Source organism: Sphingopyxis sp. LC81 (genome assembly GCF_000756375.1).
GTDB lineage: Bacteria > Pseudomonadota > Alphaproteobacteria > Sphingomonadales > Sphingomonadaceae > Sphingopyxis.
In genome coordinates, this window is record NZ_JNFD01000002.1 from 111,732 (window position 1) to 225,683 (window position 113,952).

103 protein-coding genes and 2 tRNA genes (2 of these 105 running past the window's edge) are annotated in these 113,952 nt (G+C 64.8%); 47 read left to right on the forward strand and 58 right to left on the reverse strand.

What is annotated here, in order from left to right; translation table 11 throughout:
* The 6 genes in view from FG91_RS02345 to FG91_RS02370 are tightly spaced (at most 45 nt apart) and all read right to left on the reverse strand, a layout consistent with a single transcriptional unit that may run on beyond the window.
* A protein-coding gene (locus FG91_RS02345; RefSeq protein WP_037511773.1) for an MFS transporter crosses the window boundary here: on the reverse strand, positions 1 to 1,040 show its 5' portion. Its footprint begins 259 nt before the window's first position; 1,040 of the gene's 1,299 nt are visible here — the first part of the coding sequence; the start codon lies at positions 1,038 to 1,040; its stop codon lies off the left edge, out of view.
* 45 nt (positions 1,041 to 1,085) lie between these two features.
* Entirely contained in the window at positions 1,086 to 1,469 is a 384-nt protein-coding gene (locus tag FG91_RS02350; RefSeq protein WP_037511395.1) for a carboxymuconolactone decarboxylase family protein, read from the reverse strand.
* Positions 1,466 to 2,050 carry an RBBP9/YdeN family alpha/beta hydrolase gene (locus tag FG91_RS02355; protein ID WP_037511398.1) on the reverse strand — a complete coding sequence of 195 codons (585 nt, stop codon included), beginning with the start codon at positions 2,048 to 2,050 and terminating at the stop codon, positions 1,466 to 1,468. Before FG91_RS02355 ends, FG91_RS02350 begins: the two co-directional genes overlap by 4 nt.
* Positions 2,051 to 2,065: 15 nt before the next feature.
* On the reverse strand, positions 2,066 to 3,130 hold the full coding sequence (locus tag FG91_RS02360) for a 3-keto-5-aminohexanoate cleavage protein (RefSeq protein WP_037511400.1): 1,065 nt from the start codon (positions 3,128 to 3,130) through the stop codon (positions 2,066 to 2,068).
* A 20-nt stretch (positions 3,131 to 3,150) separates the two neighbouring features.
* Complete coding sequence (locus tag FG91_RS02365; protein ID WP_037511404.1) at positions 3,151 to 3,999, reverse strand: TauD/TfdA dioxygenase family protein; 849 nt, start codon at positions 3,997 to 3,999, stop codon at positions 3,151 to 3,153.
* Between the two features lie 12 nt (positions 4,000 to 4,011).
* Positions 4,012 to 4,989, reverse strand: a complete 978-nt coding sequence (locus tag FG91_RS02370) for a quinone oxidoreductase family protein (RefSeq protein ID WP_037511407.1) — start codon at positions 4,987 to 4,989, stop codon at positions 4,012 to 4,014.
* A 111-nt stretch (positions 4,990 to 5,100) separates the two neighbouring features.
* Between FG91_RS02370 and FG91_RS02375 the strand changes: the two genes are divergently transcribed.
* On the forward strand, positions 5,101 to 6,138 hold the full coding sequence (locus FG91_RS02375) for an AraC family transcriptional regulator (protein ID WP_037511410.1): 1,038 nt from the start codon (positions 5,101 to 5,103) through the stop codon (positions 6,136 to 6,138).
* 50 nt (positions 6,139 to 6,188) lie between these two features.
* Here the strand turns inward: FG91_RS02375 and FG91_RS02380 are convergent, their stop codons facing one another.
* The 10 genes from FG91_RS02380 to FG91_RS02425 all read right to left on the reverse strand — a co-directional run bounded on the left by FG91_RS02380 (position 6,189) and on the right by FG91_RS02425 (position 21,502).
* On the reverse strand, positions 6,189 to 7,835 hold the full coding sequence (locus FG91_RS02380) for an FAD-dependent oxidoreductase (RefSeq protein ID WP_235211907.1): 1,647 nt from the start codon (positions 7,833 to 7,835) through the stop codon (positions 6,189 to 6,191).
* Positions 7,836 to 7,849: 14 nt separating this feature from the next.
* The gene (locus FG91_RS02385) at positions 7,850 to 10,717 is read right to left on the reverse strand and encodes a TonB-dependent receptor (RefSeq protein WP_235211908.1); all 2,868 of its coding nucleotides are present in this window, start codon (positions 10,715 to 10,717) and stop codon (positions 7,850 to 7,852) included.
* 132 nt (positions 10,718 to 10,849) lie between these two features.
* Positions 10,850 to 11,815: a FecR family protein gene (locus FG91_RS02390; RefSeq protein WP_037511411.1), complete on the reverse strand. Its 966-nt coding sequence runs from the start codon at positions 11,813 to 11,815 to the stop codon at positions 10,850 to 10,852.
* A complete protein-coding gene (locus tag FG91_RS02395) occupies positions 11,799 to 12,338 on the reverse strand; it encodes an RNA polymerase sigma factor (protein ID WP_037511414.1) in 540 nt (179 codons plus the stop codon). The genes FG91_RS02390 and FG91_RS02395 overlap by 17 nt, the downstream gene beginning before the upstream one ends.
* Positions 12,339 to 12,523: 185 nt before the next feature.
* Entirely contained in the window at positions 12,524 to 13,366 is an 843-nt protein-coding gene (gene kduI / locus FG91_RS02400) for a 5-dehydro-4-deoxy-D-glucuronate isomerase (RefSeq protein ID WP_037511415.1), read from the reverse strand.
* A 115-nt stretch (positions 13,367 to 13,481) separates the two neighbouring features.
* Entirely contained in the window at positions 13,482 to 15,626 is a 2,145-nt protein-coding gene (locus FG91_RS02405; RefSeq protein ID WP_152567969.1) for a hypothetical protein, read from the reverse strand.
* Between the two features lie 42 nt (positions 15,627 to 15,668).
* The gene (locus FG91_RS02410) at positions 15,669 to 18,452 is read right to left on the reverse strand and encodes a TonB-dependent receptor (protein ID WP_037511417.1); all 2,784 of its coding nucleotides are present in this window, start codon (positions 18,450 to 18,452) and stop codon (positions 15,669 to 15,671) included.
* 110 nt (positions 18,453 to 18,562) lie between these two features.
* Positions 18,563 to 19,336: a FadR/GntR family transcriptional regulator gene (locus FG91_RS02415; protein ID WP_235211909.1), complete on the reverse strand. Its 774-nt coding sequence runs from the start codon at positions 19,334 to 19,336 to the stop codon at positions 18,563 to 18,565.
* Positions 19,337 to 19,671: 335 nt separating this feature from the next.
* Complete coding sequence (locus tag FG91_RS02420) at positions 19,672 to 20,166, reverse strand: YdeI/OmpD-associated family protein (protein WP_037511420.1); 495 nt, start codon at positions 20,164 to 20,166, stop codon at positions 19,672 to 19,674.
* A gap of 10 nt (positions 20,167 to 20,176) precedes the next feature.
* Positions 20,177 to 21,502, reverse strand: coding sequence for an MFS transporter (locus FG91_RS02425; protein WP_037511424.1), 1,326 nt, complete (start codon positions 21,500 to 21,502; stop codon positions 20,177 to 20,179).
* Between the two features lie 169 nt (positions 21,503 to 21,671).
* Between FG91_RS02425 and cyoA the strand changes: the two genes are divergently transcribed.
* Genes cyoA through FG91_RS02460 form a run of 7 tightly spaced genes read left to right on the forward strand, consistent with a single transcriptional unit; the run spans position 21,672 to position 28,465 of the window.
* The gene (gene cyoA, locus FG91_RS02430) at positions 21,672 to 22,853 is read left to right on the forward strand and encodes a ubiquinol oxidase subunit II (protein ID WP_037511427.1); all 1,182 of its coding nucleotides are present in this window, start codon (positions 21,672 to 21,674) and stop codon (positions 22,851 to 22,853) included.
* 17 nt (positions 22,854 to 22,870) lie between these two features.
* Entirely contained in the window at positions 22,871 to 24,880 is a 2,010-nt protein-coding gene (gene cyoB / locus FG91_RS02435) for a cytochrome o ubiquinol oxidase subunit I (protein WP_037511428.1), read from the forward strand.
* A 4-nt stretch (positions 24,881 to 24,884) separates the two neighbouring features.
* Entirely contained in the window at positions 24,885 to 25,511 is a 627-nt protein-coding gene (gene cyoC / locus FG91_RS02440) for a cytochrome o ubiquinol oxidase subunit III (RefSeq protein WP_037511430.1), read from the forward strand.
* The gene (gene cyoD / locus FG91_RS02445; RefSeq protein ID WP_037511432.1) at positions 25,508 to 25,918 is read left to right on the forward strand and encodes a cytochrome o ubiquinol oxidase subunit IV; all 411 of its coding nucleotides are present in this window, start codon (positions 25,508 to 25,510) and stop codon (positions 25,916 to 25,918) included. Before cyoC ends, cyoD begins: the two co-directional genes overlap by 4 nt.
* Positions 25,915 to 26,616 (forward strand): SURF1 family protein, encoded by a 702-nt coding sequence (locus FG91_RS02450; protein WP_037511434.1) that lies wholly within the window; start codon positions 25,915 to 25,917, stop codon positions 26,614 to 26,616. Before cyoD ends, FG91_RS02450 begins: the two co-directional genes overlap by 4 nt.
* The gene (locus tag FG91_RS02455; RefSeq protein WP_037511437.1) at positions 26,616 to 27,923 is read left to right on the forward strand and encodes an ATP-binding protein; all 1,308 of its coding nucleotides are present in this window, start codon (positions 26,616 to 26,618) and stop codon (positions 27,921 to 27,923) included. Before FG91_RS02450 ends, FG91_RS02455 begins: the two co-directional genes overlap by 1 nt.
* On the forward strand, positions 27,920 to 28,465 hold the full coding sequence (locus FG91_RS02460) for a response regulator transcription factor (protein WP_037511440.1): 546 nt from the start codon (positions 27,920 to 27,922) through the stop codon (positions 28,463 to 28,465). Before FG91_RS02455 ends, FG91_RS02460 begins: the two co-directional genes overlap by 4 nt.
* 12 nt (positions 28,466 to 28,477) lie before the next feature.
* Here the strand turns inward: FG91_RS02460 and FG91_RS02465 are convergent, their stop codons facing one another.
* From FG91_RS02465 to FG91_RS02485, 5 genes are all read right to left on the reverse strand, one after another.
* Positions 28,478 to 30,592 (reverse strand): prolyl oligopeptidase family serine peptidase, encoded by a 2,115-nt coding sequence (locus tag FG91_RS02465; protein ID WP_037511443.1) that lies wholly within the window; start codon positions 30,590 to 30,592, stop codon positions 28,478 to 28,480.
* 75 nt (positions 30,593 to 30,667) lie between these two features.
* A complete protein-coding gene (locus tag FG91_RS02470) occupies positions 30,668 to 31,090 on the reverse strand; it encodes a DUF4112 domain-containing protein (RefSeq protein ID WP_037511446.1) in 423 nt (140 codons plus the stop codon).
* 42 nt (positions 31,091 to 31,132) lie between these two features.
* The gene (locus FG91_RS02475) at positions 31,133 to 32,626 is read right to left on the reverse strand and encodes an ABC transporter substrate-binding protein (RefSeq protein WP_037511449.1); all 1,494 of its coding nucleotides are present in this window, start codon (positions 32,624 to 32,626) and stop codon (positions 31,133 to 31,135) included.
* An 85-nt stretch (positions 32,627 to 32,711) separates the two neighbouring features.
* Positions 32,712 to 34,049, reverse strand: a complete 1,338-nt coding sequence (locus tag FG91_RS02480) for an alpha/beta hydrolase family protein (protein ID WP_200878385.1) — start codon at positions 34,047 to 34,049, stop codon at positions 32,712 to 32,714.
* A gap of 45 nt (positions 34,050 to 34,094) precedes the next feature.
* Positions 34,095 to 34,180: transfer RNA gene (locus FG91_RS02485), tRNA-Leu, on the reverse strand.
* An 89-nt stretch (positions 34,181 to 34,269) separates the two neighbouring features.
* Here FG91_RS02485 and FG91_RS02490 point away from each other — a divergent pair.
* Together FG91_RS02490 and FG91_RS02495 are read left to right on the forward strand one after the other, a co-directional pair.
* The gene (locus FG91_RS02490; RefSeq protein WP_037511453.1) at positions 34,270 to 35,217 is read left to right on the forward strand and encodes an ABC transporter ATP-binding protein; all 948 of its coding nucleotides are present in this window, start codon (positions 34,270 to 34,272) and stop codon (positions 35,215 to 35,217) included.
* A complete protein-coding gene (locus FG91_RS02495; protein ID WP_037511456.1) occupies positions 35,214 to 35,981 on the forward strand; it encodes an ABC transporter permease in 768 nt (255 codons plus the stop codon). Before FG91_RS02490 ends, FG91_RS02495 begins: the two co-directional genes overlap by 4 nt.
* A 132-nt stretch (positions 35,982 to 36,113) precedes the next feature.
* Here FG91_RS02495 and FG91_RS02500 read toward each other — a convergent pair whose 3' ends face one another.
* From FG91_RS02500 to aroA, 4 genes are all read right to left on the reverse strand, one after another.
* The gene (locus tag FG91_RS02500) at positions 36,114 to 36,392 is read right to left on the reverse strand and encodes an integration host factor subunit beta (protein ID WP_037511459.1); all 279 of its coding nucleotides are present in this window, start codon (positions 36,390 to 36,392) and stop codon (positions 36,114 to 36,116) included.
* 203 nt (positions 36,393 to 36,595) lie between these two features.
* Complete coding sequence (rpsA, locus tag FG91_RS02505) at positions 36,596 to 38,308, reverse strand: 30S ribosomal protein S1 (RefSeq protein ID WP_037511462.1); 1,713 nt, start codon at positions 38,306 to 38,308, stop codon at positions 36,596 to 36,598.
* Between the two features lie 275 nt (positions 38,309 to 38,583).
* Positions 38,584 to 39,213: a (d)CMP kinase gene (locus FG91_RS02510; protein WP_037511465.1), complete on the reverse strand. Its 630-nt coding sequence runs from the start codon at positions 39,211 to 39,213 to the stop codon at positions 38,584 to 38,586.
* Positions 39,210 to 40,538, reverse strand: a complete 1,329-nt coding sequence (aroA, locus tag FG91_RS02515) for a 3-phosphoshikimate 1-carboxyvinyltransferase (RefSeq protein ID WP_037511468.1) — start codon at positions 40,536 to 40,538, stop codon at positions 39,210 to 39,212. The genes FG91_RS02510 and aroA overlap by 4 nt, the downstream gene beginning before the upstream one ends.
* A 125-nt stretch (positions 40,539 to 40,663) precedes the next feature.
* Here aroA and FG91_RS02520 point away from each other — a divergent pair, with 125 nt between their 5' ends.
* On the forward strand, positions 40,664 to 40,987 hold the full coding sequence (locus tag FG91_RS02520) for a TIGR02300 family protein (protein WP_037511471.1): 324 nt from the start codon (positions 40,664 to 40,666) through the stop codon (positions 40,985 to 40,987).
* A 134-nt stretch (positions 40,988 to 41,121) separates the two neighbouring features.
* A tRNA-Ala gene (locus FG91_RS02525) sits at positions 41,122 to 41,197 on the forward strand.
* 54 nt (positions 41,198 to 41,251) lie between these two features.
* Here FG91_RS02525 and FG91_RS02530 read toward each other — a convergent pair.
* Positions 41,252 to 41,698, reverse strand: a complete 447-nt coding sequence (locus tag FG91_RS02530) for an RrF2 family transcriptional regulator (protein ID WP_037511473.1) — start codon at positions 41,696 to 41,698, stop codon at positions 41,252 to 41,254.
* A gap of 148 nt (positions 41,699 to 41,846) precedes the next feature.
* On the opposite strand from FG91_RS02530, the gene FG91_RS02535 reads away from it, so the two are divergent.
* From FG91_RS02535 to FG91_RS02545, 3 genes are read left to right on the forward strand one after another with little or no spacing between them, the layout of a single operon-like run.
* Entirely contained in the window at positions 41,847 to 42,407 is a 561-nt protein-coding gene (locus tag FG91_RS02535) for a hypothetical protein (RefSeq protein WP_235211910.1), read from the forward strand.
* On the forward strand, positions 42,391 to 43,119 hold the full coding sequence (locus FG91_RS02540) for a hypothetical protein (RefSeq protein WP_052187237.1): 729 nt from the start codon (positions 42,391 to 42,393) through the stop codon (positions 43,117 to 43,119). Before FG91_RS02535 ends, FG91_RS02540 begins: the two co-directional genes overlap by 17 nt.
* A gap of 33 nt (positions 43,120 to 43,152) precedes the next feature.
* On the forward strand, positions 43,153 to 43,755 hold the full coding sequence (locus FG91_RS02545) for an HD domain-containing protein (protein ID WP_037511474.1): 603 nt from the start codon (positions 43,153 to 43,155) through the stop codon (positions 43,753 to 43,755).
* An 87-nt stretch (positions 43,756 to 43,842) separates the two neighbouring features.
* Here FG91_RS02545 and FG91_RS02550 read toward each other — a convergent pair whose 3' ends face one another.
* From FG91_RS02550 to FG91_RS02570, 5 genes are all read right to left on the reverse strand, one after another.
* Positions 43,843 to 44,646: an enoyl-CoA hydratase-related protein gene (locus tag FG91_RS02550; RefSeq protein ID WP_037511476.1), complete on the reverse strand. Its 804-nt coding sequence runs from the start codon at positions 44,644 to 44,646 to the stop codon at positions 43,843 to 43,845.
* 37 nt (positions 44,647 to 44,683) lie between these two features.
* On the reverse strand, positions 44,684 to 44,953 hold the full coding sequence (locus tag FG91_RS02555) for a hypothetical protein (RefSeq protein ID WP_037511479.1): 270 nt from the start codon (positions 44,951 to 44,953) through the stop codon (positions 44,684 to 44,686).
* A gap of 329 nt (positions 44,954 to 45,282) precedes the next feature.
* A complete protein-coding gene (locus FG91_RS02560) occupies positions 45,283 to 46,065 on the reverse strand; it encodes a creatininase family protein (protein WP_037511789.1) in 783 nt (260 codons plus the stop codon).
* Positions 46,062 to 46,457, reverse strand: a complete 396-nt coding sequence (locus tag FG91_RS02565) for a RidA family protein (RefSeq protein ID WP_052187238.1) — start codon at positions 46,455 to 46,457, stop codon at positions 46,062 to 46,064. The genes FG91_RS02560 and FG91_RS02565 overlap by 4 nt, the downstream gene beginning before the upstream one ends.
* Complete coding sequence (locus tag FG91_RS02570) at positions 46,454 to 47,629, reverse strand: mandelate racemase/muconate lactonizing enzyme family protein (protein ID WP_200878386.1); 1,176 nt, start codon at positions 47,627 to 47,629, stop codon at positions 46,454 to 46,456. The genes FG91_RS02565 and FG91_RS02570 overlap by 4 nt, the downstream gene beginning before the upstream one ends.
* Positions 47,630 to 48,053: 424 nt before the next feature.
* Here FG91_RS02570 and FG91_RS02575 point away from each other — a divergent pair, with 424 nt between their 5' ends.
* From FG91_RS02575 to FG91_RS02600, 6 genes are all read left to right on the forward strand, one after another.
* Entirely contained in the window at positions 48,054 to 50,984 is a 2,931-nt protein-coding gene (locus tag FG91_RS02575; protein ID WP_235211911.1) for a TonB-dependent receptor plug domain-containing protein, read from the forward strand.
* 240 nt (positions 50,985 to 51,224) lie between these two features.
* The gene (locus FG91_RS02580) at positions 51,225 to 53,432 is read left to right on the forward strand and encodes a family 20 glycosylhydrolase (RefSeq protein WP_268746367.1); all 2,208 of its coding nucleotides are present in this window, start codon (positions 51,225 to 51,227) and stop codon (positions 53,430 to 53,432) included.
* A gap of 46 nt (positions 53,433 to 53,478) precedes the next feature.
* Positions 53,479 to 54,375 (forward strand): MurR/RpiR family transcriptional regulator, encoded by an 897-nt coding sequence (locus FG91_RS02585; RefSeq protein ID WP_235211920.1) that lies wholly within the window; start codon positions 53,479 to 53,481, stop codon positions 54,373 to 54,375.
* A 37-nt stretch (positions 54,376 to 54,412) separates the two neighbouring features.
* A complete protein-coding gene (locus FG91_RS02590) occupies positions 54,413 to 55,759 on the forward strand; it encodes a GntT/GntP/DsdX family permease (protein WP_037511486.1) in 1,347 nt (448 codons plus the stop codon).
* A gap of 263 nt (positions 55,760 to 56,022) precedes the next feature.
* Complete coding sequence (locus tag FG91_RS02595) at positions 56,023 to 57,501, forward strand: flavin-containing monooxygenase (RefSeq protein WP_052187239.1); 1,479 nt, start codon at positions 56,023 to 56,025, stop codon at positions 57,499 to 57,501.
* A gap of 41 nt (positions 57,502 to 57,542) precedes the next feature.
* Positions 57,543 to 58,415, forward strand: coding sequence for an SDR family NAD(P)-dependent oxidoreductase (locus FG91_RS02600; RefSeq protein WP_037511492.1), 873 nt, complete (start codon positions 57,543 to 57,545; stop codon positions 58,413 to 58,415).
* Here the strand turns inward: FG91_RS02600 and FG91_RS02605 are convergent.
* Genes FG91_RS02605 through FG91_RS02630 form a run of 6 tightly spaced genes read right to left on the reverse strand, consistent with a single transcriptional unit; the run spans position 58,412 to position 64,695 of the window.
* Entirely contained in the window at positions 58,412 to 59,884 is a 1,473-nt protein-coding gene (locus FG91_RS02605) for an FAD-dependent oxidoreductase (protein WP_037511495.1), read from the reverse strand. The genes FG91_RS02600 and FG91_RS02605 overlap by 4 nt on opposite strands.
* On the reverse strand, positions 59,881 to 60,927 hold the full coding sequence (gene dmpG, locus FG91_RS02610; RefSeq protein ID WP_037511499.1) for a 4-hydroxy-2-oxovalerate aldolase: 1,047 nt from the start codon (positions 60,925 to 60,927) through the stop codon (positions 59,881 to 59,883). Before dmpG ends, FG91_RS02605 begins: the two co-directional genes overlap by 4 nt.
* The gene (locus FG91_RS02615) at positions 60,924 to 61,868 is read right to left on the reverse strand and encodes an acetaldehyde dehydrogenase (acetylating) (RefSeq protein WP_037511500.1); all 945 of its coding nucleotides are present in this window, start codon (positions 61,866 to 61,868) and stop codon (positions 60,924 to 60,926) included. The genes dmpG and FG91_RS02615 overlap by 4 nt, the downstream gene beginning before the upstream one ends.
* Before the next feature lie 9 nt (positions 61,869 to 61,877).
* The gene (locus tag FG91_RS02620) at positions 61,878 to 62,666 is read right to left on the reverse strand and encodes a fumarylacetoacetate hydrolase family protein (RefSeq protein WP_037511502.1); all 789 of its coding nucleotides are present in this window, start codon (positions 62,664 to 62,666) and stop codon (positions 61,878 to 61,880) included.
* Complete coding sequence (locus FG91_RS02625) at positions 62,653 to 63,471, reverse strand: alpha/beta fold hydrolase (protein WP_037511504.1); 819 nt, start codon at positions 63,469 to 63,471, stop codon at positions 62,653 to 62,655. Before FG91_RS02625 ends, FG91_RS02620 begins: the two co-directional genes overlap by 14 nt.
* A gap of 12 nt (positions 63,472 to 63,483) precedes the next feature.
* Positions 63,484 to 64,695, reverse strand: a complete 1,212-nt coding sequence (locus FG91_RS02630; protein ID WP_037511506.1) for an acyl-CoA dehydrogenase family protein — start codon at positions 64,693 to 64,695, stop codon at positions 63,484 to 63,486.
* 383 nt (positions 64,696 to 65,078) lie between these two features.
* On the opposite strand from FG91_RS02630, the gene FG91_RS02635 reads away from it, so the two are divergent.
* Genes FG91_RS02635 through FG91_RS02650 form a run of 4 tightly spaced genes read left to right on the forward strand, consistent with a single transcriptional unit; the run spans position 65,079 to position 68,376 of the window.
* A complete protein-coding gene (locus FG91_RS02635; protein ID WP_037511509.1) occupies positions 65,079 to 65,969 on the forward strand; it encodes a VOC family protein in 891 nt (296 codons plus the stop codon).
* A gap of 49 nt (positions 65,970 to 66,018) precedes the next feature.
* Positions 66,019 to 66,396, forward strand: a complete 378-nt coding sequence (locus FG91_RS02640) for a nuclear transport factor 2 family protein (RefSeq protein ID WP_037511510.1) — start codon at positions 66,019 to 66,021, stop codon at positions 66,394 to 66,396.
* Position 66,397: 1 nt separating this feature from the next.
* Entirely contained in the window at positions 66,398 to 67,603 is a 1,206-nt protein-coding gene (locus tag FG91_RS02645) for an acetyl-CoA C-acyltransferase (RefSeq protein ID WP_037511512.1), read from the forward strand.
* A 17-nt stretch (positions 67,604 to 67,620) separates the two neighbouring features.
* Positions 67,621 to 68,376, forward strand: coding sequence for a glucose 1-dehydrogenase (locus FG91_RS02650; protein ID WP_037511514.1), 756 nt, complete (start codon positions 67,621 to 67,623; stop codon positions 68,374 to 68,376).
* Between the two features lie 295 nt (positions 68,377 to 68,671).
* On the opposite strand, the gene FG91_RS21235 is transcribed toward FG91_RS02650, so the two are convergent.
* Positions 68,672 to 69,010 (reverse strand): GFA family protein, encoded by a 339-nt coding sequence (locus FG91_RS21235; RefSeq protein ID WP_081940376.1) that lies wholly within the window; start codon positions 69,008 to 69,010, stop codon positions 68,672 to 68,674.
* Positions 69,011 to 69,142: 132 nt separating this feature from the next.
* Entirely contained in the window at positions 69,143 to 70,828 is a 1,686-nt protein-coding gene (locus FG91_RS02655; RefSeq protein WP_037511517.1) for an FAD-dependent oxidoreductase, read from the reverse strand.
* Positions 70,829 to 71,060: 232 nt separating this feature from the next.
* Here FG91_RS02655 and FG91_RS02660 point away from each other — a divergent pair, with 232 nt between their 5' ends.
* Together FG91_RS02660 and FG91_RS02665 are read left to right on the forward strand one after the other, a co-directional pair.
* The gene (locus tag FG91_RS02660) at positions 71,061 to 71,582 is read left to right on the forward strand and encodes an Lrp/AsnC family transcriptional regulator (RefSeq protein ID WP_037511520.1); all 522 of its coding nucleotides are present in this window, start codon (positions 71,061 to 71,063) and stop codon (positions 71,580 to 71,582) included.
* On the forward strand, positions 71,579 to 72,049 hold the full coding sequence (locus FG91_RS02665) for an Lrp/AsnC family transcriptional regulator (RefSeq protein WP_037511523.1): 471 nt from the start codon (positions 71,579 to 71,581) through the stop codon (positions 72,047 to 72,049). The genes FG91_RS02660 and FG91_RS02665 overlap by 4 nt, the downstream gene beginning before the upstream one ends.
* Positions 72,050 to 72,064: 15 nt before the next feature.
* Here FG91_RS02665 and FG91_RS02670 read toward each other — a convergent pair whose 3' ends face one another.
* Genes FG91_RS02670 through FG91_RS02705 form a run of 8 tightly spaced genes read right to left on the reverse strand, consistent with a single transcriptional unit; the run spans position 72,065 to position 78,741 of the window.
* Positions 72,065 to 72,532: a nuclear transport factor 2 family protein gene (locus FG91_RS02670; RefSeq protein ID WP_037511526.1), complete on the reverse strand. Its 468-nt coding sequence runs from the start codon at positions 72,530 to 72,532 to the stop codon at positions 72,065 to 72,067.
* Positions 72,519 to 73,607 carry a DUF1214 domain-containing protein gene (locus FG91_RS02675; protein WP_037511801.1) on the reverse strand — a complete coding sequence of 363 codons (1,089 nt, stop codon included), beginning with the start codon at positions 73,605 to 73,607 and terminating at the stop codon, positions 72,519 to 72,521. Before FG91_RS02675 ends, FG91_RS02670 begins: the two co-directional genes overlap by 14 nt.
* A 2-nt stretch (positions 73,608 to 73,609) precedes the next feature.
* The gene (locus FG91_RS02680) at positions 73,610 to 74,395 is read right to left on the reverse strand and encodes an SDR family oxidoreductase (protein WP_037511529.1); all 786 of its coding nucleotides are present in this window, start codon (positions 74,393 to 74,395) and stop codon (positions 73,610 to 73,612) included.
* Positions 74,379 to 75,632 carry an NADH:flavin oxidoreductase gene (locus FG91_RS02685; RefSeq protein WP_037511531.1) on the reverse strand — a complete coding sequence of 418 codons (1,254 nt, stop codon included), beginning with the start codon at positions 75,630 to 75,632 and terminating at the stop codon, positions 74,379 to 74,381. Before FG91_RS02685 ends, FG91_RS02680 begins: the two co-directional genes overlap by 17 nt.
* Positions 75,629 to 76,069, reverse strand: a complete 441-nt coding sequence (locus tag FG91_RS02690) for a nuclear transport factor 2 family protein (RefSeq protein WP_037511534.1) — start codon at positions 76,067 to 76,069, stop codon at positions 75,629 to 75,631. The genes FG91_RS02685 and FG91_RS02690 overlap by 4 nt, the downstream gene beginning before the upstream one ends.
* Positions 76,070 to 76,082: 13 nt before the next feature.
* Positions 76,083 to 76,829 (reverse strand): SDR family NAD(P)-dependent oxidoreductase, encoded by a 747-nt coding sequence (locus FG91_RS02695; protein ID WP_037511537.1) that lies wholly within the window; start codon positions 76,827 to 76,829, stop codon positions 76,083 to 76,085.
* A gap of 2 nt (positions 76,830 to 76,831) precedes the next feature.
* Entirely contained in the window at positions 76,832 to 77,626 is a 795-nt protein-coding gene (locus FG91_RS02700) for an SDR family NAD(P)-dependent oxidoreductase (RefSeq protein ID WP_037511539.1), read from the reverse strand.
* A 35-nt stretch (positions 77,627 to 77,661) separates the two neighbouring features.
* Entirely contained in the window at positions 77,662 to 78,741 is a 1,080-nt protein-coding gene (locus FG91_RS02705; protein ID WP_037511542.1) for a Rieske 2Fe-2S domain-containing protein, read from the reverse strand.
* A 140-nt stretch (positions 78,742 to 78,881) separates the two neighbouring features.
* On the opposite strand from FG91_RS02705, the gene FG91_RS02710 reads away from it, so the two are divergent.
* On the forward strand, positions 78,882 to 79,658 hold the full coding sequence (locus FG91_RS02710; RefSeq protein ID WP_037511545.1) for an SDR family NAD(P)-dependent oxidoreductase: 777 nt from the start codon (positions 78,882 to 78,884) through the stop codon (positions 79,656 to 79,658).
* 28 nt (positions 79,659 to 79,686) lie between these two features.
* On the opposite strand, the gene FG91_RS02715 is transcribed toward FG91_RS02710, so the two are convergent.
* Positions 79,687 to 80,622: an alpha/beta hydrolase gene (locus tag FG91_RS02715; RefSeq protein ID WP_037511548.1), complete on the reverse strand. Its 936-nt coding sequence runs from the start codon at positions 80,620 to 80,622 to the stop codon at positions 79,687 to 79,689.
* Between FG91_RS02715 and FG91_RS02720 the strand changes: the two genes are divergently transcribed.
* The 3 genes from FG91_RS02720 (at position 80,621) to FG91_RS02730 (ending at position 83,527) form a co-directional block, all read left to right on the forward strand.
* Positions 80,621 to 81,808, forward strand: a complete 1,188-nt coding sequence (locus FG91_RS02720) for a helix-turn-helix transcriptional regulator (RefSeq protein ID WP_235211913.1) — start codon at positions 80,621 to 80,623, stop codon at positions 81,806 to 81,808. The genes FG91_RS02715 and FG91_RS02720 overlap by 2 nt on opposite strands.
* A 96-nt stretch (positions 81,809 to 81,904) precedes the next feature.
* Positions 81,905 to 83,077 carry a sulfotransferase family protein gene (locus FG91_RS02725; RefSeq protein ID WP_235211914.1) on the forward strand — a complete coding sequence of 391 codons (1,173 nt, stop codon included), beginning with the start codon at positions 81,905 to 81,907 and terminating at the stop codon, positions 83,075 to 83,077.
* Entirely contained in the window at positions 83,078 to 83,527 is a 450-nt protein-coding gene (locus tag FG91_RS02730; protein WP_052187240.1) for a nuclear transport factor 2 family protein, read from the forward strand.
* 13 nt (positions 83,528 to 83,540) lie between these two features.
* On the opposite strand, the gene FG91_RS02735 is transcribed toward FG91_RS02730, so the two are convergent.
* On the reverse strand, positions 83,541 to 84,305 hold the full coding sequence (locus tag FG91_RS02735) for an SDR family NAD(P)-dependent oxidoreductase (protein WP_037511552.1): 765 nt from the start codon (positions 84,303 to 84,305) through the stop codon (positions 83,541 to 83,543).
* Positions 84,306 to 84,448: 143 nt separating this feature from the next.
* Here FG91_RS02735 and FG91_RS02740 point away from each other — a divergent pair, with 143 nt between their 5' ends.
* The 9 genes from FG91_RS02740 to FG91_RS02780 all read left to right on the forward strand — a co-directional run bounded on the left by FG91_RS02740 (position 84,449) and on the right by FG91_RS02780 (position 95,325).
* Positions 84,449 to 85,591 (forward strand): LLM class flavin-dependent oxidoreductase, encoded by a 1,143-nt coding sequence (locus FG91_RS02740; protein ID WP_037511555.1) that lies wholly within the window; start codon positions 84,449 to 84,451, stop codon positions 85,589 to 85,591.
* 177 nt (positions 85,592 to 85,768) lie between these two features.
* The gene (locus FG91_RS02745) at positions 85,769 to 88,027 is read left to right on the forward strand and encodes a TonB-dependent receptor (protein ID WP_081940378.1); all 2,259 of its coding nucleotides are present in this window, start codon (positions 85,769 to 85,771) and stop codon (positions 88,025 to 88,027) included.
* Between the two features lie 64 nt (positions 88,028 to 88,091).
* The gene (locus tag FG91_RS02750; protein WP_037511558.1) at positions 88,092 to 89,081 is read left to right on the forward strand and encodes a quinone oxidoreductase family protein; all 990 of its coding nucleotides are present in this window, start codon (positions 88,092 to 88,094) and stop codon (positions 89,079 to 89,081) included.
* Complete coding sequence (locus FG91_RS02755) at positions 89,071 to 89,436, forward strand: hypothetical protein (protein ID WP_037511560.1); 366 nt, start codon at positions 89,071 to 89,073, stop codon at positions 89,434 to 89,436. Before FG91_RS02750 ends, FG91_RS02755 begins: the two co-directional genes overlap by 11 nt.
* The gene (locus FG91_RS02760; protein WP_037511562.1) at positions 89,429 to 90,061 is read left to right on the forward strand and encodes a Dabb family protein; all 633 of its coding nucleotides are present in this window, start codon (positions 89,429 to 89,431) and stop codon (positions 90,059 to 90,061) included. The genes FG91_RS02755 and FG91_RS02760 overlap by 8 nt, the downstream gene beginning before the upstream one ends.
* A 57-nt stretch (positions 90,062 to 90,118) precedes the next feature.
* Positions 90,119 to 90,922 carry a helix-turn-helix domain-containing protein gene (locus tag FG91_RS02765; protein WP_081940379.1) on the forward strand — a complete coding sequence of 268 codons (804 nt, stop codon included), beginning with the start codon at positions 90,119 to 90,121 and terminating at the stop codon, positions 90,920 to 90,922.
* 98 nt (positions 90,923 to 91,020) lie between these two features.
* Complete coding sequence (locus FG91_RS02770; RefSeq protein WP_037511564.1) at positions 91,021 to 92,439, forward strand: cytochrome P450; 1,419 nt, start codon at positions 91,021 to 91,023, stop codon at positions 92,437 to 92,439.
* On the forward strand, positions 92,439 to 92,774 hold the full coding sequence (locus FG91_RS02775; RefSeq protein WP_037511815.1) for a 2Fe-2S iron-sulfur cluster-binding protein: 336 nt from the start codon (positions 92,439 to 92,441) through the stop codon (positions 92,772 to 92,774). Before FG91_RS02770 ends, FG91_RS02775 begins: the two co-directional genes overlap by 1 nt.
* Before the next feature lie 184 nt (positions 92,775 to 92,958).
* Entirely contained in the window at positions 92,959 to 95,325 is a 2,367-nt protein-coding gene (locus tag FG91_RS02780) for a TonB-dependent receptor (protein WP_037511817.1), read from the forward strand.
* 92 nt (positions 95,326 to 95,417) lie between these two features.
* On the opposite strand, the gene FG91_RS02785 is transcribed toward FG91_RS02780, so the two are convergent.
* The 6 genes from FG91_RS02785 to FG91_RS02810 form a co-directional block, all read right to left on the reverse strand.
* Positions 95,418 to 95,924, reverse strand: coding sequence for an SRPBCC domain-containing protein (locus FG91_RS02785; RefSeq protein ID WP_200878388.1), 507 nt, complete (start codon positions 95,922 to 95,924; stop codon positions 95,418 to 95,420).
* A 26-nt stretch (positions 95,925 to 95,950) separates the two neighbouring features.
* Entirely contained in the window at positions 95,951 to 96,664 is a 714-nt protein-coding gene (locus FG91_RS02790) for an EthD domain-containing protein (protein ID WP_037511565.1), read from the reverse strand.
* 9 nt (positions 96,665 to 96,673) lie between these two features.
* Positions 96,674 to 97,222, reverse strand: coding sequence for a VOC family protein (locus FG91_RS02795; protein ID WP_052187242.1), 549 nt, complete (start codon positions 97,220 to 97,222; stop codon positions 96,674 to 96,676).
* Positions 97,223 to 97,254: 32 nt separating this feature from the next.
* Positions 97,255 to 98,226 carry a flavin reductase gene (locus FG91_RS02800; protein ID WP_037511566.1) on the reverse strand — a complete coding sequence of 324 codons (972 nt, stop codon included), beginning with the start codon at positions 98,224 to 98,226 and terminating at the stop codon, positions 97,255 to 97,257.
* Positions 98,227 to 98,449: 223 nt separating this feature from the next.
* Complete coding sequence (locus FG91_RS02805) at positions 98,450 to 99,307, reverse strand: tyrosine-protein phosphatase (protein WP_052187243.1); 858 nt, start codon at positions 99,305 to 99,307, stop codon at positions 98,450 to 98,452.
* A gap of 58 nt (positions 99,308 to 99,365) precedes the next feature.
* Positions 99,366 to 101,603, reverse strand: coding sequence for a TonB-dependent receptor (locus tag FG91_RS02810; protein WP_037511568.1), 2,238 nt, complete (start codon positions 101,601 to 101,603; stop codon positions 99,366 to 99,368).
* A 131-nt stretch (positions 101,604 to 101,734) separates the two neighbouring features.
* On the opposite strand from FG91_RS02810, the gene FG91_RS02815 reads away from it, so the two are divergent.
* Positions 101,735 to 102,361, forward strand: a complete 627-nt coding sequence (locus tag FG91_RS02815) for a TetR/AcrR family transcriptional regulator (RefSeq protein ID WP_037511828.1) — start codon at positions 101,735 to 101,737, stop codon at positions 102,359 to 102,361.
* A 45-nt stretch (positions 102,362 to 102,406) separates the two neighbouring features.
* Here FG91_RS02815 and FG91_RS02820 read toward each other — a convergent pair whose 3' ends face one another.
* Positions 102,407 to 103,033, reverse strand: a complete 627-nt coding sequence (locus tag FG91_RS02820) for a TetR/AcrR family transcriptional regulator (protein ID WP_037511570.1) — start codon at positions 103,031 to 103,033, stop codon at positions 102,407 to 102,409.
* A gap of 170 nt (positions 103,034 to 103,203) precedes the next feature.
* Here FG91_RS02820 and FG91_RS02825 point away from each other — a divergent pair, with 170 nt between their 5' ends.
* Genes FG91_RS02825 through FG91_RS02840 form a run of 4 tightly spaced genes read left to right on the forward strand, consistent with a single transcriptional unit; the run spans position 103,204 to position 108,432 of the window.
* Complete coding sequence (locus FG91_RS02825) at positions 103,204 to 105,384, forward strand: TonB-dependent receptor (RefSeq protein ID WP_052187261.1); 2,181 nt, start codon at positions 103,204 to 103,206, stop codon at positions 105,382 to 105,384.
* Positions 105,385 to 105,398: 14 nt separating this feature from the next.
* Positions 105,399 to 106,436, forward strand: a complete 1,038-nt coding sequence (locus FG91_RS21240) for a metallophosphoesterase family protein (RefSeq protein ID WP_152567972.1) — start codon at positions 105,399 to 105,401, stop codon at positions 106,434 to 106,436.
* 56 nt (positions 106,437 to 106,492) lie between these two features.
* Positions 106,493 to 107,278 carry an SDR family NAD(P)-dependent oxidoreductase gene (locus tag FG91_RS02835; protein ID WP_037511573.1) on the forward strand — a complete coding sequence of 262 codons (786 nt, stop codon included), beginning with the start codon at positions 106,493 to 106,495 and terminating at the stop codon, positions 107,276 to 107,278.
* Positions 107,279 to 107,298: 20 nt separating this feature from the next.
* Positions 107,299 to 108,432 carry a tyrosine-protein phosphatase gene (locus FG91_RS02840; protein WP_037511576.1) on the forward strand — a complete coding sequence of 378 codons (1,134 nt, stop codon included), beginning with the start codon at positions 107,299 to 107,301 and terminating at the stop codon, positions 108,430 to 108,432.
* Between the two features lie 61 nt (positions 108,433 to 108,493).
* Here the strand turns inward: FG91_RS02840 and FG91_RS02845 are convergent, their stop codons facing one another.
* Entirely contained in the window at positions 108,494 to 112,162 is a 3,669-nt protein-coding gene (locus FG91_RS02845; protein WP_161785615.1) for a CHAT domain-containing protein, read from the reverse strand.
* Between the two features lie 177 nt (positions 112,163 to 112,339).
* On the opposite strand from FG91_RS02845, the gene FG91_RS22110 reads away from it, so the two are divergent.
* On the forward strand, positions 112,340 to 112,513 hold the full coding sequence (locus FG91_RS22110; protein WP_162531495.1) for a hypothetical protein: 174 nt from the start codon (positions 112,340 to 112,342) through the stop codon (positions 112,511 to 112,513).
* Here FG91_RS22110 and FG91_RS02850 read toward each other — a convergent pair.
* Positions 112,487 to 113,185: a Crp/Fnr family transcriptional regulator gene (locus FG91_RS02850; protein ID WP_037511580.1), complete on the reverse strand. Its 699-nt coding sequence runs from the start codon at positions 113,183 to 113,185 to the stop codon at positions 112,487 to 112,489. The genes FG91_RS22110 and FG91_RS02850 overlap by 27 nt on opposite strands.
* Positions 113,186 to 113,324: 139 nt before the next feature.
* Between FG91_RS02850 and FG91_RS02855 the strand changes: the two genes are divergently transcribed.
* On the forward strand, positions 113,325 to 113,952 hold the beginning of the coding sequence (locus FG91_RS02855; protein ID WP_037511583.1) for a TonB-dependent receptor. Its footprint extends 2,336 nt past the window's final position; the window shows 628 of its 2,964 coding nt (coding positions 1-628); it begins with the start codon at positions 113,325 to 113,327; its stop codon lies off the right edge, out of view.

The following is a 113,952-nucleotide window of genomic DNA, read 5'->3' on the forward strand; positions in this document are numbered from 1 at the left end:
GTCCCGGCGACGAAGAACATCGCGATGCCGAGCAGGACAAGCTGGGGCAGTCCCGGCGGCAGCATCAGCGCGAGACTGAGTGCGATCGCGCTACCGAAGCCATAGCCCGAGGCAAGCAGGATTTTGCGGTCGGGCCGGCCCTGCGCGGCGCGGTCGCTCGCCATGCCGCACAGCACCATGCCGCAGCCGCAGATGAGCAGGAACAGCGCGGCCATGCGTCCGGCCGCATCGACGGGCATCGCATAATAGCGGTTGAAATAGCTTGGAAGCCACGCGGGGAGCGCCCCCGCAGCGAAGAGCTGAACGCCGCTTGCGCAATAAGCGAGGCGCACGCTGCGGTTGGCGAAGAGCGCGCGGAGCGAGGTGCGCGGCGCGGGCTCCGATGTATCGGCGGTGCGCGCGGTCGATCCGGCGATCTCGGCGATCCGCTTTTCGCGGACGACCAACGGATAGGCGACGGCGAGCAACAGTCCGCCGAGCCCGATCACGGCAAAGGCGGCGCGCCAGCCGTGGCTCGCGGCAATCTCCCCGCCGATTGCGACGCCGAGCACCTGCCCGAACAGCCCGCCCGCCATGAAGGCGGCCGAGAGGGTCGCGCGGAGGCGCTGCGGGAAGACGCTGATCACGACCGCGATGCCGACGCTGCCATAGGCGGCCTCGCCGACCCCGACCATGATCCGTCCGACGAGCATCTGATGATAGCTCGCGGCGACCGCGCAGAAGAGGGTGGCGAGGCTCCACAGCGCGGCCATCAACGCGAGGCTGCGCACGCGGCCCCAACGGTCGGCGGCGAGCGAGAGCGGGAAGGTCAGCAACCCGACCATCAGCGCGACCACGCCCGACAGGAGCCCGAGTTCGGCGTCGCTCAACGCCCATTCGGCCTTGAGCAGCGGGAAGACCGCGTTCAGCACCTGCCGCGCCATATAGTCGGAGATGAGGAGCCCGAAGCTCAGCGCGAAGACGATCCAGCCATAGAGCGTCGTGTCGCGCGGTCCGCCGGCCGCGATGCCGCCGTTCGCCGTGGGTGCCATTACCGCCATGCCCGTCTCCAATCCGTTGTCGGGAAGCCGGTGGGCGCGATCATGTCAATCCTGCGCCGCGCCGGGCATCGCCAGCCCGCGCGCCTTCATTTCTTCGACCAGCATCGGCGCGCCGAGCGCCACCGAGTGCAATCCGAGTACCGCGACCGCTTCGAGCACCGCCATCACTTCCTCGGGCGTCGCGCCCTTGTCGAGCGCGGCGGCGATGTGGCGGCGTGTGCCCGGTGCATACATGTGTGTGCAGGAGGCATCGACCGCAATCGCCAGAAATTCATAGATCTTCGGATCGAGGACCCCGCGCCGCAGCGGCAATGTGCCTGCAGCGAGGAAGGTTTCGAGCCATTCGGGATCGAGCGCCGCCATCTCCTCCCACGCGGGGTTCCACTGGCCGCCCGCGCGCATCGCGTCGCTGACCGGGGTAGCGCTCATTGCGCGGCACTCCGCGCGTGATCGTCGAGCCGAGCGAGCAGTCCGAACAGCTCGGGCCACGGGCCATAGCCCGCGGCCGGATTGAGATGCCCGACCTCGCCGGCGTCGTGCAACGCTGCGCCCCACGCATCCGCGAAGCTCGTGACCCGATCGAACGCCGCGAGCGGGTCGTTGCGGCTCGCGACGACGAGCGCCGGGAAGGGTAGGGCCTTGCGCGGGATCGGCAGCCAGCCGCCTTCCTTGAGCGCGCCCGGCTCGGGATAGCCCGCGGGCAGCGGATTTTCGATGTCGGCGGGGGCGACGAGCAGCGCCGCGCGGATCGTCCGCGTCGGGGCGAGCGCCCAATGCACCGTCGTCAGGCACCCCGCGCTATGCGCGACGATCGCCACCTCGCCGGTTATGGCGCGGAGCGCGGCGTCGAGCGCCGCGACTTGCCCCGCGCGGCTGAGCCGGTCGGCGGCGAGCGGTTCGACCGTCACCGCGCCGGGGATCGCCCGTGCGGCATGGGTCTGCCAATGATCCTCGACATGATCCCGAAGCCCGGGAACGAAGAGGATCGTCGTCTCGCCGCCGAAAGCCATCGCCGCGCTCCCGCCTCAGGCCGCGTAGCGCAGCGGCAGCGCGCGCTGGCCGGGCTGGCGGTTGGGTGCCATGCCGAGCTTGGCGAGCGTTTCCTCGACCGAATTATATTGCACGCCGATCTTGTAGATCTCGCGCGCTTCCTTGCCGGTCGCGATCTCGCGGCCGAGTTCCTTCGCGATGCGGACGATCTGCTCGATCCCCTGCACCGAAGTCATCTTGTTGCCGTGCTGGTCGTAAAGCGTGTCCTCGATGCCGCAACGCACATGCTGGCCGAGGCACATCGCCATGACATTGACCGGCAGGACATGACGCATCAGCGTTTCGAGCGTGACGGTCGAGCCGTCGGGCGCGCGGCGGATGAATTCCATGAAGTTGTTCGGATTGGGGCCGTCGAAGCCGCCGCCAATGCCGACCCAGGTCAGGTTGAGCGGCCCCTTGTAGAGCCCGCGGCGTACCAGCCGCTCGACCGTTTCCATGTCGGGCATGCAGGTCAGCTGGAAATGCGGCTGGATGCCCGCGGCGGTCAGCCGGCGCAGATGCTCCTCGACCCATTGCGGTCCCGCGGGAACGACCATCTCGCGATAGGCCTGATACAGCGCGGGATTGGCGAGCGAGGTCTGGCCATATTCCTCCTCGGTCATCAGATCCATGATGTTCATCTGGGTTGTGTTGACCGCGATCGTCACCTGATCGGGCGCGGGCTTCAGGTCGGCGAGCATGTGACGGACCTCGTCGGACAGCCACTTCGCCTCGGCCCCGTCCTCGTCGCTTTCAGGGGCGAAGGAGATCGAGCCGCCGACCTGGATGATCATGTCGGGCACGCGCTCGCGCACCCCGGCGATCAGCTCGTTGAATTTCGACAGGCGCTTGCACCCCGAGCCATCCTCTTCGCGGACATGGAGGTGGAGAACGGTGGCGCCGGCGTTGTAGCAATCGACCGCCTTCTGGATATGCTCTTCCATCGTGAGCGGAATATCCTCGGGGAAATCGTCGGGGTGCCATTCGGGCCCATAGGGCGCGACGGTGATGACCAATTTGTCCTGCGTTTCGGGAAGCAGGCTGTCGTCGAGAAATTGCATCGTCTCTCTCCTTTTCGTTATCAGTAGGGGCGGTCGCCGACGATGCCCGCGCGCTCCATGCGGCGGATCGTGGGCGGGTAGTCCATGACGGCGTAGTGCTGGGTCGAGCGGTTATCCCAGATTGCGACGCTGTTCGGCTGCCAGCGCCAGCGGACCTGATATTCGGGGATCGCGGCGCGGCCGATCAGCCAGGCGAGGAGCTGGCTCGCGCCCGGCGCATAATCCTGACCATAGCGGACGTTTTCGGCGGTGTGGAAATTGGTGAAGTGCGTTGTGAAGCCGTTGACGAACAGGATTTTCTCGCCGGTTTCGGGATGCGTGCGGACGACCGGATGCTCGGCATCGGGGAAGCGTGCTTTCAGCGCGTGGCGCTGATCCTCGCTCATCCGCGCGCCGAAGCTCGCCTCGATCGAATGGCGTGCCTTCAGGGGCGCGATGGTCGCCTTCACAGGATCGGGCAGGTCGGTATAGGCTTTCGCCATATTCGCCCACATCGTGTCGCCGCCGACTGGCGGGCAGGCGACGCAGCGCAGCACGGCGCCCATTGGCGGCGCGTCGCGCCAGGTCGCGTCGCAATGCCAGCTGTTTTCGTAATAATCTGGCGGCGACGTCTCGTCCTTGTAGATCTGCACCAGCCCCGGATGGTCGGGGTCGCTGCCGACCACCGGATGATCCTCGAGCGCGCCGAAGCGGCGCGCGAAAGCGACATGATCCGCGCGGCCGATGTCCTGATCGCGCAGGAACAAGACCTTGTGTTCGAGCAGCGCGGCGCGGATTTCGCCGAACAGATCGTCGCTGCGTGCCGCTTGGGCGAGGTCGATGCCGCGGACTTCGGCGCCGATATGCGTGGTGAGCTTTTCGATCTTCATCGTCCCTCTCCCTCAGAGCACGAAGATGGATGATCCTATCGTCTGGCCGGCTTCGAGTTCGCGATGCGCGGCGACGCAGTCGTCAAGGGCATAGCGCTGGCCGATTTCGACCTTGACGCGGCCCGCGGCCAGATGGCCGAACCACAGGTCCGACAGTTCGGCGCGCTCGGCGGGGTCGGCATAATAGTCGGCGAAGCCGGGGCGGGTGAAATAGACCGACCCCTGCATCAGAAGCTGGAAGGCGTCGACCGGCGGGAAGGGCCCAGACGCGGTGCCGCAGGCGACGAACACGCCGCGGCGCTTCAGCGATTTGAGCGAGCCTTCGAACGTGTCTTTGCCGACGCTGTCGAACACCGTCGTCACGCCCTCGCCATCGGTCAATTCCTTGACCCGCGCGGCAACATCCTCGCGGCGATAGAAGATGATCTCGTCGCAGCCGAGCGAGAGCGCCTTTTCGGCTTTCGCCTCGTTCGACACGGTGCCGATGACGCGCAGCCCCATCAGCTTGGCGAGCTGCACCGCGAGCAGCCCGACCCCGCCCGCCGCGGCGTGGAGCAGGATCGTGTCGCCGGCCTTCATCCGCGGATTGGTCTTCGCGAGCCAATAGGTCGCCGACAGGCCGCGCATCGTCGACGCCGCGGCATCTTCGAGCGAAATGGCGTCGGGCAGCTTGAACAGCGGCGCGGCGGGCATGACGCGCGCCTCGCTATAGGCGCCGAGCGGGCTGCCGTTATAGGCGACGCGGTCGCCGGGCGCGAAACCGGTGACGCCTTCGCCGACGGCCTCGATCACGCCCGCGCCCTCGACGCCGATCCCGGCCGGAAGCGGTGCCGGATAATAGCCCGAGCGGAAATAGGTGTCGGCAAAATTGCAGCCGACCGCAACATGGCGGATGCGGACCTCGCCCGGACCGGGTTCGCCGACCGCGACATCCTCGATCCGGAGCACTTCCGGTCCACCGGCTTCATAAAAACGAACGGCTTTGGCCATCTCTCGCTCTCCCATTACGATGGGGGTAGAGCAGCGCCCGCTTGCACTTTTCACATTTCGTGACATAATTTTGGCATTAGACGCCAACGGGCGCGATCAGAGGAGAGAAGCGTGGCCGAACTCGTCCGCGTTGCGGCGCTGACCGGCTATTTTCCGGCGATGCGGGGGCTGGGGGCCGACCCGCGGCCTTTGCTGCGCGAATGCGGGCTGTCGCCCGAACTGTTCGCGAATCCCGAACAATTGATCTCGGCGCGAGCGACCATGCGCCTTCTGGAACGCAGCGCCGAGGTTACCGGCTGCGAGACATTGGGCCTTCGCATGGCCGGGGAGCGTGCGCTCGCCAATCTTGGTGTCGCCAGCCTGTTGATCGCGCACCAGCCGACGCTCCGCCTGGCGCTTCAGGCGATCACCGAATTTCGCAACCAGATCAACTCGACGCTCGTCCTGCATGTCGAGCCTTTCGGCGAGGAGGTCGTGCTACGCGAAGATTTTGCGCTGAGCAGCCCCGAGCCGCATCGCCAGTCATCCGATCTCGCGCTGGGCGTTCTCGTGCGCCTCTGCGCGAGCGTGCTGGGCGACAATTGGTCGCCGCTCTCGGTGTGCTTCTCGCGCGGCAAGCCGCGGGCGTCAGAAATGCAGGTCTATCGGCGGCTGTTCCATTGCGATGTTACGTTCGATTGCGAGTTCAACGGCCTTGTCATCGCCGCAGCCGATCTCGACCGGCCTGCGGCGCGCGCCGATTCCGCACTTGCCGGTCATGCCCGCGAGCTGATCTCGTCGGTGATGAACCCCGCGATGCGCACGGCTGCACAGGAGGTTGAGCAGTTGATCATGCTCTTGCTGCCTTCGGGGCGCGCCACAGTCCAATATTGTGCCGAATCGATGGGAACCACAGTGCGCACGCTGCAACGGATGCTCGACGCCGACGGGACGAGCTTCAGCGATCTTCTCAACCGGGCGCGAATGCAACTTTCCGCGCAATATCTCGCCAATCCGCGCACGCGAATCACCGATGTTGCCGAGATGCTCGGCTATGGATCGATCGGGGCCTATACCCGCTGGCATGGCCAGATATTCGGCGTGTCGCCGCGCCAATGGCGTCTTTCGGCGATCCAAAGGCAGCCCATATCGTCCGCTCCTGGTAACTAGGCGCCGGGATTCATTGCCGAGTGCAATGAGTCTAGCGTCCGGGGTTCCTGTCAGTGCGCAAGTTCGAGGATCTGCCCTTCCGACATCAGTCTTGCGCGAAGCTTGTCATAGTCGACATCCTGCACGGCGATCTGTTCGTCGATCGCGATCGATGATGCTGCGGCCGCGGACTGGCCGAGGATCATGAACACCGGCTCCATTCGGATCGAGCCATAGGCGATATGCGACGCCGACAGCGCGACCGGCACCAGCAGGTTCGCGGCTTCGCGCTTTTTCGGCACGATCGCGTCGTAGCTGATCGGATAGGCGCGACCGGGGCTGATCTCGATATTGCCCTCGTTGCGCGCGAAGCCGCGCGCGTCGACGATCCGCTGCACATTATGCGAATCCATGTTGTACGAGCCCATGCCGATGGGCCGCGGCGTCGGTTTGGTGCCGCGCAAATGCGGTTCGGCCATCACGAAGTCGGAGACCATGCGGCGCGCCTCACGCACATACATTTCGCGCGGCCAGTGGCCGGTGCCGGTAAACTCGTCCTTGCAGAGGCCCCATTTCGACATTTCCGCGCGGGTCTCGGCGGGCACGGCGGGGTCGTTCGCCATGAACCACAGCAGCCCCTGCTGATAGATCGTGTGCTCGCGCACGATCGCGGCGCGATCGGCATCGCTGCCTTCGGGATAACCATAGTTCATGCCGATATTGTCGAACGAGAAGGCGCCGAAATTGTTCGTGTCGGTCTTGCCGTTGGGGATGCGGTCGAACTTGCGGAAATAGTCGCGATAGCCGGCGTCCATGTAACGCTGGAGCAATATGTACTGGCTCGCGTCATAGCCTGCGGGCTTGGGGAAGGGCACGCGGTTCGCGGGCACGTCGGTCAGGCACATGCGATAGGTATAGGCCTGGATCTTGCGGTCGGCGGTGCCGTCGCGCGCCGGGCGCTCGGCGCTGATCCGCGGCACCAGCCCGCTCGAGGGATCGCCGGGCACGCGATACGGGTCGATGTCGAGCGTGAACTGGTGGTTGGTGGTGTTCGCGAGCTGGACGCCGTTGAGTGTCTCGCCATAGGTCGCGTTGCTCTCACGCCCGACGGTAAAGCTGATGCCCGCGCCGGCCATCAGGTCGCCCTCATAGGTCGCGTCGATGAAGATCTTTCCCTCGAAACGCTGCCCCGACTTCGAGCGGAAGGCGGTGACGCGATTGCCGTCCATCTCGACGCCGCGCTTCGACCGGTCGAGTGGCTGATTGCGCACGATGGTGACGCCCGCCTGCTTTGCCCAATCCTCGAAGATGCGCTCGGCGACCTTCGGTTCGAACTGCCACATCGCATCGCCGTCGACGAAGTTCTCGGCCCGGGCCGGGCGCGGGGCGTGGGCCCAGACCGACGGGTCGTCATAATATTGCTTCACCTTGCGGTAGAATTCGAGCGACAGGCCGCCGATCGCGCGATGGTTGCCGGTGTCGGACCAGCCGAGGCCGTTGGTCGACATGCCGCCGAGATAGTCTTCGCGGCACACCAGCAGCACCGACCGGCCGAGGCGCCGCGCCTCGATCGCGGCGACAACCCCGCCCGAGGTGCAGCCATAGATGACGATATCGGCGCGTGGATGCGGCTGAGCGGCCGCGGGTGAGGGAAGGGCCGCCATCGGCAGAAGCCAGGCGGACAGGGTGGCGAGGGCGCGTAAGCGCTTGCGGTTCATGGTGATCCTCATGCTCAGAAGCTGGCGGCCACGCCGAAGAAGATCCGGCGATCCTCCTGCGCGCTGAACGTCAGGCGATCGGGTTCGCCCAGATACTGGCGGTCGATCGCCTTGGTCAGATTGATGCCCTCGAAAGTCAGGCGCAGATTGGGCGTCAGGTTGATCTGCGCCGATGCGTCGAGCTGACCGCGGGCGGAGATATAGGTGTTGCCGCCGCTGGCCGCGCCGCCGACCGAGTTCAGATATTTGCTGCGATAGGTATAGGCCGCGCGCACCGAGAAGATGTCGTCCTCATAATAGCCGATCAGCGTGTAACTGTCGCGCGACAGGCCGGGGAGCGGAAGCCGCGCGCCGGTGATCGAATCGACCAGCGGCGTCGAGCTGTCGACATAGGTGTAGTTCGCCTGGATGCCGAGATTGTCGAACGGTGCGGGCAGGAAACGGAAGGCTTGCTGATAGGCGAGCTCGAAGCCCTTGATGTCGCCATCCTCGCCATTTTGCGGCTGCGATATGTCGAACAGCCCGAACCGCTCGGAAAAACCGGGAATGAACTCGCGGGTCACGGTGTTCACGGTGAAGGAATCGACCTTCTTGTAAAAGACCGCGCCGGTAAGCGAACTCGAAGGCGCGAAATACCATTCGAGCGTGGCGTCATATTGCGTCGCCTCGAACGGCCGGAGATTGGGATTGCCGCGCGAGCCGGTCATGCTGACGGTGTTGGGCACGAAGCTGGCGCTGACCTGATTGAGGCCCGGCCGCGCAACGACCTCCGCCCCGGCCAGGCGCAGCGTCAGATCGTCGTTGAAGTCGATCGACAGATTCGCGCTGGGCAGCCAATAGCTGAAATCGGCCTTGACCATGGTCGTGGCGGTCGGCGACAGAAATCCCTTTGTCGCGCGCGCCGTGCTGACATAGCGCACGCCGGCGTTGCCCGAATAATGCAGGCCGCCGATATCGCCTTCGAAATTGCCCTTCACATAAGCGCCGAGCGTATCCTGCTTGACGTCCTTGATCGAGGTCGGACCGACGGTGATCGTCGTGTCGTTGGGATCGGGCCTTGCAAGGCCCAGCCCATCGCGGGCCGCCCATTTGTCGAGCGTGCCCCCGAGGAGGTCGCGGGGAAAGGCGCCGTCGGCGCCGGGGAAGAAGGTGCCGTAATCCTTGCCGTAGTTGAGCCCGGGTAGCTCGTCGACGGTCAGGATGCCGTCGCCGTTCGTATCGCCGGCCGCGAGCAGGCTGGCCGCGACAGGCAGGTTCTGCGGATCGGCGGCGAGCAGCTTTACGCGCTCGTAGCGCACCCCGGTCTCTACCGAGGACAGGATGCCCCATTCGGTCTGATACTCCCAGTCCAGCCGCCCGTCATAGCCGCTGTTCTCGGTCACCGCGTCATAGTCGAAGATCGACAGCAGCCGATATTGCGACGGGTCGTTCGGGTTGAAATTGGCGTCGATCGACAGATCCGGCACCGGATTGCCGGCCCTGAAATCATAGCTCGCGTTCGCGGTGTTGCCCGTGCGCGGCACGACCACATAAGTGAACGACGCACCCGGGCCGCCGTCGCTGCCCTTGCCATGGGCATAGGACATGTCGAAGCTCACCCGCGCGCGGTCGCTCTCCCATTTCACCGATCCGCCGAGCAGGGTCGATTTGAGGTCGGTCGGCTCGTCATAGATCAGCGGCCGGACGGTCACGCCGGTGAAGGTGCCGGCGACGACCGTGTTGCTGTCGTTCACGATCGCATCGGTGTCGTTGTTGTTGAACAACACCTGGTAATTGACGCTGTTCCGCTGGCGCTTGAGGTGGTTGAAGGTCGCGTCGAGGATGATTTCGAGCGTGTCGGTCGGGCGCCACTGCGCGGTGCCGTTCACCGTCAGCCGTTGTTCGGCGCGGTCGAAGATGCGCGCCATGAAGCGGTTCGGGCGGTACAGGCCCGGATCGTCCACGCCGTCGCCATCGCCGTCGATCGCGCCGGTCTGTGTCCAGCCGCCGGCATCGAACGAATGGCCCTGCGTCTTCGTGTCCGAATAGGCGATGCTGGCGAGTAGGCCGAAACGCTCGCCGAAACTCTTCGAAACCATCGCCGAGCCGCGATAGCCGACATGGTCGGCCTGATCGGCATAGGCGCCCTGGAGGCGTCCGGCGGCGACGAAGTCCTTGAGGTCGAGCGGACGCTTGGTCTTGAGGTTCACCGTCGCGCCGAGCGCACCCTCGGGCATGTCGGCGGTGGGCGACTTGATGACGAGGATCGAGGAAATGATCTCGGGGCTCACCGATTCCAGCGCCGCGTTGCCGCCATTGCCCGGCCCGATATAGTTGCGGCCGTTGATCTCGAGCCGGTTCTGCGAAATCCCGCGCACGGTGAAGTTCGATCCGTCGCCCTCGCGCCGGCTGATCTGGACGCCCGTCACGCGGCTCATCGCTTCGGCCACATTCTGGTCGGGCATCTTGCCGATGTCCTGCGCGGTGATGACGTCGACGATCGACTGTGCTTCGCGCTTGGCGTTGATCGACTCCTGAAGCGACGCGCGGATGCCGGTGACGACGATGTCCTCGCCGGCTTGCGTGTCGGTCGCAGGGCCGGAGGCTTGTTGTGCGGGAGTCTCCGCCAGGCTTGCCTGCGTGACCGCCGCGCGGCGCTTCAGCACGAACGCGTTGCCGACCTTGACCGGGACCAAGTCGGTGCCGGACAGAAGCAGCCGCAGCGCCGCGGCAACTTCCATCGATCCCTTGACGCGATTGACCCGCAAGCCTTCGGTAATGGCCCCGGGCGCGAGGATCTGGATGCCGGCCTGATGCGCGAACATCGGGATGCCGGTCTGCGCGGCCTGCGCGGGAACGTCGAAACGGCGGACTTGTGCGGCCGCCTCGGCGGGCAAAGCCACGCCGCATATGATTGCGGCGGCGGTCCCCAGCAGATGAATGCGCGCGTGCGTCAATTCGATCCTCCCCTTTTCATCGGGCGCCCTATTGCCGGTGCGCTCTCGATACCAAGAGTCCGCGCCGGCGGGTTTCCGTCAGGGTAGCGGGTTCTTTTTTCGCGCCAGCCGGATCTCGCCGGGGGTGGTCGTGACGGCGACATCGAGCGAAGCGCTCAACGTCGCAGCGAAATCGGCGGGGCGGTCGATCTGGAAAAGCCCCACCAGCCGTGCGCTCGCCAGATCCGGGTCCGCGATCACCAACTGCTGGCGATTGTAGCGGTTGAACTGTTCGACGGCGCTGCCGAGCGTCTCGTTTTCCAGCGCGATCTCGCCGCTGCGCCACGCCAGCGATCGCTCGATCGCTGCGGGCTCGGTCGCGATTTCGGGCGCCGCCGTGCCGGGCCGGAAGGTGGCAAATTGCCCCGCCTCCAGGATCGTCATCGTCCCGCCGCTGTCGGTCGCCCAGGCGGCGACCCTGCCTTCGGTGACGGCGACGCGCACGCCGCTCTCCGTGCGGCGCACCGAGAAGGCGGTGCCGACCGCGCGCACCTGCGCGATGCCGGCATCGACGACGAAGGGGCGCTTGCGATCCTTGGCGACCTGAAACCAGGCCTGTCCCTCTTGCAGCGCGATGCGACGGCTGTCGTCCGCCATCGCGACGCGCAAACTGCTGCTGGTGTCGATCGTGGCGACCGAGCCGTCGGCGAGCGGCAGCCGCCTGATCTCGCCGCGCGCGGTCGTCACGCGCTCGACCATCAGGTGCGGCCAGGCGACGATCCCGGCAATCCCCGCCGCCATCGCGCCGGCGGCGCCCGCGAGCAGCCACCGCCGCGTCGGGGCGGTGGCGGAGGGAAGGGGGCGCGCAACATCGATAGGCGCGCGCTCTGCCACCGTGCCTCCTGCCACCGCACGGTCGATCGCACTCAACCCCGCCTGCGCGCGGAGCAGCGCACCGGCGTGGCGGCGATCCTGTGCCAGCCACGCCTCGAGCTCGGCGCGTCCGGCCGCATCGAGCGGGTGACGCAGCGCCCAGGCGGCGGCCTCTTCAGCGTGATCGCGCATGCGCAACGCCTCCGTCCGACAATCTTCCCTGTTCGGGCTCCGGCTCGGTGATCAGCTTCAGGATCGCGCGCAGGCTGCGGCTCGCGTCATTCTCGACCACCGCCTCGCTCACGTCCATCGCCGCCGCAATTTCCTTCTGGGTCAGCCCTTCGACCCGGCGCATGAGGAAAATCCGCCGGGCGCGCTCGGGCAGAGTTGCGAGCGCCGCCTGTACGCGCTCGAGTTCCTGACGCGCGGCGGCGAACCGTTCGGGCGAGAGCTGGTCGCTTTCCGATTCGGCTTCGAAGGTTTCCGCCAGCGCTTCGATCCGGACAACGCGTGCGTGCTTGCGCTGCCGCTGCGCCAGGTTGCGGGCCATGGTGAACAGATAGGCGCGCGGCGTCGTGACGTGCGCGACGTCATCGAGCTGGGCCAGGCGGCAATAACATTCCTGCACGATGTCCTCCACGTCGGCCGCGGCGACGAGCCGTCGCTGCAGCCATAGCCGCAGGTCGCGTTCGTGCGGCAGGATCTCGCGTCCCACCCACTCGGCTAGCGCCTCGCGTTCCGTCGTTCCACTCCTCTCAACCTCTAAGAGGCCCGACCGCGATGTTTCCGTCAACCGAGATGCTGAATCAGGTTGTTTAATTCCGCTCGATCCGCCTCCGCTGCGACGCCCGAAGGCCGTCGCTCGCCGTTTCCGCCGATCGCCGGTTAAATATCAGCAGGTTAGGTGAGCTGACAGATGTCGAGGACATTCATGTCGTCATAGTCCTGATTCTCGCCCGCCATGACCCAGATGAACGCATAGGCGCTGGTGCCTGCGCCCATGTGGATCGACCAGGGCGGGGAGATCACCGCCTCGCCGTCCGCCATGACGATATGACGTGTGGCGTCGCCCTGACCCATGAAGTGCATCACCCGGCCTTGCGTGGGATCGTCGAGATCGAAGTAGAAATAAATCTCGCTCCGGCGTTCGTGGACGTGCGGCGGCATCGTGTTCCACACGCTTCCGGGCTTGAGGATGGTGAGGCCCATCGCGAGCTGTGCGCTGTCGCATACGCCCGGGATGACGAGCTGGTGGATCGTCCGGTCGTTCGCCTCTGCCAGACTGCCGCGCTCAAGTATCTTGGCGCCGGCGAGCGGCAGTTTTCGTGTGTCGAAGGCGCGGTGGGCGGGGGATGAGGCGAGATAGAAACGCGCGCCGTCGCCGGAAAAGCTGACGTCTTTCGCGCCCATCGTGACGTATAAGCTGTCCTTCGAGCCTAGCGCGAACGGCTCGCCATCGACGGTGACCGTCCCCGCGGCGCGGCCGACATTGACGATGCCGAGTTCGCGCCGCTCGAGGAACGGGTGGCCGGCAGCGGAGGCGGGCTCCGATTGATCGGGCAGGCGGACGCTCCCGCTCTGGACCAGCACCCCGCCGATCACCAGCCGGTCGGCATGGGTGTAATTGAGCACGCATTGGTTCGGGCGAAACAGATTCTGAATGAGATAGCGATCGCGCAATTCGTCATTGGACACGCCCGCCATCATGTCGGGATGGGTGGCGTAATAGGTTCGATCGAACATGGCTGCTCCGAAGAAGGACCGGGCCGGGCCAGTATGTTGGCGGCACCGTTTCGCATCAAAAGGCCACGTGCAGTCGCCATCGAAGCGATGACGACTGCACGGGCAGGGGAGGTTCTTATTTCCCTTTCAGGAATACCGGCGGCGTGTAGGCGCCGTTCGTGGCGACGTCCCACACCTCGATCCGCGCCCATTTCCGGCTGCTGAGGTTGACGCGCTTTTCGATCGTGCGCGTGCCGAACGGCGCGGCGCCGGTCAGGTCGATGCGATCGCGATAGACTTTTTTGCCGTCGCCGCTGACGACCTCGGCGTAGGCGAGGGGGAAGGTCCATTCGATCTTCGCCCGCACCACGGCATCGCGCCCGAATGCGGCTTCTTCGCCGCTCTTCGCGCCGTCGATCGTGAATTCGGGGATCAGAACTTCGCCGGTGGTGGTGAAGAAGCGCCCGCCGCGCAGCGCGTCGAGCACGCCCTGCCAGCCGTCGGAATAGCGCGGCAGCGGCCCGTCGAGCCGCAGATAGTTGATGTTCATGTGCGCATAGAGTTCGCTCTCGTCCGAGAGCTGGAACACGTCGACCTCGCCGGGGGCGAATTTGCGCTCGGACGGTTTCGCCGCCCAGTTGTTCATATCGTCGAGCGTGTCGAGCACGCGCGTGCCGAGACGCGGCAGCGAATAGTCCGACGGCATATTCTTCCACGCGCCGCCGAGAAAGCGGTCGCTCTTGAAGAAGGGCGTGTCCTTGTGTTTGTCGGGGAAGCCGTACGAACCCTTGATCCGCGGGTGCGCGGTCCACATCAGGCCGTTCTCGTCCTGCATCAGCTTCAAGACATCCTCCGGCGAGCCGACATGATAGATTTTGCCGAGCTTCGGATCATTCTCGACGAAGGGCTGCCCCTCCTTGCGGTCGAGCGTCCAATAGACCGGCTTGGGGAAGAAGCTGATCCAGTGCCCGCCGAGCTGGACGTTGGGCTCCTCGCCCGGGAGCAGCAGCAGCTTGTCATCCGACAGGCGTTCGGTTTCGGCATGCATCGTCTTGAGCAAGGTCAGCCGGTCGCCGGCGCGATCGAGCGCCTCGCGCCCGAGGTGAAGCTCGGCGAGATGGACGATCTCGACGTTCATGTCCTTGAAACGCTTGACGAAGGGCGGGGACTCGAGCCCGTCGGGCACACCCGTCGATTGCTGGAAGCGAGCGGTGTTCAGGAAGGCTTCGGTGTGCTCGACATGATAATGGCTGGTGAAGGTGCGGTGCCCGTCGAGCGCCTTGAAACGATCGCCGCGGGTATAGGCGAGCGCGGCCTTGGTGACGCTGGCCGCATCGCCCGCGTCGGGTAGCAGGAAGACGCCCATGTCTTGCGTCGTGCCCGGGGGCGCGTTGACCCATGGCACATAGCGCCGGTCGCCCTCGAGCGTCTGGCGCACGCCGAAGCTCGTGCGGCCGGCAAGGTTGCGATAGTCGTTGCCGTACCAGGCCGAATTGTCGTTGTTGGCGTAATCGAGCGGGTAATAAAATTGGTGCGGCGGCGGAACCACGCCCAGCGATCCGCCCGCGGTGCCCTCGGCGATGATCATGCGGGCGCGCACCTTGGGCGAGACCGCGGGTTTGCGCGATGCATCGCCTTCCTTGCGTACCATCGCATCTTTGGTGTCGGTGAAGGCGATCGAGCGCCAGGGCAGCGCCGCCGATGTCGCGACGCTGAGCCCGGCGTCGAAGGTGTAGGCGGCGGCGGGGCGCTCAGTCGACATCACCATCGCCGCACGCACCAGCCGCGAACCCGGATAGATGGTGAATTGATAGGTGCCCGAGAAAGGCCCGGCCGCCGCGCCGCCGACGATCACCTTGGTATAGCCGCCCTCCGCGCGCACGCTGATGTCGCTGCGCGCGAGTGTCAGCGGGAAGCTTTCGAACGGCCGCGTCCGCGGATTGTCGAAGAAGACCGTCCAGCCCTCCTTGAGGTCGCGCGTGCCGACGGTAACGACGCCGGCGGGATCGATCCCGCCGAGCACCGTCTTGCCCGCGATCGAGACCGCCTCGATCAGCGGCTTGCCGGGATCGAGCGACAGGACGAACTGCGCGCGCTCGCCCTCAGCCGAGGGCCAGTCGATCGTCACCGAGCCCTGCGTCCGCGCAACGCGCACGTCGCCGGGCAGCGCCTTGTTAGGCGCGCTTAGAGCCGTCGCCGGTGCCTGCGCCGCGCCCGCCAAGCCGACAGCTGTTAGCGCGGTTGCCAGCGCCAGCGCGGTGAAAATCCGTTTCCTGTTCAAACCATCCTCCTGTTTTTCGTCGTTCGCGGTGTCGTCATCGGGTCAGAAGTTGAAGCGGACGCCGAGCGAGTATGTCGTGTCGTCGTTGCGCACCTCGCGGACGAAATCCTCGCGCGATTCGAAGTTGCGCGTCTTCTGGCCGGTGATGTTCGTACCGGCGAGGCTGACCGTGATATTCGGGGTCACATCGTAATTCAGGCCGAAATCGAGCCGCCCGGCGGCGCGAATGCCGTTGAGTCCGACGGGGATCGAAACCGGCCGCAGTGAGAGGCCGTTGGTGATGTCGCCGTCGAAATATCTGGAGCGGTAGGTGTAGATCATCCGCGCCGAGATGCCGTATTTCTCGTAAATCAGGCCGATGTTGTAATTATATTTGGAGACGCCGAGCAGCGGCAGGCCCTGAAGCCGGTCGCCGGGCGTCGTCACCTCGCTGTCGATGACGGTGAAGTTCCCGATCACGCCCGCGCCGTCGAGACCTTCGGGAAGGAAGTCGAGGAACAGCTGGCCGCCTACTTCGACACCCTTGATCTTGGCCGACCCCAGGTTGCGCGGGGTCGAGATCACATATTGCAGGCCGTCGATCGTTCGCACCTCGGTCCCGTTGATGATGCGGTCGGTGATGTCGCGATAGAAGCCGACGACCGAGACATAATTGCTGCGGCCGAAATAATATTCGAGCGACGCATCGAAGCTGTCGGCCTTTTGCGGCCGGAGGTCGGGGTTGCCGCCCGAGCCGGAGTTCTGGATCGTGCTGACATACGAAACGACATAGCTGAGGCCGGGATTGAGTTGGCCGAAGCTGGGCCGCGATAGCGTCTTCGAATAGTTGAACCGCGCCTGGAGGCCGTCGCCGAACTGAATGCGCGCGCTGGCATTGGGCAGGAGATCGGTGTCGCTGGTCGAGCGCTGGACCAGCACGACGCGCGATGTGCTCGTTGCCGGATCGGTCACGCGGCCCGAACCCGCAATGTTCCGGTCGGTGCGGGTCAGGCGCGCGCCCACCATGCCGTCGACCGAGATCGCATCGGTCAGCGAGAATTCATACCCCGCCTGCAGGAAGCCGGCATAGCTTTTCTCCTGCGCATCATAGTCGCGCGTCGGGTCGAAGGCCGGGGTGTCGGGCGAGATGCGGTACAGCGTCCTGAGCTGCCGCTTGATCGATTCCTGCGTCAGATATCGGGGGTCGATCTGCAGGAAGGATGCGCCGCCGTTCATCTGCGGGACCCCGGGGGCCTGCGAGAGAATATCGGAGGGGAGGCCGGCGCTTGCCAGCGGGGTCACGAACGAACCGCCCGGGGCCGGCGGGCCGCCGAGATATTGCTCGAACCCGGCTTTGCGCCGCGCGACGCGAACGCCGGCCTGAACATAGTCGAGGAACCCGTCAAAGTCGTATTTGGCGTCGCTCATCACCGACCACAATGTGCCGCGGCTGCGGTTGATATCTTCGGTCATGCCGTTGGCGAAGGCGAGGCCGGCCGGGTCGTTCATCGGGTTGCCGGGCATCGTTGCGCTGACTTCGTGATTGTCATCCCTGACCTGCACCAGCTCGGCGATGCGCTTGCCGATATCGACGCGAAAGCTGTTGTTTCTGTTGGTCGAGGATTCATAGGAGATGTCGGTGTTCCAGCTGAGCGCGCCGATTTCCTTGTTGAAGCCGGTGGCGATCACATAGATGTCGGTGCGCGCCTTGTTGGCGACGGTCGCGGTGTAATATTCGAGGTTGCGTGCGGTATATCCGGTGGCGTTGCACAGCTGGCGGATCGTGCCGGTGCCTGTCGGATTGGTCGGGCTGCGTACATTGCCCGAATAATAGCCGTCGGGGCCGACCGCGAAATCCTCGCATGTATCGCCCGCGGTCGCCTCGAACGACGTGCCGGTGAATGCGCGGAAGGTCGGGCGCGCCTGATAGACGTTGCCGCGATAGCCTGCGAACAGGCCCTCGACATAGATTTTGGTGTCGGTATCGGGCGCCCATTCGAGTGAGAAATTGCCCTGCGGGCGCTCATATTTGCCAAATTCGATCGCGGCCGCGAAGCCGGTCGGCGAATGCAGGTTCTGCGGCGAGCCGGCGGGGCCGGCGCTGGTCGCGCGCGTCCAGTCGTTCCACGCGACCGGCCGGGCATATTTGTTGCGCTGATAGGAGACGCTGGCCATCGCCGCAATCTCGCCTTCACCCGCGTCCCAGCGGTTGGCGACGAGCAGGCTCACCGCCGGATTGAGCGTGTTCTTCGAACCCGCTTCCTGCAGATAGGTCGCGCGCGCGCTGCCCGCGATCGTCAGTTCCTTGAAATCGAGCGCGCGGCGCAGGCGCATATTGACGCCGCCCGCCACGCCGCCTTCGAGCCGCTCGGCCGAATTGGACTTGTAGACATCGACCCCCGCCAGCGCTTCGGCTGGCAGATCCTGGAATGAGAAGCCGCGGCCGACGCCGGTGAAAATCTCGCGTCCGTTGAGCGTGGTAATGATGTCATCGAGGCCGCGGATGCGCGCGCCGACGATCTCGTTGTTGCCGCCGACGACGACCTGCACGCCGGGAACGCGCTGGAGCGCCGACGCCGTGGTCATGTCGGGAAGCTTGCCGATATCCTCGGCGACGATCGAATCGACCACGGCGGTCGACTCGCGCTTGATTTCGGCGGCGCGGGCAAGGCTCTGGCGGATGCCGGTGACGACGATGGCGTCCCCGTCCTGTGCATCATTTGCCGCCGGATCTACGGCCTCCTGATTTGCGGATGGTGTGGCGGCCGGCGCGGTCTGCGCCTTTGCCATATGAGCGCCGCTGGCGAGCGCGATCAACGCCACGGAAGCGCGAAGACTGATCTTCAATGGAACTCTCCCTGTAAGACATCATATAAGTTAAGCGGATTGATAATATAATTCTGTCGGACGCAATATGGTGCCTGAGTTGTCCTTCAGGTCATTGATGTTGGTGTGGTTCAGCCCGTCGGGCTGTGGGAAGACATGAAATCTTGCAGATCGCGGTGCCGTTTGAGGCTGCTGCTCATGTGGCTCCGCGCCGCCACCCGTGCGGCGTCGGGATCGCGGCGGATGATGGCGTCGAGGATCGCCTCATGCTCTTCGCTGATCACCGCCTTGTAACGCGCGCCGACATAGCTTTGCCCCTGGCGCAGATAGAGCGAGCGCGGCGGGACCAGGCGGACGCCCAGGAAATCGATCAGCTTGGCGTAATAGGTGTTCTTGCTGGCTCGCGCGATGACGTTGTGGAACTCGACATCGGCCTTGACCGAATCGTCGAGGCCGATCGCCGCCTCGCCAAGGATCTTGAGCTGCTGGCGCATGCTCATCACATCGACCTCGCTGCGCCGTTCGGCGGCCAGCGCGGCCATCTCGGTTTCGACGCTGAGCCGCAGCTCGAGCAACTGGATCACGTCGCTGAGATTTTCGACCTCTTCGCGCGTGATCTGAAATGCCTGATAGCGTGCGGTCTCGCTGACGAAGAGACCCTTTCCTTGGCGCGCCTCGACCAGTCCGGCGGCGGCGAGGCGGGCGACCGCTTCGCGGACCACCGTCCGGCTCACGCCCAGCACGTCGACGAATTCCGCCTCGGTGGGAAGTTGCGAGCCGGGCCAGTTTGCGCCGGACAGGATGCTTGCGCGGATATGTTCGCAGGCTGCGTCGACCAGCGACGGCCGCCGCTTGCGAAGCGCCAGCCGCTCGTCGTGCACAGCGTCGGTTCCGCCCTGCCTCACGCGCCCATTCTCCCGCCGCCAGCGCTTGATGCGCCATACCCGACTCACATTACCAGTTATAAGTTATATGACAACTTAAATAATTTCATTTCATTTTAGAAAGATGCTCGAGACGCGCAAGGCCAAGCGCGTGCGACTTTTCACCGAGTTCATATCCCGAAGGCTCGCTGCCTACGCTCCGCTTCTCGCGGGATTGTCCGTATCGTGCGACCGAGGCGGGGAGGTCACCCGCATATTAGCAGAGGGCAAGCACCTCCCAGTGGACATCGGATCGGTCGATCCTCGATAGACCGGGCATTATATCATCGGCGATGTCGCCGTGCGGGACGCGTCGCTCAGTTCCAGTCGCGCGCGAGGAAACGCGCCTTTGCGCCGCCGAGGACGCCGATGGCGCGATCGATGTTGCGTTGCCTTGCCGCGTCCGATTTCAGATTGGCGAGGTAGCGCAGAATTTCCTTCTTGAGACTCGGCGCGAGGCCGTCCCATCTGGCCTTGGCCCCGGCGTCTTCATCAAGGCGCGCCGCAAATTCGGGCAGCATGTCGTCTTGCGGGCCGCCGCGGTAGGCGGGATCGAAGGCAAGCGACACGTCGACCGTGTCGCCGACATCGGTGCCCGAGGCCTTGCGGACGACGCCGTCGAGATAGAGGTAAAAGCTCCCGTCGCCCGTCGGCATCATATTGATCCGCCAGGCGGGATCGGGCTGGCCGTTCACCTGGACGAGGACGGGTAGGGGCTTTTTCCAGCCGGCCTTGATCCGCCGCGCCCGTGCGGCGCTGACCATGACGTAGGGATTGATGCCATGGAGTTCGATCTTTGCGCTGAATTCCATGGGTGCTCGGTTAGTCGATCGTGCTCGCGAGTTCGCGGTTGAGCCAGAGTGCGACGAGCGTGCCGATCGCGCCCGAGAGCAGATAGCCGCCCGCGGCGATCAGCCCGAACTGGCTGGACAGCCAGAGCGCGACCATCGGCGCAAAGCCGGCGCCGAACAGCCACGCAAGGTCGGAGGTGAAGGCCGAACCGGTGTAACGGTGGCGCGGCTGGAAGTTCGACGAGAGCGCGCCCGACGACTGCCCGAACGACAGGCCAAGCAGCGCGAAGCCGAGGATCATAAAGGTCGCTTCGCCCGCCTGACCGGCGTCGAGCAACTGCGGCGCGAAGCCGCTGAACGCCGCGATCGCAGCGGCGGTGACCGCGAGCAGCGTGCGGCGGCCGACGCGGTCGGCGAGCATGCCCGAGGCGACAATCGAGCCGACGCCGACGACCGCGGCGATCGCCTCGATCATCAGGAAGCGGACCGGGCTTTCGTCGGTGAACAGGAACACCCACGACAGCGGATAGACGGTGACCATGTGGAACATCGCGAAGCTGGCGAGCGGCGCGAAGGTGCCGATGACGATCGTCTTCCATTCCGACCGCACCGTTTCGAGCAAGGGCGCGGGCTGGAGTGCGCGATTCTCGAACAATTCGGCATATTCGGGGGTCACGACGATGCGCAGCCGCGCGAACAGTGCGACGACGTTGATCGCGAAGGCGACGAAGAAGGGATAGCGCCAGCCCCACGCGAGGAAATCCTCGGCCGGGAGCGCCGCGATCAGGAACATGAAGAGCAGGCTGGCGACGATGAGGCCGAGCGGCGCGCCGAGCTGCGGGATCATCGCGTACCAGCCGCGCTTGTTCTCGGGCGCGTTGAGCGCGAGCAGCGAGGCGAGGCCGTCCCACGAACCGCCGAGCGCGACGCCCTGACCCATGCGGAACAGCGCGAGGAGCAGCGCGGCGCCGATGCCGGCCGTTTCATAGCCGGGGACAAAGGCGATTGCCGCGGTCGAGCCGCCGAGCAGGAACAGCGCGATGGTGAGCTTGGCGCCGCGACCATAGGCGCGGTCGATCGCGGTGAAGATGATCGTGCCGACCGGGCGCGCGACAAAGGCGAGCGCGAAGATCGCGAACGACCAGAGCGTGCCCGTCAGCGGGTCGAGGTGCGGGAAGACGAGTTTCGGGAACACCAGCACCGACGCGATGGCATAAACGAAGAAGTCGAAGAATTCGGAGGTGCGGCCGATGATGACGCCGATCGCGATCTCGGCCGGGTCGATGCGGTGGCCGTCTTCGTGGAGGGCGCGGGCGTCGCGTTCGACCTCGGTGGTGGGCACGGTATCGGCAGCCATGGTAACAATCCTTGAGCTGGCGCCGTTCGCAGGACAGGATGCGACGGCACGAGTCGGTCATAGGGCAAAATTACCCCGAATGAAAATGCCCCTGCGCGATCATGGACGGTCGCGGGATTGGACAAAATGTCCTATGTGCAGTGCAACAAAGGAGGCCTAGGCGCGCATCATGCCAAGCAATCTCCCCCGTTTTCCCGCCCGATTGCGGCTTCTGCCGCTGCTCGCCGCGCTGCCCCTCCTGTCGGGCTGCGGGCTGGTCGTGCTCGATCCCGCCGGCGACGTCGCGCGCCAGCAGGGCGACCTGATCGTCCTGTCGACCGTGCTGATGCTGCTGATCATCGTGCCGGTGATGGGGCTGACGATCTTCTTCGCGTGGAAATATCGCGCGTCGAACAAGGAGGCGACGTACAAGCCCGATTGGGATCATTCGACGCAGCTCGAGCTGGTCATCTGGTCGGCGCCGCTCCTGATCATCATCTGCCTCGGCGCGGTGACGTGGGTCGCGACGCATTTGCTCGATCCCTATCGCCCGCTTGCGCGCACGGCGCCGGGCAAGCCCGTCGCGGCGGAAGTGAAGCCGCTCGACGTGCAGGTCGTCGCGCTCGACTGGAAATGGCTGTTCATCTATCCCGAACAGGGCGTCGCGACGGTCAACGAGCTGGCGCTGCCGGTGAACCGGCCGGTCCGTTTTCGCATCTCCTCCTCTTCGGTGATGAACAGCTTTTACGTGCCCGCGCTCGCGGGGCAGATTTACGCGATGCCGGGCATGGAAACGAAGCTGCACGGCGTGTTCGACAAGACCGGCGAGTTTGAGGGTTTTTCGGCCAATTATTCGGGCTGGGGCTTTTCGAACATGCGCTTTGCGGTGAAGAGCCTGCCCGCGGGCGAGTTCGACAAATGGGTCGCGACCGCCAAGGCTTCGGCCGAAGGCGACCTCAGCCGCGATACCTATCTGAAGCTCGAAAAGCCGACGCACAAGGAGCCGGTCCGCCGCTTCGCGGCGAGCGATCCACAGCTGTTCGACGCGGTCGTCAACATGTGCGTCGAGCCCGGCAAGATGTGCATGCACGACATGATGTCGCTCGACGCCGCGGGCGGCGCAGGCATCGCGGGGATCGGCAATGTCCGGCAGGTCACCTATGACAAGTTCGCCGCGCGCGGGACCGTCGACGCCGCGCGCTGGAGCATACGTTATGTCGCGGCCGCTTGCAGCTCGCCGGTGATGTCGAACGACCGCCCCGACGCGAAGCCGGTCGCACCGGCGATGCTGAAGGGCGAGGGGCTTCCGCATCCCGCCAAGCCCGAACGCACCGCGCTGAACGCGCCCGCCGCCACCCGCCCGATGTCCTGAACCGAGCCGAGATCCCCATGACCCCGCATCCCGCACCCGAAACCGGCCCGATCCTTGGCAAGCTGTCGCTCGAGGCGCTGCCGCTGCACGAGCCGATCCTTGTCGTCACCTTCATCGGCGTCGTCCTTGGCGGCATCGCCGTGCTCGGCCTGATCACCAAATTCCGCCTGTGGGGCTATTTGTGGACCGAGTGGTTCACCACCGTCGACCACAAGCGCATCGGGATCATGTACATGATCCTGGGGCTCATCATGTTCCTGCGCGGCTTTGCCGATGCGATCATGATGCGCATTCAGCAGGCGATGGCGTTCGGCGGGTCCGAAGGTTATCTGACCCCGCACCATTATGACCAGGTGTTCACCGCGCACGGCGTGATCATGATCTTCTTCGTCGCGATGCCGTTCATCACCGGGCTGATGAACTATGTCGTGCCGCTGCAGATCGGCGCGCGCGACGTCAGCTTCCCTTTCCTCAATAATTTCAGTTTCTGGATGACGACCGCGGGCGCGGTACTGACGATGATCTCGCTCTTCGTCGGCGAATATGCACAGACCGGCTGGCTGGCCTATCCGCCTTTGTCGGGCATCGCCTACAGCCCCAATGTCGGCGTCGACTATTATATCTGGGGCTTACAGATAGCCGGCGTCGGCACCACATTGTCGGGCATCAACCTGATCGTCACGATCCTGAAGCTGCGCGCGCCGGGCATGGGGCTGATGAAGATGCCCGTCTTCACCTGGACCTCGCTCTGCGCGAACATCCTGATCGTGGCGTCCTTCCCGATCCTGACCGCGACGCTCGTGCTGCTCACGCTCGACCGTTATGTCGGAACGAACTTCTTCACCAACGACCTCGGCGGATCGCCGATGATGTATGTGAACCTGATCTGGATCTGGGGGCACCCCGAGGTCTATATCCTCGTGTTGCCGCTGTTCGGTGTCTTCTCCGAAGTCACCTCGACCTTCTCGGGCAAGCGGCTCTTCGGTTACACCTCGATGGTCTATGCGACGATCTGCATCACGATCCTGTCGTACCTCGTCTGGCTGCACCATTTCTTCACCATGGGGTCGGGCGCGAGCGTCAACAGCTTCTTCGGCATCACGACCATGGTGATTTCGATCCCGACGGGGGCGAAGCTCTTCAACTGGCTGTTCACCATGTACCGCGGCCGGATCCGCTTCGAGCTGCCGATGATGTGGACGGTCGCCTTCATGCTGACTTTTGTCATCGGCGGCATGACCGGCGTGCTGCTCGCGGTGCCGCCCGCCGACTTCGTGCTCCACAACTCGCTGTTCCTGATCGCGCATTTCCATAACGTGATCATCGGCGGCGTATTGTTCGGCCTGTTCGCGGCGATCAACTATTGGTGGCCCAAGGCCTTCGGTTACAAGCTCGACGTGTTCTGGGGCAAGGTCAGCTTCTGGTGCTGGGTCGTCGGCTTCTGGGTCGCCTTCACGCCGCTCTATATCCTTGGCCTGATGGGCGTGACGCGGCGGATGCGCGTGTTCGACGACCCGAGCCTGCAGATCTGGTTCGTGATCGCGGGCATCGGCGCGCTGATCGTCGCCGCGGGCATCGGCGCCATGCTGGTCCAGTTCGCGGTGAGCATCTGGCGCCGCAAGGAGCTGCGCGACGAAACCGGCGGCGATCCGTGGGACGGCCGCACGCTCGAATGGGCGACCAGCTCGCCGCCGCCCGACTATAATTTCGCCTTCACGCCGGTGATCCACGACCTCGACGCATGGTACGACATGAAGAAGCGCGGGCACCAGCGGCCGGTGGACGGCTATCGCGACATCCACATGCCGAGCAACACCGGCACGGGGATCATCCTGTCGGGCTTCTGCCTCGTCATGGGTTTCGCGCTGGTCTGGCACATCTGGTGGCTCGTCGCGCTGAGCTTTGCCGCGACGATCGTCGGCGCGATCTATCACACCTTCAACTACAAGCGCGATTTCGATATCCCGGCGGCGACGGTCACCGCGGTCGAGGAAGCGCGCACCCGCCAGCTGGCGGCCGGAGCCTGATGCGATGAGTGCCAAGACGATAGCCGCCGACGCGCCCGTCCAGTTCTACGACCTCGACGAACATGCGCATCCCGAGGGGCACAGCACGATGCTGGGCTTCTGGATCTATCTGATGAGCGACTGCCTCATCTTTGCGATCCTCTTCGCCTGCTACGCCGTGCTCGGGGGCAGCTATGCCGCTGGCCCGGCGCCGAAGGATCTGTTCGACCTGAAGCTTATCGCGCTCAACACCGCGATGCTGCTCTTCTCGTCGATCACTTACGGCTTTGCGGTGCTGCAGATGCAGCAGGGCAAGGTACGGGGCGTGCAGATCTGGCTCGCGGTCACCGCGCTGTTCGGGCTCGCCTTCCTCGGGATCGAGCTTTACGAATTCCACCATCTGATCGAGATCGGCGCGACGCCACAGCGCAGCGCCTTCCTGTCGAGCTTCTTCACGCTCGTGGGCACGCACGGGCTGCATGTCACCTTCGGCATTATCTGGCTGGTGACCTTGATGTTCCAGCTGTCGAAGCACGGGCTGATCGCCGCGAACAAGCGCCGCGTGATGTGCCTCAGCATGTTCTGGCACTTCCTCGACGTCGTGTGGATCGGCGTCTTCACCTTTGTCTATCTGATGGGAGTGCTGCGATGAGCCGCGATCCGCACGCCACCGCCCACGCGCACGACGGTCCTCACGAGATCGAGATGCCGCACGCGTCGATGCGCGACTATGTCATCGGCTTTGTCCTGTCGGTGATCCTGACCGCCATCCCCTTCTGGCTGGTGATGACGATGCCATTGAGCGCCGGCGCGACGGGCGCGATCATCATGGGTTTTGCGGTCGTCCAGATCGTCGTTCACATGGTCTTTTTCCTTCATATGACGCCGAAGGCCGAGGGCGGCTGGTCGCTGACCTCGCTGATCTTCACCGTGATCGTCGTCGTGATCATGCTCGCGGGCTCGCTGTGGGTGATGCACCACCTCAACACCAATATGATGCCGATGCCGCACGAGCCGACGAGCCAGACGGCGAGTACGACGACGGGTCAGGTGCCGTGACACGCTCCCGCCGCGCGGCCTTTGCCGCGGCGGCGCTGATCGCGGCGATCGGCCTCGCGGCGCTCGGCGTCTGGCAGCTCGAACGGCGCGTGTGGAAGCATGAGCTGGTCGCGGCGGTCGAGGCGCGCATTCATGCGGCGCCGGTGGCTGCTCCGGGGCCGGGTGCGTGGGATGCGGTCGACGCAAAGGATGATGCCTATCGCCGCGTGACGGCAACCGGGCAGTTCAGGCATGATCGCGAGACGCTCGTTCAGGCGGTGACCGACCGCGGACCGGGCTTCTGGGTGTTAACCCCACTTGAAACGCCGGGGTTCACGCTGCTCGTCAATCGCGGTTTCGTTCCGAAGGACCGGCGCGAGGCGAAGACGCGGGCGGCGGGCAATGTCGCGGGGCCGGTGATGGTGATCGGGCTGCTGCGCGTCACCGAGCCCGGCGGCGCCTTCCTTCGCTCGAACGACGCGGCGGCGGACCGCTGGTTTTCGCGCGATGTCGCGGCGATCGCGAAGGCGAGGGGGCTCGGCAACACCGCCCCCTATTTCGTCGATGCCGACGCGAAGCCTAACCCCGGCGGCTATCCGGTCGGCGGGCTGACCATCGTGCGCTTTCCCGACAATCATCTGGTCTATGCGCTGACCTGGTTTGCGCTTTGTGCGCTCAGCCTCTTTTTTGCATGGCGGCTGTGGCGTATTCGCGATTGATGACCCGCCCGACCCTCCCGCCGACCACGCCTTCGAGGGCGCCCGCCGGTCGCCGCAACATGACGCTGCTGATCCAGCTGCGCTGGATCGCGGTCGGGGGCCAGCTCGCGACGATCGGGATCGTCAGCGGACCGATGGGCATCGCGCTGCCGCACGCGCCCCTGCTCGCCGCGATCATGGTGCTGATCGCGATCAACTTCGCGAGCATCGCCTTGCTCCGCCGCGGGCGTGCGGTGACCAATGCCGAGCTGACCGCGGTGCTGCTGTTCGACGTCGCGGCGCTCGGGTGGCAGCTGCATCATAGCGGCGGGCTCGCCAATCCCTTCGCCTCGCTGTTCCTGCTGCAGGTCGTGATCGGGGCTATCCTGCTCACCCCGCGCTCGTCATGGGCGATCGTCGTCGCGGCCTTGGCGGCGCTCGCGGCCTTGCGCGTCGATCCGACGCCGCTCGTGCTGCCGCCCGCCTATGCCGCCGATCCGATGGGGCTGTATCTGAAGGGCAGCTTCGTGTGCTTCCTGCTGATCGCGGTGCTGTTTGTCGCCTTTGTCACGCGGATCAACCGCAACCTGCGCGACAGCGACGCGGCGCTCGCGACGAGCCGCCAGCGCGCGGCCGAGGAAGACCATATCGTGCGGATGGGGCTGCTCGCGTCGGGCGCGGCGCACGAACTCGGGACGCCGCTGTCGACGCTGTCGGTGCTGATCGGGGACTGGAAGGCGGCGCCGCGGCTCGCGAAGGATCGCGAGATGCAGGAGGATCTCGCAGACATGGACGCGGCGGTGCAGCGCTGCAAGGCGATCGTCAGCGGCATTTTGATGTCGGCGGGCGAAGCGCGCGGCGAGGCGCCGCAACTGACGACGATGCGCGCCTCGTTCAACGAGATCGTCGCGCACACGCGTGCGGTGCGCCGCCCCGGCACGGTCGAATTCAACGACCGCTTCGGTGCCGATGTCGCGATCGTATCGGACCCCGCGCTGCGACAGGTGATCGGCAACGTGCTCGATAACGCGGCCGAGGTGTCGCCCGACTGGACGCGCTTCACGACGTCGCGTGACGGCGACATGCTGGTGATCGAGATCGCCGATCAAGGCCCGGGCTTCAGCCCGGAGATGCTGGAGAATTTCGGCCAGCCCTACCGCTCGACCAAGGGCCGCCCCGGCGGCGGGCTCGGCCTGTTCCTGCTCGTCAATGTGCTGCGTAAGCTTGGCGGTGGCGCGAGCGTGTCCAATCGCGACGTGGGCGGCGCGCTCGTCCGGATATTCCTGCCTATTTCGGCCCTGGCACGGCCCGATGGAGAGAAGGCATGACCGAGGTCGAGGATAGCGGGCGACGCTTGCTGATCGTCGAGGATGACGAAACCTTCGCGCGGACGCTGAAACGCTCGTTCGAGCGGCGCGGCTATGCGGTCGAGGTCGCGCATAGCCCGGAGGAGATGGATGCGCTGCTCACGGCGTTCCGGCCCGGCTATGCGGTCGTCGACCTGAAGCTGGGCGGCGCGTCGGGGCTCGCGTGCGTACAGACGCTGCGCGCGAGCGATGCGACGATGCGGATCGTCGTACTCACCGGCTTTGCGAGCATCGCGACCGCGGTCGAGGCGATCAAGCTCGGCGCCTCCTATTATCTCGCGAAGCCGTCGAACACCGACGACATCGAGGCGGCGTTCGACCGCGCCGAGGGCAATGCCGAAACGCCGGTGGGCGACCGCCAGTCGTCGATCAAGACCGTCGAGTGGGAGCATATCCACCAGATTTTGGTCGAGACCGATTTCAACATTTCGGAAACCGCGCGCCGGCTGGGGATGCACCGGCGCACGCTGGCGCGAAAGCTGGAGAAACGGCAGATTCGCTGAGCTGCGGCGCCGCTATTTCTTCTCGACCAGTTCGCGCAGCAGGAAGCCGTGGAGCATCGCGGCGCGCACCGCATCCTCGGCATGATCGGCGCCGACCGAGTGGCCGCCCTCGAGATATTCGTGATAATAGACGCGGTTGCCGTTCTCCATCAGCCGCGCGGCATATTTGCGTGCATGGCCGGGGTGGACGCGGTCGTCCTTGGTCGAGAGGTAGAGGAAGGTCGGCGGGTATTTCACGCCCTTGCGGATGTTCTGATAGGGCGAATATTTCGACAGGAACGCCCAATCCTCGGGCACGTCGGGATCGCCATATTCGGCAACCCACGAGGCGCCCGCGAGCATCTTGTCGTAGCGCCACATATCCTTGATCGGCGAGCCCGAGATTACCGCGCCATAGAGGTCGGGGCGCTGCGTCATCGCCGCGCCAACGAGCACGCCGCCGTTCGAGCGGCCCGAGATCGCGATCTTGCCCTTTGCGCTGACGCCGGTCCTGACCAGATCCTCGGCGACCGCGTGGAGGTCGTCGAAGCTCGCCTGACGCTTTTCGCGCAGCGCCGCCTGGTGCCAGGCGGGGCCATATTCGCCGCCGCCGCGGATGCCCGCGAGGACATAGGCGTTGCCATCCTCGACCCAGAACAGGCCGAGCGGGCCCGCGCGGTACGGCTGGCCGGTGAGATAGCCCGGCGTCTGCGCGGCGCGGAAGCCGCCATAGGCATGGATCAGCGCGGCAACCGGCGCCTCGCTGTCCGATTTCTTGCGAACGAGGAAATATGGAATTTTCGTGCCGTCTTTCGAGGTCGCGAAGCGCTTTTCGACGAGCATTTCCTTCGCATCGAAGGTCGCGGGCAGGCTCTGCACCGCTTGCGGTGCGCCGGTTTCGCCGACGGCGTAGAGCGTCGGCGGCATCAGCATCGTCTCGGCGGTGGCAAGGACGGTATCGCGCTTGCCGATCGTCCCGGCGATGGTCACGGTCGCCTTGTCGGCGAGCGCGACCTCCTTCTGGCTCCATTGGCCGCTCGCGGGATCGCGGCGGAGCGCGAACAGCTTGCCCTCGACATCGTCGAGCGCCTTGACCCACAGGATATTGTCGGTCGCCGAGACATTTTCGATCGCTTGTGCCTTTGTCGGGGTCATCGCGGTGACGATCGGCACCTGCCGGTCGGCGGACATGTCGGCGAGCGACAAGGAGACGAGCGAACCCGCGGGGATATTCGCCCAATCCTTGTTGAGGAAGATGATGAGCTGTCCGTCGACGACGTCGCGTACACTCGCCGTGTCGGGAACGATCGTCGAGATATAGCGCGAGCCGTCGATGTTCGGCAGCTTGATGTCGGCGGTGTAGAAGGTCTTGCCGCGGCTGATCATCGGCCAGCGCTTGTCGCCGTCGGTGAAGGCGAAGACGTTCATGCCGACGTCCTCATGCTCGCCCTCGGCGACGGTTTCGGCCGACGCGAGCGGCGTGCCGCGTTTCCAGCGCTTGACGATGCGCGGATAGCCCGACGCGGTCATGCTGCCCGCGCCATAATCGGTCGCGACGAGCAGGGTGTCGGCATTTTCCCACGTCACGCTGCTCTTCGCCTGCGGCAGCGTGAAGCCGTCGCTCACGAAGCTTTTGGTCGTGCGGTCCCATTCGCGGACGACGTCGGCGTCGGTGCCGCCGGGGCTCAGCGACACGAGGCAGCGCTTGTAATCGGGGGCGAGGCAGTCGGCGCCGTGCCATACCCAGCTCTGCTTTTCGGCCTTGCCGAGCGCGTCGACGTCGATCAGCGTCGTCCAGACGGGCTTGCCGGCAAGGTAGGCGTCGAGCGGGCTTTGGCGCCAGATGCCGCGGGGATTGTTGGCGTCGCGCCAGAAATTGGTGATGGTTTCGCCCATGACCTCGCCGGGCATCGCGATCTGGCGGTCGTCGTCGAGGATTTCGCGCGCGCGCTTGCGGTCGGCCTCGAAGCCCGGGCGGCCGGTGATCAGCCTGTCGGTTGCCGCATTTTCCTTTTTGACCCAGTCGAGTGCCTTTGTGCCCTCAATATCCTCAAGCCAGAGGTACGGGTCCTTGTCTTGCGGCGCGGCGGTGGCGACGGCGGTGATCGAACAGCTGAGGGCAAGCGCGGCAAGGCTGGCGCGGATCATTCGGAAAGTCTCCCCTGGGGTGTGGAGGCGCTGTGCTAGCAGCATTAGACACCCCAAGGGAAGGAGGCGACGCGCCTATTGGTCGATGATGATCGTGCCCGGGTGATGCTTGTCGAGATGCTTCTTGATGATCTTGAGATTGCGCGTGTTCGAGCGGAAGAAAAAGTCGAACGCGTCGCCGACGAGCGGGATCGCGCCGAGCGCGGTGTCGACGCCGAGATTGCCGACCATGCGCCAGATCTTCCACTTCGGCATGCCGAGGTTGCGCGCTTCCCAGATCAGATAGGCGCCCATCGTCGCGGCGATCACGTCGCCGACGACGGGGACGAGGCCGACGATCGCGTCGAGGCCGACGGGGCGGTTGATGCCGGGGATGATAAAGCTGCGTTCGAGCAGGACTTCGAGCGTCTCGACGCGCTTGCGGAGCGCGGCGGGGTCGTTGCGATTGGAAATCAGCGCGTCGAAGATCGCGTCGGGATTGGGCGTCGAAGGGGCCATCGGGGTCCTTTCACAAGCGCTCGAAGTTGCAGCGCCACTGTATTAGTTAGGTAAGGCGATCACATGATTCAATGGGTGTTGCGCGCGGCCGTTCGCGCGGAGGCCCGTCAGGCGCTGCGACGCGACCGACCAGCGGAGCGGCGTCGCGAGCGGAATGAAGGGGGCATAGCGCCGCAGCACCGCCTCGGCCTCGCTCACCTGCACCCGGCGCTGGCCGGCGTCGATATTCGCCGTCGCCTGGTCGATCAGTTCCTGCGCCTCGCGGTTGCAGAGCGTGTCGCGGCGGCACGACAGGCGGCGCAGCGCCCATAGCGCGTCGTCGTTCGGCGCGACTTCGTCGATCAGGCGGAGGTCGGCGGTCGACGCCATCGGGACACGCTGGCTCGGCACCCCGATCGCTTTGAAATCGGCGGAGACATAGGCGAAGAGGATGCGCCCGCCGGGTGTGTCGGGGACGGCGATGCGCAGCGGCTCGATCGCGCGCCCGGCGCCGCGCCAGGCATCGACCACGCGCTTCGCCTGTGCGAGGCGCGACGCCTCGTCATATTCGGCCCAAGTGGGGACGAGCGGCGCGGGGCCGCCATCGCGCGCATAGAGTGAGGGACGAAGCGTGACCTGCGGCTGCCATTCGGAGAGCCCGAACGCCTCGATCAGCCGCTCGCGCCGGATCGCGCGGACGAGCGCGTCGCGGTTGGCGTCGACCGCGAGGAAACCCTCGGCGCGGACGAACGACAGGCCGAACAGGCCGGGGACCGGATCGACGACGAGGCGCGAACGGCCGATGTTCGAGGCGGCGAAATAGGGCAGGGTCGAAAAACGGCCGCCGATGACGCCATCGGCATAGCCGTTCTTGAACCGCGCGAGCGCGCCCGCGGGCGATGTGCCAACCAGCTCGATCGACGCGGCGGGGTCGTTCGCGGCGGCTTCGGCCGCCTCGGGATCCTCGGCGAGCGGATCGGGGACGGGCGAGAGCAGCACCGCGCGGCCGATTCTGCGCGCGCGCATCGGTCCCCAGCCCATGCCCTTGTTGACGATCGCCATCGAGGGCTGCGCGAGCAGTTCGAGGATCGCGGGCTGCGGCACCGAAAGGCGGATTTCGATCACGGTGTCGGTCATCGCCTTGATCGTCTCGACCTCGGGAAAGTCATTTTTCAGGACGTGGCGGCTGGCGGGGGCCAGATAGGAGCGCAGGATCGCGGCGACATCCTCGGCCGTGACCTTGCGCCCGTTGGTCCATTTGGCTTCGCGAAGGCGGAAGATATAGCTCCGCCCATCGGTGGTGACGGTCCAGCGATCGGCGAGGCCGGTGTCGATCTGACCCTCGCCGTCATAGCGGACCAGCCCCTGCGAGGTCGCGTCGAGGAGCGCGGCATTGGCGGACGACAGCTCGCCGCCAAGCGGCGTTGCCGCGGGGTTGAGCGCGCCGATGGCAGCGATCTTGACCGGGCCGCGCTCGCCGAACAGGCCACAGCTCGCGAGGGCAAGAGCGAGCAGCGCTGTCGCGCCCACGCGCGAGCCGATGCCTCTTGCCCTCATTTTCCGGTCATCTCCCTTTCCGATCCGCGCCGCCGATCATAGCCATCCGTGCCGAAAGCGGAATAGGCGGCGCCGATTGAATCGATCAGTCGGCGGGACTGGACGCCGGATAGGTGATCGCGGCGTCGCCATAGGCGCCGGCGAGCTTGCCGCCCTTGGCATAATCGATCAGCAGACGAAAATAGTCCGGGGTGAAACGGGTCGAAAGGCGCTGACCGTCGGGCGCCGTCTCAAACTCGGTCATTCCATGCTCGGCCTTGGGGAAGACGGCGAGGGTGATCGGCTGTCCGGCGGCGATCAGCGTGCCGATGCGCCGCGAGGTTTCACCCACCGGGGCATCGATGTCCATCCCGCCCAGCGCCCAAAGCTGTGGCACCTTCACCGCGCGCAGCGTCGGCATCGGGTCGTAGTGGACGGGCGTGCCGAAGTTATAGGCCTGTCCCTTCGTCCGGATGTCATCCGCAGTCATGCCAAGGGCGAGATGGGTGTAGTTGCCATAAACATCCTTGAACCAGGGTTCGCCGCGATAACGGGCGCGCACGGCGTCAAATTCGTCGATCCCGTCGACCATGCCGCTGGCGAATATCCGCGTCACGGCGGCGCCGAGTTCCTGCGCTTTGGCGATGACGTCGGGGCCATAGCCTTTGAGGCCCATCTGGAATGCGATCGCCTCGCGATCCTCGTCGGCGACCGATACCGCGAGGCCGAAGCTGACGATCAGGAAGTCGACATTCGAACGGTTGGCGGCAAGCGGTGCGATCCAGCCGCCCTGGCTCGGCCCCTGGAACCCGAAGCGGTTACCCCGCGGTCCCGCCAGTCGGCGCGCCTCGGCGAGCGCCGCGACGGCGTCGTCGGCGAGGAGCGAAAAGTCCTGCGTATATTTGTCGCCCGATTTGCCGGTGCCGCGCTTGTCGTAAACAAAGGCACCGACGCCGGCGGCGGGAAGGATGCGCTGGAGCGAGTTGAAGTCGCGTGCCGAATCGAACTCGCCGCCATGCAGCAACACCACGATCGGAACGGGGTCATCGCCCGGCGGCAGGACAAGGCGTCCGACGAGCGTCGCGCCATGGCTGGTGAAACTCGTTTCGTGCTTTTCGAGGGCGATGCGCCGGGCGGTGCGGTCGCCGAACTGGACGCTGTCCGCCGCGCAGTCGAAGCGAACCTGCATCCCGTCGGGGCGTCCGGTCCAGCCGAGCGTGCTCGCCCAATGGTCGCCTTCGCGTTTCAGTTCGCCGGTTTTGCCGTCGAGGTTGCGCCAGCGCAGCGACGCTTCACCCGCCGTCGCGACGTCGATCAGGCCTCCGTCGGCGAGGCGATATGTCCCGAGAGCGCATTCGGAATCGACGGCGGCCGCGGCCGGGTTGGTCAAGCCCATGGCAGCCAGCGCAGCGACGGTCGCACCGCGCATCCACTTGATTTTCAATTTTTTCCGTCGCCCCACCGTGAACATGCGCATTTTCTCCATTGATGGTGCGGACGGCGGGACTTGAACCCGCATACCCAGAGGATGGCAGATTTTAAGTCTGCTGCGTCTACCGATTTCGCCACGTCCGCATGATGTGGAGGGTCAAGCCGATGGGTTCATGGAGGTCAAGCGATGTTTGGCGCTTCCCGTGCCCGGACGGCTCGGCTAGACCCATGTAATGACAGCAGTCCTCGAAATTTCCGGCCTCGGAAAAACATATAAGAGCGGTCACACAGCATTAAGCGATGTCGACCTTTCCATCAACAAGGGCGAGATTTTCGCGCTGCTCGGGCCGAACGGCGCGGGCAAGACGACGCTGATCAGCATCGTCTGCGGGATCGTGACGGCGAGCGCGGGAACGGTGACGGTCGGCGGGCACGACCATGCGCAGGGCTATCGCGCGGCGCGGACGATGATCGGGCTGGTGCCGCAGGAATTGCACACCGACGCGTTCGAAACGGTGATGGCGACGGTGAGTTTCTCGCGCGGGCTGTTTGGCAAGCCGCGCAACCCCGCGTTTATCGAGCAGCTGCTGCGCGACCTGTCCTTGTGGGACAAGCGCGATTCGAAGATCATGGAATTGTCGGGAGGCATGAAGCGCCGCGTGATGATCGCCAAGGCGCTCAGCCACGAGCCCGAAATCCTGTTCCTCGACGAACCGACCGCGGGGGTCGACGTCGAGCTGCGCCGCGACATGTGGAACATGGTACGAGGCCTTCGCGAGCGCGGCGTCACCATCATCCTCACCACCCATTATATCGAGGAGGCCGAGGAAATGGCCGACCGGGTGGGGGTGATCACCGGCGGGCGGTTGATCCTGGTCGAGCAGAAGGATGCGCTGATCAAGAAGCTGGGACGCAAGACGCTGACGCTCAATCTGGCCGACCAACTGGAGGCGGTGCCCGCCGAACTTGCCGACTGGAAACTTGCGCTCGCGGGCGATGGGCACGAGCTCGTGTACGAGTTCGACAGCCAGGCCGAGGCGACCGGCGTGCCCTCGCTGCTGCGGCGGATGACCGACATCGGGGTCCAGTTCAAGGATCTGCACACGCGGCAAAGCTCGCTCGAGGATATTTTCGTCGGGCTGGTGCACGAATCGAACGGCGCAAAGGGAGAAGCCGCATGACCGCGAACTGGCGCGGCGTGCGCGCGATCTACGCCTTTGAAATGGCGCGCTTCGGGCGCACCTTCTGGACCAGCCTGATGCTGCCGGTGATCACCACGGCACTCTATTTCGTCGTGTTCGGATCGGCGATCGGCAGCCGGATGACCGAGGTCAGCAACGTCCCCTATGGCGCGTTCATCGTGCCCGGGCTGATGATGCTGACGATGTTCACCGAAAGCATCAGCAACGCCTCGTTCGGCATCTATATGCCCAAATGGACGGGGACGATTTACGAAATGCTGTCGGCGCCGCTGTCGCCGCTGGAAACGGTGATCGCCTATGTCGGCGCGGCGGCGACGAAGTCGGTGATCATCGGGTCGATCATCTTCGCGACCGCGCACCTGTTCGTCGATGTGCAGGTCGCGCACCCGCTGTTGATGGCGGCGTTCATGATCCTGATGGCGGTGACCTTCTGCCTGTTCGGCTTCATCATCGGCATCTGGGCGCAGAGCTTCGAGCAGCTTCAGGTGATCCCGATGCTCGTCATCTATCCGCTGACCTTTTTGGGCGGCGCGTTCTACTCGCTCGACATGCTGCCCGCGGCGTGGCGGACGGTCACGCTGTTCAACCCCGTCGTTTACCTGATCAGCGGGTTCCGCTGGACCTTCTTCGGCAAGGGCGATGTCGGGATCGAAGTCAGCATGGGCGCGGTGACGCTCTTCCTAGCGCTATGCCTGGGCGTCATCTTCTGGATGTTCCGCACCGGATACCGGCTCAAGAACTGAGCGGATCAAAGGTTTCTGTATCCCCGCGAAGGCGGGGATCCATCTCCTGCCGGTTCAAAATGGCACTGTCTGGAGATGGGCCCCCGCCTTCGCGGGGGCACACAGCCTTTCCAGCGGCCTTAGGCCGCGAAATTAGCCGTTCAGGCGTTCGCGCATTTCCTTGCCCGGTTTGAAATAGGGCACGTTTTTCGCCTTCACGTCGACCGCCGCGCCCGTCCGGGGGTTGCGGCCGGTGCGCGATTCGCGCGACCGGGTGGAGAAGGCGCCGAAGCCACGCAGTTCGACACGCCCGCCCGAGGCGAGCTGATCGACGATGGAATCGAAGAAAGTGTCGACGATGCGCTCGACTTCATCGACCCGCAAATCGCTGTTTTCGCTCGCGATCTTTTGAACCAGTTCTGACCGGATCATGTGCTTCCCCTAATATATACAGTCACGCATTCCCCGCCGAAGCGGGTCCCGGTCGTTGCCGGTCAATTGTGCGTGAGACCCCTCCCAACGCGCGGAGAAGGTATCACGAATCCTTGTTTGATCAAAATATATCGCGACACGAAAAAGGCCCGCAGAGGGACACTCTGCGGGCCTTTGTTTCGCCTGACGGCGGAAGGAGGAAATTAATCCTTCTTGCCGGCCTTCAGCGCCTCGCCGAGGATGTCGCCGAGCGATGCACCCGAGTCCGACGAACCGTACTGAGCGACGGCTTCCTTCTCTTCGGCGATCTGCATCGCCTTGACCGAGAAGTTCGGCTTTTTCGAACGGTCGAAGCCGATGACCATCGCATCGAACTTCTGGCCGACCTGGTAACGTTCGGCGCGCTGTTCGTCGCGGTCGCGGCCAAGGTCGGCGCGCTTGATGAAGCCGGTGGCGCCATCTTCGCCAGCCTGAACTTCGAGGCCGTTGTCGCGGACTTCGAGGACGGTGACGGTGATAACGTCGTTCTTCTTCACCGAACCGGCAGCGGCGGTGCCGCCGCCAACGGCCGGAGCACCCTTTTCAAGCTGCTTGATGCCGAGGCTGATGCGTTCCTTCTCGACGTCGACGTCGAGAACGACGACCTGCACGGCCTCGCCCTTGCGGTGGAGGTGCAGCGCTTCTTCGCCCGAGATGCCCCAAGCGATGTCCGACATGTGAACCATGCCGTCGACGTCGCCCGGCAGGCCGACGAACAGACCGAATTCGGTCGCGTTCTTGACTTCGCCTTCGACGACCGAGCCCACGGGGTGGGTTTCGGCGAACGCGCCCCAGGGGTTCGACTGAGCCTGCTTGAGGCCAAGCGAGATGCGGCGCTTGTCGCTGTCGACTTCGAGGACGATGACGTCGACTTCCTGGCTCGTCGAAACGATCTTGCCGGGGTGGACGTTCTTCTTGACCCACGACATTTCGCTGACGTGGACCAGGCCTTCGATGCCGGCTTCGAGTTCGACGAACGCGCCGTAATCGGTGATGTTCGTGACGGTGCCCGACAGCTTCGCACCGACGGGGTACTTGGCGGCGACGCCTTCCCACGGATCGCTTTCGAGCTGCTTCATGCCGAGGCTGATGCGCTGCGTGTCGCGGTTGATGCGGATGATCTGGACGCGGACATTGTCACCGATGTTGATGACTTCGCTCGGGTGGTTGACGCGCTTGTAGCTCATGTCGGTGACATGGAGCAGGCCGTCGATGCCGCCGAGGTCGACGAACGCACCATAATCGGTGATGTTCTTGACGGCGCCTTCGATGATCTGACCTTCTTCCAGGTTCTGGATCAGGCCCGAGCGCTGTTCGGCGCGCGTTTCTTCGAGGATGGCGCGGCGCGACACGACGATGTTGCCGCGGCGGCGATCCATCTTGAGGATCTGGAAGGGCTGCGGCAGGTCCATGAGCGGGCCGACGTCGCGCACGGGGCGGATGTCGACCTGCGAACCCGGAAGGAACGCCACGGCGCCGCCGAGGTCGACGGTGAAGCCGCCCTTGACGCGGCCGAAGATGACGCCTTCGACGCGGGCTTCCTTGTTGAATTCTTCTTCCAGGCGGTCCCACGCGGCTTCGCGGCGAGCACGGTCGCGCGACAGCATGGTTTCGCCATTGGCGTTTTCGACGCGGTCGACATAGACTTCGACTTCGTCACCGACATTGATGTCGGCCTTCTGGCCCGGCATCGCGAATTCGCGAAGCGGCACGCGGCCTTCGCTCTTCAGGCCAATGTCGATCACTGCCAGGTCGTTTTCGATCGCGGTCACGGTGCCCTTGACGACGCGGCCTTCAAAGCCGCCGTCGGCACCACCAAGCGATTCATCGAGCATCGCGGCGAAATCGTCGCGCGTCGGGAAAGCCGTAGTGGCCATAGTGGATATTCCTTACTTCATCTGTTCCGGCCAAGCGGTTGGTTCCGCTGGTCTTGTGGCCGATCCGCCACGCCTGCCGGATGCAGGGCGCAGCATCCTTCGAGCCGGTTGCCGGCGAGTCATGGACAAAGCAAAATGGGCGCGGCGGGTGTGTCCCATCGCGCCCGACGCTCGGTTCGAGCGGCGGTCGGTCCATGCCTCGACCTGCAATAAAGCCCGTCGGACGGCGCGCATATAGTCCGCAAACCCTGCCGAAGCAAGGCGGAAAGCCTGTTCTAGCCGCGCGCCTTCCGGCGCTCTTCGACGAACGCGATGGCGGCGGCGAGGGCGGCGTCCTTATCCATGCCCGTGTTGTCGAGCAGCATGGCGTCTTCGGCCCGAAGGAGCGGCGCGTTGGCGCGGCCGGTGTCGCGCGCGTCGCGGGCGTGAACGTCGGCGAGCACGGCATCGAAGCCGACGTCGACGCCGCGCGCGAGCATCTCGGCATGGCGGCGGCGCGCGCGTTCCTCGGCGCTGGCGGTGACGAACAGCTTGGCATCGGCGTGCGGCGCGATGACGGTGCCGATGTCGCGCCCGTCGAGCACTGCGCCGCCGGGCTGGCCCGCAAAATCGACCTGCCGCTGGAACAGCGCGTCGCGCACGGCGGGATGGATCGACACGCGGCTGGCGAGCCCGCCAGTGGTTTCATAGCGCAGCGCAGGATCGTCTAGCAGGCTGTCCGGAAAGTCGCACGCGGCGAGCGCGTCCGCGGCGTTGTCGGCATCGCCATGGTTGAGCTGCGTCTGGTAACCCACCGCGCGATAGAGCAACCCGGTGTCGAGCACGGGCAGGCCGTAATGTTTGGCGAGCCCCTTGGCGATCGTGCCCTTGCCCGATGCGGTGGGGCCGTCGACCGCGATGATCATTGCTGAAGCCCGGCGAGCAGTTGCTCGAAATTGGGGAAGCTGGTCGCGACGGGGGCGATGTCGTCGATCGTCACCGGCGCCTTGCTGGCTAGACCGGCGACGGCGAAGCTCATGCAGATGCGGTGATCGAGATGCCCCGCGATGGTGGCGCCGCCCGGAAGCGGGGCGCCGCCGGTGCCGTCGATGATCAGGCCGTCTTCGGTTTCTTCGACGCGCGCGCCGATCGCCTTGAGCCCGGCCGCCATCACCGCGATGCGGTCGCTTTCCTTAACGCGCAGCTCGTCGAGCCCGGTCGTGACGGTGCGGCCCTCGGCGAGCGCGGCGGCGATGAACAGGATCGGGAACTCGTCGACCATGCTCGGCACGATGGCGGGGTCGACGGCGATGCCTTTGAGCGCGCTGTGGCGGACGCGGAGGTCGGCGACGGGTTCGCCGCCGACTTCGCGGGCGTCCAGCAGTTCGATGTCGCCGCCCATCTGTTGCAGCACCTCGACCAGCCCAGCGCGGGTCGGGTTGAGGCCGACATTGGCGATGGTGACGTCCGACCCCGGAACGAGAAGCGCGGCGACGATGAAGAAGGCGGCCGACGAAGGGTCGCCCGGGACGGTGATCGTCTGCGGCTTCAGCTCGGCCTCGCCGCGGATGCGAATATAGCGCGTGCCGTCGGCGCCCAATTCGACGGTCAGGTCGGCACCGAAACCCTTGAGCATGCGCTCGCTATGGTCGCGGGTCGGGACGGGCTCGATCACTTCGGTAATGCCTGGCGTGTTGAGACCTGCAAGCAGTACCGCGCTCTTTACCTGCGCCGAGGCCATCGGCAAGCGATAGGAAAGGGGGATGGCGGGCGCGAGGCCGCGCACCATCAGCGGCAGGCGGTCACCGGGCGAGGCGCTGATGTCGGCGCCCATCTGGCTGAGGGGATCGATGACGCGGCCCATCGGGCGGCCCGACAGGCTGGCATCGCCGACGAAGGTCGTGGTGATCGGGTGGCTCGCGACAAGGCCCATGAGCAGGCGTGTCGAGGTACCGCTGTTGCCCATGTCGAGCGCTTCGCGCGGCTGAAGCAGTCCGCCGACCCCGACGCCGTGGATGCGCCATTCGCCGTCGTCCTGGCGCTCGATGGTGGCGCCCATCGCGCGCATCGCGGCGGCGGTGGCGAGCACGTCATGCCCCTCGAGCAGACCGGTGACGCGGCTTTCCCCGACGGCGAGCGCGGAGAGCATCAGCGAGCGGTGCGAGATGCTCTTGTCGCCCGGAATCGCGATCCTACCTTTGAGCGGAACGGAAGCGGAAAAGCTGCGCGGCGTGGCGGTTTGATCGGTCATGGCGTGCGGCTTTTGACAGCGGCCTTGCAATCTGGCAAGGCGCACGCCGATTTGACGGATAGCTATTCAAGCCCCGTCGCTCTTCCGATATTTCTATCCTGTTTCCAAAGGGTTACGAGGCATATATGATCAAGGCTGAATGGGGCACGAAGCGTAGCTGCCCGAAATGCGCAACCCGATTCTATGATTTGACCAAGGACGATCCGGTGAACTGCATCAATTGCGGTTACAATTGGATTCCGGAATCGGTGCTGAAATCGAAGCAGCCGATGCCGTTCGAGCAGATCGAAAAGCCCGGCAAGGTCGCCAAGGAAGAAGGCGTCGACGAGGATCTGGATCTGGACGTCGATGTCGACGAGGATAGCGATTCGCCCGACAATGACGTCGACCTCGGCGGCGATGACGATCTGGGCGTTGCGACAGGCGACGACGAAGACGTCGAAACCTGATTTTTTCCGCGAGGGACCAAAAAGGCATCGCAAGATGCATTTGGCCCCTTGCATCACTCGGCGGCGCTGCTAAAGGCGGCGTCCCGGTCGCAGCAGCCAAGCATATTGGCGAGGGCGACACGATGAAATGGTACGGGGCCTTAGCTCAGCTGGGAGAGCGCCTGCATGGCATGCAGGAGGTCAGCGGTTCGATCCCGCTAGGCTCCACCATTACAAAAAAGGCCCGCGAAAGCGGGCCTTTTTTGTTGCGCGGTGGGCTGGCGGCTATTCGGCCGCTTCTTCCTTGTCGAACACGGGTTCGAGCGCGATCGGGTCAGCGAGCGTGATGCGGTCGAGGATCGACGCGGTGTCGTCGCGGACTTTCAACATCAGGCTGCGCAGCCGGCATTCGGATTCGGGCAGGCAATTCTTGCAATGTTCGTGCGCGTTGCGCGCCGCGCACGGGACGAGCGCGAGCGAGCCGCGCGTCAGCCGGACAAGGTCGCCATAGCTGATGTCGATCGGGGGCAGGGCAAGCTGATAGCCGCCGTCGCGCCCGCGCTGCGAGATGAGTAGGCCCTCGCGCGCCATTTCGGAGAGGATCACGGTCAGGAATTTGGGCGGGATATTCTGCGCCTCCGCAATATCCGCGAGCTGCACCTGCCCCTTGCCCCAATGGTCGGCAAGATGCTGGAACGCGCGGATCGTATAGCGGGTTTTTTGCGAAAGCATGGGGCGTTACTGTGACATATTCAGCCTTAATTCAACCTGTCTGGATGACATAAGTTGCAGAGTTGATGAAAATCACAGCGGGTGGCATGAACCACCCCTATAAAGGTCGCATGGTGGCCCGGCATCGGGCGCGGCAAGGGTGATTGCGATGATGCGTAAAATATTGGCGACCCCCGCGATGCTCGCGGCGTGCCTGCTGGCCGTCGCGCCAGCCCAGGCGCAGTTCGGAAGCCTGCTCCGCAAGGTGACGACCCCCGCGCCGAAACCAAGCGACGAGGGCAAGGGCGGCTGTCCCAAGGGCAAGAAGGGCAGCAGTGCGGGCCGGAGCATTTTGGGCGGTGTGCTCAACGAGGCGATCGGCAGCGCGGCGAGCAAGGCCGGCGTCTACAGCTATGTGCCGATTTCGGAGGTCAGCGGGACGCTCACCGACGCGATCGCCTGCCGTCTCGACCCGGCCGAGCAGGTGCAGGCGGCGGCGGCGACCGAGGAGGTGACGCGCGGCGAAGAGGTCGGCGCGACCGCGAACTGGACGAGCGAAACGCGTCAGAATGTCAGCGGATCCTCGACCATCGCCGCGAAGAACGAACTCGCCGATGGCTCGCAATGCATGAGCGTCACCGACATCGTGATCGTCGAGGGCGAAGAGACGCGCGTGTCGAAACGGATGTGCAAGGGCCCCGGCCAGGCGCGCTATGTCCTCGCGGCGTAAAGCGTCGCGTAAGGCGTTTCGCGTTGCCGCGGCGGTGGGGCTGATCGCCTGCCTGACCGGCGCCGCCAAGCCGGCGATCGACCCCGCGAACCCGACGTGTCCGCTGACCCCCGACTGGTCGGCGAATACGACGATGAAGCTGACGCCTGTTGCCAAGAAGAATGGCAAGGTGCTGCTCGCCGAGGGGCGGATCGATGCGGGGCTGCCCGACCGGCTGAAGGCCGCGCTCGCCGCCAATCCCGACGTCAGCGAAGTGTGGCTGCGCTCACCCGGCGGCGACGCGCGCGCGGGCAACGCCGCGGGGCGGATCATCCGTTCGAACTTTGGCCTCACGACACGCATCCCGGCAGGCTGGGCCTGTTTCAGCGCGTGCAACTTCATCTTCATGGGCGGCCAGCCGCGCGTGATCGATCCGGGCGGGCTGTTCATCGTCCATATGTTCACGCGCACCGGCGACCGCAGCGCGATCGACATGAGCGTCGCGATGGGCACCGACGCGACCAAGGAACTGATCGGCGACATCGAACAGGATGCTGCGCTGCTCGCGAGCGAGGATAATGATTTCCTGATCCGCATGGGGGTGTCGCGCAAGCTCTTGACCGAGGTGATGTATCAGCAAAAGGCGCTGGCGAACGCCGAGGACAAATCGACGCGCCGCTGCCTGACGCAGGCCGAGGTCAGAACCTATAACGTTGCAAATAACAACGAATAGGATAGGCTCTCTGCCAAAATAGGAGAGGCTGCCATGAACGAGATGACGCACGATCACGCCACATTCCGGTCGATGATCGACGGAACGCAGGAAGATTGGGACATTATCGCGCGCGAACAGAAGCAGTTCGCGCCGAACAATGGCAAGCGCATCCTCGATCATCTGAAGCTGCTCGGCGGCGATTATGGCGGTTTTCCGGTCGACCGGCTCGAGCATTGCCTGCAAACCGCGACGCGCGCCCACCGCGATGGGCGCGACGAGGAATATGTGGTGATGGCGCTGCTCCACGACATCGGCGACACGCTCGGCGCGTTCAACCACCCCGACGTCGCGGCGGCGATCCTGAAGCCCTTCCTGTCAGAGGAGAATCTGTGGATCGTCCAGCACCACGGGATTTTCCAGGGCCATTATTTCTTCCACTATCTCGGGCTCGACCGCGACATGCGCGACCAGTTCCGCGACAGCCCGCATTATGCGGCATGCGCCGAATTCTGCGAAAAATATGACGCGCCGGCGTTCGACCCCGATTATGCCAGCGAGCCGCTCGAATTCTTCGAGCCGATGGTGATGCGGATCTGCTCATACCCGCGCACGAGCATCTACAAGAAGGTGATGGTTGAGGAAGCGGCGGAGTAGTTTGGGTCGTCATCCCAGCGAAAGCTGGGATCGCTCGCGTCCAGGATGAACGATAGCGGCCCCAGCTTCCGCTGGGGCGACGGTTGGTTACTTCCCCTTGAACTCGGTCTTGCGCTTTTGCTGGAAGGCCATGATGCCTTCCATCGCGTCGGCGGTGCCGCCCGCGACGAACTGGCCCTTGGCCTCGGCGTCGAGCGTGGTCGAATAATCTTGTGACAGGCCATCGCGCAGCACTTTGCGCATCGTCCCGAGCGCGATCGTCGGGCCATTGGCGAGGCGGGTGGCGAGCGCCTTGGCCTCGGTCAGAAGGTCGGCGTCGTCGACGCATTTATAGATCATGCCCCAGTCAGCGGCCTGTTCGCCGCCGATCTTCTCGCCCAGCATCATCATCTGCAGCGCGCGCGGTACGCCGACGAGGCGCGGCAGCAGCCACGACGAACCGCCGTCGGGGACGAGGCCGATGTTGACGAAGGCCTGGAGGAAATAGGCGCTCTTGCCCGCGATCGTGAAATCGCCCGACAGCGCGAAGCTGCATCCGACGCCCGCCGCGGGGCCGTTGACGGCGGTGACGACGGGGATGTCGAGGTTCGCGAGCGCGAGCAGCATCGGGTTATAATGACCGCGCAGCGCATTGCGGCTCCGCGCCCCGCCGCCGACCGCTCCGCCACCTGACCGGTCGCCCGCCAGATCGGCGCCCGAACAGAAGCCGCGGCCCTCGCCGGTGATCAGCAGTGCGCGTGCGCCGAGGCCCGGCAGATGATCGAGCGCTTCGCGAATATCGTCGGCCATCGCGGGCGGCATCGAATTGAGCCGGTCGGGGCGGTTGAGCGTGATCGTCGCGACATGGTCGGCGAGTTCGAGCTTGATCGTGTCGAAGGTCGGAAGGGTCATGGGGAAGAATCCTCTCGCAGGTGCTTTACCTTTACGTTCACGTAAAGATGTGACTCATTTGCGGGAGGAGTGCAAGGGGGAAGGGAACGGGAGTGGACGACCGGAACCAGATCGAATTGACCTTCGCGACATTGACCGGCTTAAGCCCCATCTCGGCGATGAGCCGCACGACCTCGTCGGTCATTAGATGACCATGAGCGATCTGGCGAACACCGTTGTTCACCAGCCGGCGAATGGACTTGTCATTATAGGCGTGCGCGATGACGTAGGTGTCCCAATTCTCCGCCGCCTCGATATCTTCAAACATATACAGGAAGCTGCGGTCGAGCCCGACGCTTGGATTCAGAATCCGCGTGTCGGAAATACGCCCTTAAGGCAGGAATTCGGCTAAAATCCTCGGTTTTTCGAAATCCCATATCGGTCGTGGATAGCGAAATTTGCTCGAAACTTGAGCCTTTATCTCGCGGTCGTTGGTCAAACCTAGACAGGATTGGACTCGTTTGGTCGCAGGAAACGCGAGCATTTGCGCGAGTATATTGAGTGGCGAGGGGGGTTTTCCCGCGGCGCAAGTCGCCACGCTTCTCGCCCGGATGCAGAACGATCTTGTCAGCGAGTAAACGGACGTCGATTGCCGCATTATCCGGGATCTGCGGGCTCTGCGTTCGATCGCGCGATGTCTCGCAACATATCGACCGCTGCCCGGGTTACGACGTCCGATATGGCCTGACCTTTCAAGGCCGACGCCTTGCTGGAGCAGCCGGACACACCGGTTCCGTTGGTCAGCTGATGCATGGTCTGATGGTGGGAGGCCCGGGGCGCGCGCAGCAGGTCTGCGGCCGCCCATTCGAACGCATGGATCGCGAGTTGATCGATCTGCGCTGCGGGATCGATCAGGTCGGGAGCGATCAGCTGGACGAGCGAGGTCTCGAACTCGCAGGCATGGCCGATGCCACCGAATTCGCTTTCCTGAAGCTCGGCAAGCGCTTCCGCCGCGATGCGCCACCAGGTGAGCATGAAGATCTCGACCTCGGGATGCGCGTTCCCGAACTTTTCCAGCGCGACCTGGCCGATCGCGAGATTGCCGCCATGGCTGTTGAACAGCACGATGTTGCGAAAGCCGTGCGCCACGATCGATTCGAGCACGTCGGTGAGATAGGCGAGCAGCGTCTCATGACGCACCGTCAGCGTGCCCGGAAAATCCATATGGTGATGCGAGCAGCAGATCGGAATTTGCGGCACCACGAGCACCTCTTCCCCCAATGCGGCATCGATCCGGTCGGTGAAATGGCGACCGATCAGCGCGTCGGTGACCAGCGGCAAATGCCCGCCATGCTGCTCGATCGCGCCGATGTTGAGGACGACCGGGGTGTTGCGGTCGATCGCGCCCAGCTTCGGGCTGGTCAGCTCTTCCCACTTCATGCGCGCACCGCCGCCCACATTTCGATCTCCACCAGAAAGCCGTCGAGCAGCGCGCAGCCGATCGCGGTGCGCGCGGGAAAGGGCTGCGGCATGATCTCGCGATAGACATTATTGAAGCGCGGCCAGTTCGACAGGTCGGTCAGGTAGACATTGACCTTGAAGACGTGGTGCAGATCCAGTCCTGCGGCGGCCAGCTGCTTCCGGCAATTCTCGAGCGTCACGCGCGCCTGTTCCTCGATCGTGGCGCCGATGACCGCACCCGAAAGGTCGAGCGGCGCCTGGCCGGAGATGACAATGATATCGGCGTCGTGACGGATGCGAAGCACGGGCGAATAAGGCCCGGCGGTGACGTGCTGCTCCGATGCTACGGGCAGGATGGCGTCCGCGTTCATTCGAAAATCTCCCGGCGGATGGAATATCGCTCGATCGCGTCCTGATCGAGCTCGACGCCAAGGCCGGGCCCCTCGGGCACGAAGGCGTAGGGCGGTTCGAACCGGATCGGCGTCTTCAACAAATCATGCTCGCGGATCATCCGCCCGAAGATGTCGCTCGGCCAGATGCAACTCTTCGCCGCGATCGCCTGGTGAAGATACATTGCCTCGAGGATTCCGAGATCGACTTCGGAGCCGTGGAAACTGGAAAGGCCGGCAGCATCCGCGACGGCGTTGAGCTGGCTGAACTTGGCGAGGCCGGCATTGAAATTGAAGCCGTCCACTGCCCGCTGCTGAATCAACGCGATGATGTCGTGAACCCGCTGGCCTTGATAAATATAGGGCAAGGATATGTGCTGGACGATCGGGATCGACGAGAAGCGGCAAAGGTCGGCATAGTCGGGGATCATCCATTTGGGGATGGGGTCCTCGAGCAAGAGCACGTTCCCAACTTTCTCCAGTCCCCGGATGATCGGTTTTACCGAGGCCATATTCTCCCACCGTTGATTGGGATCGAAGATCACCTTCATGCCCGGCGCGTGGGCCGCGACGCGTTCGCATAGCCCGACCACGTCATCTTCCAGATCAGCCTTGAGCTTGATGCTGCGATAGCCCTGGTCCTGATAGCCCTGCACCCACGGCCCGACTTCGTCGAGCGTGCGGTGGCTGGACCATGCATCGCACAGCACGCGGTCACGCACCCGGCCGCCGAGCAGGGCGTGGAGCGGCAGGCCGAGCGACTTTGCCCAGCCGTCCCAGATCGCCAGTTCGAAGCCGTCCGCTTCGCGAACGAGCGGCAGCGGCAGATTCTGGAGCGAGAGCGTTGAGAGATCGGCACCGATCAGCCTCTCGCAGATCGCCTCGATCCGCGTCCATTCATGATCGCGATAGAATTCGCCGAGCGCGACGACGCCGTTGGCCAGGCGCATCCGTACGATAAGCTTGGGCAATGCATCGAACTGCTTGCTCCAGCCAGCCTCTCCGCCAACGGGAAGCATGTGCAACGGCTTGGCCAGTGATTCGGAGTTGATCATTCCCGGCTTGGCCGGAACGATCACCTCGTAAAATTCGAACCCGGTGATCACCGGCGCCGCGTCGATGGCCGCCGCCGGCGGATTGAAATTCATCGTCATCCTGACCCCTTACGTGAAGGGCAAGCCGCGCGCTGACCGGTCATGGTCGAGCCACGTCCTCCCAATTGAGTCCACCATAATGAGAGCAATACCAAATTGCTACCTATTTTCGGTACAAAATACCAAACGTGAAAAATTTCCGTTGACGCGGCCAATTTATTGTGAAAACTTTAAGCATATCGGGACGATTGGTACTGCATTGATCCTATGAAAGCGGAAGCGGCTAGCCGTTTCCGAACGTTGGATCGCGGCAGCGGCATATCGACCCCAACAAGATCCCCATGCTCGCGCAGATGCCGGCATGGGACCAATGTCGCGGCGACCGCTCGGCCCTGAAGAAGGCTGGACGCCGGGAAAAAACAAAGAGGGGATAGTCTTGATGGTACGGTCTTTTTGCAGATTACTTCTGTCCACGACGGCGGTCATGGCGATGTCCCTGACGGCGCATGCGCAAGACGCGCCATCTGCGCCCGCAAGCGGCTCGGCCGAGCCGGAGGCCGTCGCGCGCGACCAGGGCAACGGCACCGCCGACGCCGAACTGGTGGTGACGGGATCGCGCCTCACGGCCCGCGGCTTCAACCAGCCGACGCCGACGACGACGGTGACGCTCGACGACATCGAGAAGGCCGCACAGCCCAATTTGTTCGCAACCATCCGGCAGCTGCCGTCACTGCTCGGCAGCAGCGGCAGGACGACTCGCGTCAACAGCACCAGCAGCGGTCAGCAGGGGCTGAGCTCGTTCAGCCTGCGCGGATTGGGCGAGGTCCGGACGCTGACGTTGCTCGACGGCCAGCGCGTGACCCCGGCCAATTTCATTGGCGTGCCCGATGTCAGCCAGTTCCCGCAACTGCTGGTGGAGCGGGTCGATGTCGTGACTGGCGGCGCATCGGCCTCCTATGGCTCGGACGCGGTCGGCGGCGTCGTCAACTTCATCACCAACAAGCGCTTCAAGGGCTTCAAGGCCAACATCCAGAGCGGGATCACCACCTATGGCGACGACGCGAACATCACCGCGCAAGTCGCTTGGGGCAGCAGCCTTGCCGACGACAGGCTCCACGTTCAGGCCAGCGCCGAATACAGCTATGAGGACGGCACCCCGGCCGGCGGCTTCGGCGTCAACGGCGGCGTCAACGGCCGCGATTGGTACAACGCCGCCGCCTTCCTGACGCGGCCCAATTCGGCCACCACCGATGGGCGGCCGAAATATTTCTACATCGAACGTGCGCAGCAGTTTCAGTACGCCAAATTCGGCCTGATCAACAACGGCCCGCTCCAGGGGACCGCATTCGGCGCAAACGGCGTTCCGTTCCAGTTTCAATATGGCTCGAACGGCGTGCCGCTCCGCAATGGTCAAGTCACCGGATGCTTCAGCCCGTTCTGCGTCGGCGGCGACCTCAGCGGCCAGATCGGCGAATCGCCGAGCCTCGCCAGCCGGATCAAGCGCGCCGTCGGTTACGCGCGTGTCGGTTATGAGATCGACGATCGCGCCGAATTGTTCGGCACCGTTACGCTTGCCCGTGTCCTGTCGCGCAACTTTCCCAACATCGGCGCAGAGCGGCCCAACCTGACGATCCAGTGCGACAATGCCTTCCTGCCTGCCTCCATTCGTACCGCCTGCACGACGGCGGGCATCACCAGCTTCGGTTTCGGTACGAGCACCGGTCAGTTCCCCGATCCGATCAAGGTGAACACGCGGCGCGACCAGCAACGCTATGTGCTGGGTGTGGACGGCCGGATCGACGCGGCCGGCACCGAATGGCGCTACAATGCCTATGGCGCTTACGGCGTCAGCGATATTGCGGTCGACGTGTCGGACATCTCGTTGCAGCCGCATTTCAACGCCGCCATCGACGCGGTGCGGGCGCCCGACGGCTCGATCGTCTGCCGTAACGCCGTCGCACGGGCCGCGGGGTGCGTGCCCTTCAACATTTTCGGCGATGTGCAGAATTCACCGGCGGCCTTCGCATATGTCATTCCCGAAAACGGACCGCGGCAGCGTTCGAAGCAGGAACAGACCGTTTTCGCCTTCAACGTGACGGGCGAGCCCTTGTCGTCTTGGGCGGGGCCTATCTCCATCGCCATCGGGATCGAGGGACGCGAAGAGAAATACCGCACGACCGCGGATCCCTATGGCAACGGCGTTGGCCCTGCTTCGCCCAATTCCGCGCTCTACCCGGTCGATCCTCTGGTCAACACCGCGATCGGCAACAATTGGTATGCGGGCAACTACAAATCCGGTCAGGGACGGTACGGCGTCAAGGAAGCCTATGCGGAGGTCAACTTTCCGTTCCTGAAATCCGAGGCGCTCGGCGAGGCGAACATCAACGCTGCGATCCGCGCGACCGACTATACGACCTCCGGCACGGTGGAGGCATGGAAGGTCGGCGGCGTCTGGAAGACCCCGCTGGATGGCCTTCGCTTCCGGGCGGTCACGTCGCGCGACGTCCGCGCGCCAAATCTTTCCGAACTGTTCGCGGCGCAGATCGTCACCAACGCGACGGTTCTTTATCGCGGCAATTCGATCAACATCCAGAACCGCGCAACCGGCAACACCGATCTCGACCCCGAGATTGCGCGCAACACTGAAGTCGGCGTGGTCCTGGCCAATCCCAGCTGGCTTCCCGGGTTCAGCTTTTCGTTCGACTATTATAATATCGAGATCGACAACGCGATCATCGCGCTGTCGAACCAGCAGATCGTGGATCTGTGCGACGCGGGTTCGCAGGACCAGTGCGCCAAGGTGCAACTCACGGGTCCAGTGGGCACCAATTATGTCGAGGTTTCGGCGTTCAACGCCGCAAACATCAAGACACGCGGGTTCGACATCGAAGCATCCTATCGCCTGCCGCTGTCGGGGATCGGCCTGCCCGGTACGTTCACGCTGCGCGCGCTGGCAACCCATGTAATCGAATATGTCACCGACCCCGACGTCATCGGCGCGCTGCCGACCGACACGGCGGGCGTCAACGGCCTTGTCGGCGGCGGCACCATCCCCAATTGGAAGGGGCTGTTCACCCAGAGCTGGGATACCGACAAGTTCAGCCTGACCCTGTCCCAGCGCTGGATCAGCGACGGCGTCTATTCGAACGACTGGATCGAATGCCAGACCAACTGCCCGGTCGCGACGAATCAGCGGCCAACCGTCGACGACAATTCGATGGCCGGCGCGCTCTATGTGGACATCGGCGGCAGCTACAAGTTCAACGACAAGGTCAGCACCTATTTCCGCGTCGACAACCTCTTCGACAAGGATCCCGAACCTAATCCGTTGACGGGCGTCGGTCCGGGCATCAACCCGTTCCTGTACGATATTCTCGGCCGGGTCTTCCGCGTGGGCCTTCGCGCGGAATTCTAGGGGCTTGCGGGCAAAAGCGTGAGGCTAATCGTGGAAACTATAAATGAGGGGCGGTTGATGCATTTCGTTCAATCCTGGCTGCGTAATACCATTTCCCGCCCCGCCATTCAGCGCGTGGAGCGCAGCCTCACGTCGCCACATATATCGAATTTCAGTACCTCCCTCTGGGGCCGGATTCACTTTCCGGCCCCCTTCTTTTCCCGGAAGATTCAAGGCACAGTCTGGGGGCCGTCGGCGTTCCTGCTCGCTTGTTGCGCATCCCCGGCGGTTGCGCAGGCCCAGCCTCAGGTCCTGCCTATCCTGCCGCAGCCCAGCGAGATTGTGCAAGCCGGCCAGGGATTTCAACTGACCGACAATGCGCGGATCGTGGTGCCGCACGGCGATGCGGGTGCGGGCAAGGCTTCCGCATGGCTCACCAGCCACCTCGGCCTCGGCAAATCGTCGCGGGCAGGCTCGCCGACGATCCGGTTCCAGCGCACATCCGGCCTTCCCAAGGAAGGCTACAGGCTCAGCACGTCGCCTGCGGGCGCCACCATCAGCGCCAGCGACGATGCCGGTTTTCTTTATGGGGCTGTGACGCTGTGGCAGCTGGCGACCGGTGCGTCGAAGGACATCCCCGCGGTCGAAATTCGCGATGCCCCGCGCTTCGCATGGCGCGGCTTCATGCTCGACAGTGCGCGCCATTTCCAGTCGGTCGACTATGTGAAGAAGCTGATCGATGCGATGGCCGCGCACAAGCTGAACATTCTGCATTGGCATCTGGTCGACGATCAGGGCTGGCGGATCGAGATCGCCAAATATCCGAAGCTCACGCAAATCGGCGCATGGCGCAGCCCGGCGACCGCGCCGGGCGCGCCGCCGCTGCCCCGGGTTGGCGGCTTCTACACGCAAGCCCAAATCCGCGATGTCGTCGCCTATGCCGCCGCACGCAACATCACGATCGTGCCCGAAATCGAAATGCCGGGACACGCCCTGTCGGCGATCCGCGCCTATCCCGAGCTCGGCTCCGGCGCGCCGGTCCCGCCCGATATCCATGCCGATTGGGGCGTGTACACGAGGATCTACAATGTCGAGGAGCCGACCTTCCGCTTTCTGGAGAATGTGCTCAGCGAAGTGATGGCGCTGTTTCCCTCGCCCTATATCCATATCGGCGGCGACGAAGCGCTGATGACCGAATGGAAGGCGTCGCCCTCCGCACAGGCGCGGATGCGCAGCCTTGGCATCCGCGAGGAACGCGAGCTGCAATCCTGGTTCATCAAGCGCATGGAGAAGTTCCTCAATGCACGCGGTCGCAAGCTGATCGGCTGGGACGAGATTCTCGAAGGCGGCGTCGCGCCCAATGCCACCGTGATGTCGTGGCGCGGGATCGAAGGCGCGATCACCGCGGCGAAGGCGGGGCACGACACCGTGCTCACGCCATCGCCCGCGCTCTATCTGGATCACCTGCAAGGGACCACCGCGGCGGAAGGGCCGGGACGCGGCAAGCCGATCACGCTCGAGGACTATTATCGCTTCGATCCATTGCCCGATACGCTCACGCAAGATCAGCAGGCCCATGTACTCGGCCTGCAGGCGACGTTGTTCACGGAGCATGTCCGCGGCGATGACCGGGCCGCCTATATGACCTTTCCGCGACTCTCGGCATTGGCTGAGGTCGCCTGGCGCGGCGAAGGCGGCGATTTCGACGGCTTCGTCGACCGCCTTGTCCCCCAGATCGACCGTCTCAAGGCGATGGGGATCAACCCAGCCGAAAGCGCCTTCGCGCCCGCCACGTCGGTCACCGCGCTTGGCGGGGGGCGGGCGACGGTCACGCTGGCGACGCAGGTGAAGGCGGACATCCGCTATACGCTCGACGGAAGCGCGCCGGGCCTGCAGTCCGCGCGCTATGCCGGGCCGATCGATCTCGCCCTGCCGACCCGTCTGCGCGCCGCCGCTTTCCGCGGCAGCACGCCCCTGCCGGGCGCGATCGAGAAAGTTTTCGATGCGGCGAGCGTTCGCCGGCGCGATGACCGTGAACTCACGCCATGTTCTTCCAAGCTGGTGCTTGCCCTGGAAGATGATGCGCCGGCGTCAGGACCCCGCGCGAGTTTCCGGACCAGCGTTCTCGAGCCCTGCTGGCTCTACGAGGCCGCGCCGCTCGACGACGTGTCGCGGATCGATGTGGATGTGGGGCAGGTGCCGTTCAACTTTCAGCTGAACAATGGCCATGTCATCGCGCCGCTGGGCACGCCGCGAACCGCCGCGGGCGAGTTGGAGATCAGGGTCGGCGGCTGCCAGGGCGAGGTGATCGCAAGCGTATCACTCGATCAGGTCAAAAGCCCTGCCGTCACGCAGCTGTCGGCGCCGATATCCGCTCGAAAAGGCGCGCATGACCTTTGCCTGACCTTCACCGGGCGCAGCAACAATCCGCTCTGGACGATCGCTGCGGTGCAGCTGGTAACGCCATAGGATCGATGATGAATATGAACGCTCGCGAAATGCTTCATAATTGTCGATGATGGCCGACATGCAACCTCTCGATATCGTTGATCGGATCGCCCGCCACCGCGACACGCTGCGGCCGGCGGAACGGCGAGCGGCGCAGGCGATCCTCGACGATCTGGTCGCGGGCGCCTCGGCCAGCATCGGCGAGCTCGCGGCAAAGGCCGGTGTGTCCCAGGCGACCATTACCCGTCTGGCGAAGGCGATCGGCCTCAAGGACGTACGCGAGATGAAGGTCGCGCTGGCGCGCGCCAGCGCGGTCGGCAACCGCTTCATCGCCGCCTCGGACGACGCGGACGATCGGGACCCGGCGGCGTCGGTCAGCAAGCGCGTGCTCGGCGACATCATCCAGGCGGTGCAGGTGAACGAGGCGCTGCTCGACCCCACCGAAGTGCGCACCGCCGCGCAGATGCTCAACGACGCGCGTATGATCCATATTTTCGGTATCGGCGGCAGTTCCACCGTATTGTCGCTCGAAGCCGGCAACCGTCTGTTCCGTCTCGGCCTGGGGGCATCCGCGGTGACCGACGGCATGACTCAGCGCATGGTCGCAGCCAGCGTGCACGCCAACGACGTGGTGCTCGCGCTCTCGATGACCGGCGCGATCAGCGAACTGAACACCAGCTGCGCGACGGCAAAGGGATATGGCGCAAAGCTCATCACCCTCACCGCGATCGGCTCGCCACTGTCCGGCCTCGCCGATCTGAGCTTGCCGGTGCAGACGATGGAGACGGATTTCATCTTCAAGCCATCGGCCTCCCGCTACGCCATGATGCTGGTCCTCGATGTGCTGATGACCGAACTCGCGCTGCTCCGCCGGCCGGTTTCGCAGGAAACGCTGCGGCGCGTGAAATATGCGCTGGATGGCTACCGCAACGGCGGCGACGACCGCCAGCCGCTCGGCGACTGATCGGCATGCGGCCTCAGGCACATTGCACGCTCAAGTCATGACCGGCAATCTTGCTCTGGTGCTGACCGGCCTTGGTGCCGTGGCGAGCCTGATCGTGCTGATCGCGCGGTTCAACCTGAACCCGTTCATCGCACTGATCCTCGTCTCGCTGGTGCTCGGCGCCGTGCTCGGCATGCCGCTCGATCGGTTGCTCGCCGCCTATGAGGCGGGGGTCGGCGGCACGCTGGGGCACATCGCCCTGGTCGTCGCGATCGGCACCATGCTGGGCAAGATGATGGCCGAATCCGGCGGTGCCGAGCGGATCGCGCGCACGATGATCGGCTGGTTCGGCCCCGCCCGCGTCCATTGGGCGATGATGGCTGCGGCGCTGGCCATCGGCCTTCCGGTGTTCTTCGAAGTCGGATTCGTTCTGCTGATGCCGATCGTGTTCACCGTCGCGAAGCGGACCGGCACCTCGATATTGAAGGTCGGGCTGCCGATGGTGGCCGGGCTGTCGGTGGTCCACGGCCTGGTGCCGCCGCATCCGGCCGCGCTGCTCGCGGTCACCGCCTATCAGGCCGATATCGGCCTCACCATCCTGCTCGCGCTGCTCGTCGGGCTGCCGACCGCGGCGATCGCGGGCCCCGTCTTCGCTTCGCTGATCGACCGCCATGTTCCCGTGACCGAACCCAATCCGATGGCCGATGCGCTGAGCGAAGCGGACATGTCCGACGTCACCGATCTGCCGGGTTTCGGCATTACGCTGCTCACCATCCTGTCGCCCGTCGCGCTGATGCTGCTCGGTAGCGCGGCGGACGCGCTGGCGCCTGTCGGCAGCACCGCCAATCAGACGCTGCGGCTCATCGGCCATCCCGTCACTGCGCTGCTGATCGCGCTGCTCCTCAGCTTTGTCACATTCGGCAGCGCGCGCGGGTACGACCGCGCGACGATCGCGCGCTTCATGGAGGAGTGCCTCGCGCCAACCGCGATGGTGACGCTCGTCGTCGGCGCCGGGGCCGGCTTTGGGCGAATTCTCATGGACGGGGGCGTTTCGACCGCCGTCGTCGATATGGCGCAGCAAATCCATGTTCCCCTGCTGCTGCTCGCCTGGCTGGTGGCGGCGATGATGCGGATCGCCACCGGATCGGCAACGGTTGCGATGACGACCGCGGCCGGGATCGTCGCGCCGGTCGCTATCGGCGGCGGAACGTCGCCGGAGCTTCTCGTCCTCGCGACCGGTGCAGGCTCGCTGATTCTGTCACACGTCAACGACGGTGGTTTCTGGCTGGTGAAAACCTATTTCGGCCTTACCGTCCCCCAGACCTTCAAGACATGGACTGTCTGTGAGACGTTGATCTCTGTGATCGCGCTTCTGCTGACCCTCGCGCTGAACGCCGTTCAATAGACTGAGGCCCTCTTCGTACAGCATAACCCAAACGCCGCAATTGTTCGTGCCATCGAGTTCGTCGGTGGTCCCAACATGCGATGTCTGCTTCCGGGCGTCAGCCGCCGGTGCCGGTCGATTTGCCCCGGATCCTCGTATTACCGAAGAGCCGCTATCGCACGGTCCTGATGGGCAATTCCCGATCTCGTCCATTTGAGTGATGTGGGCGCCCGGCAGCGACCGTAGGCAATGGAGCAAGAGCAATCGGAAAATTGGAGTGAATAGTGGAGCGCAATCTGGACCTGCGATATGTCGTCATCGGCGGGGGCATGTCGGGGATATTGGCGGCGATCCGCCTGCGCGAGGCGGGCTGTCGCAACGTCACGCTGCTGGAAAAGGCGCACACGATCGGCGGCACCTGGCGCGAGAACCGCTATCCGGGGCTCAACTGCGACGTTCCCGCGCACGCCTATACCTACAGCTTCGCGCCCAATGCCGAATGGAGCAGCTATCTGGCGCCGGGCCCCGAAATCCAGGACTATTTCGAGGATGTGACCGACCGTTTCGGTCTGCGCGAGATCGCGCATTTCGGTCAGGAGGTCGATAGCTGCACCTATGACGACGGCGTGTGGACCGTCACCACCAAGGCCGGGATGACCGTCGAGGCCGACATCGTCATCACCGCGACCGGGGTGCTCCATCACCCGCGCATGCCCGAGATCGAGGGGCTTGAAAGCTTCGCCGGCACCGTCGCGCATAGCGCGCGCTGGGACGATGCGATCGCGCTCGACGGCAAGCGCATCGGCGTCGTCGGCAGCGGCTCGACCGGCGTCCAGCTCGTATCGGCGCTCGCCGGCCGCGCGAGCAAGCTCGGCCATTTCCAGCGCTCGCCGCAATGGATCATGCCGATGCCGAACACGCCTTATAGCGAGGAGCAGCGCGAGGCGTTCCGCCGCGACCCGGCGCTGATCGATGCGGTCCGCTACGATCCCGACTATCAGGCGAATGTGTTGCGCTTCACCGCGGGGATCATCAAGCCCGACAGCGAAGAGATGCACATCATCGAGACGATCGTGCGCGACAATCTGGAGCAGGGGGTCGCCGATCCGGTGCTTCGCGAACGGCTGCGCCCGAATTACCGCGCGGCGTGCAAGCGGCTGATCTTCTCGCCCGACTATTATCAGGTCGTCCAGCAGCATGACGTCGATGTCGTGATCGAGGGGATCGAGCGGATCGAGCCCGAGGGCATCCGCACCAGCGACGGCGTGCTCCATGAACTCGACCTCATCATCCTCGCGACGGGTTTCCACGCCGATCGCTTCATCCGCCCTGCGGTGGTGACCGGACGCGGCGGTGCGTCGCTCGACGACATGTGGGCGAAGCACGCGACTGCGTATAACGCGATCTCGCTCCCCGATTTCCCGAACTTCTTCTTCCTCAACGGGCCGACGGGGCCGGTCGGCAATTTCTCGTTGATCGACGTCGCCGAGCGTCAATGGGGCTATATCGAGCAATTGCTCGACAAGGTGACGAGCGGTGAATGCGCCGAAATCTGCGTCACGCCCGATGCGATGGCGCGTTATGACGACGCGCGGACCGAGGCTGCCAAAGGCACGATCTTCGCCTCGGGCTGTTCGAGCTGGTATCTTGGCAAGGACGGCGTGCCGATGACCTGGCCGTGGAGCTATGGCCATTTCGCCGACGTGATGGCGAAGCCCGACTTCGACGATTTCGAAATGGTGAAGGCCGAGGTCGCCGCCTGAGGGCGGAGCCGGTCGTGAGCATTGGCAATCGGGAGAGTGAAATGATAAATCCGGCAATCGCCGTCGTGACGGGCGCCAGCCGCGGCGCGGGCAAGGGCATTGCGATCGGTCTCGGCGAAAAGGGGATGACCGTCTACGTCACCGGCCGCAGCAGCGATCGCAGCGACGCGACGGGGTGGGACGGCTCGCCGCTCGCCGGGACCATCCACGAAACCGCCGCGGCGGTAACGGCCGCAGGCGGCAAGGGCATCGCGGTCGCCTGCGATCACGCAGATGATGCGCAGGTCGCGGCGCTTTTCGAACGGGTGCGTAAGGATTCGGGTCGGCTCGACATCCTCGTGAACAACGCCACCTATATCCATCATCAGCTCATCACGCAGGCGCCTTTCTGGGAAAAGGAGCTTGCGGCGGTGGAGATTCTCAACGTCGGCCTGCGCTCCGCCTATGTCGCGAGCTGGCACGCCGCGGGGATGATGGTGGGGCAAAAATCGGGGCTGATTGCCTTCACCTCTTCCTTTGGCGCGAGCTGCTATATGCACGGCGCAGCCTATGGCGCGCAAAAGGCGGGCGTGGACAAGTTCGCGCACGACATGGCGGTCGATTTCCGCCCGCATGGCGTCCGCACCGTCTCGATCTGGCTGGGGCCGCAGATCACCGAGCGCGCGCTGGGCGCGGCCGAGGTTCACAAGGAACAATATGAAGGCTTCATGGCGATGGCCGAGATGCCGCAGTTCACCGGGCATATCATCCATGCGATCGCCACCGATCCGAAGGGCGACGAGCTGTCGGGGCACACGGTCATCGGCGCCGAGATCGCGGGACGCTATGGCATCACCGACCGCGGCAAGACGCCGCCTTCGCACCGCGAGATGCTCGGCAGCCCGCGCGATCCGAACCCCGCGATCGTCTATTAGTCGGGCGTAGCAATTGCCGCCTGCCGCCCCGCCATGCGCCCGAAAAAGGTGCAGTCGGCGAGGCTGAGGCCCGAGCTATAGCCATGCCCCCAGCGCGGCAGGCCCGACGTGGCGCGGCCCGCGGCATAGAGGCCGGGAACGATCTGGCCGGCGCGGTCGAGCACTTCGCCCGACGGTCGCGTGTTGAGGCCGCCAAGCGTGAAGAAGGAAAAGAAGCTGGTGCGGATGTTGAGCTCGAGCGCCGCGAAAGGCCCTTCGTCCAGCACTTTCAGCCATTCGGACGCCTTGTTGAAGATCGGGTCATGGCCTTCGGCGGCGTAGCGGTTGAAGGTGTGGACCGTCGGCGCCAGCGTATTTTCGGGCAGGCCGAGCTCGCGTTCGACCTCCTCCCAGCTGTCGCCCACCGCGGCGATCTCGATCCGCGCAAGGTCGAGCGGCCGCGCGAAAATCGCGTTGTCGACGAGGAGGAAGACACGGTCGCCGGGCTGGTCGAGCATCGTCCGGCTGACGCGCCCGTGGTAGCAATCCTCGTTGATGAAGCGCTGCCCGCGCTCATTGACGAAAATGCCCTTCACCAGGCTTTCGGGCATGATCCACGGGCAGGTGGTGAAAAATTCGTCCATGTGAATCGCGTCGCCGCCGACACCCATGCCCATCAAGATGCCCGAGCCATTGTCATTCTCGCCGATCGGGTTGGAAAGGCGCAGCGTCTGCGGGGCGTAGCGGCGGAGCATATCCTGATTCATGCAGAAACCGCCGGTCGCCAGCACCACGCCCTTGCGTGCGCGTATATATTGCGGTTTGCCGTCGATGCGGACGACGAGCCCGGTGACGCGTTCGCTTGCGTCGGCGATCAGCGAGAGAACCCGCGCATCGGTACGAACATCGACGCCTAGCGCGCGGACGCGGGCTTCAAGAATGTCGACGAGCTTGCGCCCGCCGCCCCAGCCCATGAACTCGATCGTGTGTCCGCGGGGGGCAGGCGTCGCGGCCACCGAAAAGGGCCATGCGGCCTCGCTCCCCGACCAGATCAGTGTGTCGTCCTCGGCGGGTTCGATGATCTTGCCGGGGAGGAAGCTGCCCTTGTACGGCACGCCCTGATCCTTGAGCCACTGATAATGGGCGAGGCTTTCGCGCGCATAGAGCGCGATCTTCGCCGTATCGGCGTCGGGGCCGCCCGCCATCGTCAGATAGGTTTCGAGCGCTTCGGTCGAGTCCTCGAACCCCGCCGCGCGCTGCGCATCGGTCCCGCCACCGCCGCCGAGATAGATTTCACCGCCCGACAGCGCCGAGGCGCCGCCGCTGCCCGACGCCGCCTCGAACAAGGTCACCGCGGTGCCGGCTTCCGCCGCCTCGATCGCGGCGCAGGCGCCCGCGGCGCCGAAGCCGACGATCGCGACATCGGTTTCGGCGTCCCAGCGCTCGACCTGCTCGTGGGGAAAGGGTCGGGCGGCGGAGAAATCGCTCATGCGGCGGTCTCGCGCGCCTTCAGCATGTCGAGCGCGACGTCGACGATCATATCCTCCTGCCCGCCGACCATCTTGCGGCGGCCGAGTTCGACGAGGATCGTGCGCGTGTCGAGGCCGTAGGTTTCGGCCGCCTTTTCGGCATGGCGCAGGAAGCTCGAATAGACACCCGCATAACCGAGCGCGAGCGTTTCGCGGTCGACGCGGACCGGGCGATCCTGAAGCGGGCGCACCAGATCCTCCGCTGCGTCCATCAGCGCATTGACGTCGCAGCCATGGTTCCAGCCCTTGCGGTCGGCGGCGGCGATGAAGACCTCGAGCGGCGCATTGCCCGCGCCCGCTCCCATGCCGGTGAGCGACGCGTCGATGCGCACCGCACCGCACTGCGCCGCGACGATGCTGTTCGCGACGCCGAGCGAGAGATTGTGGTGCGCGTGCATGCCGCGCTGCGTTTCGGGTTTCAGCACGCGGTCATAGGCTTCGAGCCGCGCCTTGACGCCGTCCATGTCGAGCGCGCCGCCGCTGTCGGTGACATAAACACACTGGGCGCCATAGCTTTCCATCAGCAGGGCTTGGCTCGCGAGCGCCTCGGGCTCGATCATATGGCTCATCATCAGGAAGCCCGCGACGTCCATGCCGAGATCGCGCGCGATGCCGATATGCTGCTTCGACACATCGGCCTCGGTGCAGTGCGTCGCGACGCGCACCGAGCGCACGCCGAGATCATAGGCGCGGCGAAGTTCCTCGACCGTGCCGACGCCGGGCAGGATCAGCGTGGTGAGCACCGATTTCGTCAGCACCGAGGCGACCGCCTCCAGCCATTCCCAGTCGGTGTGCGCGCCGAAGCCATAGTTGAAGCTGGCGCCGCTCAGGCCGTCGCCATGCGCGACTTCGATCGCGTCGACCCCTGCGTCGTCGAGCGCCTTTGCGATCGCCTTCACCTCGTCGATGCCGTACATATGGCGGATCGCGTGCATCCCGTCGCGCAGGGTGACGTCCTGAATATAGAGCTTGTCGCCCGCCTCGACGTTGAATGTCTTCGTCATGCGGTCACCTTCTTTCCTTCGCGGATGCGCTGCGCGAGCAGTTCGCCGGTCGCCTTGGCGGCGGCGGTCATGATGTCGAGATTGCCCGAATAGCTGGGCAGGTAATCGCCCGCGCCCTCGACCTCGAGCAGGATCATCGTCTTGATGCCCGTAAACTCGCCGCGCCCGGGAATCTTCAGCTTGTTGTTGTCGCCGAAGCGCTCGAACTGCACCTCCTGCTTCAGGCGATAGCCGGGCACATAGGCCTGCACCTTTTTCACCATCGCCTCGACCGAGGCACGGATGGTGTCTTCGTCGGCGCCTTCGGACAGGGTGAAGACCGTGTCGCGCATAATCATCGGCGGTTCGGCGGGGTTCAGGATGATGATCGCCTTGCCCTGCGCCGCGCCGCCGACCTTTTCGATCGCGCCCGCGGTGGTGCGGGTGAACTCGTCGATATTGGCGCGCGTGCCGGGGCCCGCCGAGCGCGACGAGACCGACGCGACGATTTCGGCGTAATGGACGGTCGCGACCTGGCTGACCGCGGCGACCATCGGGATCGTCGCCTGTCCGCCGCACGTCACCATATTGACGTTGCCGGCATCGAGATTGGCATCGCCGTTGACGGTCGGGATCGTATAGGGACCGATCGCCGCGGGGGTCAGGTCGACGACCTGCTTGCCGTCGGCGCGCAGCGCCGCGTCGTGCACCTTGTGCGCATAGGCGCTGGTCGCGTCGAAGACGATCCCGATCTCGGGATAGACGTCCATCGCCTTGAGCCCGTCGAGGCCCTCGTGCGTCGTCGCGACGCCGCGCTCGCGCGCCATGGCGAGCCCTTCGGATTTCTCGTCGATGCCAACGACCGCGACCAGCTCCATATTCTGCGGATATTTGATCATCTTGATCATCAGGTCGGTGCCGATATTGCCCGAACCGATGATCGCTGCCTTCACGCGGGTCATGGGTTTTCCTTATACAAAGCGCGCGACGCAATGGCCGAGCGTGCGGCGGCCGTCGCCGAGGATCATTTCGAAGATGTCGCCCTTGGCCGCGGGCGCGAGCGGGACGAGGCTGCCCGACAGGATGATGTCGCCGGCATCGAGCGTCACGCCATGCGCGCCAAGCGTATTGGCGAGCCACGCGACCGCCTGCGCGGGGTCGCCCTGCACCGCATGGCCATAGCCTTCGGAAAGCGGCGATCCGTTTTTCGCGACCGCAACATGCAGGTTCGGCAGATCGAGTCCGCGCGGATCGATCCGTTCCTTGCCGAGCACAAAGACCCCGCACGAGGCGTTGTCGGCAACCGTGTCGACAATGCCGATCTTCCAGTCGGTGATGCGGCTGTCGACGATCTCGAAACAGGGGGCGATGCTCGCGGTCGCCGCGATCACGTCGGCGGCGGTCACGCCGGGACCGTTCAGGCTGTCCTTCAGGATGAAAGCGATCTCGGCTTCGGCGCGCGGCGCGATCAGCGCTTTCGCGTCGATGTCGATATCGCCCTCGACATACATCCAGTCGGTGAGGAAGCCGAAATCGGGCTGGTGGACGCCCAACATGTCCTGCACCGCCTTCGACGTGACGCCGATCTTCTTGCCGACGACGCGCTCGCCGTCCTTCAGTCGCCGCGACAGGAAGTCGAGGCTGATCGCATAGGCGTCGTCGATCGTCAGCGACGCATCGCGCGCGATCAGCGGTGCGACCGTGCGCCGGTCGCGCAGCGCCTCATAGAGCTCGCGCCCGTATGTTTCAGCGATGCTCATCAAGGAACTCGATTGCATAACGGTTGAATTCGCTCGCGCGCTCGACCTGCACCCAGTGGCCGACCTTGTTGAAGGTCACGCAGCGCACATCGTCGCAGGCTTCGAAGAAATACTGGATGCCCGAGAGCGGCATGAAGCGTTCGTTCTGGCCCCAGAAGAGCAGGATCGGGATCTTGATCTCGCCGAGCCGCGGGCGGACATTATGCGTCCGCATCCGCGTGATCACTTCCTTGGGCTGCTGGCTCGCGACCGCGAAGCGTTCCTCGACCAGCGCGTCGGTAATGTGCTTCGGGTCGTAAACCAGATTTTCGCCGAGGCGCCGCTGGTCGGCGAGGCTGAAGTCGGGGCTGCCGAAGGAGGAGCGCATGTCGGCGATGCCGGGCATCGCGAAATAGACGTCGAGTTCCTCGATGCAGCCGGGCGCCATCAGGATCAGCCGCTCGACGAATTCGGGATGGTCCTGCGTCATCTGGATCGCGACGCCGCCGCCGAGCGAATTGCCGATCAGCGTCGCGCTCTCGACCCCGTGCGCCTTCAGCGCTTCGTACAGCGTGTCGGTGAACAAGGTCAGCGTATAGTCGATGTCTTCGGGCTGCGAAGAGGCGCCATAGCCGATCAGGTCGGGCAGGATCACGCGGTAACCCGCCGCGACGAACGCATCGACATTCTGCCGGAAATTGGACAGCCCCGACGCGCCGGGACCGCTGCCGTGGACGAACACCAGCGCCGGGCCTTCGCCCGTTTCCTTGATGTGGATGTCATAGCCGCCCGCGACGCGGTGGGTCGTTTCCTTCATCTCTCCCATGGCGGTTTCCTCTTACATGAATGTGAAGGCGGGCGGTTCGCCGAGCATCGTCATGACGACGTCGGTGGTGCGATTGCCGGGATCGTTCGCGACGTGCGCGCGCGCCGCATTGAGGTCGAGCCATGGCTGGATGATCGCGCTCGACATATAGACGGCGCGGCCGCCGAGGAGCTGGACCATGCCGTCGACCAGCTCGGCGAGCCGCCGCACGACGGTCGAGGACTGGTAGGCATAGAGCGCGCGCTCCTCGAGCGTGATCGGCTCGCCGCTTTCGGACTTCGCCATCAGCCGGTCGAAGGTCGTCTGGTGCGTCAGCTCCATTTCGAGGATCTGCGCATGCGCCTTGGCGATCGCGCCGTGGAGCAACGGATCGGCCTTCGACGCCTTGCCGGTGTTGGTCGAGATGCGGCCCTGCATGATCTCCATCGCAGCATTCACCGCGGCGCGCGCGCCGCCGAACGCTGCGGTCGACACCGACCGGACGAAGACCTGCGCCCAGGGCAGGCGATAGAGGGGGCCGTCATTCTCGGCCTGGCCGGGATTGGTGCAGGCAAAGCCGTCGCTGGCGCGGTGGGTGCGGTGTTCGGGGACGAAGACGCGCTCGACGAGGATGTCGAAGCTGCCGGTGCCCTGCAGCCCGAAGACGTCCCACGTCCCCTCGATGACCTGATAGTCGCCACGCGGGAGCAGGAAGGTGCGCATGTCGGGCGGGCCGCCGTCGGTGTCGAAGTTGAGCGCGCCGAGCAGCACCCAGCCGCAATGCGTCGAGCCTGACGAAAAGCCCCAACGGCCCGAGAGGTAAAAGCCGCCCTCGACCTTCTCGACCTTGCCCACCGGCTGATAGGTCGACGAGACGAGCATCGCGCCGCCATTGTCGCCCCACACCTCGCGCTGGGCTTCGTCATGAAAAAGCGCGAGTTCATAGGGGTGGCAGCCGAGCACACCATAGATCCAGCCGGTCGACATGCAGCCTTCGGCGAGCGCCTTCTGCACCTCGAAGAAGACATTGGGGTGCATTTCATAGCCGCCCCAGCGCTTCGGCTGCAGGATGCGGAAGAAGCCCGCGTCCTGCATCTCGGCGACGGTTTCGGCCGGGACATTGCCGTCGAGCGTCGTCTGACGCGCGCGCGCCTTCAGCGTCGGGATCATCGCGCGCGCGCGCTCGATCAATTGTTCGGGGGTGGGCAGGGCGGTGTCGCCGGCTGGTTTGGGGGCGGTGGCCATATGCTCTCCTCGGGTGTTTTGTGCGCTTGCGGACGGCCGCTTCGCGATATTGTTCCTATATTCGTAGAGAATGATGCATATTTCTACGCAAGCTGTCAATCCGAATTCTGTGCAAAATGACGTCATCGCCAGTTTCGAGCGACGAACTGCGCACCGAGGCGCGACTCCCGCTGCGCAAAGCGTTGCTTGCCGTAGCGACGTTCCGACTTCGGAGTCGTCCAAACGGTAGCGACAAGCGGAGGTGGGGTGTATGCAAATTGACGGTTTGCGTAAAATTTGATGAATTATTCTACGTATTGCACTTGATGTCGTGCTTTTCCGCTTGTAGCTTGCGGCCAATTTGAAGCGCAGCGTGCGCATGACCGGTTGAAAGGGATGGATGAATGGCGATCAGGTCACTGGCCTATGTCGTGGTCGATACGGCCGATGTCGAAGCCTGGCGGGCCTATGCCGAGCAAGTGCTGGGCATGCAGGCGATCGACCATGCGGGCGGGCTGCGCCTCAGGATGGACGAGCGCCCCTTCCGTATGCTGATTCGGGCGGGCGACGCCGAGCAGTTTCACGCCGCGGGGCTCGTCTATCCCGACAAGGCCGCCTTCGATCGCGGTATTGCGGGGCTTCGCGATGCCGGCGTTGCGATCGAGCCCGCGACGGCCGACGAAGCGAAGGACCGCCATGTCGTCGAGTTCGTGCGCTGCACCGATCCCTCGGGCAACCGGCTCGAGCTCGGCTGGGGGCGCGTAGTCGACGGCAACCCGTTCGTCTCGCCCGCGGGCGTATCCGAATTCATCACGGGCGAGATGGGGATGGGGCATGTCGTCTTTCCCGCGGCCAAGCTCGCCGAGACGCGCGCTTTCTATATCGACCTGCTCGGCTTCGGCGACACCGACGAGATGCGCGTCTATATGCAGGGCGGCGGACCCGACGATCCGGGGCTCGGCCTCCATTTCCTCCACTGCGACAATCCGCGCCACCACAGCGTCGCGCTCGCCGAATTCCCCGTGCCGAGCGGGCTTGTCCACATGATGGTCGAGGTGCCGGGCCTCGACGATGTCGGCCGCGCGCTCGACCGCGCGAAAGCGGCGAACGTCCATATCTCGTCGAGCCTCGGCAAGCATATGAACGACAAGATGGTCAGCTTCTACATGCGCAGCCCCGGCGGCTTCGACATCGAATATGGCTTCGGCGGCATCCAGCCCGACTGGAAGAGCTTTACCCCGACGATCAGCCTCAAGGAAGACGAATGGGGTCATCACTGGGACTTCGGCGGCTGACGCGCCGCCGTCAGCCCGCCCCCTTTTTTGCATTATTGGAGAGATATTCATGCCCAGCCATGACGATATGGTCCGCGCCGTCGAGCGCTATGTCGAAGCCTTCGACAAAGGCGACGCCGCAATGGCATCCGGCCTTTATTCTGACGACGCGACGGTCGAGGATCCGATCGGCACCCCGATCCACCAGGGACGCGACGCGATCCACGCTTTCTATTCGATGTCGATGCAGGCGGGCGCCAAGCTCCGCCTCGACGGCCCGGTGCGCACCGGCGGCGACTATGCCGCCTTCGCCTTCACCGTGCTCGTCGACTTCGGCGGGGCAAAGGAAATCGAGGTGATCGACACCTTTAAATTCGACGCCGAGGGCAAAGTGACCGAGATGCGCGCCTATTGGAACCCCGCTAACATGCGCGCAGTCGAGGCCTGAGATGGCACGCGAAGCCGCCATCGTTTCGACCGCGCGCACCGGCGTCGGCAAGGCCTATCGCGGTGCGCTCAACGACACCGAGGCGCCCGTGCTGGCGGCGCATGTCGTCAACGCCGCGATCGAACGCGCCGGGATCGATCCGGCGCGGATCGACGACGTCTATCTGGGCGTCGGCAACCACTGGAACACGCAGAGCTATAATCTCGGTCGGCTGACGGTTCATGGTTCGGTGCTTCCCGATTCGACCGGCGGCTTCACGCTCGACCGCAAATGTTCGTCGGGGCTCAACGCGCTCGCGCTCGCCGCGCGCGGGATCATCGCCGACGAGATCGACGTCGCGGTCGCGGGCGGGATGGAGAGCATCTCGCTCACCCTCAACAAGCACACCCCGGCCTTTCGCAACCGCTCGGAGTTCATCAAGGCCGCCGATCCCCACGCCTATATGGCGATGATCGAGACCGCCGAGATCGTCGCCGATCGCTATGGCGTCAGCCGCGAGGCGCAGGACGCGTTCGCCGCGACCAGCCAGCAGCGCGCGGGCGCGGCGCAGGCCGCGGGGCGCTTTGCCGACGAAATCGTGCCGATCACCGTCACCAGGGCGCTGTTCGACAAGGAAGGCAATGAAACCGGCAAGGAAGCAGTGACGCTGGCGCATGACGAGGGCGTGCGCGGCGACACCACCGCCGAAAAGCTCGCGGGCCTGAAGCCCGTGTTCAAGGACGGGCTGGTCGTCAAGGAAGGCCGCCATATCACCGCGGGCAACGCCAGCCAGCTTTCCGACGGCGCCTCGGCGCAGGTCGTCATGGACCGCGCGACGGCCGAGAAGGAAGGGCTGCCGATCCTCGGCATCTATCGCGGTTTTCAGGTCGCGGGCTGCAAGGCCGAGGAAATGGGCATCGGTCCGGTCTTCGCGATCCCCAAACTGCTCGAACGCAACGGTCTCAAGATCGACGACATCGGCCTCTGGGAAATCAACGAGGCGTTCGCGAGCCAGGCGCTTTATTGCCGCGACAAGCTCGGCATCGATCCCGACAAGCTCAACGTCAACGGCGGCGGCATCGCGATCGGCCATCCGTTCGGGATGACGGGCTCGCGCCTCGTCGGCCATGCGCTGATAGAGGGCAAGCGCCGCGGCGTCCGCTATGCGGTCGTCTCGATGTGCGTCGCGGGCGGCATGGGCGCCGCCGGCCTGTTCGAAATCGTCTGAATCAAAAGGAGGCAGCGATGGCGTTGTTGTTCGAAGGAAAAACCGCTTTCGTCACCGGCGGGGGCAGCGGCATCGGCCGCGCCGCCGCGCTGGCCTTTGCCGCCGAGGGCGCGAAGGTCGCGATCGGCGATCTCAATGGCGACAGCGCGGCCGAAACCGCCGCGCTGATCCGCGGCGAGGGCGGCGAGGCGCATCATGGCGCGCTCGACGTCACCGACGGGGGCGCGGTCGACGCCTTTGTCGACGATGTCGTAGTGCGCTGGGGGCGGCTCGATTGCGCGTTCAACAATGCCGGGGTCTCGCTCGAGGGGATGGAAACCCCGTGGGGCGACCTCACCGCCTATGATCGCACGATCGCGGTCAACCAGCGCGGGTTGCTGCTCTGCATGGCCGCGGAACTGCGCCATATGGAAAAGGCGGGTCGCGGCGCGATCGTCAACACCGCGTCGATCGCGGGCATGGCGGGCGCCGGGGGCGCCGGCTATTGCGGGTCGAAGCATGCGGTCGTCGGGCTCACGCGCTCGGCGGCGATGCGCTACGCCGCGCAGGGCATCCGCATCAACGCGGTCTGCCCCGGCGCGATCCGCACGCCGATGGTCGATGCGGTGGTGAAGGAGGAAGCGGCGGCGCGCTTCGTGGCCGAAATGCACCCGATGAACCGCATCGGCGAAGCGCATGAAATTGCCGACGCGGTGATCTTCCTCTGCTCAGACAAGGCGAGTTTCATCACCGGGCATCCGCTCGCGGTCGACGGCGGTTATCTGGCGCGCTGAGCAAGCACCCGTCACCGGGTTTTCATCGGAATGACGGATTTGGGGTGGGGTGCCGACAGTTCGCATTTACACCATGAAGCAGAAAAGCTGCCGTGCCCTGCTAGAGCGCGTTGCGCTTGGAGATCATTGATCAGTCCAAGAGGCGACCCATGCTTTCTTTTCTTTGCAGGCATCCAGCCTCGGCGTGAAGGTCGACCGGTCTTAGCCGACAAGCCAACCGCATTCCTCCAGCTCCCAGACGACGCGGAACCCGCGCCCTTCACCCAAGACCGTGAGCGACATGGCTCAAATCCTTTCAGTAAGACGCGCCATCAACAAGACGACGCGGCAAATCGCGCCACAAATCGGGTTCGAACATCCTGAGATTGACTCCCATGCGCTGGTAATTGGGATCAGTTGGCGTCCAGTGTGTCGTACAGCCACAGGCTTGGCAGTGCCACGTGTCGAGTGCGCGATCACCCTGCTGGTAGGCTACTCCCTCTCCCTCGACCGTGACCGATTTCGGCGGGCAATAGTGCCACAGTCCGGCGGTACGCCGACAAATCGAGCAGTTGCATTCGCTGACTTCGGTTGGCTCGTCGCGTAGTACCAAGTGAACCCGCCCGCAATGGCAGCTGCCGTGGTGCTCGATCATCGTCGCTCCTTCCAACTCAAGTCATCTTGAGCGCCTACTTCTAACAATCCCGCCAGTTCAAAGCGATGACCGAAAACGGTCGAAAGTCGCCTCCCTGCTTTCGTTGGTAACGATCGTTTCCCGACGTTGGATTTATTGATTCACCCGCGTCGCATGCCGCGCCGCTAGCCAGCCGAAGGTCATCGCCGGGCCCAGCGTCGCCCCCGCGCCCGGATAGGTCCGTCCCATCGCGGCGGCCGAGGCATTGCCGATCGCATAGAGCCCGCCCAGCACCTTGCCATCCTTGTCCAGCACCCGGCCATTGTCGTCGGTGAGCAGCCCGCCGTTGGTGCCAAGGTCGCACGGATAGATGGGGATGGCGTAGAAGGGGGCTTCGGCGATCGGCGCGAGCGTCGGATTCGGCGCCACTGATGCGTCGCCATAATGCCGGTCATAGGCGGAAGCGCCGCGGCCGAAATCGGGATCCTCGCCCTTGAGCGCATTGGCGTTGAAGCGCGCAATTTCCTTGGAAAGCACGGCGGCGTCGACGCCGATCTCCTTCGCCAGCCCGGCAAGGGTTCCGGCCTTTTTCAAGATCTTGCGCATCGCCTCGGGCATGCGGCCGTCGGCCGACGGTTTGCCCGCCATCATCGGCCCGAGCATATATTTGCCGCGATAGCGCGCGTCGAACACGAACCAGGAGGGGGCGGTGGGCGCCTCGGGGGTGTTGCAGCGGTGCATCTCGCCCCCCGCGACATGATAGGACGCCGCCTCGTTCATGTAGCGGCGACCCGCCTGGTTGACGATGATCGACGAGGGCAGCGCGCGTTCGACGAACATGATCCGCGCCCGGTCCTCGCCCTCAAGCAGGAAGCCGGGACCCCACCAGGCCGAATCCATCAGCGCGGTAGCGGCACCCGCCGCGAGTCCGGCCTTCAGGCCGTCGCCGGTATTGCTCGGCACCCCCGCGCTCCAGTCGGCCGAGGTCGGATGTGGCAGATATTTCTCGCGCAGCGCGGCGTCATGGTCGAAGCCGCCGCTGGCAATGATCACGCCGCGACGCGCGCGAACCTCGATCCGCTGGCCGTCGCGTTCGACGATCGCGCCGGTGATCCCGCTCTTGTCCCGGACCAGCTCGACCATCGGCGCATTCAGCCAGATCGGCACGCCCTTTTCGTCGATCGACAGCTTGAGCCGTCCGATCAGCGCGTTGCCGCCGGTCAGCCGCCGCGACCGCTTGGTCTTGAAGCGCCAGGGCAGGTCGAACATATATTTGAGCATCAGCTTGAACAGCAAAGGCTTGGCGCCGGGGCTCATGGTCAGGAGCAGCTTGGCTTCCTCCATCGTCCAGGTGAAGCGGCCAAAGGTCAGCGTCAGCGTGTGCGGCGGCTCCATTCGGTCGAAATCCGCACCGAGCCTGTCGGCCATCAACGGGATCGGGTCGTGCGTCCGCCACCCGTCGCGTGCGCCCGCGACGTCCATATGATAATCGGAATAGGCATAGGCGGTGTAGCGAACCTCGGACCGTTCCTCGAGATAGCTCAGCATCCGGTGCGCATTGTCGACATAGGCCCTGAGCTTGGTTTCGGGCACATCGTCGCCGATCAGCGTCTTGATATAGCCCAGCGCTTCGTTCGGGTCGTCGGCATGGCCCTTGGCGCGTGCGTCATCGCTATTGGGAATCCAGATGCCGCCGCCCGACGTCGCGGATGTCCCGCCATAACGCGCGCTTTTCTCGACAACCAGAACGTCGGCGCCGGCATCGGCGGCGGTGAAGGCCGCGGTCAGCGCCCCCGCACCCGATCCGATCACCAATATGTCGACTTCGTGAAACGCCACTCCCGTTGCTCCTGCCGTGTCTGCGTCGGAAACTCGCGCTTCCCGGTCTATGATCGGTTCTACATAATGATTGCGTTTTTGAAAGACAAAATCTTTACGCAAACCGTTATATATTCGCCACCGCAATCGATGAATGTTGACAGGGGCGCGGCGATACGGTCTGTGGGGCGCCATCTCGACGACGTCGAGGCGCCATCGCACGGGGTGCTGGTTTAGCTGGGGAGAAGAGGCGTTGCGCACGGCAACCAAGGCCGGGAAAAGGACGCGGGGCAAGGCCGCGAACGCGAACCAGGGTGACGGGCTGCCGGCGCTCGACGACGTCGACGAGCAGATCATCGCCGCGCTTCGCAAAAATGGCCGGATTGCAAACCGCGACATCGCGCGCGAGATGGGGCTGAACGAAGCGACGGTGCGCACGCGGCTGCGCCGGCTCGAGGATGCCAGCATGGTGCGCGTCGTCGCGATGCGCGACCTTTCGGCGATGGGTTTTGGCTATCTGGCTCCCGTCGGCGTGCAGGTGAAGGGGCGGTCGGCGGGCGATGTCGGCGCAGAGATCGCCGAACTGGAGCGCGTCATCACGGTCAATGTCGCGATCGGAACGCATGACCTCGAAATCCAGGTGGTGGCCGAAACGCTGGAGGAGATGCAGCATCTCCTGACCGGTGTGATCGCCAAGATCGACGGGGTCGAGCGGCTGTTCCCCAGCCTCGCGCTCAAGGTTTTCAAATATAATCCGGAATGGGCACCGCTATGAGCGCCAGAATCAGCCTCGACGAGCTCGATCACAAGATCATCGAACGGCTCGGCCATGATGCGCGCGTTTCGAACCGCGAGATCGGGCGCGAATTCGACCTGACCGAAGGGACGATCCGCTCGCGCCTCAAGCGGTTGCTCGACAACAGGGTGATCCGCGTCGCCGCGGTCACCAACGCCAACCGGCTCCGCAACCCGATCCTCGCCTATCTCTGGGTCGAGGCGGACAGCGCCGCGGACATCGAGAAGGTTGCGGAGAGCCTCGCGAGCCTGCCCGAGATCGGCTTTGTCGCGACGACGCTGGGCCGCGCCGACGTGCTCGCGATGACGCTGGTCGAAAACGGCAATGAGCTGACCGATTTCCTGCACCAGACGATCGACAAGATCCCCGGCGTGCGGCGTGTCCGCTACAGTCTGGGGCAGAATTTCATCAAGCACGACTATCGCTGGTGCGCGCTGGTCGATTGATGAATTGTCGGCGGGCTACCCCGCCACCCAGTTTGCCTTGATCCCGTCGTCGGCCAGCGTGCCGTCGACGATCACGCGGGGGTCAGAGCGGCTATAGCTGATCCGCCAACCCTCGGGCGTGCGGCGATAGCGGTCGTGATAGAAATTGGCGAGCAGTCGGAAACTCCCGGCGCGCGGGTCATAGGTCGCATAGCCCAGATTCCAGCGTGCGCTCGCCTCATCGCCCTTCACCTCGATCTCGGCATTATGCCCCTGATGCACGTCGATGATCGGCGTCGTCGCCGCCATTTGCGTGAACACCCCAATCAGCCCGTCGAGGTCGAATTCGCCGACGGGCGGAAAATCGATCACCGCATCCTCGGTGAAGCAGGCGCGGATCGCGTCGACATCCTTCGCGTCGCAGGCATTGAGGTAACGCGCCTTCAGGCGGCGGATGTCGCTTTCGGCTTCCAGCCGCGCGATACGGGATTCAAGGTCGGTCATTGATGGGGATTATCCTGGTTTCGGGGATGGGATGGTCGTCGGCGCCGATCCAGCGCAGCAACATGGTGCCCTGATGGTGCCCCGCAGTATCGATCCAGTTGCCGAAGCCCGGATCGCGGTCGGCGACGATCAGCGTCAGCGTGCCGTCGTCGTTCAGCCGCGCGCTATGCCCGTTCACATGGATGCGGTGATGGCGATAATCGAGCGATTCCATCCAGTAATTGTCGAGCTGGAAATTCCAGAAGCTGCATGCGGGCACGCGCGTGTCGATGCGTAGCGCTTCGCCGGGTTCAAGCTGCCACCAGCCATGGAGATAGAAGATCGTCGGATCACCGCCCGCGCGGAAGAAGGGCGTCTGGTCGGTCGTCGCCAGCCGGTTCCTCTGGTTCGCCCGGAAATCCTCGGTCCACTGGACGAAAGTCCGCGCCGTGCCAGCAACAAAGGCGGTGGTGCGCTCCAGCGCCGCCGCGAGCGTGTCGGCGGACAGTGGCGCGGGATGCGCGGGACCGTCGATCGCCTCGATCGTGACCGTCGCGGGCACTTCATTCGCACGGTCGAGAAAGGTCTGCCGCACGATCACCATCGAGCTGTCGTCGGCGAGCGGCAGCCAGTTGCCGTCGACCTTGTCGCGGCTGACGATGATCTCGAACGATCCGTCGGGCGCAATCGCCAAATCGGCGGAATCGATCTCGCCGGTCGACGCCATCGTTCCGTCGACGGCATAGCGATTGGCCTTGGTGCCGAAGCTCAGGATCGGCACGCTGCCGCGCTGGCCGCGGATGCGATAGCGCCGCGCGCCCGAAACGGTCGCGTTCATATAGATATTGTCGGGATTGTCGGCGCCGATCTTCGCCGTCTCGTGCGATGCGGCGTAGAAGCTCGGAAAATCGGGGTCGGCATGTTCGAGCTGCATGTCGAACGCGATGCGCAGCAGCCGCGTGAGGTAGCGATAGCCCTCGGCGCGGTCGAGCGGGTTAGCGGCGGCTTCGGCGCCGGTGACGATCTCCCCCGCGGCTTCCAGCCGCCGGCAGAAATCGCGCCAGACATCGGGCGACAGGATAGGGCCCTCCGTCATCGTCATGGCGCCATATACTGGCCGCCGTTGACGTCGAGCGTCGCGCCGGTGACCATTTTTGCATAATCGGAGAGGAAGAAGAGCACGCTCTTCGCGCAATCCTCCTCGGGCGGAATGACGCCCAGCGGGATGCGCCCGGTGATCTCGCCGATCACCGCATCGCGGTCCTGCCCGCCCGCGGTCGCGCGGTCGATATAGTCATAGACGGGCTTGCCGCCGATCCAGCCCATCCGCGTCGCATTGACCCGGATGTTAAAGCGGCCAAGATCCTTGGCCATGTGCCTGGTCATCGTGGTCAGGCCGCCTTTTCCGGTGGCATAGCCGCCCTCGCCGGGGAAGGGGTTGACCTGCGACATGGTGGCGACGTTGACCACCGCGCCGCCGCCCTGCGCTTTCATCGCGGGAAGGACGGCCTGTGTCATCCGTAGCGCGCCGAGGCAGTTGACGTCGAACACCCGCGCCCAATCCTCGGGATCGGCCTCGTCCACCGTCACCCATTCCCCGTGGATATAGGCGGTGTTGACCAGTCCATCGATCCGCCCGAACGCGTCGGCGGTTGCCTTCGCCCGCGCCGCGCATTGGCCCGCATCGCCGACGTCGGTCGGCACCGCGACCGCCTCGCCGCCGTTCGCGCGAATCTCGCCGGCGACCGCTTCGATGAAATCCCTGTTGCGCGCGCCGAGGCCGACTCTCGCGCCCTCGGCGGCGGCGATCCGCGCCATTGCCTGCCCCATGCCGGGGCCGACCCCGCTGATGATGATGACCTTGTTCTTAAGCAGGCTCGGCATATTTCTCTCCCGCAAAAATGTCCTTGAGCCCCGGGTCGAGCCCGTTGCCGACCTCCGGGCAATGCGTTCCCGATGGGCCGTACATCGCGGCGACGCAGCGGTTGCACGCGGTGCAGCCCGAAACATCACTGGCGCCACTTTGCCATTTCGCGATCAGCGCCGGATCGTGGATCAGCGCGCGCGCCAGCGCGATCGCATCGAAGCCTTCGGCGACCGCCTGCCGTGCCCCGGCGAGCGACTGGATGCCCCCCAGATAGGCAAGCTTCATTGGCGTCCGGCCCAGCGCCGCCTTCAGCTGCAGCGCGGGCTCCATCAGGTAATTTTCGTGAAACGGGGGCAGCTTTGGCACGCTGCGCTTCAGGATCGCGAATTGCAGTTTCGCCAGCAGCCCGCCCTGCATCGCCGCAAGATCGTCATAGGGCAGCGCGCTGCCGAACATCGCCCATGTGCTTTCGATGTTGCGCCCCGCCGACAGCACCAGCATGTCGGCGCCCGCCGCTTCGAGCGCGCGCGCGGTCACAATCGCGTCGTCGACCGTCGCGCCGCCGGGCACCGCATCGGTCAGGTTGATCTTGGCGAGAATCGCGAGCCGCCCGCCGGTCGCACGCTTGACCGCCGCCAGTACCTCGGCAGGAAAGCGCGCGCGGTTCGCGGCCGATCCGCCATAGCCATCCTTGCGGAAGTTGGAGAGTGGCGAGATGAACTGGTTGAGCAGATAGCCATGCCCCATATGGATTTCGAGCGCATCGAAACCCGCTTCTTCGGCCAACTCTGCGGCGCGCGCGAACTCGCCCGTCACCATCTCCATGTCGGCGCGGGTCATTGCGCGCTGAAAAAAGCGGCCCTTCAATACCCCCATCTTGTCGATCCCGCCCGATGCCGACATTGCGCGCGGCGTCGACAGGTCGTCGATCTGGCAAAAGCTGCCGCCGTGGGTGATCTGCGCCGACGCCTTGGCGCCCTCGGCGTGGATCGCATCGGTGACCGCGCGGTAATGCGGCACGCTTTCGCGGCTCAGCATTCCCTGTCCGGGCAGCGTGCGGCCATCGGGCGAGACGGCGAGATAGGCGAGCGTCGTCATCCCCACGCCGCCGCGCGCATAGGCGCGGTGAAAATCCATGAGCGCGCGGGTGGGGAAGGTCGCCTTGCTCATCATCTCGTTCGCGCCCGAACGGATGAAGCGGTTTTTGAGCGTGAGCGGGCCGATCGTCACGGGGGTGAACGGATCGCCGGTCATGACGCGGGTTCCGCGATCAGGTCGGCGGGCGCGTCCTTGGCCCAGAAATCGGTTTCGACGCGCTTCGCGATCCGCCAGCCTTCGGCGGTGCGGACGAGATCGTCGACATAGGTACAGCCGACGAAAAACAGCTCATCGCCCGATGATCGCGCCAGCCGCATCGGGTTGAACAGCATCGTGCGCGCGCTCGCGCGGTCGCCTTCGAGCCGGATCAGCGGCAGTCCGATCAGGTGCTGGGTCAGCGGAAAGGATGCGAGCGCGCCCTTCAGCCACGCCTTCATCGTCGGCCATTCGCCCGCGGCGCCGCCCGCCGCGCGATAGTCGACCGTCGCGCCGGGGACGAACACCGCGTCCAGCGCGTCATAATCCTTCGCGTCGATCGCAAAGACATAGGCGGCGAGCAATTGCTGGATCGCGATGATGTCGTCGGCGCTCATCTTACTCGTCCCTTCAGCCGAAATTGGCCTGCCCACCGTCGAGCGGGATCGTCGCCCCGGTCAGATAGCTGAGGTCGGGGCCGCACAGCGCTGCCACCGCATTGCCAATATCGTCCTCGCAGTCGCCGACGCGGCGCAGCGGGATCGTGCGGAAGAACGCCTCGGCCTCCTCCGGGTTGTCGTCGACCCAGCCTTGCAGTCCCGGCGAATTGGCGTGCGGCGCGATCGCCAGCACACGGATATTGTCCGGCCCCCATTCGGCGGCGGCGGCGCGGGTCAGCGCGCGTGTCGCCTGCTTGACGGCGGCATAGGCGCCATAGTTCGACATGTCCCAGCGGACCGCGGCCGAACTGGCGAGGTTGATGATCGTGCCGCCGCCGCGCTGCCGCAGATAGGGGCGGCAGGCCTTCATCAGGCGGAAGGACGCGAGCGGACCCGACGCGAAGCCCGCCTCGAACGCGCTGTCCTCGACCGCGAGCAGCGGCCCCAGCGGCACTTCCTGCGCATTGTTGACGAGAATATCGATCCCGCCGAAATGTTCGGCGACCGCGTGCACCGCGGCGCTCACCGCCGCCGCATCCTTGATGTCGGCGGTGAAGCAGGTGGCCCCGTCGCCGATCTCCGCCGCGACGGCTTCGAGCCTGGCGGGCGTGCGGCCGACGAGGGCGACCCGGGCGCCGCGGCGGGCGAGTGCGAGCGCAATGCCGCGCCCGACACCCTGGCCGCCGCCGGTGACCAGCGCGACCTTGCCCGCCAGCATGGTCAGGGCTGACCCATCAGGCTTGCGGGCGCGCCGGGCAGGAAGGGCTGATAATAGCCCGCCGACCAGCCGCCATCGACCGCGAGTTCGGCGCCGCTGATATAGCTGGCATCGTCGGAGGCGATGAACAGGCTGGCGCGCGCTATTTCCTCGGGCTCGCCGATCCGCTGGAGCGGGACGCGCTCATAGCCGACATTGAGCGCATCGCCGGTGAGGCCGGTCGGATTGCCCATCTGCGTGTTCACGCCGCCGGGGTGGACGGTGCAGACGCGAATGCCTCGCGGCCCCAGCTCATAGGCGAGCGACTTCGACAGCCCGCGCACCGCCCATTTGCTGGCGGTATAGGCCGACAGGCCGTTGCAGCCGCGAAGGCCGTCGACCGACGAGATGTTGACGATCACGCCGCGTCCGGCCTCGGTCATCGCGCGCGCGGCATATTTGGCGCCGAGCATCGTTCCCATCACATTGATCGCGAGGACGCGCTCGATGTCCTCGGCGGGCATCGCCTCGATCGGGCTGAAATGCACGATGGCGGCGTTGTTGATGAGGATGTCGAGCTTGCCGAAGCGTTGGACCGTCTCGGCGACCACGCGTTCCCAATCGGCCTCCGATCGCACGTCGAGCTTCTGGAAGACGGCACTCTCGCCGATTTCGCGCGCGGTTTCCTGCCCCTTGTCCTCGATCACGTCGCACAGCACCACCTTGGCGCCCTCGGCCGCGAAGAGCCGCGCGGTCGCGGCGCCCATGCCCTGTGCCGCACCCGTTACGATCGCAACTTTACCCGCGAGTCTTGCCACGCATTTTCTCCTGATTTCTGTCTGTGTTGCCGCCCTCAGGCGACCTTCTGTTCGAACGGCGCGGACAAGGTGCCGCGGGTGACGTGCGTGCCGTTGACGCGCTTCTGGAATTCCTCGGCGCGCGCACGGCTGTTGTAGAATTGGCGATACCAGATCCGCAATTTACCGATCGGGCCGTCGCCCTGCACCGCCATCGGATTGACGCACGGCCTTTTGTTGGACCAGATTTCGAAATCCTGCGCAAAGGCGGCGCAGGCCGCGGCCTGATAGGCGCGCGCCATCGCGACATCGTCCGCGGTCGGTTCGGCATTGGGCACCTTGACCAGCAGCGCGTGCCACACCTTCACCACCCCGTCGTCGACGGGGGTGTGCGCGATCATGATGATCGCGGGGAATTGCCCCGACATGCGCGATTGCAGGATGCCCGGCCCGGTATACCAGGTGTCGGTTTCGAGCGGGGCGTCGCCCTGGAGCGTGCGGTGCCCCGCGCGCAGCCTCTGGACGACGCGGTGACCGTCGAAATCATTTTCGAAGACATCGACGGCGTCATTGCCGTGGACGGGCTCGAAATGGGCGCGGTCGGCCATATTGTCGAGGATCTCGACGGGATGGCTGGCGAGTTCGCCCAGCCGGTCGAGTTCCCATTTCACCCAATGCGGCTGATAATATTCCTCGAACGGCGGCAGCTCATATTCGGGCTCGAGCCCTTCGGGGTCGTGCCACATCCAGATGCAGCCCGCACGTTCGATCACCGGCCAGTTTTCGAGCTTGGCCGCCGCGGGGATCTTCTGCGGTGAGTAGGGGATCTGGTTGCACTTGCCGTCGGGGCCAAAGCGCCAGCCATGATAGGGGCAGCGGATCGATTCGCCCTGCACATGCTCATTGTCGCGGATTACGAAGCTCGTTTCGTTCTTCGCCAGATGCGCGCCCATGTGCGGGCAATAGGCGTCGACCAGATAAACCTGCCCCGACTCGCCGCGATAGAGCACCCGGTCACGGCCGAAAAAGCGGACGGCCAGCGGGGTCGTCCCCTCCAGTTCGGCGGCGGCGGCGATCATGAACCAGCCGCGCGGAAACATCTGGTCGCCCAGCCCATAGTCTGCGGTTGTCGCCATCGGAAATCTCCCATTCATGCCCGGTTTGCATCGGGCATTGTCATTTTGCGTTTTGAAAACTTGCGATACCATCGCATTTCGATAACATATCTCACTATAATCGACATTATGCAATATTTTGTGGTTCAAGGAGGGTGAAGATGGGTGAAGGTTCGCAGTTTCCCGAGGGCGCGACGCTGATTTTCGGTGCGACCGGCGGCATCGGCGCGGCGGTTGCCGGTGAATTCGCTGCGGCGGGGAGTGACGTCGCGATCGCATGGCGCTCGAAACAGGCGGAGGCCGAGGCGCTGGCCGAACGCATCGAGGCGTCGGGGCGCAAGGCGAGCCTGCATCAGTGCGACGTTACCGATGACGCCGCGCTGGCCGCGACCATCGCGGGCGCCGTCGCCGCGCACGGGCGCATCCACACTGTGCTGTGGGGCGCCGGGCCGCTCGTCGCGCAGGTCCACCTCGCCGAAACGACCCCCGAACAATGGCGCCGGGCGATCGATGTCGAGGTCCACGGCTTTTTCGGCGCCGCGCACCATATCCTTCCGCATATGCGCGAACAGGGCGGCGGCTCGTTTGTCCATTTGGGTTCGGCGGGCGACCTGCGCTGGCCCGACAAGGACGGCCTGTCGGTCGCGCCGAAGGCCGCGAACGAGGCGCTGGTCCGCGGCATCGCGCGCGAGGAGGGGAAGCATGGCATCCGCGCCAACTCCATCCTCGTCGGGGTGATCGAGGCCGGCATGTTTCTCGAACTTTCGAAACAGGGCGTGTTCGACGACGCATGGACCGCCGAGGTGCACAAGAACCTCGCGATCAAGCGCTGGGGTCGTCCCGAGGAAATCGGTCATGCCGCTGTCTTCCTTGCCTCGTCCAAAGCTGCCTACATCACAGGGCAGCAGATTGCGGTCGCGGGCGGTTACGGGGCCTGACGCGACGGCGCAGACCCCGGCGTCGCCGTTACGCCACGGCTTCCATCGCGAAGGCGGCCCGCAATCCCCGGGCCGCCGTTCCCACCGCGACATCGGCCTGCGGCAGCATGCCCAGCATGCTGGCAAAGCCGTGGATCACGCCGGGGAAATGGTCATGCGTCACCGCCACGCCAGCCGCCTTCAGTCGCTCGGCGTAGGCGATGCCTTCGTCGCGCAGCGGATCGAACTCGGCGGTGACGATCGTCGCCGACGGAAGGCCGGCGAGACTGTCGGCGCGGATCGGGGTCGCAAGGGGACCGGCGGCGCGACCGGCATCGCCCAGATATTGCGCCCAGAACCACTGCATCATTTCGCTGCTCAGCATGTAGCCGGTGGCGTTCTCGATATGGGAGGTACGAGTGAAGTCATTGTCGACCACGGGATAGAGGAGCAGCTGATGCGCGATCGCGGGCCCGCCCTCGTCGCGCGTCGCGAGGCACAATGCGGCGGACAAATTGCCGCCCGCGCTGTCGCCGCCGACCGCGATCCGGCCGGCGTCGATGCTCAGAGCGTCGGCCTGTTCGACCGCAGTCACGACGGCGGCGCGGACGGTGTCGAGCGCGGTCGGAAAGCGATGCTCGGGCGCGCGCGGATATTCGAGCGAGAGCACAGCGATCTCGGCCGCCGCGGCGAGCGCGCGGCACAGCGGATCATGCGTATCGAGCGTCCCGAACACCCAGCCGCCGCCGTGGATGAAGACGAGCAACGGCAGCGTCGTCCCGGGCATGGGGTGATAGAGGCGCGCATTCACAGCTCCTGCGCTGGTGTCGAGCGTCACGTCGCGGACCTCGGCGACGCCGGCTTTGGGAACGGGCATCGGCTGTTCGTCGGCCAGCCGCAGCGCGGCGGGATCGAAGGGCGCGTTCAGATGCGGCAGCGCGTTCATCATATCGAGCAACGGCGCGAGGGCGGGATCAATGGGCATGGCAAAACTCTCCGGCTTGTGGGATGGAATGGGTGGAAATGAAGGTGCGATGGTGAAGGCAGGCGGACCGACCGCGGAATTTTCGAAGCTGCTCGCCGACCTGTTCGGCGGCTTGCTGACGGACACGCCGTGGGAGGATTTCCTGCGCGGTCTCGCGCTCCATCTCGACGGCACCTATGCGACGCTGATCCTGACGATGCCGGGCACGCGCAAGCCCGGGACGATCGTCACCCCCGACGCCGATCCGCAAACCAGCGAAGACTATGCCGAAAGCTTCTTCGCCAGCGACCCGTTCAAGGGTCTTCCCGAAGGCAAGGTCTTGTCGTTCAGCGACTTTGTGCAAGGGGCGGCGCGCGCGAGCGATTTCTGGCGCGACTTCCTCGAAGCCGCGGGAGGTGACCAGATTCTCGGGGTGGATCTGCGTTTCGACAGCGGTTTCGAGGCGCGGCTTCGCGTGACGCGCGATCGCAGCCGTCACGATTTCGGCTCCGCCGAACGCGATGCGCTGCAGGCGCTCGTTCCGCATCTGCGCCATGCCATCCAGCTTTTCGAACGGCTGCAGGCGTCGGGCGCCGAGCATGGCGTCTATCGCGGCGTTGTCGAACAGATGGGCGTCGCGGCGATCACCCTCGACCACGACGGAAAGGTGATCCGCACCAACGCGGTTGCCGAGCGGCTGCTGGCCGAGGAGGACGGGCTGACGCTGGCTGGCGGGCGGCTCCGGCTGGTGGCGGGTACGGCGCACCGCACGCTCGAAAAACTGCTCAAATTGCTCGATGCCGAGGCCGATCCCGCCGCCTCGCCGCCGCAGCGCTTCCGTATCGAGCGGCCCTCGGGGCGGCGCGATTTGGGCGTCGTCGCCAAGGCGGTGACGACGCCGGCGTTCATGCGCGGTGGCAAGGGCGCGGCGCTGGCTCTGTTCATCAGCGATCCGGGGCAGGATGCGGCGCCCGATCCCGAAGCGATCCGCGACCTGTTCCAGCTGACGCGGATGGAGGCGATGCTGGCCGCGGCGCTTGCCGGGGGCGGTTCGCTGGTCGAAGCCGCCGACCGGCTGGGCATCGCGCACAACACCGCCCGCTCGCACCTGCGCTCGATCTTCGCCAAGACCGGCGCCCGGCGTCAGTCGCAGCTTGTGCACCTGCTCCACGCCGGCATGACCGAATTGGGCGGCTCCAGCACCTAAGGCTATTGCTTCTTTCTGCGTAGATGATAGCATGTATGAATACGAATATCGTATGTCGTATATAAAATTGCTATCATAATGCAGAGAGGATGAGCCGTGAAAGAGGCAATTGGCCAGGTGCCGAATCGCGATGTGCTCGTGGCGCGAGCGTGCGAGCAGACGGGGCTTTCGGATTTCGGCAATGAATGGTTCTTCGCCAATATCGACGCGCTGATCCCGGCGCTCAACACCGAAGCCCGGCTCAGCGAGGCGGGCGTTGCGAGCGCCTCGGCGATGATCGTCAATGGCCTCGTCAACCGCCTGCGCCACGTCGACCTGATCAAGCAGCATCCCGAAATTCTCGACGAGACGGTCGAGGTCGCGGCGGTCGTCGTCGGGCTGCCGCGCACAGGCAGTACCATGCTCCATCGCATGCTCGCCTCGGCGCCGGGAATGACCGGCACCCGCTGGTTCGAAACCCAAAATTACGCGCCCTTCCCAGGGGAGGAGCGTGGCAACCCCGAACCGCGGCGTGAGGCGGCGCGCGGCTTCCTCGACTATATGCTCGCGACGATCCCCGACCTCATGTCGATCCATCCGATGAGCATCGATCAGCCCGATGAGGAACTGATCATCCTCGGTCAGCTCTATTCGAGCACGATGATCGAAGGAACTTACCATGTTCCGGGCTACGCGCGCTGGCTGACCGAAAACGACCGCATCCAATGCTATCGCGACCTCAAGCAGATCCTCCAGTCGCTGCAATGGCAGGACCAGAGCCGCGCGGGTGCGAAATGGGTGCTCAAGACCCCGGGCCACCTGCTCGCGCTCGATGCGGTGATCGAGATATTCCCCGAGGCGAAGATCGTGATGACGCACCGCGATCCGGTTGCGACGGTGCCGAGCTATTGCAGCATGGAGCACAGCCTGTACCAAATGGTGTCCGACAGCGTCGATCCGGCCAGCGTCGCCGCCTTCTGGGTGCCGCGGCTCGCCGAGCTGCTCGACCGCTTCATGGCGGTGCGCGGGCAGGTTGCGGGACAGAATTTCGTCGACGTCCGCTACGCCGATCTGCTGGGCGATCCGATCGGTGAGGGCGTGCGCGTGCTCGAGGCGGCCGGGGTCGATGTCACCGACGCGGTGCGTGCGGGCATGGCTGAATGGATCGAAGCCAACAAGCGCGAGGATCGCGCGCCGCATAAATATGCGCTTGAGGATTTCGGCTTGGTCCGCTCCGATGTAGAACAGCGTTTCGCGGCCTATCGAGCCGCGTTCCTGGGAGGGGAATAGATGATGACCGAAGCCGTCAACCTCGCTGCGATCGAGGAGATAAGGCTGCTCAAGGCGCGCTATGTGCGCGCGCTCGACACCAAGGACTGGGCGCTGCTCCGCAGCCTGCTTACCGACGACATGGTCGGCGACTTTCGCGAAATGCCGGGTGAGGCCGACGAGAAACTTCTGACCACCGGTGCCGAGGCCTTTGTCGCAGGCGTCGCCGCCGCGCTCGAACATGCGACGACGGTCCATCATGTCCACAGCTTCGAAATCCGTTTTACCGGCGCGCGCGACGCCGAGGGCATCTGGGCGATGGACGACCATTTCTGGGCGGGCGAGGGAAGCGACCTTGCCGGCCGCTCGCGCCACGGTTTCGGGCATTATCACGACTGTTATCGCAAGGCACGCGGGCGCTGGCTGATCGCCAGGACCCGGCTCAGCCGTATCCGCGTCGAGCGCGACTGACGCGCCCTCGGGCTCATTCGGGCATCGGCGGGTAGCTGGAAAGAAAGCCCGCATCGGCGATCAGCGACTGTCCGTTGATCCCGCCCGACCGCGGACTGGCGAGGAACAGCGCGACTTCGGCGATATGCTGCGGCAGCAGCAGGCCGTCGGCGCCGGGAAGCGCAAGCGCGTCGGCGGGCTGGATCGGCGCGGATTCGGTGACGCCAAGGATCGCGGTCGCGACGGGACCAGGGCAGATCGCGTTGACGCGCAGCCCGCGCCGCGCGAAGCTTTGCGAGGCCGAACGCACTGCGCCGATCACGCCATGCTTGGCCGCGCTATAGGCGGCCGCGACATTGAGGCCGATCATTCCCGAGGTCGACGCGGTCACCACCGCGGCGCCGCCCGGCTCGAGCGCGGGCAGCACCGCCTGCAGACCGAGAAAGGCACCCTTGAGGTTGATCGCGATCATGCTGTCGAGCGTCGCGGCGTCGGACTCGTCGAAGCCGGTCTGCGCATAGGCGCCGGCGTTCAGGAAGGCCGCGTCGAGCCGTCCGAAATCCTGCTTTGCCGCCGCGACCATCGCCGCATTGTCCGCGGCGCTGCTCACGTCGCAGCGGATCGCGCGCGCGCGGCCGCCGGCGGCGCGAACCTTTTCGGCGATCGCTTCGGCGCCGGCTTCGTTGATGTCGGCCACGACCACCGCCGCGCCCTCTTCGGCAAAGCGCAGCGCTGCCGCCACGCCGATTCCCGAAGCGCCGCCGGTCACCAGCGCGACCTTGCCCTCGAACATGCCCATCTCGATCCTCTCTCCATCCGTCGTTGCCCGATTTCGTAGCACCGGCGGGGGCAGGCGAATTGATCCAATTGGACGAGGAACGCGCCCAAATCGGCGCCCTATGTTCGCGAAAAATACGCGATAGCGGAGAGGAACGGACGCCCATGAAATTCTCGATCATTTACGAAGCGCAGATGGTGGACACCTCGCGCGAAAACGAAGCGCGCTGCTTTCACGAGATCGTCGAGCAATCGCTGCTCGCCGAGGAGATGGGCTTCGACACCGTCTGGGCGGTCGAGCACACCGCGCTCACCCAATATGCGCATATGTCGGCGCCCGAGACCTTCCTCGCCTTCCTCGCGGGTAAGACGACGCGGCTCGGCATCGGGCACGGCGTCGTCTGCCTGCCGCCGGCGATGAACCATCCGGTCAAGGTCGCCGAACGCATCGCGACGCTCGACATTCTCTCCAAGGGCCGCGTCCACTTCGGCATGGGCAAGGGCGGGACGCAGCAGGAGGCGGGAACCTTCGGCTATGACCTCGGCGCGCTTCAGCCGATGATCGATGAATCGATGTACCTGATCCCGAAAATCATGGTGCAGGACGAGATCGAACATGATGGCGAGTATATCCAGATTCCGCGCCGCCCGATCCATCCCAAGCCGTATCAGGACCCGCACCCGCCGCTCTATATGGCGTGCACGCGCGCCGACGCGCTGACCACCGCCGGATCGCGCGGGATCGGCGCGCTCGTGCTTGGCTTTGCCGGACCCGACGACATCGCGAGTAAGAATGCGATCTATCGTGCCGCCTGGGCGAACCGCAAAGCCGAGGATCAGGTCGGCTTCCGTCCGACCGAACATCTCGCCGCGCTCTGTCCAGCGCTCGTGCTGGACGATCGCGAAAAGGCGCGGCGCATTGGCCTCCGCGGCCAGCGCTTCTTCGTCGAATCGCTCGGCTATTGGTATCAGGGCGGTCCGAAGCCGACGGTCGAGGACCTCTCGGGCGACGAGCAGGCGGCGATCCTCCAGCAGGAAAAGGCGGCGGTTGTCGCTTATCTTTCCGAGGAAAAGATCACCATCGGGTCCGAACATACCGGTGCTTATGAGGAAGTGCAGGACGCCTATGGTACTCCCGACGATTGCATCCGCTACGTCCAGCGCCTGTTCGACGCCGGGGCCGACGAGATCCTCTTCCTCTTCCAGATGGGCGCGGTGCCGCACGAGGTGATTCTGGAAACCATCCGCAACATCGGAGCCCATGTGATCCCGCATTTCAGGGCGCAGGCTGCGGTCGCCGCAAAATAGCGGCTCGCGCGCTGCCGCGCCGAAAGTCATGAAATGCGACCAGGAATCTTTCTATGTGCACGCATATATGACATTAAGTTGTCATTTGATGTTGAAATGCGTTTCTCTCGATGTCATTCGCGCTGCATAAGAGAAGCAATCTCCCGGAAAAATGATCCGGGTCGCAGAGGGGCAAATATGAAAAATTACAGGCATTTCGCGCGCGCGTCGGTGGCACTGGTGGCGCTCGCCACGGCGCATCCGCTTTTCGCGCAGGAGCAGGCGCCCGCCGCCGAGGACGTGGCGAACGAAGACGAATCCACCGAGATCGTCGTCACCGCGCGCCGGCGCGAAGAAAAGCTGCAGGACGTGCCCATCGCGATCACCGCGATCGGCGGCGCGCAGCTCGACTCGCGTGGCTTCGACGGCGTCACCGATGTTGGTCAGGTCGCACCCAATCTTCAGTTCACGCCGGGGCAGGGCGGCAACAGCGGCGGCGTTTCGGCGTTCATCCGCGGCGTCGGCGAGAATGATTTCATCATCACCTCCGACCCCGCGGTCGCGCTCTATATCGACGGTGTCTATGTGGCGCGCAGCTTTGGCGCGACCACCGAGCTTCTGGGCATCGACCGGATCGAGGTGCTGCGCGGGCCGCAAGGATCGCTGTTCGGCAAGAACACGATCGGCGGCGCGATCAGCGTCGTCTCGCGCGTGCCGACGGGTGACCGGCTCGAGGGCGACGTCCGCTATGGTTCGTTCAACGATGTCCGGCTGCGCGCCAATGTCGAGGCGGGGCTTTCGGACAATCTCGCGATCGGCGTCGCCGCGCTCGGCGAATGGGGCGAGGGCTGGCAGAAAGTCCCCTCGGGCAAGAATCTCGGCAATCGCAATGTCCAGGCGGGCCGGCTGACGCTGCATTATGACGCATCGCCGATCGATGCCGTGCTGACCGTCGACGGGCTGCGCCGCCGCCAGAACAGCACGCCGCACAGCATGCTGTCTTTCACCCCGACTTTCTTTTCCGGGCTGCAATCGGCCTTCATCGCGCCGTGCTGCACCGCGCCGGGCAGCATCAACCGCACCGACACCACCGACTTCCTCAACCGCGACGATACCGATGCCGCCAATGCGACGCTGACGCTCTCGGCCGATCTCGGCGGCGGCACCTTGAAGTCGATCAGCGCCTATCGCTGGGTCCATGCGATCTTCGGGCGCGACGGCGATGCCTCGGCGGCGGTCAATTATGCCGGCGACATCCACGACGAGAGTGCGCGCCAGATCTCGCAGGAACTTCAATATGCGACCAGTCTGTTCGATCGCGGCTCGCTGTTGCTCGGCGCCTATTATTTCCGCGAGAAATCGCGCGACGACACGCTGCTTTATGTCGCCGACGGGCTTTATCCGCGCCTGATCGCGGCGGGTTTCGACCCCGCGCTCGCCACCGCGCTCGATTTCAACATCGACTTCGCCAACCGGCAAAAAACCACCAATTATGCGCTGTTCGGCAACGCGACCTTTGACGTCAGTGATGCGCTGACGCTCGAACTCGGCGCGCGCTACACTTGGGAGAAGAAGGTCTGGAACCAGGCCGCGATGCGGATCTACAGCCAGCAGCCGCTGCTCGCGGGCATGCCTTCCTATCGGCTGAGCGAGGACTGGAAGGCGTTCACGCCGCGCGCTTCGCTCTCGTATAAATTCACCCCCGATATTCTCGGCTATGTTTCCTGGTCGCGCGGTTTCCGCAGCGGCGGCTTCAACGGGCGGCCGACCTCGGTCGAGGAAATCGGTTCCTATGATCCCGAATATCTGACCGCCTATGAGGCGGGGCTCAAGACCACGCTCGGCGGGCTTGTCACTCTGAACCTCTCGGCCTTCCGCAACGATTACAAGGATCAGCAATTGCTGATCTCGACGGTGAGCCCGAACACCGGCCTGATCGTGGTGCGCACCGACAATGCCGGCAAGTCGCGGATCCAGGGGATCGAGCTGGAGGCCGACGTTCGCGTCTCGCGCGAACTTCGGCTGAGCGGGTCGTTCGGCTATCTCGATGCGAAATATCTGCGCTACACCTCGGTGATCGGCGGCGTTCCCACCGACGTCAGCTTCCGCAAGCCCAAGCAGGCGCCCGACCTCACCGCGAGCGGCAGCATCGTCTATTCGACCGCGCTGTCGGACAGCGTCGACGCGAGCTTCCGGCTCGACGCCGCCTACCGCAGCCTCACCTGGATTGATGTCGAAAATTCGCCGCTGATGCGCGCGCCCGATCATGCGATCCTGAACGCCAGCGCCGAATTCACGCTGCCCGCCAAGGGGCTGTCGCTCCGCCTCGCGGTCGACAATATCACCGACAAGCGCGTGCTGACCGCGGGCTATGACGCCTCGACCAGCTTCGGCTTCGTCGAGGGCTATTTCAACGATCCGCGCCGTTACTGGGTGACGCTCAGCTTCCGGCGCTGACGGGGCAGGGTTCGGCCGCATGGCGCGACCGGACCCTTCGCCATCGGTCGATAAGGAGAATGGCATGCGCGCGATGGTCATCAACGGATTCGGCGGTCCCGAACAGCTTGTCTGGGGCGACCTGCCCACGCCCGAAGCCGGCGCGGGCGAGGTGCTGGTCCAGGTCATCTGCGCCGGGGTCAATCCCGCCGACTGGAAAACTCGGGTCGGCAAGCTGTCGGCCTATATCGACTATCACTTCCCCTTCGTGCTCGGTTTCGACTTTGCCGGCATTGTCGAGGCGGTCGGCGAGGGCGTCGATGCGTTCGCTCCCGGCGACCGCGTTTTCGGCATGTCCAGACAGGGGCAGGGACGCGATGGCTCCTATGCCGAATATTGCATCGCCGACGCGGCTTTTGTCGCGCCTTTGCCGCACGAGTGGAGCTTCGCGCAGGCCGCCGCGCTGCCGGTCGCGGGGACGACGGCTTATGGCGGCCTTGCCGACGTCGGCGGATTGTCAGCGGGGCAGACCGTGCTCATCAATGGCGGCGCGGGCGGCGTCGGCAGCCTCGGCATCCAGATCGCGCATGCGCTTGGTGCGCGCGTCGCGGCCACCTGCGGCCCCGACAATCTGTCCTATGTCCGGGGTTTCGGCGCCGACCATGCGATCGACTATCGCGCCGGCGATGTCGCGCAGGCGGCGCGCGAATGGGCGCCGGGCGGCGTCGACCTTGTTCTCGATGCGGTCGGGCTCGACAGCCTGCTGTCATCCGCCGTTGATATCGTCGCGCCGGGCGGGCGCTATGTCGAGATTGCCACGCTGGTGTCTCAGGCGAGCGCCGATGAGGTCGCGCGTGCCGCGACGAACGGGGTGAGCATCCTGTCCAACATGAACGCGGTCATGCGCCTGCCGCAGCATCTGAAGGAACTGGCCGCGCTCTGCGCCGCAGGGCGGGTGAAGCCGCCCGCGATCGAGATCCTGCCGCTCGGAGACGCCGCCGAGGCGCATCGCCGTATCGAAGGCCAGCATGTCCGCGGCAAGATCATCCTGGAGGTGGCGCCCCATGACGACTGATGACACGGTGGCTGCGCCGATGGTCCATGCGATCGACGAGATCGTCGCGAAGCCCGGCGAGGGCAAGGCACTGCTCAGCGACTATCTGGCGCGCTATGCGCCCGGCGCGCGGGCACGTGGAATGACGCTCGAACAGATTCTCGTCAGCCCGCCGATGTGGCTCGACGATCAGTCCAACACACTCGTCTTTCGCTGGTCGCTCGCCGATGCGGGGGCGTGGTGGCAGATGCGCTTTGTCGGCGGCAACGACCCCGACGTCGCCGCCTGGTGGGCCGATGTCGACGCGCGCGCGGTCAGCCGGCGCCGCTTCTTCGCTTCGGCGCCCGCCGATATTGAGAGGCTCTGCGATGTATAAGCTGACCCGGCTCGTGACCCTTGCCCACCCCGCGAGTGTGTCGGCGTTGGCCGACGAGATACACGCGCTGGCTAAAACGCACTCCGCCTATCGCCAGCTTGTCGCCCCCACGCTGGCGGGCAGTCATTTCGGCGGCGACCTCCTCGCGCATTTCGCATTCGACGACGCGATGCAGCGCTCGGATTTCGACGCGGCGCTCGCGCCGCTGCTCGCGACCCCGGCGGTCGCTTCGGTCGATGGTGTTGCCTATCAGAGCGGGTTGGGTGGGCGGTCCGATCCCGGGCTTGCAAACGGCGTCTACCGCGTGCTGCTGCTTAGCGTCGACGAAGGCATCGATCCCGCCCTTGTCGACCGCTTCGAGGCCGAAACGCGGACGATGCCATATTATATCCCTGCGATCCGAAACTGGCAGCTCAGCCGAGCCGACGAGGCGACGGGGGCGCGCCGCTGGACGCACGTCTGGGAACAGGAATATGCCGACGCGGCCGGGCTGATGGGCCCCTATATGATGCACCCCTATCATTGGGCGCGGATCGATCGCTGGTTCGATCCCGAATGTCCCGAGCGGATCGTCGATGCGCGGCTCTGTCACAGCTTCTGCGCGATGGACGCGTCCGTCCTATAATCGCATGGCGCCGGCCTCGATCCGCAGGCATGGTGATCGCGACGAAAGGTGGTGCGAATGACGGCGGCAGGGCGATTGCATACGCAAAGCAACTATCTGGTCGAGGCGCTGAAGCGCGTATTGAAAGAGCGCGGGCTGACCTATGCCGACGTCGCGGCGGCGCTCGGCATCAGCCACGCCAGCGTTCGCCGTACCTTTGCGCAACGCAGCTTCACGCTCGCGCGGATCGACGAAATCTGCGAACTCGCCGGGATCAACTTTCTCGAGCTGGCACGGCTTGCCGACGCGGTGCAGCCCGCGATGCCCGATATGCTCAGCGATGCGCAGGAGCAGGCGCTGGTCGACGATCCGCTGGCGCTGTTCTGCTTTCACCTCGCGACCGGCGGCTGGACCGTCGAGCGGATCGAGCGCGACTATGCGATCGACCAGACCTTGCTGATCCCCGCGCTGATGAAGCTCGAACGCATCGGATTGATCCAGCTGCTGGCCGGCAACGTCATCCGCCTGATGACCGCGCGCAGCATCAGCTGGCGCCGCGGCGGGCCGATGCGGCGTTTCTTCGACCGGCGGGTCAAGGAGGAGTTTCTCCAATATGATTTCTCCGCCAAGGGCTCGATCTGGGAATTCGAGATCGGCGAGTTGTCCGACGCCTCGCGCATCCTGCTCGAACGCCGGCTCGTCAGCCTGTTTCGCGAAGTCCGCGACCTGATCGCACGCGATGCCCTGCTGCCGCCTGCGGTGAAGACCAACGTCGGCTTGCTGATCGCGTCGACGCCGATCCCGCTGCCGATGGTCGCACGCGACGTCACCGCGGGGGCGTTCCGTGCCGAAAGTCGCGAACAGCGATCCTTCAAGGATTAAAATTCGCTACAATCATGCGATCCTCTCGGTGATGCGGCGCGATAGCGCGATACAGGCCGCAAGCCGGCCCCGATGCCGGCGCGAGAGGGAGAAATTCGATGTCGGCCATTGCCATGCAGCCGCCCGCGATGCGCGGCGGCGTCCCGTTCCTCGGTCACCTGACGGACTTCTTCAAGGATCCGGTGGGATTGCTGCGCCGGGGTTATCAGGAACATGGCCCGATCTATTCCTTCCGCATGGGCGGGCGGAACATGGTCGTGATGCTGGGCCCCGACAATAATCGCTTCGTCTTTCAGGAAACCGACAAGCTGCTGTCGATCCGCGAATCGATGCCCTTCTTCCACAAGATGTTTTCGCCCAATTTTTACTCCTTCGCCGAGATGGAGGAGTATCTGAACCAGCGTGCGGTCATCATGCCGCGCTTCAAGGCTTCGGCGATGAAGCAATATGTGCCGGTGATGGCCGAAGAGGCGATGGCGCTCTGTCACCGGCTCGGCGACAGCGGGGAGTTCGATCTCATCTCGACCCTCGGGCCGGTGGTCATGGACATCGCAGCGCACAGTTTCATGGGGCGCGATTTCAAGCAGAAGCTTGGCCATGAATTTTTCGAGCTGTTCCGCGACTTTTCCGGCGGGATGGAATTTGTCCTGCCCCTGTGGCTGCCGACCAAGAAGATGCGGCGCAGCCAGGCGGCCAAGAAAAAGCTGCACCGGATCCTTGGCGACTGGATCAGGCGGCGGCGCGCCAACCCGGTCGAACCTGCCGATTTCTTTCAGGATATGGTCGCGTCGACCTATCCCGACGGCCGCCCGATCCCCGACGAATTGATCATCCACATGATCCTGCTCCTTGTCTGGGCGGGGCATGAAACGACCGCGGGACAGGTCAGCTGGGCGATGATCGATATCCTCCAGAACCGCGAATATCAGGATGTGTTGCGCGGCGAGATCGGAGCCATATTGGGCTCGGCATCGGGCGCCGACCTCAGCTGGGAACAGGCGATCGCGATGCAGAAGATGGACCTCGCGCTGCGCGAGACCGAACGGCTGCATCCGGTGGCCTTCACGATGATCCGCAAGGCGGCCGCCGATTTCGAGCGCGACGGCTATCAGGTTCGCGAAGGCGACTGGATCTTGCTCGCGCCCTCGGTCAGCCACCGGATGAGCGAAATTTTCGACCGGCCCGACGATTATGATCCCGAACGTTTCAACACCGAACGGGCGGACAGCAAGGTCGAATCGAACAGCCTGATCGGCTTTGGCGGCGGCATGCACCGCTGCGCCGGGGTCAATTTCGCGCGGATGGAGATGAAGGCGCTGATCGCCATCCTGCTCCAGCGTTACGACATGGAATTGATCGACACGCCGCGCCCGATCGCCGGTGCGGGCACCTATTGGCCCGAACAGCCGTGCCGCGTGCGCTACAAACGGCGGACCATCCCCGCGGGCGCGCCCGCGGACGTCGATGCGCTTGCCGCCGCCGCGGGATGCCCGGCGCATGCGAAGGGCGCGAACTGATGGCGCGCGTCACCTATGTCCAGCCCGACGGAAGCGAAAAGACCTGCACCAATTTCGAGGGCATGGCGGTCATGCACCTCGCCATCGGTAACCTCGTCGACGGGATCGATGCCTTGTGCGGTGGCGTGCGCCAGTGCGGCACCTGTCACGTCTATGTCGACGATGCGTGGATCGAGCGAGTCGGCCCGCCGGGCGAGGACGAGGCCATCATGCTCGATGCGCTGTCCGACGCTATCGCGGTCACGGCGGGCAGCCGGCTGAGCTGCCAGATCCATATCACCGAGGAGCTGGACGGGCTGCGGGTTCATATCCCCAAAGAACAGCCCGGGGTTTGAATGAGTTAGGGGCGGTAACTGGGGCGGCTTTGCCGCCCCTTTTTTTGTGCGCGGCCACCACCAAAAAGGGGTGTTGAATTACCTTCTTGCGTAGGTATGTATTGCATATATTACGCATCATGTGAAAATTGATAAAAAGTGGCGCATAATACGCCACAATCGACACGGGAAAGGGATGGGACTGATGAAGGCACGCACACATCGCCGCACGCAGATGGCCGCCATCGCGCTGCTCGCGCCTTGGATGGCCAGCGCCGCGCAAGCGCAGCAGGCCGAACAGGCGCCGCAGGCCGAGGGTGCCGCGTCCGAGGGACTGACCGAAATCATCGTCACGGCGCAGAAGCGCGCGGAGAGCCTGCAGGACACGCCGCTCGCGATCAGTGCGATCAATGCCGAAGCCATCGAGCAGCGCGGCATCACCAGCGTCGCCGCGCTCGGCAGCGCGGCGCCCAACCTCATCATCACCGAGACGCCGTCGGCGACGGCCAACCCGTCGATTTCGATCCGCGGTATCGTCGACAACGACCCGATCCTGACCGCCGATCCCGCAGTCGGGCTTTATGTCGATGGCGTCATCGTCGGCCGTTCGGCGGGCGCGCTGTTCGACATGATGGATCTTGAGCGCGTCGAGATCCTTCGCGGGCCGCAGGGCACGCTCTATGGCCGCAACACGACGGGCGGCGCGGTCAACCTGATCTCGGCCAAGCCGTCGAAGGATTTCGGCGGTCGCCTGCAGGTCGGCTACGGCAGCTTCGACGAATATATGGTGAAGGCGCTGATCGACACCGGCGAACTGGGCGATACGGGCCTCGCGCTGAAGCTCGGCTATTACCACAGCCAGCGCAACGGAACCGTCGACAATCTGCTCGAACCGTCCGACAAGCGCGATCCGGGCGCGCGCAACACCGACGCGGTTCGCGCTGCCGTCCGCTTTGACAAGGGCACCGGCTTCACCGCCGACTATGTCTTTGACTCGAGCGACCGCAATGGCCGCGCCAATGCGTTCCAGTTGCGCGCGATCCGCCCCGACATCCTTCAGTATCTGAGCTTCTCGCCCGCGTTCGGCGGCACCGCGCCGCAGGTTTCGCAGGATCGGCTGTCGCAGATCCGGCTCGATCGCGACGGCAATGCGCATGACAAGGTGCAGGGCCATTCGCTGACGCTCAACCTCGAGATCGGCGACGCGACGCTGCGCTCGATCACCGGCTATCGCAAGTGGGACAATGTGAGCGACAGCTCCGATCTCGACGGCAACGGGGGTCTCGTCGGCTTCCTCGTCAGCCCCGCGATCCTCGTGCCGCCCAATGCCTTCATTCCGCAGGGCATCGGCCCGATCGACCTGTTCCACACCAGCAATGAGCGGCATCAGAAGCAGTTCAGCCAGGAATTCAACCTGATCGGCTCGATCGGCGACGAGTTCGACTATGTCCTCGGCGGCTATTATTTCCGCGAGCGCGCGACCGAAGTGAATCCGCAAGGCTTCACATTGGTCCTTCCTTCGCCGGTGCCGATCCCGATCGCGCCGGGGGTCAACCTCAACAGCTTTGGCGTCAACCTCGATACGCTATTGTCCTATCGCCACATCTCGCGGTCGGTCGCGGCGTTCAGCCAGCTTACCTGGAAACCGGCGGCGCTCGACAGCCGGCTGAGCATCACCGGCGGCATTCGCTATACCGAGGACAAGAAGCATCTGATCCAGGCGGCGCCGGCGCCGACCGCGCCGCGCGACCTGACGCGCAAGTTCAATCGCCTGAACTGGCTTGCCAATATCTCCTATGACTGGAGCGACGACATTATGACATACGCCCGTGTGAGCACGGGTTATAAGGCGGGCGGTTTCAACGCCCGTGCCGCGGACAATAACGGCTTTAATCCCGAGGATCTCGTGTCCTATGAAATCGGGTTCAAGAGCGAGCTGTTCGATCGCCGCGTCCGTTTCAACGTCGCCGCTTTCCACGCGATCTATGACGACCTTCAGGTGCAGCAGTTCCTCGCCGGCACCGGCGGCGCGGCGAGCACGACGGTGAATGCCGCGAAGGCCACCTACACCGGTATCGAAGCCGAGCTGCAGGCGCAGATCGCCGATGGGCTCACCGTCGATGCGTCGTTCGGCTATACCGACCGCAAATATAAAAGGTTCACCTTCGTCGATCCGATGACCGGCGTCGCCACCGATATTTCGGACGTCGCCAAGTTCCAATATTCGGCCGCGACGACCGCCAATGTCGGCGCACAATATGAAACCGAGCTTGGCAATTTCGGCAAGCTGATCGCGCGCGCCGACTGGAGCTATCGCAGCAAGGTCTATTGGCACCCGGTCAACCCGTTCAACGAGGAGATTTCCGACGGCGGGGTCGGGCTGCTGAGCGCGCGGCTCTCGATCGCCGACATCGCGGTCGGCGGTGCCAAGGCCTCGATCTCGGTATGGGGCAAGAATCTGACCAAGGAAGATTATGCGCTCTCGGGGATCGACTTTGGTTCGCTCGGCTTCGCCGGCGTCATGTACGGCGATCCGCGCAGCTATGGCGTCGAGCTCGGCTTCAAATTCTAGAGAGCACAGGCCATGATCTCGTGAAGCCGGGGGTCGCAAATGAGCGACCCCCGGCTTCACTGTTTTTCAGTTCTGAAGCGCTCGGCCGAGGGTTAATCCGCGGTTTTGCGGCCCCGATACACCGCTTCGGCGCGCGCCTTGAGCGCATAAGCGGTGTCGTCGAAAGCGCGTTTCACCCAAGGGCCGGCAAAGCGCATCACATGAATGCCATTGGGGCCCAGAAAGGCATCGGTCGAATGATAGGCGCAGGCACTGTCGCCCAGCGCCTCGATGACCTGATCGCGCCGTGCCGGGTAGGGCCAGGCTTCGTCATGGGGCAGTTCCCACGACAGCAGCTTCTCGGGCTCGAACGCGCAGACATATTCGCAGTTGGGAAAGACCGCATCGGGTTCAGTATAGCTTTTGAGCGTCATGTTAACGGGCGCGCCCATGGCGAGTGTCGATTCCGCCGCGATGCAAAAGGGGTTCCATTCGCCATAGCGGGGCAGATCGACCAATATCTCCCACACCACCGCGGCGGGGGCGTCGATTTCGACGCGCTCCGAGCGGACGATGGCGTTGGGATCGACATAGGTCAGCGATTCATCCTTATCACGCACGACATATCCTTTCGGTTTGTGGGGCTTTAGCGGGCGAAAGGCCGAATATCGAACTGGCTGGTCGGGATGCAGTCGATCCGGTCGAAATCGATGAAGCGCGCGCAGCTTTCCATCATCAGCCGCTGGTTCTCCGCGAGCCGTGCGGCGTCTCCCACCGCGTCGAAATAGACCGCCTCGTCGGACAGCGCGGCGGCGGGGAAGCATTCCTCGACCATCGCGACATAGGCGGGGGCGCCATAGCTCAGCGGCCGCACGATCAGATTCTGGACATATTCGAAGTTGCTTTGCGTATCGACCGCGACCGCCGAATGCTGGCGCTGCCAGGCGTCGCGCCAGGCGTCCCGGCTCAGCCGTGGCGGCAGGCCGAGAAACACGATCTGCGAAAAGCCTTCGGTGCGCGCGCCGGGCGTCGGCGGATGCAGCGTGTTGGCGATAATGGTGGATTCGCTCGCCAGCCAGGCGGCATGGCGCGGCGCGGCGTCCGCGATGATCGCATCGACCGCGGCGCGCTCGGGGTCGTTCGCGCTCGGCAGCCAGAGCTGGACCACGGCATCCATCTGCGGGCGGGTCGAGGTCATGCGCGGCGAGGAGCCGTTCGCGACCTTGTCGTCCTGCACATTGACGCGCACGGCGTGCGCCAGCCCATCAAGCCGCGGCGCAATGTCGCCCAGCAGCCGCGCGGTGAAGCGCGCGCCGTCCTCCGCGGGGTCTTTCCACAGCGCGTAAATGACCTTTTCCATGATGCTCCCTCAGGCTGCGAAGTCGAAAATGGTAATGGGGTTGCTGCCGTCCCAGTCGCGGGCGGCGGCGGTGCCTGCCGTGAAGCCGTCGCGGATCATCGGGGTCGCCTCGATCAGTTCGAGCAGGATCGCGGGTTCGTCGGGCGCTTCGAGATAGGCGACGCGCGTTGCGCCGCCGCCGCTCTCGGCGCTGAACACGCGAACGAGGCCCGCGGCGGCGGCATCCTCAGCGGCCGCTTCGACGTCGTCGACTAGCCAGGCGACATGATGCATGCCTACGCGCACGCGGCCATTTGCATCATGGTAGGGTGAAGGGCCGGCGCCGTGCGGGGCGATCAGCTCGATCTGGGTTTCGCCCTGATACGTGAGTCCGACATCGATCCCGATCGTCGCCGGGACGCCGCGATAGTCGCCGTCGAGGGTGACGTTGCGATAGACGGTCCAGGGGCCAACGCCCGCGAGGAGGCGCCATTGGTCGATCGCGCGATCCAGATCCTCGGTCAGCCAGGCGATCTGGGCGATCGGACCATGGCCCGCGATTGTCCGTATCTTCTCCATCCTCGGGCGTTCCTTCGTTACATGCCTCGGGTTTACGGCGCCTCCTGCGCCGCCCACGGGTCGGGAAGCCCGGGGTCGGTGCTGCGGATGACGTGCTTGAGCAGATGCTTGAGCAGCGCGGTTTCATTCTCGTCGAAAGCGCCCAGCGCATCCTCTTCGGCGGCCTTGGCGGCGGCGGTAAGCTCGACGAGGGTGCGTCGGCCGGTGTCGGTCAGCCAGATCCGGTCGGTCGGATCGGTCCGGACGATGTCGCGCGCCGCGAGCGATGTGATGCGATCGGGGGTGATGTGCGTGCCGGTATAGCCGATCAGGCCGTCGATCTCGGCGGCGGTGCGCCCGTCGTTGATGCCGAGCACACTCAGGATGAAATGATCGGTGGCGTCGAGATGATGATCGCGCAAACTATCCTGCATCCGCCCGTAGAGCTGGAAATGCGCGCGGCCGAGCAGATAGCCGAGAAAATCCTCGCCGAAACTGCCTGCGGGTTGCGCGCCCGCATCGCAGGCGGTGAGCATCGCGGCCTTGCGCGCGGCCAGCGCATAGCGGCCGCCATGGAAGAGCAAGGGCGCGCGGTCCTCATGGTCGAAGGCAATGACCTCGCCGACGAAGATGATGTGGTCGCCACCCTCATATTGATAGGCGGTGCGGCATTGGAAACGCGCGGAGCAACCGGTGAGCAGCGGCACGTCGCCTTCGCCGCGCTCGATCTCGGCGCCGGCGAACTTGTCCGCGCCGCGTTTGGCGAAGCCATTCGAGAGCGCCTCCTGATCCGCGGCGAGGATATGCACCGCGAAATGCGAGGCTCCCTGAAACGCCTCCATGCTCTTTGACGTGCGCGCGAGGCTCCACAGCACCATCGGCGGATCGAGCGAGACCGAGTTGAAGCTGTTGGCAGTCAGCCCGCAATCCTCGCCCGCGGCGTTCCGCGTCGTGACGATCGTGACCCCGGTCGCGAACGCGCCGAGCGCGCTCCGGAATGCGATGGCATCGGGATTGGCGGCCATGATCTCTTGCTCCTCATCCGGCCGCGTTCGATGGGCTGGTACGTATCGACCCTATCGCCCGGCCGTGGCCGCGCATCGCTCAATTGGACTAGATAGGACGCCCGGATTGCGGCGTCGGCGCGCGCGCCGCCACCCCCTTTTGGGGGCGGGTCAGCCGAGGCCGGCGACGCTGCGCAGGATGAGGCGGACGAGATCGGCCTGCGGGCCGACCCCGCGCCGCATTCTAGCGCAGCATCTGCTTGCGCAGCCGCTGCAAAGCCTTGGAATCCACCCCGAGTTCGCGCGCCAGATAGGTGTCGACGTCGCCATAATCCTTGCGAATCTGGTCGAAGGCGGCGTCGAGATAGGCGCGTTCGACCCCAAGCAGGGGCTTCGCCACATCGGCGGGCAACGCCGACATCGCGGCGTTCATCCCGGCATCGGCGCGCAAGGCTTCCATGTCGAGCATGCTGTTGCTCAGCAGATAATCCTCCATGATCGTGTCATAGGGAACGCCGAGCGCGCTCAGGACGAGCGCGACGCCGAGGCCGGTGCGATCCTTGCCCGCGGTGCAGTTGACGATGACCGCGTTGTCCGATGCCAAAAGCCTTTCGAATAGCATGCGGTAGGATGCGGCCTGCTCCTTGGGGAAGCCGCGATAGCCATGGATCATGACGTCGCGCATGACGGTCGCGTCGAGCTTTGCCCCCTGCGCGAACAAGGCGCCCAGGTTGCCGCCCGACAGGTCATAGTCGCGCGCCCAGTAGCCGAGCTCCGAGCCCTGCATCCACGGCATCTTGTCGGCCTGACGCTCGCGCGTCGAGCGCAAGTCAATGATCGACCCGACGCCCAGTTTGCGGACCAATGCCTGATCGTCGGCGGTGTAGCGACCGACCGACGCCGAGCGATACAGCTTGCCCCAGACCACCGAATGGCCGTCCTTCGTCCGGTAGCCGCCGATGTCACGGAAATTGTCGCCGCCGGCGAGCGCGATCTCGCGCGTCTTGGTCGTTGCGGGATCGGTATGCTCCGCTGCGGGCGCATGCTGAGCGATCGCCATCGTCGGCGTGAGCAACAGCAGCGCGAATAATGCCTTTTTCATGTCCTTTTCTCCCGCAATTGCCCGGCGACGGAAAGGCGGCCGCCGGGCTGGTTCGTCTTCAGAATTTTACCCGGGCTTCGAGGCCATAGGTTCGCGGTTCGTTGTAGAGTGTTGCGGTGGTCCTGCCGGGGATGCGGAAATCAAAGAGATTGTAGGTCGCGTTGGTCAGATTCTTGCCCCACAGCGCGACTTCCAGTTCGCCGAGGCCGCCGAGTTTGATGTCGCCGAGCGTCAGCCTGCCGTTGAGCAGCAGCGCCTTGTCCGCCTTGACCGTCACCGTGCCGTTGGGGATGTAGTTCCCGGCGGTATCGAGACCGACATAAGCGCGCAGTTCGCCAAAGGAAAAGGCGGGAAAGACATAGTCGGCCGAGAAGGACGCCGCATGTTTCGGGGTGAAAGCGGAAGACGCCTGTTCGATCACACCGGTGAATATATTCTGCACCGGCGTGGGCGCGGCGTCTGTGTAGACATAGTTCGCAGACAGCGACAGGCCGCGCACCGGAACGAGCGTGATGTCGGCCTCAAGCCCCTTGATCTTGCGCTTTTCGGGCGCGTTGACCGTTTCGGTATTCGATATGAAAACGGGATTCAGGAAATCGACCTGCTGGTTCGAGAGGCGGCTCATATAGGCGGCGACGTTGACGCGCAGTTTGCGGTCGAACAGGTCGGCCTTGACCCCGGCCTCCCACGCCGTCAGCTCTTCCTCGCCAAACGTGCGCAAGATGACCGAGCGGGTGTTGGCGCCGCCGGCGCGATAGGCGCGGCTCCACTTCACATAGGCGTTGATGTCCTCGCTGAAGTCATAGGCGATCGTCGCCATCGGATCGACGCGGCTCGAATCGAAGACGAAATCCAGGTTCGGGTTCACCCCCGCGATGAACAGCAGGCGGCCGTCCTTGTGATCGTCGGTGTAGCGCGCGCCGGCGGTAATGTGCAGCCCGTGCAGCGCTTCGGGCGACCATGTCGCCTGCCCGAACAGCGCCTTGGATTTGACATCGACCTGTGCTGCGCGATCGGGAAGACGGGTCGCGCCGCCGTCGGGCGAAGGCGCGGGGAAGAAATTGACCCCGGTCAGCGTCGAATTGAGCGTTCCCAGCGAATAGACGATCGCCTCGTCCTGACCCTCTTCCTCGAAATAATAGGCGCCGACGACGAATTTCAGTTCGCCGACATCGCCGACGAGCTGGACCTCCTGGCTGAACTGGTTCTGCTTCACATTGGCATAGCTGAGGCGGGCGAAGCGGCGGTTTGGCCCCCACGTCGTGTTCGATCCCTCGTCGGTGTCGAGCTGGGTCGAATCGAGATTGCGCCAGGCCGAGATCGAGCGGATCGTCAGCGCGTCGCTGACATCCCATTCGGCGGTCAGGCTGTGGCCCTTCGCCTCCTGCGGATTGCGGAAGACGGGGAAACCGAAGCGCCCGGTTCGCACGCGGCCGGTATCGAGCTTGATGAAGGATGGCGTGACCGCGGGCGACTGGGTCGAAGCCGTGATGTAATGATAATAGCCCGTCGATTTGTCGCGTGAGAGATCATAGGCATAGAGCAGCGACAGATTGTCGGCCAACCGCCAGAGCGCCGAGATCTTGAAGCCGTATCGCTTGATCTCGCTATAATCGAGCGCGCCGGGCAGCGGATTATCCACCAGTCCGCCGCGTCCCTCGAAAACGCCGTCGACCTTGACGCTGAGGCCCGCCGCTTCGGGCAGGTTCACGTGCGCGGCGAACGAGCGGCCGCGATAATTGCCGATGCCGGCCTTGAGGTCGGCGCTCGCCTCGCCGGTCGGCTTTTTCGACACCACGCTGATCGCGCCGCCGATCGTGTTGCGACCGAAGAGCGTGCCCTGCGGCCCGCGCAGCACCTCGATGCGCTCGATGTCGGCGAGCTCCATGCCGAGCCCCGACACGCGGCCGAGATAGACGCTGTCGATATAGATGCCGACCGTGGGATCGCGGCTGACCTGTGTGGCGTCGACCGGGACCAGCCCGCGCATGCCGATGCTGACGGCGGAGACGCGGCCGACGAACGGCGCGATGCGGATCGATGGGACCGTTCCGGTGAAGAGGTCGGAAAGCGAGCCAATGCCCTTTTCTTCGAGCGTCTCCGCGCTGAGCGCCACCATCGAGATCGGCGTATCCTGAAGATTTTCTTCGCGCTTCTGAGCGGTCACCACGATGTCGGCGACGCCGACGGTCTGATCCTCCGTGCTTTGCTGCGCGGCCGCGGGCGTTACCGCGAGCCAGGTCGCGGCCGATGCCGCGAGTGCGATACGTGACAGGCGCAATCCTTCTATCGACATATGCTCTCCCTCCCGTTTTGCGCGGATATTTGTTCCCGCGTCGACTCACCTACTAATGAGTAGGTGAATTTGTAATCGGGGAAGGGAGATTTGCAAGCGGCATTCGGATGCGCCAAATAGCCGCGATGAATATGACGATTCCGATCCCGTCGACGCGCAAGGAGCGCGCGGATGCGACCCGCGAGGCCATCCTGCACGAGGCCGAACGGGTGTTTGCCGCGACGGGCTTCAGGGCCGCGCGCCTTGAGGATATGGCCGATGCGGTCGGCATTCGCCGGCCCTCGCTGCTTCATCATTTCTCGACGAAAAAGATGCTGTACGATGCCGTCGAGCAGCGCATTTTCGAGGCTATGCACATGGCTTGCGAGGCGCGAACCGCGGATGTCGAGGATCCGACCGCCAAGTTGCTCGCCCATCTGGACGCCTGGCTCGACTTTTTCGTCGGTCGCCCGACGGCCGCCCGAATTCTTCAGCGCCTCGTCGCCGATACCGCCGTTCAGCAGGGCAACCCGATGGAGTTCTCTTCGGTCGCGCTAGAGGACATGGACCGGACGCTGGCCTATGGCATCGCACAGGGTGTGTTTGTTCCGCTTTCGACGATGACCTTTATCAACGGCGTGGCTGGCGGCATTCTCTTCTTCGTCTGCAACAGCCGCCAGGTCGGCGAACAGCGGCGTTATGAACCGTCCGATCCGGCGGATCAGGCGGTCTTCAGGACTTTGCTGCACAAGCTCGCACGCGCCGCCGTGCTGCCCTGACACCGGTGTTGCCGGGGAACGGCAAAAACCGCCTTGGCATCGCGTCTAGCCGGGGGTGGCCGGAGCGACGGCTGCGCGGGTCAGCAAGTGAAGCAGCTCGCGGAAACTTTCGAGTTCCGCGGGGTCGGCGGCGTCATAGCTGCGGTTCGAACCGAGTTGCTTGCTGTTGCAGACATAGAAGAGCGAGCTCGATCCCACCGCGTTGACGACATGCATCGGCGGCAGTGGACGAAAGTCACCGACGGCGACGCCCTCGTTCACCACGACCTCGACATCGCGCAGCAATATGTTCGAGAATTGCGTGGGGTCGCCGCGGCGCGGTGAGACGTCGGCGACGAGACGCTGGATGATCCGCGCCGCGGTCGGCCGCGCGACGAGAAAGTCGAGCCACCCGTCGAGGAGCGCTAGCAATTTGTCGATCGGCTTGTCGTGCTGCGCGATGTGGGCGAGTGCTTCGCGGTGCATGGAGGCGAAGATGTCCTCCTCGACCGCGTCATAAAGCTCCTGCTTGTTCGAGAAATAATAGACGATCGATGGGCGGCGGATGCCGACCGCGGCCGCGACGTCCTCAAGCCGTGCCGTGGTGAAGCCGACCTCGGCGAAAACCGTCTCGGCCGCCTCGAGGATTGCCTGACGCGTCGCTTCGCCGCGCGCGTGCCTGATGGGCTTCATGCTCAATGCTCAAAAACCTTTCGTGTCAGCGCCTGTGAAGCGCGCTCCCTTTTGGCGCAATCAAATCCTGCTTGCAATCTACCTGCATGAAGGTAGAAATCTACCTACACGAAGGTAGAATCGTGAAACGAGGCGATCGCTCGCCCGAATGTTCGATGGAGGGGATTACGATGAATAAGGTTTCCGGGCCGCGGGTCCGTCTGCTGCTTTGCACGCTTGCGATGACCGCGGCGCATCCCGCTTTGGCGCAGAACGCCGAACCCACACCCGACGAGGCCTCGGGCCTTGGCGAAATCGTCGTCACCGCACAAAAGCGTGAGGAATCGCTTCAGGACACCCCGATCTCGATCGCCGCCTTCACCGCCGGCGATCTGGAGACCCGGGGGATCAGCGGACTCACCGACCTGCGCGCGAACGTGCCCAACCTCCAGCTTACCCCGCACCCCAACAGCGCCGCGACCACGCAGATCTTCATGCGCGGCGTTGGCCTGAGCGACGACCAGATCACGCAGGATGCCGGCGTCGCGGTCTATATGGACGGCGTCTATGTCGCGCGCAGCCAGGGGCAGGCGCTCGAAGTGGCCGAGCTTGAGCGCGTCGAGGTGCTGCGCGGCCCGCAGGGCACGCTTTATGGCCGCAACGCAACCGGCGGCGCGATCAACTTCATCACTAAGAAGCCTGAGCTCCAGGATTTCGGTTTCAAGGGGCAGGTGACGCTCGGCAACTATGACAATCGCCGCTTCAAGGCCGCCGTCAATGTGCCGATCGGCAGCACGCTTGCGGCGCGCTTTTCATACGCGAACATCAAGCAGGACGGCTTCGTCAGCAACCCCGGCACCGGCGTGAAGCGCTGGGGCGACAAGGATCGCCAGGCGATGCGCGCCGATGTGTTGTGGCAGCCCGCCGACGCGTTCAGCCTGCGCTACAGCTATGATCGTTCGGAGATTCAGGACACGCCGATCTTCGTCGCCTTCTCGCCGCTGCACCCGCTGAAGGTGCCGCGCCCTAAGGCAGGTAGCCCGCTGGTCCGCGATCTGCTCGCCAACGACGTGACGTCGGAGGGGCACAGCCTGATCGGAGAATGGAACGCCACCGACTCGCTCACCATCCGTTCGATCACGGGGTATCGCAAGCTCGATAACTTCCAGAATCAGGATTATCTGACGGGTGTGCTCGGCCCGACGCCGCTTCAGAAGAACAGCAGCCGCGCCACGCAGGATCAGTGGAGCCAGGAGCTGCAATTTGTCGGCGACGCGCTCGATCGCCAGCTCGAATATGTCGTCGGCGGCTATTGGTTCTCCGAAGAGGGCGACAATTTCAGCAACAGCTTCAGCCCGCCGACGCGGACGCGCAGCTTTACGACCACGACGATCGCGAACGAGTCGTGGGCGCTGTTCGGGCAGGTGACTTACTCCCCCGAATGGCTCGACCGGCGTCTTCACCTGACGGTCGGTGCGCGCCAGAGCTGGGACAAGCGCGAAGCGACGCTCGCGCGTGAGACGCAGGTCAATAACGGCCCGATCGTGCCCGTGCCCGGCGTTGGCGACGGCAGCCGCAAGTTCAAGGATTTCAGCCCCAGCGTCATTCTCGCCTACGACGTCGCCGAAAATGTGAATGTCTATGGTAAGGTGGTGAAGGGCTATAAGTCCGGCGGGTATAATACCCGCGCCAGCTCGATCCCGCGCTTCAACCAGGGGTTCGATTCGGAAACGCTCTGGTCCTACGAACTCGGCATGAAGAGCCAGTTCCTCGACAACAAGCTGCGCTTCAACGTCGCGGCGTTCCAGTCGAAGTATAAGGACATCCAGATCAACGTGCAGTCCGATCCGACCAATGTCCGGATCACCGACGTGCTCAACGCAGGCAAGGCGACGGTGAAAGGCATCGAGGCCGATCTGACGCTCGCACCCGTTCGCGACCTGCGCTTCACGATCAACTACGGCTATCTCGATGCGCAATATGACGAGATCGTCGACGCCACGGGCGCCGACATCTCGGCCAATTTCCGCTTCTCGAACGCGCCGAAACACTCGCTGGGGCTGGACGTCAACTATGACCTGCCGCCGACGCCGGTCGGCACATTTTCGACCAATGTGAATTACACGATGCAGAGCGACAAGTTCGTCAGTTCGAGCATCTCGGGCGGCAAGTTCATCGTCGGCGACTATGGCCTGCTCAACGCGCGGCTGACGCTGGCCGACATCCCGGGCGTCGACGGCCTTCGCGTCGGTCTGTGGGGCCGCAACCTCACTGACAAGGAATATTATGTCACGCAGTTCAACATCGGCCGCCCCGGCGCGCTGTTTGGCGAACCGCGCACCTATGGCATCGATCTGAGCGTCGAATTCTAAAAGGGGGATTCGCGATGAGATATGCTGCCATGCTGCTCGGCGGCGTGCTCGCCCTGTCCCTGTCCGGCGTCGCACTCGGCGCCGGGCAGGGAGCGAAGGATTTTCGCGCGGGCACGCCGGACGTCGCCCGCACGCAAAAGGATTTCGCGGGCGGCACGAACGAGTTCCGCTTCGTCGTCATCGGCGATCGCACCGGCAAGCATCGCCCCGGGGTGTTCGAGGATGCGATGGACAAGGTCGAACAGCTCCGCCCCGATTTCGTGATCAACATCGGCGACCTGATCGAAGGCAATACCGAGGATCAGGCGCAGCTCGGCACGGAATGGGACGAGGTCAATGCCGCGATCAACCGGCTCAGCGTCCCTTTCTTCTACGTGCCGGGCAATCACGACCTGACCAACGAGGTGCAGCGCAGCGAATGGCGCAAGCGTCTGGGCGCCGACTATTACAGCTTCACCTACAAGCGCGCGCTGTTCCTCGTCCTCAATACCGAGGATCCGCCGCAGCCAAAAATTGCGCGCATGGCGCTGTTCCAGCAATATGGCGGCGAGGCGATGAAGACCGTGTTCGAGGCGCTTCAGGGCGATCCCGCAAAGGCCGAGGCGCTGTTTGCGAGCGACCCGAAGCTGGCCGAGCTGGCGGGCAAGATCCGTGGTTCGGAAAATGTCGCGTTCAGCGCCGATCAGGTGAAGATGGTGCGCGATGCGCTGGCGAAAAGCCCCAACGCGCGCTGGACCTTCGTGCTCATGCATCGGCCGGCGTGGAAGGTTGACTCGCCGGCGTTCCGCGAGATCGAGGGGCTTCTCAAGGACCGGCCGCATACCGTGCTCGCGGGGCATTACCACAAATATGCCTATGAGCAGCGCGGGGGGCATGATTATGTTCAGCTCGGCACGACGGGCGGAATGCCTGGCGGTGCGGCGGACGATCCCGCGGTGGTCGATCACGTCATGTGGGTTTCGGTCGCCGCCGGCGCGCCGCGTGTCAGCAATTTGAAGCTCGACGGCTTTTTCGCGAAGCAGGGGCCGTCACCGGTCGCCCCGGCCCGATGACACGGATAAATCGGCGCAGAAATTAGAATGGCCCGCATCATGGAGATTGTTTCGCAATGAATTTCACTGACCTTTCGCCCGCGCTCGGCGCGCCCGGGACCGCTGTCATCGTCACCGGGGGGGCGTCGGGGATCGGGCTCGCTTCGGCACGCGCGCTGGCGGCGGTTGGCCGGGCAGTCGCGCTCTGGGACATCAATTCAGGCAAGGCCGAGGCCGAGGCTGCGGCGATCGCCGAGGAGTTCGGCGCCAAGGCCATCGGTATCGGCATCGATCTGACCGATCTGGACGCCTATCCGGCGGCGATCGCCGCCAGCCGCGATGCGCTCGGTGCGCTGGGCGGGCTTGTCCACGCTGCGGGCATCGTCGACACCGCCTCGCTCGAAGGCATCACGCCTGAAAGCTGGGCGGCGGGCATCAACACGCACCTCCGCCCGCTCGCGCTGCTGACGCAGCAGCTCCACGGCGACTTTGCCGCCAATCCGGGGTCGGCGGTGGTCGCGATCACCTCGATCAACGCGACGCTCGGCAACGCGATGAACCCGATCTACAGCGCGGCCAAGGGCGGGATGCTCTCGCTCGTCCGCTCGCTCGCCGACCGGCTGGCGCGCGACAAGATCCGGATCAATTCGGTGTCGCCCGGCCAGATCATGACGCCGATGATGAAGCCCGCAGTCGACAATTTGCCCGAGGGTTTTTTCGAAAAGCGCATCCTGCTCGAACGCATCGGCGTGCCCGAGGAAATCGGACGCGTCGTCCGTTTCCTGCTCTCGAACGAAGCGAGCTACATCACCGCCGCCGAACTCGTCGTCGACGGCGGCAATATCTCGTCGCAACGCGGCTGAGCGCAGGAAGGTATCTGACAATGAGGAATGACGATCACCGGATGTGGCGGGCTGTCTTTGCGGCCGCATTGATCCTGACGCTGCCGGCATGCGCGACGGTCGACCAGCGGCCGGTGGCCGGCGCGGTTGCCGAACAGCCGGGTGTCATTCCCTTCACCGTCGCCAGCGTATCGGCGGATGGCACGATCAGCTGGTCGGCGCCGGGCGCAGGCCGGGTGACACTTTATGCGGGCACCGATTCCGCGGTGAGCGACCGGTCGAAACCGGTGGGGCAGGGCGATGCAACGGGCAGCATCCGCGTTTCCGGTCTAGCCGCCGGCAAGCGCTGGTTCTTCGCGCTCGTTCCCGATCGCGGCGCGCCGCTGGTCATCGCCGACCGCGGGCTTCATCTCAAGACGATCCCCAATTTGCGCGACGTCGGCGGCTACCGCACGACCGATGGCCGCTGGGTCAAGATGGGAATGATCTACCGTTCGGATCAGCTCGACCGGCTGAGCGATAGCGACCTCGGCGCGATGGGCGATCTTGGCCTCGCCCTCGTCGCTGACCTGCGCACCGCCAGCGAGCGCAGCCATGAACCCGATCGCCTGCCCGCCGGTGCCGAGCATCTGTTGCTCGACGTCGTCGCGGACAGCAAGGGCAGCGTTGGCGGCGACATGCGTCAGGCGATGGCAACGATCGCCGCGGGCAAGGGCGCAGAGATGCTGACCGAGGCGAACCGCGATTTCGTTTCGCTGGACAGCGCGCGCAGCGCCTATCGTACGCTGCTCTCCCGCATCGGCGCCGAAGGCGCCGGACCGACGCTGTATCACTGCACCTCCGGCAAGGACCGCACGGGTTGGGCGAGCGCGGTGATCCTGACGATCCTTGGCGTCCCGCGTGAAACGGTGATGGCCGATTATCTGGCCAGCAATGACTATCTGCGCGTCAAGAATGACGCGACGATCGCCATGCTCGGTAAATTGCCGACGCCGATCGCGCGGGAAAATCTCGAGCCGGTATTGACCGTTCGCGCCGCCTATATTGAGGCGGCCTTCGCTGAAGTCGATAAACGTTATGGCTCGTTCGATCGCTATGTTCGCGAGGGGCTTGGCCTCGATGATGCAGCGATCGACCGGCTTCGCACGACCTTGCTGGCGGGGGTGCCGCAATAGCCGCCGCGTTTGCGTCCGGCTCTGTAAAGCGGACGCTCGGGCTCGGTGATACTGCCCTGTGTCAATTGTCTGTCGCAATCAGGGTGAATGGCGCCCAGGCGGCGGGATGCGCCCAGTCACTGGTCCAGCCTTCCACCACGGTGCCGTCTTCGCGCCTGCCCGATCGGATCGCGCGCATGGCCGACTGGAAGGCCGCCGCCTTGCCTGCCTTCCGGTTCCGCGCCGCGTTGACGAGTGTTTCGACCGTGAGCGCGGCCGTGACCCTGTCGCCGACGCGCCAGCGGCTCGCGAGCAGTGCGTCGGTGCCGGCATAGAGGAATGAACGTGCCAGAGCCGATAGGGCGTCGGCCCCGCCAGGCCCTTCGGTCGTTCCCGTGTTGCAGGCCGACAGAATGACCCACTCGGCCGAGAGGTCGAGTTCGGCGGCTTCGGCGGCGGTCAATATACCGTCGTCGGCGGATGTCGCGTGGCCCGGGGGTGTGAAGATCAGGCCGGGCTCGGCGAAACCTTCGATCTCGCCGGGCAATATCCCATGCGTGGCAAAAGCGACGATGCGCGCGTCGCGCAATCGCCTGTTCGTTCGGACGGCGGTCTCGGTGGCATCGGGGCCGAGGTGGATTGCGTCGACATCGGCGCCGAGCACGCGCGCCATCGCGTTCAGCTCGACCTCGGTGCCGGGAAGCGAAGGAAGCGCGCGCAGGCGTTCGGGGTCGGCGAGCGCGGCGCCGATCGCTCCGGTTTGCGGCGATAGTCCTGTGGCCGCGGCCCGTTTGCTCCCCGCTTTGGCCAGCACCGGTGCGCCATAACCGATGAAGGGACGTGCGTTTCGCCCGGCCGGCCGCCGCTTTCCCGTCCGCAAGGATTCGACCGACGGCAGGTTGACGATCGCGAATCGATCACCGAGCCAGGGGGTAGCGGCGATCGCCTTCTCGGTGTCTGGGCCTTTGGGCTCGGCGGTGATGAAGGCGGCGAAGGGAAGGTCGGCGAGCGTGCCCGAAGTCGTCACATAGAGGGTCTTTACATCCTGGAGCAGCGGCTCATGCGGCTTGACGAGGAAGCGATAGAGATCCCAGGCGTAGCGGCGCTCGAACAGCGGCGACGCGGTCCAGATGCCGCTGCAAGTCTGGGGATCGACCTCGCAGCGAAACGCTTCGATCGTGCCGCGCAGGAAGGATTGCAGCCGCGGCACCGCGTGCCAGCTCGCCCCCTTGGTCGTCACGACAAAGGTGAAATCATAAAGTTCGCCTTCGGTGACGAGAAGCAGCGCCTCGCCCGGACGCAGGCGGCGACGCACCTCGTCTTCGCTCAGGGGCTGGGGCAGCGCGAGGCGCGCGTAATCGGGGTAGGAGCGACGCAGCCGGGCGTCGATTTCACCAAGTTCCCGGCCCAGCGTCCCGATCCTGTCCTTCAAATTCTCGGCGGCGTCGGGCGCGCCGATCATCGCCGTGCCAAGGGTGTGGTTGAGGTTGCGGATTTCCGACGCCAGATCCTGCTGGCGTCGCACCAGCCGGGCGAGCGGGGTATCGCCCAGCGCTTCGCGGGCGACGATACCGGCCAGCGCGCGGGTCGATGCGCTCGATGCCAAATCCTGCGCAATGCGGAAGGATTCGGATCGCAGCTTCGCTTCCTCGCTCCGGACCTGCGTCGCCCGATTGGCGTTGAGGGTGAGCGCCAGCGCGAAGGCACCGGCACCCGAGGCGTCGGACCAGCCGCCTTCGCTGATGGCAGCGGCGACCGCGCGCTCACCCGCGCTCGCCCCCGCCACATCCCGCGCCGACAGCACGCGCGTTCGTTCCGCGCGCGCCCGTGCGACCGCACCGCGCATAAGGCTGACATATTCGGGCGAAGCGGGATCCTGGCGCGCGATCGATCGGGCCAGTGCCATCGACGCGATCGCGACATAGCGGTGACCGGGATCGAGCGAGCCGGTCGCGAGCGCCAGCGCGCGCCGTTGATAATCGATCGCAGCGTCGGCCTTGCCCTGCTTGGCGAGGATCGCGCCCATTCGGCCGAGGTCGGCGATATTCTCTTCCAGGCTGCTCTCGGGAAGCGCGGAACGCAGGGCGATGACGCGTGCCTGCAGCGCGCTGGCATCGTCATATTTCGCGCTCTTGATGAGCAGGCCGACGAGATTGCCGAGCGAGCGGAGCGTGTCGGGATTGCCCGCTCCCAGATGGCGCTCGCGGATCGCGATCGCCTGGCGCAGCCGGACCTCGGCTTCCAGCTCCTGCCCTTGACGGTCGAGGTTGGTCGACAGCAAGGCGAGCGTTCGCGCGGACCCAGGGCTTTCACGCCCCTTCGTGCGGACGAGGGTTTCGAGATTGCGGCGATAGATCGCCTCGGCGCCCGGCAGGTCGCCCATTTCCTCGAGGTTCAGCGCAAAATCATTATATTCCTCGAGGACGAACGGGTCCTCGGCGCCCAGCGCCAGCCTGCCATATTCGATGGCCTTCTGGATTGCCGTCGAGGCTTCCGGCCGGCGGCGCTGCCCGGCGAGCACTTCGCCCAGGGTGCCCCACGCCGCCGACAATGATCGCGCTTCCTCATCCGATGGTGTGAGCAGTTCGATCGCGCGGCGCGCACTGGCTTCGGCCTCCGCATAGCGGCCGCGTACACTCTGGACGAGCGCGAGCCGCCGCAACGCCGCGGCGTGCGCGGCGCGGTCGCCGAGCCGCTCGCGAATGCCGACAGCGTCCCGCATCAGCGTTTCGGCGGTGTCAGCGCGGCCGGTCAGATAGAGAATGTTCGCGAGCATCTCCATGTCGGTTGCGGCGTCGGGCGATCGGTCCCCGGCCGATCGCCGGGCCATCCGTGCCCGAACCGCGGCTTCGGCCTTGACGAACCTGCCGCCATCGATGAGTTCGCGGATCTCCTTTTCGGTATCGCTGACCATGGCGATGCTCGCCGGGTCTGGCGGCGCTGAATCGCCTTGCCGTTCACGGGCGGGAGCGCGCGCTTCCGCACCGCGGCGGAGTAATGTGGCAAGCTGGTAGAGCGACGCGCGGGTGTCGGCGTGATCACGCCCGAGCATGCGAGCCTGGATTGCATAGGCCTGTTCTGCGGCCGTTTCGGCCTCTGCGATGTCGCCCTGCAGCGCCAGATAGAGCGACAACAAATAGCGTTCGCGCGCGCTTTCGACACTGTCGCGGCCTGCCGCGTCCGCGACCGCATCGACCTTGCGGCGTTGCCCCGCGGTGCGTTCGCGATAGGCCGACATTTTCGCTTCGGCATCGACGAGCAATGATTGCAGGGCAGCGACCACCGCATTGCCGTCGCCGAGCGTCCGGCGACCGGCGCCGATCCCCTCGCTGTAGGCCGTAATAGCTTCCGGAAGCCGGCCGCGGGCTTCGAGTATCCGTCCGACATTGCCCCAAGCCGCGATCAGCCGGTCGTCGGCCAGGCCGGGCGCCGCGAGCAGGGCTATGGCGCGCCGCGCCGCCGCCTCGGCCTCTTCATACTGCCTGCGTTCGAGCAGGACCGATGCGAGGCGGTTGAGGCTTCGGCCCGTCAGCCTGTCGTCGCCGAGCCGTTCGCGTGTCCGCACCGCGGACCGGATCAGGGGTTCGGCTTCCTCGGCGCGCTTTGTCATGGCGAGCAGGAGTGCCAGCCATTCGGCGTCGCCGGCGGCCGCAGCGGTCTCCATGTCGCCCGCTGTGACATGCACCTTCAGGCGATCGCGCAGGATCGTTTCGGCTTCGTCAAATTTGCGGGCATCGATGAGCGACTGCATCGCTGTGTCGCCCGGTTGCGCCGCCGATGCCGTTTGTGCCTGCAGGGACGCAGGCTGCACCGTCATCAGGATGCAGGCCAGCCAGCCAAGGCGATGGATGACGCGAAGTGAGTATTGCCCCATAAATGATTGCGGCCAATCGAAAATCGGTCCCATTGAGTGTTGGAACAGGCAGGCATGGCATTGGTTCCGTCGGTACGCTTCCCGGTCGACGGCGGGGGTGTGGTGGTTGTCGGCGCCGCCGAGGGAAACCTCGTCATCGCGGGGAACTGGCCGGGACGGATGGCGGAGCATATGGGGCGATCACGCGCGCTCAGTCGCCGGTCACCCCTCGCGGGCGAAGTGGTCTAGCGCGGCGGGGTCGACGACGGTGATCCGGCCATAGCCGAGTTCGATCAGGCCCTTTGCAGCAAATTCGCGCAGGATTTCGTTGATCCGCGGGCGCGTCGCTGCAACCGACATCGCCAGTTCCTCCTGGCTGATGTTGCGCAGGGGGGCGATCGGCCCGACGGGATATTCGAAGGGCGAGCGGCCGAGATCGCCGAGCCGCGCCGCGACGCGCTGCGCCAGCGGCAGGACGACATCATCGACGATATAGCGCCCGAGTTTGCGGCGGATGATCAGTTCGGGCGCGAGCAGCAGGCGAAAGGTCGCGACATCTCGCTCGAAGATCCGCGTCACGTCGGCCGGGCGAAGCGAGAATATCTGCGTTTTCTCGCGTGCAATCGCCGAATAGGCGTGCGGCAGGCCGTCGATGCAGCTCAGGAAACCGGTCCAGTCGCCCGGCCGTGTGATCCCCAAGGTGACGGCATTTCCATCGGGCGACAGCCCGATGACATGGAGGATGCCGGTGATGACGCCGTGCAGCCCGCTCGCTTCGTCTTCCTCTTCGTACAGATATTTGCCGGATGCGATCGTCCGGATGGCCCCCGCGGCGAGCATTTCGGCGCGGATATCGGGCGGGAGTGTGTTGAACCAGGCCCCGGCCTCAAGCGCTGCTTCAAGCTCCTGACGCTCGTTCATCCCCAAATGTCTCCCTGAGAACAGTCATCCGGCGGTGGCCGTGCAAAAGTCCGCGATGGATGCGGGTCCATCGGGTCCGCAGCATGGAAGATCAACGAAGTCGGCGCAAGCAAGCCGTCGGCGCGTGGGAGGGAAAATAATGCGTTCATTCGGCCGGTTCGCCATCATTCTGGCGACGGGGGCGTCATCGCTCGCCATCAGTCACGCCGCGGGGGCCCAGCAGGCCGAGCCGCCGGCCGCCGATACGGCAGTCGCCGAGGACGTCGGCGTGGGCGACATCGTCGTGACCGCGCAGCGCCGTTCCGAAAGCATCCAGAACGTCCCGATCGCGATCACGGCCTTCGATTCGGAAGCGCTCGAAAAGCAGCAGATCCGCTCGACCTCTGACCTGCAATTGTCGATCCCGAGCGTCACCTTCACCAAGAGCAATTTCGCCAGCTCGAACTTCACCATCCGCGGCATCGGTGACGCGGCGATCGCGACGAGCGGCGATACATCGATCGGTATCGCCATCAACGAAATGCCGCTGGTGACGACGCGGCTTTTCGAAACCGACTATTTCGACCTCGAGCGCGTCGAGGTGCTGCGCGGGCCGCAGGGCACGCTATTCGGTCGCAACGCGACGGGCGGGGTCATCAACTTCGTCACCGCCAAGCCCGACCTGTCGGGCATCGCGGCGTCGGCGACGCTGCAATATGGCAATTACGACACGCGCCGCGCCGAAGCGATGTTCAACCTGCCGTTGACCGATACCCTCGGCGTTCGTG

Excerpts from the sequence above, each read along its gene's own strand:
- FG91_RS02735 (WP_037511552.1), bottom strand. The coding sequence starts at position 84,305 with ATGGGCATGTTCGAGGGCAAGGTCGCGCTGGTGACCGGCGGCGCTTCG.
- FG91_RS02490 (WP_037511453.1), top strand. The coding sequence starts at position 34,270 with ATGACAGCAGTCCTCGAAATTTCCGGCCTCGGAAAAACATATAAGAGC.
- FG91_RS02380 (WP_235211907.1), bottom strand. The coding sequence starts at position 7,835 with ATGAACCGCAAGCGCTTACGCGCCCTCGCCACCCTGTCCGCCTGGCTT.
- FG91_RS02775 (WP_037511815.1), top strand. The coding sequence starts at position 92,439 with ATGGCGCGCGTCACCTATGTCCAGCCCGACGGAAGCGAAAAGACCTGC.
- FG91_RS02555 (WP_037511479.1), bottom strand. The coding sequence starts at position 44,953 with ATGTTTGAAGATATCGAGGCGGCGGAGAATTGGGACACCTACGTCATC.
- FG91_RS02750 (WP_037511558.1), top strand. The coding sequence starts at position 88,092 with ATGCGCGCGATGGTCATCAACGGATTCGGCGGTCCCGAACAGCTTGTC.
- FG91_RS02820 (WP_037511570.1), bottom strand. The coding sequence starts at position 103,033 with ATGAAGCCCATCAGGCACGCGCGCGGCGAAGCGACGCGTCAGGCAATC.
- FG91_RS02585 (WP_235211920.1), top strand. The coding sequence starts at position 53,479 with ATGATGGCCGACATGCAACCTCTCGATATCGTTGATCGGATCGCCCGC.
- FG91_RS02530 (WP_037511473.1), bottom strand. The coding sequence starts at position 41,698 with ATGCTTTCGCAAAAAACCCGCTATACGATCCGCGCGTTCCAGCATCTT.
- FG91_RS02845 (WP_161785615.1), bottom strand. The coding sequence starts at position 112,162 with ATGCAGTCGCTCATCGATGCCCGCAAATTTGACGAAGCCGAAACGATC.
- FG91_RS02740 (WP_037511555.1), top strand. The coding sequence starts at position 84,449 with ATGAAATTCTCGATCATTTACGAAGCGCAGATGGTGGACACCTCGCGC.
- FG91_RS02805 (WP_052187243.1), bottom strand. The coding sequence starts at position 99,307 with ATGAAAAAGGCATTATTCGCGCTGCTGTTGCTCACGCCGACGATGGCG.
- FG91_RS02510 (WP_037511465.1), bottom strand. The coding sequence starts at position 39,213 with ATGATCATCGCGGTCGACGGCCCCACCGCATCGGGCAAGGGCACGATC.
- FG91_RS02685 (WP_037511531.1), bottom strand. The coding sequence starts at position 75,632 with ATGACCGGCGATCCGTTCACCCCCGTGACGATCGGCCCGCTCACGCTC.
- FG91_RS02680 (WP_037511529.1), bottom strand. The coding sequence starts at position 74,395 with ATGCCGAGCCTGCTTAAGAACAAGGTCATCATCATCAGCGGGGTCGGC.
- aroA (WP_037511468.1), bottom strand. The coding sequence starts at position 40,538 with ATGACCGATCAAACCGCCACGCCGCGCAGCTTTTCCGCTTCCGTTCCG.
- FG91_RS02455 (WP_037511437.1), top strand. The coding sequence starts at position 26,616 with ATGACCCGCCCGACCCTCCCGCCGACCACGCCTTCGAGGGCGCCCGCC.
- FG91_RS02795 (WP_052187242.1), bottom strand. The coding sequence starts at position 97,222 with ATGGAGAAGATACGGACAATCGCGGGCCATGGTCCGATCGCCCAGATC.
- FG91_RS02460 (WP_037511440.1), top strand. The coding sequence starts at position 27,920 with ATGACCGAGGTCGAGGATAGCGGGCGACGCTTGCTGATCGTCGAGGAT.
- FG91_RS02550 (WP_037511476.1), bottom strand. The coding sequence starts at position 44,646 with ATGACCCTTCCGACCTTCGACACGATCAAGCTCGAACTCGCCGACCAT.
- FG91_RS02800 (WP_037511566.1), bottom strand. The coding sequence starts at position 98,226 with ATGGCCGCCAATCCCGATGCCATCGCATTCCGGAGCGCGCTCGGCGCG.
- FG91_RS02765 (WP_081940379.1), top strand. The coding sequence starts at position 90,119 with ATGACGGCGGCAGGGCGATTGCATACGCAAAGCAACTATCTGGTCGAG.
- FG91_RS02670 (WP_037511526.1), bottom strand. The coding sequence starts at position 72,532 with ATGACCGACCTTGAATCCCGTATCGCGCGGCTGGAAGCCGAAAGCGAC.
- FG91_RS02600 (WP_037511492.1), top strand. The coding sequence starts at position 57,543 with ATGATAAATCCGGCAATCGCCGTCGTGACGGGCGCCAGCCGCGGCGCG.
- FG91_RS02360 (WP_037511400.1), bottom strand. The coding sequence starts at position 3,130 with ATGCAATTTCTCGACGACAGCCTGCTTCCCGAAACGCAGGACAAATTG.
- FG91_RS02675 (WP_037511801.1), bottom strand. The coding sequence starts at position 73,607 with ATGACGGAGGGCCCTATCCTGTCGCCCGATGTCTGGCGCGATTTCTGC.
- FG91_RS02545 (WP_037511474.1), top strand. The coding sequence starts at position 43,153 with ATGAACGAGATGACGCACGATCACGCCACATTCCGGTCGATGATCGAC.
- FG91_RS02850 (WP_037511580.1), bottom strand. The coding sequence starts at position 113,185 with ATGAACGAGCGTCAGGAGCTTGAAGCAGCGCTTGAGGCCGGGGCCTGG.
- FG91_RS02755 (WP_037511560.1), top strand. The coding sequence starts at position 89,071 with ATGACGACTGATGACACGGTGGCTGCGCCGATGGTCCATGCGATCGAC.
- cyoC (WP_037511430.1), top strand. The coding sequence starts at position 24,885 with ATGAGTGCCAAGACGATAGCCGCCGACGCGCCCGTCCAGTTCTACGAC.
- cyoB (WP_037511428.1), top strand. The coding sequence starts at position 22,871 with ATGACCCCGCATCCCGCACCCGAAACCGGCCCGATCCTTGGCAAGCTG.
- FG91_RS02350 (WP_037511395.1), bottom strand. The coding sequence starts at position 1,469 with ATGAGCGCTACCCCGGTCAGCGACGCGATGCGCGCGGGCGGCCAGTGG.
- FG91_RS02695 (WP_037511537.1), bottom strand. The coding sequence starts at position 76,829 with ATGCTGGCGGGCAAGGTCGCGCTGGTCACCGGCGGCGGCCAGGGTGTC.
- FG91_RS02640 (WP_037511510.1), top strand. The coding sequence starts at position 66,019 with ATGCCCAGCCATGACGATATGGTCCGCGCCGTCGAGCGCTATGTCGAA.
- FG91_RS02745 (WP_081940378.1), top strand. The coding sequence starts at position 85,769 with ATGAAAAATTACAGGCATTTCGCGCGCGCGTCGGTGGCACTGGTGGCG.
- FG91_RS02465 (WP_037511443.1), bottom strand. The coding sequence starts at position 30,592 with ATGATCCGCGCCAGCCTTGCCGCGCTTGCCCTCAGCTGTTCGATCACC.
- FG91_RS21240 (WP_152567972.1), top strand. The coding sequence starts at position 105,399 with ATGAGATATGCTGCCATGCTGCTCGGCGGCGTGCTCGCCCTGTCCCTG.
- FG91_RS02630 (WP_037511506.1), bottom strand. The coding sequence starts at position 64,695 with ATGGCCACCGCCCCCAAACCAGCCGGCGACACCGCCCTGCCCACCCCC.
- FG91_RS02710 (WP_037511545.1), top strand. The coding sequence starts at position 78,882 with ATGGGTGAAGGTTCGCAGTTTCCCGAGGGCGCGACGCTGATTTTCGGT.
- FG91_RS02615 (WP_037511500.1), bottom strand. The coding sequence starts at position 61,868 with ATGACCCGCGTGAAGGCAGCGATCATCGGTTCGGGCAATATCGGCACC.
- cyoA (WP_037511427.1), top strand. The coding sequence starts at position 21,672 with ATGCCAAGCAATCTCCCCCGTTTTCCCGCCCGATTGCGGCTTCTGCCG.
- FG91_RS02810 (WP_037511568.1), bottom strand. The coding sequence starts at position 101,603 with ATGTCGATAGAAGGATTGCGCCTGTCACGTATCGCACTCGCGGCATCG.
- FG91_RS02625 (WP_037511504.1), bottom strand. The coding sequence starts at position 63,471 with ATGGGAGAGATGAAGGAAACGACCCACCGCGTCGCGGGCGGCTATGAC.
- FG91_RS02390 (WP_037511411.1), bottom strand. The coding sequence starts at position 11,815 with ATGCGCGATCACGCTGAAGAGGCCGCCGCCTGGGCGCTGCGTCACCCG.
- FG91_RS02560 (WP_037511789.1), bottom strand. The coding sequence starts at position 46,065 with ATGAAGTGGGAAGAGCTGACCAGCCCGAAGCTGGGCGCGATCGACCGC.
- cyoD (WP_037511432.1), top strand. The coding sequence starts at position 25,508 with ATGAGCCGCGATCCGCACGCCACCGCCCACGCGCACGACGGTCCTCAC.
- FG91_RS02635 (WP_037511509.1), top strand. The coding sequence starts at position 65,079 with ATGGCGATCAGGTCACTGGCCTATGTCGTGGTCGATACGGCCGATGTC.
- FG91_RS02730 (WP_052187240.1), top strand. The coding sequence starts at position 83,078 with ATGATGACCGAAGCCGTCAACCTCGCTGCGATCGAGGAGATAAGGCTG.
- FG91_RS02645 (WP_037511512.1), top strand. The coding sequence starts at position 66,398 with ATGGCACGCGAAGCCGCCATCGTTTCGACCGCGCGCACCGGCGTCGGC.
- FG91_RS02705 (WP_037511542.1), bottom strand. The coding sequence starts at position 78,741 with ATGGCGACAACCGCAGACTATGGGCTGGGCGACCAGATGTTTCCGCGC.
- dmpG (WP_037511499.1), bottom strand. The coding sequence starts at position 60,927 with ATGACGAAGACATTCAACGTCGAGGCGGGCGACAAGCTCTATATTCAG.
- FG91_RS02570 (WP_200878386.1), bottom strand. The coding sequence starts at position 47,629 with ATGACGATGAATTTCAATCCGCCGGCGGCGGCCATCGACGCGGCGCCG.
- FG91_RS02690 (WP_037511534.1), bottom strand. The coding sequence starts at position 76,069 with ATGAGCGCCGACGACATCATCGCGATCCAGCAATTGCTCGCCGCCTAT.
- FG91_RS02575 (WP_235211911.1), top strand. The coding sequence starts at position 48,054 with ATGGCGATGTCCCTGACGGCGCATGCGCAAGACGCGCCATCTGCGCCC.
- FG91_RS02565 (WP_052187238.1), bottom strand. The coding sequence starts at position 46,457 with ATGAACGCGGACGCCATCCTGCCCGTAGCATCGGAGCAGCACGTCACC.
- FG91_RS02825 (WP_052187261.1), top strand. The coding sequence starts at position 103,204 with ATGAATAAGGTTTCCGGGCCGCGGGTCCGTCTGCTGCTTTGCACGCTT.
- FG91_RS02715 (WP_037511548.1), bottom strand. The coding sequence starts at position 80,622 with ATGCCCATTGATCCCGCCCTCGCGCCGTTGCTCGATATGATGAACGCG.
- FG91_RS02650 (WP_037511514.1), top strand. The coding sequence starts at position 67,621 with ATGGCGTTGTTGTTCGAAGGAAAAACCGCTTTCGTCACCGGCGGGGGC.
- FG91_RS02835 (WP_037511573.1), top strand. The coding sequence starts at position 106,493 with ATGAATTTCACTGACCTTTCGCCCGCGCTCGGCGCGCCCGGGACCGCT.
- FG91_RS02470 (WP_037511446.1), bottom strand. The coding sequence starts at position 31,090 with ATGGCCCCTTCGACGCCCAATCCCGACGCGATCTTCGACGCGCTGATT.
- FG91_RS02540 (WP_052187237.1), top strand. The coding sequence starts at position 42,391 with ATGTCCTCGCGGCGTAAAGCGTCGCGTAAGGCGTTTCGCGTTGCCGCG.
- FG91_RS02590 (WP_037511486.1), top strand. The coding sequence starts at position 54,413 with ATGACCGGCAATCTTGCTCTGGTGCTGACCGGCCTTGGTGCCGTGGCG.
- FG91_RS02780 (WP_037511817.1), top strand. The coding sequence starts at position 92,959 with ATGAAGGCACGCACACATCGCCGCACGCAGATGGCCGCCATCGCGCTG.
- FG91_RS02720 (WP_235211913.1), top strand. The coding sequence starts at position 80,621 with ATGGCAAAACTCTCCGGCTTGTGGGATGGAATGGGTGGAAATGAAGGT.
- kduI (WP_037511415.1), bottom strand. The coding sequence starts at position 13,366 with ATGTTCGATCGAACCTATTACGCCACCCATCCCGACATGATGGCGGGC.
- FG91_RS02605 (WP_037511495.1), bottom strand. The coding sequence starts at position 59,884 with ATGAGCGATTTCTCCGCCGCCCGACCCTTTCCCCACGAGCAGGTCGAG.
- FG91_RS02355 (WP_037511398.1), bottom strand. The coding sequence starts at position 2,050 with ATGGCTTTCGGCGGCGAGACGACGATCCTCTTCGTTCCCGGGCTTCGG.
- FG91_RS02665 (WP_037511523.1), top strand. The coding sequence starts at position 71,579 with ATGAGCGCCAGAATCAGCCTCGACGAGCTCGATCACAAGATCATCGAA.
- FG91_RS02425 (WP_037511424.1), bottom strand. The coding sequence starts at position 21,502 with ATGGCTGCCGATACCGTGCCCACCACCGAGGTCGAACGCGACGCCCGC.
- FG91_RS02815 (WP_037511828.1), top strand. The coding sequence starts at position 101,735 with ATGACGATTCCGATCCCGTCGACGCGCAAGGAGCGCGCGGATGCGACC.
- FG91_RS02520 (WP_037511471.1), top strand. The coding sequence starts at position 40,664 with ATGATCAAGGCTGAATGGGGCACGAAGCGTAGCTGCCCGAAATGCGCA.
- FG91_RS02770 (WP_037511564.1), top strand. The coding sequence starts at position 91,021 with ATGTCGGCCATTGCCATGCAGCCGCCCGCGATGCGCGGCGGCGTCCCG.
- FG91_RS02840 (WP_037511576.1), top strand. The coding sequence starts at position 107,299 with ATGAGGAATGACGATCACCGGATGTGGCGGGCTGTCTTTGCGGCCGCA.
- FG91_RS02620 (WP_037511502.1), bottom strand. The coding sequence starts at position 62,666 with ATGAGCATCGCTGAAACATACGGGCGCGAGCTCTATGAGGCGCTGCGC.
- FG91_RS02370 (WP_037511407.1), bottom strand. The coding sequence starts at position 4,989 with ATGGCCAAAGCCGTTCGTTTTTATGAAGCCGGTGGACCGGAAGTGCTC.
- FG91_RS21235 (WP_081940376.1), bottom strand. The coding sequence starts at position 69,010 with ATGATCGAGCACCACGGCAGCTGCCATTGCGGGCGGGTTCACTTGGTA.
- FG91_RS02475 (WP_037511449.1), bottom strand. The coding sequence starts at position 32,626 with ATGAGGGCAAGAGGCATCGGCTCGCGCGTGGGCGCGACAGCGCTGCTC.
- FG91_RS02790 (WP_037511565.1), bottom strand. The coding sequence starts at position 96,664 with ATGGAAAAGGTCATTTACGCGCTGTGGAAAGACCCCGCGGAGGACGGC.
- FG91_RS02760 (WP_037511562.1), top strand. The coding sequence starts at position 89,429 with ATGTATAAGCTGACCCGGCTCGTGACCCTTGCCCACCCCGCGAGTGTG.
- FG91_RS02500 (WP_037511459.1), bottom strand. The coding sequence starts at position 36,392 with ATGATCCGGTCAGAACTGGTTCAAAAGATCGCGAGCGAAAACAGCGAT.
- FG91_RS02535 (WP_235211910.1), top strand. The coding sequence starts at position 41,847 with ATGATGCGTAAAATATTGGCGACCCCCGCGATGCTCGCGGCGTGCCTG.
- FG91_RS02420 (WP_037511420.1), bottom strand. The coding sequence starts at position 20,166 with ATGGAATTCAGCGCAAAGATCGAACTCCATGGCATCAATCCCTACGTC.
- FG91_RS22110 (WP_162531495.1), top strand. The coding sequence starts at position 112,340 with ATGGCATTGGTTCCGTCGGTACGCTTCCCGGTCGACGGCGGGGGTGTG.
- FG91_RS02365 (WP_037511404.1), bottom strand. The coding sequence starts at position 3,999 with ATGAAGATCGAAAAGCTCACCACGCATATCGGCGCCGAAGTCCGCGGC.
- FG91_RS02495 (WP_037511456.1), top strand. The coding sequence starts at position 35,214 with ATGACCGCGAACTGGCGCGGCGTGCGCGCGATCTACGCCTTTGAAATG.
- rpsA (WP_037511462.1), bottom strand. The coding sequence starts at position 38,308 with ATGGCCACTACGGCTTTCCCGACGCGCGACGATTTCGCCGCGATGCTC.